This is a genomic window from Vibrio sp. T20 (assembly GCF_007858795.1).
Lineage (GTDB): Bacteria > Pseudomonadota > Gammaproteobacteria > Enterobacterales > Vibrionaceae > Vibrio > Vibrio satsumensis.
In genome coordinates, this window is sequence record NZ_VFEB01000093.1 from 57,672 (window position 1) to 173,014 (window position 115,343).

The 115,343-nt window shown below is 43.5% G+C and carries 95 protein-coding genes and 2 pseudogenes (1 of these 97 only partly in view); 47 read left to right on the forward strand and 50 right to left on the reverse strand.

Annotation, left to right across the window (positions count from 1 at the left end; translation table 11 throughout):
• Positions 1-123 precede the first annotated feature (123 nt).
• Positions 124-1,497, forward strand: a complete 1,374-nt coding sequence (locus FTW16_RS11910; RefSeq protein ID WP_146491223.1) for an L-cystine transporter — start codon at positions 124-126, stop codon at positions 1,495-1,497.
• A gap of 98 nt (positions 1,498-1,595) precedes the next feature.
• Here FTW16_RS11910 and FTW16_RS24750 read toward each other — a convergent pair.
• A pseudogene (locus FTW16_RS24750) lies at positions 1,596-1,697 on the reverse strand (heme-binding protein); the annotation flags it as partial.
• Positions 1,698-2,080: 383 nt separating this feature from the next.
• Between FTW16_RS24750 and FTW16_RS11920 the strand changes: the two are divergent.
• The 5 genes from FTW16_RS11920 (at position 2,081) to FTW16_RS11940 (ending at position 9,250) form a co-directional block, all read left to right on the forward strand.
• Positions 2,081-2,842, forward strand: coding sequence for a YdcF family protein (locus FTW16_RS11920; protein WP_146491224.1), 762 nt, complete (start codon positions 2,081-2,083; stop codon positions 2,840-2,842).
• A 483-nt stretch (positions 2,843-3,325) separates the two neighbouring features.
• Entirely contained in the window at positions 3,326-4,798 is a 1,473-nt protein-coding gene (locus FTW16_RS11925; RefSeq protein WP_146491225.1) for an aerolysin family beta-barrel pore-forming toxin, read from the forward strand.
• Between the two features lie 187 nt (positions 4,799-4,985).
• Positions 4,986-7,280: a hypothetical protein gene (locus tag FTW16_RS11930; RefSeq protein ID WP_146491226.1), complete on the forward strand. Its 2,295-nt coding sequence runs from the start codon at positions 4,986-4,988 to the stop codon at positions 7,278-7,280.
• Complete coding sequence (locus FTW16_RS11935) at positions 7,270-8,889, forward strand: M91 family zinc metallopeptidase (RefSeq protein WP_146491227.1); 1,620 nt, start codon at positions 7,270-7,272, stop codon at positions 8,887-8,889. The genes FTW16_RS11930 and FTW16_RS11935 overlap by 11 nt, the downstream gene beginning before the upstream one ends.
• Positions 8,890-9,067: 178 nt before the next feature.
• Positions 9,068-9,250, forward strand: coding sequence for a hypothetical protein (locus FTW16_RS11940; protein ID WP_146491228.1), 183 nt, complete (start codon positions 9,068-9,070; stop codon positions 9,248-9,250).
• A 230-nt stretch (positions 9,251-9,480) separates the two neighbouring features.
• Here FTW16_RS11940 and FTW16_RS11945 read toward each other — a convergent pair whose 3' ends face one another.
• Positions 9,481-10,002: a DUF2058 domain-containing protein gene (locus FTW16_RS11945; RefSeq protein WP_055318645.1), complete on the reverse strand. Its 522-nt coding sequence runs from the start codon at positions 10,000-10,002 to the stop codon at positions 9,481-9,483.
• A 402-nt stretch (positions 10,003-10,404) separates the two neighbouring features.
• Here FTW16_RS11945 and FTW16_RS11950 point away from each other — a divergent pair, with 402 nt between their 5' ends.
• Both FTW16_RS11950 and FTW16_RS11955 read left to right on the forward strand, forming a co-directional pair.
• Positions 10,405-11,739, forward strand: coding sequence for a sphingomyelin phosphodiesterase (locus tag FTW16_RS11950; RefSeq protein ID WP_146491229.1), 1,335 nt, complete (start codon positions 10,405-10,407; stop codon positions 11,737-11,739).
• Positions 11,740-11,778: 39 nt separating this feature from the next.
• On the forward strand, positions 11,779-12,729 hold the full coding sequence (locus FTW16_RS11955; protein WP_146491321.1) for a chromosome partitioning protein ParA: 951 nt from the start codon (positions 11,779-11,781) through the stop codon (positions 12,727-12,729).
• A 4-nt stretch (positions 12,730-12,733) separates the two neighbouring features.
• Here the strand turns inward: FTW16_RS11955 and FTW16_RS11960 are convergent, their stop codons facing one another.
• On the reverse strand, positions 12,734-13,768 hold the full coding sequence (locus FTW16_RS11960) for an AraC family transcriptional regulator (RefSeq protein WP_146491230.1): 1,035 nt from the start codon (positions 13,766-13,768) through the stop codon (positions 12,734-12,736).
• A gap of 170 nt (positions 13,769-13,938) precedes the next feature.
• Here FTW16_RS11960 and FTW16_RS11965 point away from each other — a divergent pair, with 170 nt between their 5' ends.
• Positions 13,939-14,952, forward strand: coding sequence for a DUF2804 domain-containing protein (locus FTW16_RS11965; RefSeq protein WP_146491231.1), 1,014 nt, complete (start codon positions 13,939-13,941; stop codon positions 14,950-14,952).
• Between the two features lie 40 nt (positions 14,953-14,992).
• Positions 14,993-15,841 (forward strand): sterol desaturase family protein, encoded by an 849-nt coding sequence (locus FTW16_RS11970; protein ID WP_146491232.1) that lies wholly within the window; start codon positions 14,993-14,995, stop codon positions 15,839-15,841.
• A gap of 15 nt (positions 15,842-15,856) precedes the next feature.
• On the opposite strand, the gene FTW16_RS11975 is transcribed toward FTW16_RS11970, so the two are convergent.
• The 4 genes from FTW16_RS11975 to FTW16_RS11990 are packed head-to-tail and all read right to left on the reverse strand — an operon-like array spanning position 15,857 to position 19,974.
• Positions 15,857-18,295 (reverse strand): carboxypeptidase-like regulatory domain-containing protein, encoded by a 2,439-nt coding sequence (locus FTW16_RS11975; protein ID WP_146491233.1) that lies wholly within the window; start codon positions 18,293-18,295, stop codon positions 15,857-15,859.
• 47 nt (positions 18,296-18,342) lie between these two features.
• Positions 18,343-19,053 carry a molecular chaperone gene (locus FTW16_RS11980; RefSeq protein WP_146491234.1) on the reverse strand — a complete coding sequence of 237 codons (711 nt, stop codon included), beginning with the start codon at positions 19,051-19,053 and terminating at the stop codon, positions 18,343-18,345.
• On the reverse strand, positions 19,050-19,487 hold the full coding sequence (locus FTW16_RS11985) for a DUF4402 domain-containing protein (protein WP_146491235.1): 438 nt from the start codon (positions 19,485-19,487) through the stop codon (positions 19,050-19,052). Before FTW16_RS11985 ends, FTW16_RS11980 begins: the two co-directional genes overlap by 4 nt.
• Positions 19,488-19,539: 52 nt before the next feature.
• Entirely contained in the window at positions 19,540-19,974 is a 435-nt protein-coding gene (locus FTW16_RS11990) for a DUF4402 domain-containing protein (protein ID WP_146491236.1), read from the reverse strand.
• A gap of 956 nt (positions 19,975-20,930) precedes the next feature.
• Between FTW16_RS11990 and sbcB the strand changes: the two genes are divergently transcribed.
• The 5 genes from sbcB (at position 20,931) to purT (ending at position 26,020) form a co-directional block, all read left to right on the forward strand.
• Positions 20,931-22,355 carry an exodeoxyribonuclease I gene (gene sbcB / locus FTW16_RS11995; RefSeq protein WP_146491237.1) on the forward strand — a complete coding sequence of 475 codons (1,425 nt, stop codon included), beginning with the start codon at positions 20,931-20,933 and terminating at the stop codon, positions 22,353-22,355.
• Positions 22,356-22,380: 25 nt separating this feature from the next.
• Complete coding sequence (locus FTW16_RS12000; protein ID WP_004734867.1) at positions 22,381-22,752, forward strand: CidA/LrgA family protein; 372 nt, start codon at positions 22,381-22,383, stop codon at positions 22,750-22,752.
• Positions 22,753-22,754: 2 nt separating this feature from the next.
• Positions 22,755-23,432 carry an LrgB family protein gene (locus FTW16_RS12005; RefSeq protein ID WP_004734865.1) on the forward strand — a complete coding sequence of 226 codons (678 nt, stop codon included), beginning with the start codon at positions 22,755-22,757 and terminating at the stop codon, positions 23,430-23,432.
• Positions 23,433-23,789: 357 nt separating this feature from the next.
• Positions 23,790-24,677, forward strand: coding sequence for a cytidine deaminase (gene cdd / locus FTW16_RS12010; protein ID WP_065676922.1), 888 nt, complete (start codon positions 23,790-23,792; stop codon positions 24,675-24,677).
• A 167-nt stretch (positions 24,678-24,844) separates the two neighbouring features.
• Positions 24,845-26,020: a formate-dependent phosphoribosylglycinamide formyltransferase gene (purT, locus tag FTW16_RS12015; RefSeq protein ID WP_146491238.1), complete on the forward strand. Its 1,176-nt coding sequence runs from the start codon at positions 24,845-24,847 to the stop codon at positions 26,018-26,020.
• A gap of 116 nt (positions 26,021-26,136) precedes the next feature.
• Here purT and FTW16_RS12020 read toward each other — a convergent pair whose 3' ends face one another.
• The gene (locus tag FTW16_RS12020) at positions 26,137-26,790 is read right to left on the reverse strand and encodes a thiopurine S-methyltransferase (RefSeq protein WP_146491239.1); all 654 of its coding nucleotides are present in this window, start codon (positions 26,788-26,790) and stop codon (positions 26,137-26,139) included.
• 324 nt (positions 26,791-27,114) lie between these two features.
• Between FTW16_RS12020 and FTW16_RS12025 the strand changes: the two genes are divergently transcribed.
• A complete protein-coding gene (locus tag FTW16_RS12025; protein ID WP_146491240.1) occupies positions 27,115-27,891 on the forward strand; it encodes a RelA/SpoT domain-containing protein in 777 nt (258 codons plus the stop codon).
• 264 nt (positions 27,892-28,155) lie between these two features.
• Here FTW16_RS12025 and ihfA read toward each other — a convergent pair whose 3' ends face one another.
• Positions 28,156-28,452, reverse strand: a complete 297-nt coding sequence (ihfA, locus tag FTW16_RS12030; RefSeq protein WP_004734853.1) for an integration host factor subunit alpha — start codon at positions 28,450-28,452, stop codon at positions 28,156-28,158.
• Between the two features lie 447 nt (positions 28,453-28,899).
• Positions 28,900-29,631: an SDR family NAD(P)-dependent oxidoreductase gene (locus tag FTW16_RS12035; RefSeq protein ID WP_146491241.1), complete on the reverse strand. Its 732-nt coding sequence runs from the start codon at positions 29,629-29,631 to the stop codon at positions 28,900-28,902.
• Positions 29,632-29,759: 128 nt separating this feature from the next.
• Between FTW16_RS12035 and FTW16_RS12040 the strand changes: the two genes are divergently transcribed.
• The gene (locus tag FTW16_RS12040; RefSeq protein WP_146491242.1) at positions 29,760-30,524 is read left to right on the forward strand and encodes a helix-turn-helix domain-containing protein; all 765 of its coding nucleotides are present in this window, start codon (positions 29,760-29,762) and stop codon (positions 30,522-30,524) included.
• 42 nt (positions 30,525-30,566) lie between these two features.
• Here the strand turns inward: FTW16_RS12040 and FTW16_RS12045 are convergent, their stop codons facing one another.
• On the reverse strand, positions 30,567-31,460 hold the full coding sequence (locus tag FTW16_RS12045) for an EamA family transporter (protein ID WP_146491243.1): 894 nt from the start codon (positions 31,458-31,460) through the stop codon (positions 30,567-30,569).
• A 103-nt stretch (positions 31,461-31,563) separates the two neighbouring features.
• Between FTW16_RS12045 and FTW16_RS12050 the strand changes: the two genes are divergently transcribed.
• Both FTW16_RS12050 and cqsA read left to right on the forward strand, forming a co-directional pair.
• Positions 31,564-32,946, forward strand: a complete 1,383-nt coding sequence (locus FTW16_RS12050; protein WP_146491244.1) for a PLP-dependent aminotransferase family protein — start codon at positions 31,564-31,566, stop codon at positions 32,944-32,946.
• Positions 32,947-33,214: 268 nt separating this feature from the next.
• A complete protein-coding gene (gene cqsA / locus FTW16_RS12055; protein WP_146491245.1) occupies positions 33,215-34,396 on the forward strand; it encodes an alpha-hydroxyketone-type quorum-sensing autoinducer synthase in 1,182 nt (393 codons plus the stop codon).
• Between the two features lie 152 nt (positions 34,397-34,548).
• Here cqsA and FTW16_RS12060 read toward each other — a convergent pair whose 3' ends face one another.
• The 3 genes from FTW16_RS12060 to FTW16_RS12070 all read right to left on the reverse strand — a co-directional run bounded on the left by FTW16_RS12060 (position 34,549) and on the right by FTW16_RS12070 (position 38,868).
• Entirely contained in the window at positions 34,549-36,597 is a 2,049-nt protein-coding gene (locus FTW16_RS12060) for a response regulator (protein ID WP_146491246.1), read from the reverse strand.
• 257 nt (positions 36,598-36,854) lie between these two features.
• Positions 36,855-37,670, reverse strand: a complete 816-nt coding sequence (locus tag FTW16_RS12065) for a TauD/TfdA dioxygenase family protein (protein WP_146491247.1) — start codon at positions 37,668-37,670, stop codon at positions 36,855-36,857.
• Positions 37,671-37,968: 298 nt separating this feature from the next.
• Positions 37,969-38,868 carry a Vmh family MBL fold metallo-hydrolase gene (locus FTW16_RS12070; RefSeq protein ID WP_146491248.1) on the reverse strand — a complete coding sequence of 300 codons (900 nt, stop codon included), beginning with the start codon at positions 38,866-38,868 and terminating at the stop codon, positions 37,969-37,971.
• Positions 38,869-39,028: 160 nt separating this feature from the next.
• On the opposite strand from FTW16_RS12070, the gene FTW16_RS12075 reads away from it, so the two are divergent.
• Together FTW16_RS12075 and FTW16_RS12080 are read left to right on the forward strand one after the other, a co-directional pair.
• Positions 39,029-39,922 carry a LysR family transcriptional regulator gene (locus FTW16_RS12075; RefSeq protein WP_146491249.1) on the forward strand — a complete coding sequence of 298 codons (894 nt, stop codon included), beginning with the start codon at positions 39,029-39,031 and terminating at the stop codon, positions 39,920-39,922.
• Positions 39,923-40,067: 145 nt separating this feature from the next.
• On the forward strand, positions 40,068-40,469 hold the full coding sequence (locus FTW16_RS12080) for an ACT domain-containing protein (protein WP_146491250.1): 402 nt from the start codon (positions 40,068-40,070) through the stop codon (positions 40,467-40,469).
• 106 nt (positions 40,470-40,575) lie between these two features.
• Here the strand turns inward: FTW16_RS12080 and FTW16_RS12085 are convergent, their stop codons facing one another.
• Positions 40,576-42,462, reverse strand: a complete 1,887-nt coding sequence (locus tag FTW16_RS12085) for a methyl-accepting chemotaxis protein (protein ID WP_146491251.1) — start codon at positions 42,460-42,462, stop codon at positions 40,576-40,578.
• Between the two features lie 589 nt (positions 42,463-43,051).
• Complete coding sequence (locus tag FTW16_RS12090) at positions 43,052-43,513, reverse strand: cytochrome c (protein ID WP_146491252.1); 462 nt, start codon at positions 43,511-43,513, stop codon at positions 43,052-43,054.
• Between the two features lie 178 nt (positions 43,514-43,691).
• Between FTW16_RS12090 and FTW16_RS12095 the strand changes: the two genes are divergently transcribed.
• The 6 genes and pseudogenes from FTW16_RS12095 to FTW16_RS12120 all read left to right on the forward strand — a co-directional run bounded on the left by FTW16_RS12095 (position 43,692) and on the right by FTW16_RS12120 (position 47,669).
• Complete coding sequence (locus tag FTW16_RS12095) at positions 43,692-44,315, forward strand: cytochrome b/b6 domain-containing protein (RefSeq protein ID WP_146491253.1); 624 nt, start codon at positions 43,692-43,694, stop codon at positions 44,313-44,315.
• A 38-nt stretch (positions 44,316-44,353) separates the two neighbouring features.
• A pseudogene (locus FTW16_RS12100) lies at positions 44,354-44,647 on the forward strand (MarR family winged helix-turn-helix transcriptional regulator); the annotation flags it as partial.
• A gap of 280 nt (positions 44,648-44,927) precedes the next feature.
• Positions 44,928-45,623, forward strand: coding sequence for a VC0807 family protein (locus tag FTW16_RS12105; RefSeq protein ID WP_146491254.1), 696 nt, complete (start codon positions 44,928-44,930; stop codon positions 45,621-45,623).
• Between the two features lie 357 nt (positions 45,624-45,980).
• Positions 45,981-46,256 carry an HU family DNA-binding protein gene (locus FTW16_RS12110; protein WP_017059113.1) on the forward strand — a complete coding sequence of 92 codons (276 nt, stop codon included), beginning with the start codon at positions 45,981-45,983 and terminating at the stop codon, positions 46,254-46,256.
• A 25-nt stretch (positions 46,257-46,281) separates the two neighbouring features.
• Positions 46,282-46,425, forward strand: a complete 144-nt coding sequence (locus FTW16_RS24500; protein ID WP_017059112.1) for a hypothetical protein — start codon at positions 46,282-46,284, stop codon at positions 46,423-46,425.
• 344 nt (positions 46,426-46,769) lie between these two features.
• Positions 46,770-47,669 carry a VirK/YbjX family protein gene (locus FTW16_RS12120; RefSeq protein WP_146491255.1) on the forward strand — a complete coding sequence of 300 codons (900 nt, stop codon included), beginning with the start codon at positions 46,770-46,772 and terminating at the stop codon, positions 47,667-47,669.
• A 210-nt stretch (positions 47,670-47,879) separates the two neighbouring features.
• Here the strand turns inward: FTW16_RS12120 and FTW16_RS12125 are convergent, their stop codons facing one another.
• The gene (locus tag FTW16_RS12125; protein WP_146491256.1) at positions 47,880-49,430 is read right to left on the reverse strand and encodes a PAS domain-containing methyl-accepting chemotaxis protein; all 1,551 of its coding nucleotides are present in this window, start codon (positions 49,428-49,430) and stop codon (positions 47,880-47,882) included.
• Positions 49,431-50,598: 1,168 nt separating this feature from the next.
• On the opposite strand from FTW16_RS12125, the gene FTW16_RS12135 reads away from it, so the two are divergent.
• On the forward strand, positions 50,599-50,802 hold the full coding sequence (locus tag FTW16_RS12135; protein WP_102530138.1) for a hypothetical protein: 204 nt from the start codon (positions 50,599-50,601) through the stop codon (positions 50,800-50,802).
• A gap of 42 nt (positions 50,803-50,844) precedes the next feature.
• Here FTW16_RS12135 and FTW16_RS12140 read toward each other — a convergent pair whose 3' ends face one another.
• Positions 50,845-51,936: a transporter substrate-binding domain-containing protein gene (locus FTW16_RS12140; RefSeq protein ID WP_146491258.1), complete on the reverse strand. Its 1,092-nt coding sequence runs from the start codon at positions 51,934-51,936 to the stop codon at positions 50,845-50,847.
• 536 nt (positions 51,937-52,472) lie between these two features.
• Here FTW16_RS12140 and FTW16_RS12145 point away from each other — a divergent pair.
• The 4 genes from FTW16_RS12145 to FTW16_RS12160 all read left to right on the forward strand — a co-directional run bounded on the left by FTW16_RS12145 (position 52,473) and on the right by FTW16_RS12160 (position 55,549).
• Positions 52,473-52,967 carry a YcxB family protein gene (locus FTW16_RS12145; RefSeq protein WP_146491259.1) on the forward strand — a complete coding sequence of 165 codons (495 nt, stop codon included), beginning with the start codon at positions 52,473-52,475 and terminating at the stop codon, positions 52,965-52,967.
• Between the two features lie 78 nt (positions 52,968-53,045).
• Entirely contained in the window at positions 53,046-53,771 is a 726-nt protein-coding gene (locus FTW16_RS12150; RefSeq protein ID WP_146491260.1) for a metallophosphoesterase family protein, read from the forward strand.
• Positions 53,772-54,040: 269 nt separating this feature from the next.
• Positions 54,041-55,129 carry an acyltransferase family protein gene (locus tag FTW16_RS12155; RefSeq protein WP_146491261.1) on the forward strand — a complete coding sequence of 363 codons (1,089 nt, stop codon included), beginning with the start codon at positions 54,041-54,043 and terminating at the stop codon, positions 55,127-55,129.
• A 177-nt stretch (positions 55,130-55,306) separates the two neighbouring features.
• On the forward strand, positions 55,307-55,549 hold the full coding sequence (locus tag FTW16_RS12160; protein ID WP_146491262.1) for a hypothetical protein: 243 nt from the start codon (positions 55,307-55,309) through the stop codon (positions 55,547-55,549).
• Between the two features lie 436 nt (positions 55,550-55,985).
• Here the strand turns inward: FTW16_RS12160 and FTW16_RS12165 are convergent, their stop codons facing one another.
• Both FTW16_RS12165 and FTW16_RS12170 read right to left on the reverse strand, forming a co-directional pair.
• Positions 55,986-56,348, reverse strand: a complete 363-nt coding sequence (locus tag FTW16_RS12165) for a NirD/YgiW/YdeI family stress tolerance protein (protein WP_146491263.1) — start codon at positions 56,346-56,348, stop codon at positions 55,986-55,988.
• Positions 56,349-56,811: 463 nt separating this feature from the next.
• Positions 56,812-58,623, reverse strand: a complete 1,812-nt coding sequence (locus FTW16_RS12170) for a trans-sulfuration enzyme family protein (protein WP_146491264.1) — start codon at positions 58,621-58,623, stop codon at positions 56,812-56,814.
• A gap of 142 nt (positions 58,624-58,765) precedes the next feature.
• Between FTW16_RS12170 and FTW16_RS12175 the strand changes: the two genes are divergently transcribed.
• From FTW16_RS12175 to folM, 6 genes are all read left to right on the forward strand, one after another.
• On the forward strand, positions 58,766-59,221 hold the full coding sequence (locus tag FTW16_RS12175; protein ID WP_060981796.1) for an Lrp/AsnC family transcriptional regulator: 456 nt from the start codon (positions 58,766-58,768) through the stop codon (positions 59,219-59,221).
• A gap of 665 nt (positions 59,222-59,886) precedes the next feature.
• Positions 59,887-61,503: an endonuclease gene (locus FTW16_RS12180; protein ID WP_146491265.1), complete on the forward strand. Its 1,617-nt coding sequence runs from the start codon at positions 59,887-59,889 to the stop codon at positions 61,501-61,503.
• A gap of 321 nt (positions 61,504-61,824) precedes the next feature.
• On the forward strand, positions 61,825-62,322 hold the full coding sequence (gene folK, locus FTW16_RS12185; protein ID WP_146491266.1) for a 2-amino-4-hydroxy-6-hydroxymethyldihydropteridine diphosphokinase: 498 nt from the start codon (positions 61,825-61,827) through the stop codon (positions 62,320-62,322).
• A gap of 142 nt (positions 62,323-62,464) precedes the next feature.
• A complete protein-coding gene (gene folX, locus FTW16_RS12190; protein ID WP_048664833.1) occupies positions 62,465-62,836 on the forward strand; it encodes a dihydroneopterin triphosphate 2'-epimerase in 372 nt (123 codons plus the stop codon).
• An 18-nt stretch (positions 62,837-62,854) separates the two neighbouring features.
• Entirely contained in the window at positions 62,855-63,493 is a 639-nt protein-coding gene (folE, locus tag FTW16_RS12195; protein ID WP_146491267.1) for a GTP cyclohydrolase I FolE, read from the forward strand.
• On the forward strand, positions 63,490-64,206 hold the full coding sequence (folM, locus tag FTW16_RS12200; RefSeq protein ID WP_146491268.1) for a dihydromonapterin reductase: 717 nt from the start codon (positions 63,490-63,492) through the stop codon (positions 64,204-64,206). Before folE ends, folM begins: the two co-directional genes overlap by 4 nt.
• A gap of 69 nt (positions 64,207-64,275) precedes the next feature.
• Here folM and FTW16_RS12205 read toward each other — a convergent pair whose 3' ends face one another.
• The 3 genes from FTW16_RS12205 to FTW16_RS12215 all read right to left on the reverse strand — a co-directional run bounded on the left by FTW16_RS12205 (position 64,276) and on the right by FTW16_RS12215 (position 65,939).
• Positions 64,276-64,629 carry a hypothetical protein gene (locus FTW16_RS12205; protein WP_146491269.1) on the reverse strand — a complete coding sequence of 118 codons (354 nt, stop codon included), beginning with the start codon at positions 64,627-64,629 and terminating at the stop codon, positions 64,276-64,278.
• A 15-nt stretch (positions 64,630-64,644) separates the two neighbouring features.
• Positions 64,645-65,517, reverse strand: a complete 873-nt coding sequence (locus tag FTW16_RS12210; protein ID WP_146491322.1) for a patatin-like phospholipase family protein — start codon at positions 65,515-65,517, stop codon at positions 64,645-64,647.
• 83 nt (positions 65,518-65,600) lie between these two features.
• Positions 65,601-65,939, reverse strand: coding sequence for a cytosolic protein (locus FTW16_RS12215; protein ID WP_146491270.1), 339 nt, complete (start codon positions 65,937-65,939; stop codon positions 65,601-65,603).
• Between the two features lie 315 nt (positions 65,940-66,254).
• Between FTW16_RS12215 and FTW16_RS12220 the strand changes: the two genes are divergently transcribed.
• Positions 66,255-67,763, forward strand: a complete 1,509-nt coding sequence (locus FTW16_RS12220; protein WP_146491271.1) for a DUF3360 domain-containing protein — start codon at positions 66,255-66,257, stop codon at positions 67,761-67,763.
• A 95-nt stretch (positions 67,764-67,858) separates the two neighbouring features.
• Here the strand turns inward: FTW16_RS12220 and FTW16_RS12225 are convergent, their stop codons facing one another.
• The 4 genes from FTW16_RS12225 to FTW16_RS12235 all read right to left on the reverse strand — a co-directional run bounded on the left by FTW16_RS12225 (position 67,859) and on the right by FTW16_RS12235 (position 72,065).
• Complete coding sequence (locus tag FTW16_RS12225) at positions 67,859-69,001, reverse strand: MFS transporter (RefSeq protein ID WP_146491323.1); 1,143 nt, start codon at positions 68,999-69,001, stop codon at positions 67,859-67,861.
• A 45-nt stretch (positions 69,002-69,046) separates the two neighbouring features.
• A complete protein-coding gene (locus FTW16_RS12230; RefSeq protein WP_146491272.1) occupies positions 69,047-69,778 on the reverse strand; it encodes a GTPase in 732 nt (243 codons plus the stop codon).
• 75 nt (positions 69,779-69,853) lie between these two features.
• Positions 69,854-69,997 (reverse strand): hypothetical protein, encoded by a 144-nt coding sequence (locus FTW16_RS24505; protein ID WP_157938716.1) that lies wholly within the window; start codon positions 69,995-69,997, stop codon positions 69,854-69,856.
• Between the two features lie 442 nt (positions 69,998-70,439).
• Positions 70,440-72,065 (reverse strand): patatin-like phospholipase family protein, encoded by a 1,626-nt coding sequence (locus FTW16_RS12235; protein WP_229650154.1) that lies wholly within the window; start codon positions 72,063-72,065, stop codon positions 70,440-70,442.
• Between the two features lie 386 nt (positions 72,066-72,451).
• On the opposite strand from FTW16_RS12235, the gene FTW16_RS12240 reads away from it, so the two are divergent.
• Positions 72,452-72,709, forward strand: a complete 258-nt coding sequence (locus tag FTW16_RS12240; RefSeq protein WP_146491274.1) for a hypothetical protein — start codon at positions 72,452-72,454, stop codon at positions 72,707-72,709.
• Between the two features lie 303 nt (positions 72,710-73,012).
• On the opposite strand, the gene FTW16_RS12245 is transcribed toward FTW16_RS12240, so the two are convergent.
• On the reverse strand, positions 73,013-73,885 hold the full coding sequence (locus FTW16_RS12245) for an alpha/beta fold hydrolase (RefSeq protein ID WP_146491275.1): 873 nt from the start codon (positions 73,883-73,885) through the stop codon (positions 73,013-73,015).
• Between the two features lie 350 nt (positions 73,886-74,235).
• Here FTW16_RS12245 and FTW16_RS12250 point away from each other — a divergent pair, with 350 nt between their 5' ends.
• Genes FTW16_RS12250 through FTW16_RS12260 form a run of 3 tightly spaced genes read left to right on the forward strand, consistent with a single transcriptional unit; the run spans position 74,236 to position 78,476 of the window.
• Positions 74,236-75,495 (forward strand): ABC-three component system protein, encoded by a 1,260-nt coding sequence (locus FTW16_RS12250; RefSeq protein ID WP_146491276.1) that lies wholly within the window; start codon positions 74,236-74,238, stop codon positions 75,493-75,495.
• Positions 75,488-76,165, forward strand: coding sequence for an ABC-three component system middle component 1 (locus FTW16_RS12255; protein ID WP_146491277.1), 678 nt, complete (start codon positions 75,488-75,490; stop codon positions 76,163-76,165). The genes FTW16_RS12250 and FTW16_RS12255 overlap by 8 nt, the downstream gene beginning before the upstream one ends.
• The gene (locus FTW16_RS12260; RefSeq protein WP_146491278.1) at positions 76,146-78,476 is read left to right on the forward strand and encodes an AAA family ATPase; all 2,331 of its coding nucleotides are present in this window, start codon (positions 76,146-76,148) and stop codon (positions 78,474-78,476) included. Before FTW16_RS12255 ends, FTW16_RS12260 begins: the two co-directional genes overlap by 20 nt.
• 129 nt (positions 78,477-78,605) lie before the next feature.
• Here the strand turns inward: FTW16_RS12260 and pheT are convergent, their stop codons facing one another.
• The 7 genes from pheT to FTW16_RS12295 form a co-directional block, all read right to left on the reverse strand.
• Positions 78,606-80,993, reverse strand: a complete 2,388-nt coding sequence (gene pheT / locus FTW16_RS12265; RefSeq protein ID WP_146491279.1) for a phenylalanine--tRNA ligase subunit beta — start codon at positions 80,991-80,993, stop codon at positions 78,606-78,608.
• 18 nt (positions 80,994-81,011) lie between these two features.
• Positions 81,012-81,995 (reverse strand): phenylalanine--tRNA ligase subunit alpha, encoded by a 984-nt coding sequence (gene pheS, locus FTW16_RS12270; protein ID WP_004734764.1) that lies wholly within the window; start codon positions 81,993-81,995, stop codon positions 81,012-81,014.
• Between the two features lie 338 nt (positions 81,996-82,333).
• Positions 82,334-83,485 (reverse strand): GGDEF domain-containing protein, encoded by a 1,152-nt coding sequence (locus FTW16_RS12275; protein WP_409994448.1) that lies wholly within the window; start codon positions 83,483-83,485, stop codon positions 82,334-82,336.
• Between the two features lie 160 nt (positions 83,486-83,645).
• Positions 83,646-84,878 carry a hypothetical protein gene (locus FTW16_RS12280; protein ID WP_146491281.1) on the reverse strand — a complete coding sequence of 411 codons (1,233 nt, stop codon included), beginning with the start codon at positions 84,876-84,878 and terminating at the stop codon, positions 83,646-83,648.
• Positions 84,879-84,887: 9 nt separating this feature from the next.
• Positions 84,888-85,709, reverse strand: coding sequence for an outer membrane lipoprotein-sorting protein (locus FTW16_RS12285; protein ID WP_146491282.1), 822 nt, complete (start codon positions 85,707-85,709; stop codon positions 84,888-84,890).
• A gap of 44 nt (positions 85,710-85,753) precedes the next feature.
• Positions 85,754-88,246, reverse strand: coding sequence for an efflux RND transporter permease subunit (locus FTW16_RS12290; RefSeq protein ID WP_261383442.1), 2,493 nt, complete (start codon positions 88,244-88,246; stop codon positions 85,754-85,756).
• Positions 88,247-88,416: 170 nt separating this feature from the next.
• Complete coding sequence (locus FTW16_RS12295; RefSeq protein ID WP_146491284.1) at positions 88,417-89,202, reverse strand: TetR/AcrR family transcriptional regulator; 786 nt, start codon at positions 89,200-89,202, stop codon at positions 88,417-88,419.
• 554 nt (positions 89,203-89,756) lie between these two features.
• Here FTW16_RS12295 and FTW16_RS12300 point away from each other — a divergent pair.
• Both FTW16_RS12300 and FTW16_RS12305 read left to right on the forward strand, forming a co-directional pair.
• Entirely contained in the window at positions 89,757-90,536 is a 780-nt protein-coding gene (locus FTW16_RS12300) for a hypothetical protein (RefSeq protein ID WP_146491285.1), read from the forward strand.
• Positions 90,457-91,233 carry a hypothetical protein gene (locus FTW16_RS12305; RefSeq protein WP_146491324.1) on the forward strand — a complete coding sequence of 259 codons (777 nt, stop codon included), beginning with the start codon at positions 90,457-90,459 and terminating at the stop codon, positions 91,231-91,233. The genes FTW16_RS12300 and FTW16_RS12305 overlap by 80 nt, the downstream gene beginning before the upstream one ends.
• A gap of 153 nt (positions 91,234-91,386) precedes the next feature.
• Here FTW16_RS12305 and FTW16_RS12310 read toward each other — a convergent pair whose 3' ends face one another.
• The 15 genes from FTW16_RS12310 to FTW16_RS12380 all read right to left on the reverse strand — a co-directional run bounded on the left by FTW16_RS12310 (position 91,387) and on the right by FTW16_RS12380 (position 114,427).
• Positions 91,387-91,881, reverse strand: a complete 495-nt coding sequence (locus FTW16_RS12310) for an outer membrane beta-barrel protein (protein ID WP_146491286.1) — start codon at positions 91,879-91,881, stop codon at positions 91,387-91,389.
• 143 nt (positions 91,882-92,024) lie between these two features.
• Positions 92,025-96,068 (reverse strand): ATP-dependent RNA helicase HrpA, encoded by a 4,044-nt coding sequence (gene hrpA, locus FTW16_RS12315; RefSeq protein WP_146491287.1) that lies wholly within the window; start codon positions 96,066-96,068, stop codon positions 92,025-92,027.
• A gap of 222 nt (positions 96,069-96,290) precedes the next feature.
• On the reverse strand, positions 96,291-98,447 hold the full coding sequence (locus FTW16_RS12320) for a glycoside hydrolase family 3 N-terminal domain-containing protein (RefSeq protein ID WP_146491288.1): 2,157 nt from the start codon (positions 98,445-98,447) through the stop codon (positions 96,291-96,293).
• A gap of 3 nt (positions 98,448-98,450) precedes the next feature.
• Entirely contained in the window at positions 98,451-98,936 is a 486-nt protein-coding gene (locus tag FTW16_RS12325; protein WP_146491289.1) for a hypothetical protein, read from the reverse strand.
• Complete coding sequence (locus FTW16_RS12330; RefSeq protein ID WP_102553179.1) at positions 98,936-99,757, reverse strand: carbohydrate ABC transporter permease; 822 nt, start codon at positions 99,755-99,757, stop codon at positions 98,936-98,938. Before FTW16_RS12330 ends, FTW16_RS12325 begins: the two co-directional genes overlap by 1 nt.
• 2 nt (positions 99,758-99,759) lie before the next feature.
• Entirely contained in the window at positions 99,760-100,635 is an 876-nt protein-coding gene (locus FTW16_RS12335) for a carbohydrate ABC transporter permease (protein ID WP_146491290.1), read from the reverse strand.
• 22 nt (positions 100,636-100,657) lie between these two features.
• Positions 100,658-101,905 carry an extracellular solute-binding protein gene (locus tag FTW16_RS12340; protein ID WP_146491291.1) on the reverse strand — a complete coding sequence of 416 codons (1,248 nt, stop codon included), beginning with the start codon at positions 101,903-101,905 and terminating at the stop codon, positions 100,658-100,660.
• Positions 101,906-101,912: 7 nt separating this feature from the next.
• Entirely contained in the window at positions 101,913-102,902 is a 990-nt protein-coding gene (locus tag FTW16_RS12345; RefSeq protein ID WP_146491292.1) for a LacI family DNA-binding transcriptional regulator, read from the reverse strand.
• A gap of 95 nt (positions 102,903-102,997) precedes the next feature.
• Positions 102,998-106,369 carry a GH36-type glycosyl hydrolase domain-containing protein gene (locus FTW16_RS12350; protein ID WP_146491293.1) on the reverse strand — a complete coding sequence of 1,124 codons (3,372 nt, stop codon included), beginning with the start codon at positions 106,367-106,369 and terminating at the stop codon, positions 102,998-103,000.
• Between the two features lie 17 nt (positions 106,370-106,386).
• On the reverse strand, positions 106,387-107,511 hold the full coding sequence (locus tag FTW16_RS12355) for an ABC transporter ATP-binding protein (RefSeq protein ID WP_146491294.1): 1,125 nt from the start codon (positions 107,509-107,511) through the stop codon (positions 106,387-106,389).
• 155 nt (positions 107,512-107,666) lie between these two features.
• The gene (locus FTW16_RS12360) at positions 107,667-108,647 is read right to left on the reverse strand and encodes a hypothetical protein (protein WP_146491295.1); all 981 of its coding nucleotides are present in this window, start codon (positions 108,645-108,647) and stop codon (positions 107,667-107,669) included.
• Between the two features lie 15 nt (positions 108,648-108,662).
• Positions 108,663-109,955 carry a hypothetical protein gene (locus tag FTW16_RS12365; protein WP_261383443.1) on the reverse strand — a complete coding sequence of 431 codons (1,293 nt, stop codon included), beginning with the start codon at positions 109,953-109,955 and terminating at the stop codon, positions 108,663-108,665.
• A gap of 452 nt (positions 109,956-110,407) precedes the next feature.
• The gene (locus FTW16_RS12370) at positions 110,408-111,619 is read right to left on the reverse strand and encodes an OFA family MFS transporter (protein WP_146491297.1); all 1,212 of its coding nucleotides are present in this window, start codon (positions 111,617-111,619) and stop codon (positions 110,408-110,410) included.
• 22 nt (positions 111,620-111,641) lie between these two features.
• A complete protein-coding gene (locus FTW16_RS12375) occupies positions 111,642-112,688 on the reverse strand; it encodes an alcohol dehydrogenase catalytic domain-containing protein (RefSeq protein ID WP_146491298.1) in 1,047 nt (348 codons plus the stop codon).
• Positions 112,689-113,110: 422 nt separating this feature from the next.
• Positions 113,111-114,427 carry a MipA/OmpV family protein gene (locus FTW16_RS12380; RefSeq protein WP_146491299.1) on the reverse strand — a complete coding sequence of 439 codons (1,317 nt, stop codon included), beginning with the start codon at positions 114,425-114,427 and terminating at the stop codon, positions 113,111-113,113.
• An 81-nt stretch (positions 114,428-114,508) separates the two neighbouring features.
• Between FTW16_RS12380 and FTW16_RS12385 the strand changes: the two genes are divergently transcribed.
• Both FTW16_RS12385 and FTW16_RS12390 read left to right on the forward strand, forming a co-directional pair.
• On the forward strand, positions 114,509-115,069 hold the full coding sequence (locus FTW16_RS12385) for a hypothetical protein (protein WP_146491300.1): 561 nt from the start codon (positions 114,509-114,511) through the stop codon (positions 115,067-115,069).
• Between the two features lie 24 nt (positions 115,070-115,093).
• On the forward strand, positions 115,094-115,343 hold the start of the coding sequence (locus FTW16_RS12390) for an alkaline phosphatase D family protein (protein WP_146491301.1). The gene runs 1,778 nt beyond the window's last position; 250 of the gene's 2,028 nt are visible here — the first part of the coding sequence; its start codon is at positions 115,094-115,096; the stop codon falls past the right edge of the window.

The following is a 115,343-nucleotide window of genomic DNA, read 5'->3' on the forward strand; positions in this document are numbered from 1 at the left end:
TCGTTCTATTTAATTACTTTTCCTTATTTTACGTTTTGTTACAGGTCGCTACTGTAGCTAACAGTACTCGCGCCCATATATCCAAGCGCCCTATCGATTTAAAGAAATTCATAAGGAAAACAAATGTCACTTTCAGCTATCGCTGCTTTAGCGGTATTCACTGGTATCCTCTTTTTTCTCTACGGACAGCAGAAAAAAGAGAACACACTTTCTCGCCTCGTTTTACTCGGTTTAGTATTTGGTAGCGCATTTGGTCTTGGTTTACAGCTGTTATTTGGTGAAGGCAATCCGATCATCAATGAGACACTAGACTGGGTAAACATTGTCGGTCGTGGTTACGTTGGCCTACTGAAAATGGTGATCATGCCATTGGTATTGGTTTCAATGATTGCAGCAGTTGTGAAGCTTGAAAAAGGCGGTTCACTAGGCAAAATTTCTGGCATCACCATTTCTGTATTGCTAGCAACAACCGCGATTTCTGCAATCGTTGGTATTGTTGTAACTCAAGCATTTGGTCTGTCTGCTGAAGGCTTAACTGAAGGCGCTCGCGAAACAGCGCGTATCGCAACACTTGAAAGCCGCATCGGCAGCGTTTCAGACTTAACGATTCCACAAATGCTGGTTAGCTTCATTCCAACTAACCCATTTGCAGACCTAACAGGCGCTCGCTCTACGTCTATCATCGCTGTGGTTATCTTTGGTGTACTAACGGGTATTGCTGCTCGTAAAGTGATGGCTGAGAAAGAAGAACTAGAATCTCCAATTCGTACGTTTGTCGAAGCGGCACAATCTATCGTTATGCGCTTAGTTAAGATGATCATGGCACTCACGCCATACGGCATCGCAGCGCTAATGGCGAAGGTAGTAGCAACATCAAGTGCTTCTGACATCCTCAGCCTACTGGGTTTCATCGTTGCATCTTACGTTGCGATTCTACTGATGTTCGTTGTACACGGTGTGTTGGTTTCTTTTGTTGGTGTAAACCCGAAAGAGTACTTCCAAAAGATCTGGCCAGTACTGACGTTTGCTTTCACGTCTCGTAGCTCTGCAGCAACGATTCCACTGAACGTTGAAGCTCAAATCACGAAGCTAAACGTGCCACCAGCAATTGCTAACCTATCTGCATCTTTTGGCGCAACAATTGGTCAAAACGGTTGTGCGGGTATCTACCCTGCAATGCTAGCAGTTATGGTTGCACCTACAGTTGGCATCGACCCTATGGACATCAACTTCATTCTGTCTCTGATTGCAATTATCACAGTAAGCTCTTTCGGTATCGCAGGTGTGGGTGGCGGTGCAACGTTCGCAGCACTTATCGTACTTCCAGCTATGGGCCTTCCTGTAACGATTGCAGCACTGCTTATCTCTATCGAACCACTTATCGATATGGCTCGTACGGCGCTTAACGTATCTGGTGCAATGACAGCCGGTACTATTACAAGTCGCCTATTAGGTAAGAAAGACAAGCAACAAGATCTGGAACAAGCGAACGCTTAATTCTGAATCAAACAGCTCGACCAACAAAAAAACCGATGTTCATGCATCGGTTTTTTATTTTCTGTCTTATGTCAGAGCCACTTTCTGAACAGTAGAGCTTAAAGCACTAATCGAATCACTTTCTCAGCTAATGCTCCATCGCCCTCTTCACTCAACCCACTGATACCAACCGCCCCAAGCACCTGCCCTTGATGTTGAATAAAATGTTCATCAAGTTTTCTCAGAATTACTTTGATAGCTTGAGTTGAGTTGAGTTGAGTTGAGTTGAGTTGAGTTGATGAATTTAAAAGATGAGAAGTTGATAAACAAATAAACTAAATAACACGAAATAAGGTTTAAATGACACAAAATAAGATTTAAATAATCCTCCTGATTTATATGCCTATATTTTAAAAGGGATTAATCGAACAATAATGAAGCATTTTAGTTACTACTATCGCGAACATTAATCGTTAATAGAGAGAAATCGTGCATCTGTTGAATAATACAATGAGTTAGCTATGAAGAATCATCATGATTGATATATGATGCAACGCTTCAACATGCTACACCACCTTGGCATCAGTTCGACAACGGGATCCTCATGAGCTTTATTATATTATTACTTCTTCTGCTATTCGTAGGCTTTACAGGTTTACTTCAGTGGCGAAAAACCTCTCTGTTTTTATCTCTTGTTCTTATATCGTCATTTGTGTTGATTGGTTCAGGTTTGATCCCTCGTTATTTATTAGACGACCTACAGGCGAATTATGAAAATAAGCCTGATATCCAATGGTCTGACAATAACGCCATTGTTCTTCTAGGCGCAGGCACGCAGTTAATTAAAAGCACGCAAGAGTTCGAGCCAGCCTTTTTCTCTTTTGGTCGAATCAGCGAAACCGCAAGCCAATATAAAGATTGTGCAAAAGCGCAAACCACATGCAAAGTGATCATCAGTGGTGGTGATGCTCAGAATAACGGCGTTACAGAGGCTGAAGTTTATCAACAGCAACTGCTTAGGCTTGGCGTCCCAATGGCCGACATAATTCAAGAACCGAACAGCGTGAACACGTGGAAAAATGCACAGCTGACCAGCGACCTGATGAAGCATCATAAATTCGACAACATTGTGCTGGTTTCATCTGGCCTGCACATTCGCCGTAGTGAACTCTATTTCAACCACTTCGGGTTGGACGTGATTCCGGTTAGAGCTGATTACATGGCGGCTCAAATCTCATGGCTGCCACTGTGGTACAACTTTTCGGTAACAGACTTTGCTCTGCACGAACAAGTCGGCTTTGCTCGATACAACATCTATAATTTTATGGGCTGGAACAGCAAACGGGAAAAGCCTGGGGATGCTTAATCGCGTTCAATTAAGTTAATTCGAGCGATACAAACAAAAATGCAGCAACAATCGAAAGGTTGTTCGCTGCATTTTTTGATCCTACCTATCACAACATCATTTCTTATTCTGGCTTACGTTCTTACTCACCATCCAGCCAACAATATATCTTTCTAATCAATCTTGCTGACTTATTTTTCCAAACCCATGCCCTAGATAACGAAGTTACAGAAACACAAACGTTCAACAATTAACCGCCCATTAATTGGATGGTTGAAAGTAATTGAAATCAATCAAGATAAGTCTTTATCAAACGACAAGTTGATCAGTACAAGCCTCTGATATTTATGAGTATTTATTTTCAATTCATTTCAGTACTTTTGGCTTTGTTTTATATGACAGAGTACACCCCGCTAGAGACCCTCGGCTAGAAAATACTTATAAAAACACATATAAATCGCATCTAAAAATAATAGCCAAATATTGGCACCTAGGAATTTATTCATGCTCAACGTCAGTAAAACCATGCTATTTAGTACTGCCCTATCATTAATACCTTTGACGGCTCATTCAAAAATATACTCAGACCAAATTGTCTTAGACAAGCTTGGGGAAGATGTTTGTCGCTCGGACTATCGCCCACTTACTCATACCGAAGCACAAGAACACAAAACAGCGCTAATCTCTCGCATGAACGTGTGGGACATAGCAGGCCTTCAAAATGACTGGGGGATCATGGGGTCTGGCTACCACGGGCTCATCAAACAAGGACAACCAAGCGACAATACCTGGTGTTACCCCAATAGCCCAGACGCAGGCCTCCCTTACTACGAAGCGCAAGCCATCGAAACGAACAATAACCTTGATGTTCAACGCGCGTTAGTCAGCGACAACACGAACTTTATCAGACCACTGAGTTACTTGGCCCATAACCTGGGTTACGCTTGGGTTGGAGGCGACAACGGGCGTTATGTCGGTCAAGATATGGCAATAAAACCGCTTAACAATGGTTGGGAGATTAAAGGGAATAGCGATAGAAGCTGCACCGGTGATCGCTGTGACGAAAAAACAAAAATCACAATCGACAACTTCTCTTACACGCTCGATAGCAATGCATTTTCTCATGGTAACGTTAGCGAACCAGAACAAACGCTTATCAATACAGTGTCGGCTTACGCTATTAATGACAGCGACGAACCGAAGCAGATTATCGTTGACCTTCATTTTGAGCAATCCACCCAGTGGCGCAAAACCAACAGCTTTGACCTCTCAGACTCAGTAATGCTCAAAGAGAACTTTACTTGGCCTCTGGTTGGGAAAACAGATGTAACAGTGGTGCTTGAGCAAGACCAACGTTTCTCTGATACCAACAATGGTTCTCGCTCAGAACCTACAGAGCTACAAGCGATCATCACCGTACCGGCTAATTCTGTTTTGCCCTTTAGAGTCGAGTTTTATCACTCAAGTATCTCTTACCCGTACCGCATCAAAACGAACATCGGCTACGACGTCAATTTCACAGGCTTCTTACGCTTTAGCGGCAATGCACTCAGTAATCACCCGACAAATCGTCCAACTGTTTCCCACACCTTCACCATGGGGACTAATAGCGAAGAACAAGCGAACATCCGCTACCAATGGGATCACCGCTATATTCCTGGAGAAATGAAATGGTGGGATTGGAGCTGGGCTATCAACACTAATGGATTGAGCAGCATGCAATATGCAGCAGGAGCAAGTTTGCGTCCGTTCTACACTCACGTATCAGGTCAATTCAGTGCTGAATCTCAATATTCAGGCCTAATCGATATCGGTGAAGAACACTCTGTCGACTCATTCGATGCGATGACCGCACTGAACAATCATAAAATCTACTATGTCGGCGATGTTCAGGTGGTAACTGACTTTGATTCTGAAACCCTCGCGCAGCTGGGATATGAAGATGCTCAACTTATGATTAACCCTATACAGCGATAAACAAGCTCACATTTCCCCCTATCTAAGCTCATCACACTGGTGATGAGCTTTTTTGTTGATGACAAACCCAAAGAAAGCCAAAGCACCTATTCGCCACTTATGCCCACACTGATCTCCTTTTTGTCAGTAAAAAGCTAATCGAAAAGTGCTATCCACCTAACCGCGATAAAAAAACTAGTATTTGAATATGACCAAAAAAAACGATCTATGGTGGCTCACAGCTATCGTATATAGTCCTTTATCAGCCGCACTTTGCTTAAGTGACGGAGTTCAAGATACACAATCACTACACACAATAAACAATAATCGGGCCGCTTTATGGTCTCAAAATGAGCTTTATGCAGAGCCAGATTTTGGTACTGCGTTAGGCGAACTTGAACTCAGTGCGCACGCGCAATCTTTCGCATCAGCATGGCCACAAACAGAGAAAGCGTTAGCTAATGTCCCGCAGACATTCGAAAGCTCGTTAAGCCAAGAAAGCCTAATAAACCGACTAGGTCAGGCTGGTTCTTCGACGTTGGAAGTATTAGGACCAATCGGAGATGCAGTCGCAGTCGGCTTTTGGGTCGACAACATGGTCCAAACATTCTCTCAGGAATCCTCAACTCGGCTCGATAAAGCGGCCTCTATCTTTTCCTTAGTTCCTCTAGTTGGTGATGAGCTAAACCTATTATCGAATGACATTAAGTACTTCGCAGCCAAAGAAAAAATCACCGAATTTGAAAACCAATCACATTACGTGTTTACCAACCACTCCTCAGAATTTTCTCGTTTCCACCACAAAAAAGAGGACGCAATTTCTCTACTTAACAAATACGACAATCACGTATTACACAGTGCCTCAATGTACGTCGACCACCTGCTTCTTGAAGCAGACACCGAATACCGACGACTCACCTCTGCATACGATAGGCAACTTTCTAAGCAAATGGCTCGAATTGATTTAGAACTGTTGAAGTCAATCGGACACCTTTCCCCTGATTCAAATCTAAACCAACCTCTATGCCAAAACGGTCGATCCTCTTTAACAGAGATCGAACGCTGCATTCGCACTGAAGGACCAGCACGCATTGATGATCTGATTAACAACCTGAACGCAGATAACTATCACGTGCTCGCTTTAAATATACATAGCAAAAAAAGAGAACTTGTTGAAATCGCTTTGCGCCGACTATCCACACACAGAGAGAACATAGTTAAACGGCTCATAGAAAGGCCAAAGCCTCACGTGGCATCGATCATTACACAAAGCAAAATCAACCGAAGTATATTGGAATTTCAAGTAAGGCAAAGTGGATTGAGAGAGTATGCGAAAGAAATGTGGGATATCGATTACCTGAGCGAGGAACAACTCAGTACAGCAACTATAGAAGTCCGTCCCGCAAGAACTTGCTGGGGTGTTCCTTCCATTGCCCCAGGCGGTATTCAAGCTTCTCTAGATGCATGTAAAGACTCTGGCCCATTGTATGATACTTACCATCCTAAAAAAGACGCTGAGTTATCCGAGTTGTTGCTAAAAAAGGTAGAATTTAATGTCGAAAATCATATTGCATCAAGGATTATTAATGGTTGGCCCACTGGCTTATTTAGAACTCAGCTAATCAACACCGCTAGCGCTTACATATCAGGCCAGTCATCGAATAAACTATTTGAAGAGCTAGTGTCCGAGTTAGCGAACATCCAGATTCTTAGCTACCAAACGCCTTTCAGCGAATACTTAGATAGCAAAGGAATTGACAGCTCTGATCCAAATGTTCGTAAAAGTTGGTATCAGATTAGCCGTTGGTATGAACTACTGCTAACAGAGCGACCGAGCGGCGGAGTGTTAGATCAAATCAAACAATATGAAATTTTTAAACATTTTATTCAACCTCAATTCAAGCTCGCTATTTCAATGTCTTACATCCGCTCTCTCAACTACTCGTTACCGTATCCAAGTGTATACTCTGCAGCAAACCTTAGGTTTTATGCCCCTAAAATGGCAGACATACTCGATGACGTGATTTCGCAGCCAAGCGCTCACTTTGAACGAAACTTTCAAAGCGCTATTGAAAGCATCATTGAAAAGGCAATGAAGACGACGAATGCCAACCAACTTCAATATTTATTAGGCGACCTTTCGCTCTATCTACAAATCGCACAACATCAGCAGTCAGAAGTCAATGTATCACCTAACAGCAAGCATCAGCTGTTTAACAGTACGCTTTCAACTCCTCACCTAAACTACCTTTCCAATGAGTATCAAGATGAAATGGAACAACAGGTAGCTTATGTAGCTTCGCATGCGCTATGGAGCCAGCTAGCGGACATAAAAATAGCGTTGAACGAAGGAAACCTTGAGTCTGCAATTGACCAACTTGGGCAAATCATTAAACAAGAAGAGCTGACTCTGCTTCCACATATCACCCATTTTCTTCTTGTAGAACTCGAAGATTGGATTGAATTACAAATAGCGTTAGAGGAGTCAGTTTATGAAAAATAGTATTATCCTAGCCCTATCAGGGTTTTTAATGCTTGTTAACTCAATAAATACATACGCAGGAAAAGGGTCAGAATTTGGTCTTTTTTACGATGCTCCGGATGGCGTAAAAGTCATTGCTGGCTACAATTCAGACACCTACGGAAAACTCTATCGCATGTCGAGAAACCTCTATGTACAAACAAAGAGTGACGCCTACCTCTCCGATATGAGCGTATTGATCCGCAAACTGCAGCTATCGCAAACTGGACGAGAAATCTTACGACAAATAGCAACTTACACACCGGTCAATGCGCCGAATGATGGTGTTGCCCCATTAATTGAACACACGATAGGGGTCGATCAGTCTAAAGCTACTATTGTCACTGTGATAAGAGAACCAGAAGGACCAGGAAGACTCTTTGAGACGATACCCTCTATATTTGAAGATCAACAAAAGGCCTCGCTTGCTTGGCAGCGACAATTTAATGGTAAGGGGGTCTCGAATACGGTTTACTTCTCCACCACGGAGATAGTCAATATTCCAGGAACAGAGACACCGTTTGATCAAACCGTCACATTAGGGCATGAACTCATACACGCGAGAGACTTCTCTTCTGGTGCCGTCCCTCAAGGTAATGCGCCTCTGTCTCACCGACACCCAGACACTAATAAAGCGACAGAGTATGTGATTCCAAATTATGAATATCAGACCACAGGAATTACTCACTACAACAATGCTGAACACGGTCGAGATCCCGTTACGGAAATCAGTAATGCCAGGCAGTCAATCATCAACCTTCGTGAAGAGATGTACTTCCAATGGAAAGCGCTAGGACAAGAAAAACCTAAGGCGTATTTAAAAAATGAAAAGCTCGTGAGTGAATTTCATTTGGCTGACGATTTGGGAAAAGTAAAAAGAAACACCTATTGGCCGAAAGAGCACTACGACTACAAGCCATATACGCTTGAAACAAGACCATCCGCAACACCTCAGCATGCACCGAACTGGGATACTGTAGAAGGGAAAATGGCACATATCGAAATTAGACAAGCACTAAAGAAATCGTTAAGTGAAGGTAACAAACCTGCGATTGTTATCGTTGATGCTACCGAACAACGCTTATCTCAAAGCTTGCAAAATTCACCAGCGCTGACACGCAGAGGACTCGGAAACCAAAGTTCAATTCTGAAATACGCTGCTCAAAACGATATTAAAGTGGTCAATATTTATAGCAAGCAGAATGAGACCCCACTTAGCTCCTTAAAGAAACGTAAAAAGAGCCTTCTTTATCGTTCAATTTCAGGCAAACAGACAGACGCAGACCAAGGTTACAGTGATGTTCAATACAGCAAAGACAATCAAAGCACGTTAGTCTCAGCGCTTGAAGAAAATGATGAAGTTTTGGTCATGGCCTACTCCGATGGAAAAGTGACAACTAATGTAATCGATAGCCTATCTGGTGGCATGGATAAACAAGTGGTTGTATCCAGATACGCTAACTTAGATTACCAACCTTCAAACCTTAGTGCGGAAGAAAGTACTGCATGGAAGGCACTTAGCAACAAAGAGAATGTGAAAATGTTAGGTGGAGGTAGCCGCTCTCGCTTCAATATATGTAGCATCCAATAAACAGCATTGTCGAACTCGAAGCACCTTATATCGCTGCTCCTTTCTGTGGCCAAGCACAGCAACAAGTAGCGAGTTTATGACCAATAAACCCGCTACTTGACTTAAAAATGAAATCACAACGAAACAAAAGTTTGAGTTAATGGGCCGTTTATACACTGGTATTCCATCAGGAGGATCTATGAAACACTGCCCATCTTGTTCAACTGAACTGGTCGCAAGAGACGATGTAAAAATTTGCCCGCGCAATGAAATCGGCGACTGCTATTTTGATGGCTATGAGCAATATCAGCCTGAATATCATCAACTTAAAAACAACCAACAATACTCAACTTTCGACATCGCAGACATTGTTGCCGATTAGCAGGCCAAAGCTTTATTCGGCACTACAACTACCAGTAAAGCGGTCGAAAGTGAGGCACTGGCAATGAATTATTTCTCAAATATAGAGACACGACCGGTTCAGATGAGCCCGTAAATAATTCTATGCAGTTGCCAACATTGAAAAAGCCCCGATGTAAAACACATCGGGGCTTTTAATACTTCTTCAACGCCACAAGTAATTGACGAATTAGATAGTGGTTTAGTCGAGGGCTACCACATTAGATCATCTGGGATCACGAAGTCTTTGTACGGGTCATCTTCGTCTACTTCATCAGAGCTTGAAGCTTGAGTATCAACGATAGATTCTTCGTCACGCATCGCGATCTTGTTCGCTACCGCAGTAGGGATAACAACATAGCTTTCGCCTTGACGCGCGATACTTAGGATACCTTTACTTAGTTGCTTTTGAGTCAGCTCTTCTACGTAAAGGTATTTAACTAGCGTACCGTCGGTAAAGTTGTATTTAATCTCACCGTTCTTCTGTTCGAGCTTGTTCATCTCGATCAATTGCTTCACTTGAGCTTTAATTTCTTTGCTCAACTGTTGTTCTTTCAACTGTTGGTTTAGCTCTTTGTCTTTCGCTTGCTGCGCCAGTTTAGTTTCTTCAGCTGCCGCTTTTGCTTCACGAGACTGAACGCGAGACTTTTTAGAGCCTTTCTTCGCCTTCTTTAATTTTTTCTCATTTACCAAGCCAGCTTTAAGCATTTGCTCTTGGAGTGTTAACTTTGCCATGACTTTCCCAGTTCAGGATTAAAAACGACACTATCATACCTGTTTTTGAGGAATCTGTTTACTGAACAATGGCAAAATTTATGCTGATAGAGCAAGGCGGTTAACGTTATCCCTTATCGTGATTCAGAGCATCCATTTCTGGTTATTTCCCGACCTATGATTTCCACGAAAATACACCGCTAGTGACTTACCCTCAAATCCAAATCGTTCCTCTGTTTGTTAACGTGCGCGCGTATCACTTATCATTCCGATAAAGCAATATGTTAATTATCAATGAGTAATCGAATTTATAAAACCATGGCATATATCTAATATTTGGATAATTCTGATAGAGTTATAACTCCAATGTCACAACTCTTTACTACGTTATTCTTTAAACCAATCAGTAAGGATAACGTGAAAATGAAAACTCAATGGACTTGCCTGAGTGCATTACTTGCATCAGCTTCATTCATTTCAACCTCGGCTATTGCAGATACCGATGTGTATCTCACCAACAACACCAACCAAGTGATGACGATTCAAACCAATCATACCGGTACCGACTTACTGCAACTTGGCGATGAGTGGCAACAACACGTTGAGCAGATTGGCCCGTGGGAAACCAAAAAACTGATCAGTTTCAATCGCTGGACAGGCGTAAAGTCCGGTAAGACATACGAGTTTGACACAGTGGTATCAAACTCTATTGGAGAAAGTGTCACGCTCAATCAAACCATGGAAGGACATTGGTATAATTCGACACTGCAACATGGTTTGAGTGCCGCAGACATCAACCTAACTTTGCATGACGATCGTAATATTCATCGCAGCACAACCGATGCATTCGGGGTCAATGCAGAGCTAGCCCTCAAAGCCGATTCTACAGCGCGCTATGATGATATTTATTACACCATCACCCCACCAAAAGTAGATGAGCAACCCGAGCCGGATGCCAAGACACTAAAAGTCATGACCTATAACATCTGGGCACTGCCTGCCATCGCTTCGCATATTGGTGACCGCTACGATCTTCTCCCTCAATACGTAAAAGGCTACGACGTGTTGGCGCTTCAAGAGGTGTTTGCCAACGGACGAGATGAGTTCCTACGTGAACTTGCGAAAGAGTACCCTTACCAAACCAAGATGCTCAATAAGGATGGCATCAACATCTATGACGGCGGCGTGATCATTGTGAGCCGTTACCCTATCGTCAACGAAGCGCAATACGTGTTTCCTGATTGTACAGGCACAGATTGCTTTGCTGATAAAGGTGTTAACTACGCGGAAGTCATCAAAAATGGTCAGGCTTACCACGTGTTTGGCACTCACACCGCCTCATTCGATACGGACACAGCTCGTGACTACCGACAGCGTCAATTTAAACAGATGCGTCAGCTTGCTCAATCACTGGAAATACCAACTTCAGAAACGGTTATTTACAGCGGTGACTTCAACGTGAACAAGCTGAAGTTCCCAGGCGACTACCAACAGATGTTCGCTAACTTGCAGGCCGAAGAGCCACAATATTCAGGTTACACCGCGTCTACTTTTGATCCTCGCATCAACAACTTTGCTGGCGCACCTATGTCTGGCGGGGAAAATGTTGAATACTTGGATTACGTGGTAGTGAGTTCTGAGTACGCGCAAAAAGCTCACAACAATAACCGCGTTGACGTTCCTCGCTCTACAAGCAGTGAATTATGGAAGCACTACAACCTTTCAGACCACTTCCCTGTTAGCGCCCTCATTAAGTAACTCGGTGAACCCATAATGCATCGAGTCATCTTAATCCTAATGCTCGTCTTAACGACGGGCATTATTGGCTATTCTTGGTCATCAAAATCCACTGAAACACCGCTATCTTCTGCTCAACACACAGAAGCAAAACAGCGGGTTTCTACGACAACTGCTGACGATAATTCCACGCCAACTGCAACCGCCAGTTCGGAAAATGCAGCATCGCAAAACAAGCATGCCGAAGCAGAATCATCGGGCGGAGAAACGCATGTTGAAAACTTAAGCGAACTTGAAGGTAAAGCTCTATTCGATGAACTCGATGGGTTCTGGGCGCTTTGCAAACAACGCGATGGCTGCATTGAGCAACTCGCACGATTGAAATCAGAGTTGCCGAGTATATGGTTTGAGTTACTGAGCGACTATCCGCAGCTATTCGTCGATTGGCAATTAACCCAAAGTACCATCCCTCTTGAATCCATAGAGACTCTTGAAGAGAGTGTTGCCCTATTCAAACAGTCTGCACGGCAAGTGTGGGGAGAGTTGGCCCACCAGCTATTCGCAGACCAATTTGCTCATCTAGATTTTACGCTTGACGCCAACACCCTTGAAGAGAACGAAGCGAGCCAGTTTTTGGCCAACTATCAAGATTTGCTTAGTGAATGGCAAAACAATACAGCGACCTTGAACGCCGAAACCCAGCTTCAAAAATATGAACTGGCAGTCTCTTTGATACCCAGCAGCTATAGCCCTGCTGAAATCGCATCAGTCAAAGCCGACCTTCAAGAAACCTACTTAGATGAAACGCAGACCAGCAACATTACCGCGCGAGAACAACAAGTCGCACAACAGCAACAAACCGTAATGAGTTATCATGAGCAACTTGATCAGCTCAAAGCGACCTTGGACTCTCAGCGAAGCTCAAGTTATGCCACTTGGACTCAACAAGATTGGGACAATTACTATCAGCAGCAAGTATCCGATTTCAGGGAGCAGTTTTTTAGCAAGTAACGCTTTAACTTAAACCGTTACGGAACTGCGCGGGCGTTTTATTGAGCCAACCTTTAAACGCCCTTCTGAAATTTGCAGGGTCGCTATAACCAAGCCTTTCACCAATATCATCAATGCTCATGGATGTGCCAAGTAATAGCTCTTTGGCTAGTTCTACTCGAACTTCGGTAAGCAATACTTGATAACTGGAATCATGAGTAACCAGCTCTCTCCTGAGCGTGCGAGAGCTACAACCAAATTCGTCTGCGAGCTGTTCTATATTCGGGAAACAGCCTGCGGTTTGATAAAAGATCGTTTTGATCTGGTTAGTCAGCAAATGTTCCGAGTCCAATGTCTCAACTATCGACTGGCAAGACGCAAGGTAGCGCTTCAGTGTCGCTGCATCATGAGTCAATAAGGTTTGTGACAAAACCGAGGCATCAAAACGCAGTTCACAATGGCTCTGCTCAAAAACTACAGGGCACTGGAAACGCTCGTCATAGTGCTTGGCGTAATTAGTGCGAGCATAAGGCAAAGCCAAAGTGTGAATATCCAACTCATGACCAGTCAGTTCTTTGAACAAAGAGACGATTGAACTCAAGAAATACTCACTGCAGAAAGGAAGCAGATCGCCCACTTCCAAGGTGTTCTCAATCTGAATCACTGCTTGCTCGGAATCTAGAAACAATTTAACCGAGAAGATAGGTCCATTCAGGCGCAAATACTTGAAGCCCGACTTGATGGCCTCCCCGACATTTTGACTGGTCGATAGCGCATAACCCAACACACCAAAGTGGCTCAAGCTAGCGTGCTCCCCCAACCAAAGCCCCAAGCCATCATGAGGAAAACTCTGATTAGCCGCGCTAAACAACGAAAGCTTGTCAGCGTAAGTCAGCTTTCCATTCGGGTCTCGCCAATCCATGGTTTCTAAACCCACATCCATGAGTAGTCTTTCAATATCGACGCCTCGTTGCTCTAGCGTATTTAACAGCAGCGTAATATCTAATGTACCCAACTGATACCGATGTCCGGTTGGCTTATACTCCGCGATAATCTCCAATCGTCTCTCCTTATATCGAGCACATTCCCATAAATATGACTACTCAGCCTCAACAACACATGCTGACAAAATCGTGACTGGTAACGCGCTCTTGTCCGAATATGACCTCCCAATTCTACGCGACTCATCGCACAATGGCTTTAGTTGTTAAATTTATGTGAACCATCGCAATGATAAAAACCAGCCCAGCCCCACACAGTTTGATTGATTCGAATGGTCAGCCGACCATCGGACATTTCGATGGCATCCCTAAACACCTGAACATAGAGAATTTTGACTATCGAAACTCGATGGATGCAAAAGCAAACTCTTGGCAGAAGCACTTCCACTACAAACAATTCCAGTTTGTCAGCATCGTCACCGACACACACATTATCGGCGTCGCTATCGCGGATATTCGTTACTTAGGCTCGGCATTTTGTTATCTGTACGACATAGAAAACAACCATCTGGAAGAGTCATCTTGGTTGAGGCCATTAGGGTTTGATAAGCATGTAACGCCTTCACCATTTGAAGGAAAGACAAGCATTGCAGATCAAAGCATTACTTTCGATATTGAAGGCGGACAATGGCGAGTTCGCTTGAATACCAAACTCATCAAGGCCGATATCGCTTTAGAGCCTGAAACTGATAGCTTGCCCATGGCGATGTGCAGCCCAACCGGTTATTCAGGTTGGACTTACACTCAAAAGCACAATGCTTTGCGCATCACGGGCGACATCCAAATCAAAGAAGAATCACTCGATCTCGAACCAGCTCGTGCTGGGTATGACTTTTCAGCGGGTTACATGAGATGTGAAACCAGTTGGCGCTGGGCAAGTATCAACACGCAATCCAATGGCAGTGATATTGGCCTGAACCTCGCGGCGGGCGTGAACGAAACCGGAGGCTGCGAAAACGTATTATGGGTGAATGGAACCCGGCACTTACTTAACCCAGTACAGTTTACGTTTAGTCGCCAAGACACTAATTTACCTTGGCAGATAACATCGCAAGATGGGCGCATCAACCTGACGTTTACCCCTATTAACCGACGCAGTGAAAAACTCAACTTATGGGTACTTAAAAGTAACTTCCGACAGTTCATCGGCCACTTTTCAGGCTCAATTCAAGACAACGACGGGATCATCCATCAGCTAGAGAATGTGCTTGGTCTTACTGAAGATCATTTCGCACGCTGGTAGCACACCTCGTCGGGAAACAAAAAGAAAAAAGGAACCGGAAATGGATATCGACTCACTGATCAATCACCCAGAATGGCTACTGCTTGTTTTAGCTCCCTTGTTCCTGCTTTGTATGTTGGCCGAGTATTTTATCGGCCAGAAGCAAGGTCGATTACCCGACAACTCGAGTTATAAATTGTCTGAAGTGCTCTGTAACTTTACGTTGGCGGGTATGCACCAGCTCTCCGATTTGTTAACCGGATTACTGATTGTTCAACTGTATCTTTGGTTATTCGGCTGGCACTTAATGGATATCGAAATGGGTGTGCTGAGTTTCATTGTGTTGATGGTTCTACAGGACTTTTTCTATTACTGGTTTCACAGGGCAAGCCACCGCGTTCGCTGGATGTGGGCGGCACACGTGGCACACCACAGTTCAGAACAGATGAACTTTAGTACTGCGTTTCGTCAGAGTTTAATGTACCCATTCGCAGGTATGTGGCTATTTTGGGTACCGTTGGTCATCATAGGTTTTGACCCTAAATGGGTCATCTTTGTGGTGCTTCTGAATCTAGGTTTGCAGTTCTTTGTCCATACACAATGGATACGGAGCTTAGGGCCATTTGAATACATCTTTAACACCCCTTCGCATCATCGAGTACATCACGGTCAAAACCCGCAATACATCGATAAGAACTACGCTGGCGTTCTGATTATTTGGGATAAGTTATTCGGTACGTTCGAGCCAGAAGTTGAAATAGTACGTTACGGCGTCACTAAACCAGTAAACAGTTTTAACCCGATAGTGGTCACCTTTCAAGAATGGAAATCCATATTCAAAGATTTAAACAACCGAGAGTTAACCATGAAACAGAAAGTTCAATTGATACTCTCGCCTCCTTCAGACTAATCAAAGCGATCAGGTCTAATACACCTTATGAAAATCAATGAGGTTGAATGTGAGGTCGCTTACCCAGAAATCTCCGTTCAAGTCGGCACCTTGCACGTATCGCTTGTCTCCCATTTCTAAAGTCACAATGTATTTGCCCGCGATGAGCCCCTCCACCATGTAAAAGCCATCGCTCTCAATCTCGCTCGAATACTCAGTACCTTTCTGGATATGTTTAAAGTGGAGATAAGCACTGTTTTCTAGGTCACCTTTTACCGTGCCATCGACGCCAAATGACACTACCATTTCGATATGAGCATGAGTCAGACCTACCTGTTTAGTATTTACAAACACAGGGTTTTGAATCGGTGTCAGGTTAAGATCGAGTGCCCCTTCATCGATATAGATAGGCAGATTATCTCGAGCTGGAACACTTGAGAATTCAAATCGGCCTTTTGCATCACTGACCGCTCGTTGGTCCAAAATTTGTAGGCTTACGCCTTGTATGGGCTGTTTGTGGTGATCGTAGACAATGCCCGTCAACTTAGAATGGTTGTATCGATTCCACTCAACAAACTCACCAATGCTTTCATCAAAGTAAGTTTTAGCACCGAATTCGGTCGTCATCTCGACACCGTATCGGTCTTCTGTTCCTTCCAGTTTAAAGAGTAAATAAGGATTCACACGAGCTTCTAAAGAGGCAGTAAACGAAACCTCATGCTTTTGATAGCGAGCCGATACGTTCGTCGTGAGCTCTTGAAAAACCTCCAGCGGATCGAGCAGGCACTCTTTACACGCATTCCTTAGGGATAGTTCCGTTCGTTCATGATGACCCGAGCCATCAACAGTTCCTGAGATATTCCACGATGTATCTGAGAACCCACTTTTGGCCAAACCAATGGTATGTAGATAGTCTTCTTGATGAGAAGCTTTGGTGTATCGATAGTCGCCAGCATATGAGACAAACAGATTACGAGCCACTTTCAAGTTGAGCTTAGGTTCAACGCTCAATTCGTCATCATCATCTCTTACCGCTAAAAAGGCTGTTAGGTTTGCAAGCGACAGGTTGTATTTGAAAACATCGTACTCCATTGACTCTAAGTCCAATTCATCGGTTTTATTAAGCTCTATCGATGCCGACTGATCGCCGTTGATCAAGATATCAAACTCCATTGGAAAGCGATCGAACTCTGGTAACCAACCGATATGACCCGCAAACCAGTGCGCTGGTAAATATCGTCCTTGAAAGCCAATCAGATCTTTGCCATGTTGCCTCATAAAGGCACTACCCACGGTGAAGTAATCGGCAAGCCCATATTCAAGTGACACAGCGCCCGCTCGGTCTGCACCTTCGTTACCCACCACTTGTACGCCCCACTCGTTTCTTGGCAGAAATGCATCTTCTAAACCGGCAACGGTGATCTCTTCTTCCTGCCAGACACCTTTAGATAGGTAGTAGCGAAACTTGATGGTGTCACCGGGGGAAATATTGTCTTCTTCAACAACGAAACGTCCAAACTCATCAGAGCGATAAGTGGTTTGATAAATGCCATTGACCAAAACATCGATGCTGATGTTTGGTTGAGTAGTTCGTTCGAGTTGAAGGTTGCCGAACTCTGTTTGTCGCTTTCGATTGGTATAATAGAGCCCATCTTCGAGGGTTTGATTCACGGTAAAGACGCTGCCATCTAATAACACATGGCCGACTTCCAGAGAGCCTTCGCCGTCATGAGCTTCTACCTCAATGTTGTAATAAACGATAGGATTATCTTCTCGTGAATCAATCGACAAGCGAGACGAGGAGTACTCAGTGCTTAATATGGTGTCTGAGATTGCGTAAACATCACCGCCAGTTTCACTGTCATGATAAACCGAAGTCGCTAACCGACTCGCCAAACCCACGGCGTCAACAGGCTCGAAAGCTGGCGTGTTTTCTGCTCGCTTGAGAGCCTCAGCCTTCTTACGTGATTCATTTTTCATCTTAGAAATAGCGGCTTCCAGTTCAGTCAATGAACTGAATTCTGGAGTAACGGTGAGCCGATAGTCATCAATATCCCAACGCACTTTAGCCGGTATACAAGCTTGTAAGCTATACCAATGGATGTAAGTTTCTGAGTCGATGACTTGATATTTGATCGACTGGATATTGTTGTCATCGCGATAACAGATGGCTTGTTCGGTATCTAAAATGTACGGAGGAGATTCTCTTCCCACATCTTGGGGCAAATACAGTTCACAATATCCGCTCTCATCACACTGACCATTCATTTCGAGCAGATAAAAAGCGGCATTGGATATCGAAATAAAAGGCTCTTCGTAATCATCCATCATGACACGATAAAAGCTATCCCCCACTTTCCCGACTCGAACTTCAACATGGGCTGGATAGAGTTCACTCGCCTCACTCTCTGCTTTAGATTCCGAATACGCAGCAAAAGGAAACAGTGAAGCGAGTAACAAAAGTCGCCAAAGCATGCGATTGAACACTAGCCTTTAAAGAGTCTGCGACAATGAAACGAGCACTACAGAACACATTCGTACAGAGGCTGTTCGTTCTGAACCAGTGAGATCTTCGACCCTTTTGGGAAAGGCTTAGTTAATTCAGCATTACGAAGTAGCACCACTTTTTCGCTATGCTCGTCGACATTCAATTTCGCAGTAAACTGAAAGTTACCATCGTTGCGAATCTTGATGCTTTGGCTGTCACACGCAAACTTAACATCTTGTACCTGCTCACCTTTCTGAACATAAACAGGTACATAACTGTTGATGTGAAAGTTCAATTGAAAGGCTGAACCATCACTGTTGGTTTTGCTTGAAGACAACGCAATGTCTGATAACTCTATGGCTTTTGCTATTGGGGAAAACCACAAGTAAGCACGATATTCACCATCAGCCATGTCAGCAGGCAGAGCATTCATACGTAAGCGAACCGTGCGTCTTTGATTGGGTTTAAGTTCTCGAATTATTGGTGGTGACACTTTAATCCAACTCGCGATATCTTCCGATTCAGCAATATTAGCGTCAGTTCGAACCAAGCCACTCGCCTTTACAGGGCGATAAATCGGTTTTATCTCCAAGCGGATCGGTTGATCTGAGTTATTTTCGACGACGATTTTTTCAGTCACCGAAGTGTCGGCATCCAAGACAAAACGAGTCGGAGCGATAAGTAGCTGAGCATAGGCTTGTGTTGTGAAGATTAAGCCGAGAACACATGAGATAAACAACTTCATTTATAATTAACCTCAAAAGGGATTGTACCGGTGTAAAGTCCTGCGGGGTGGTTCGCACCGATTTTCACTTTGGCGCCAATACACAATAATTTGCTTCTTCCATTCCCTTTGATTTTGGCTCGACCTCGCTTGGATAAACCGCAACCAAAATAAAACTTTCTAATACGCAGGCGCTTGGATTTACGAGAATGGTTTAGGTATTGCTTAGAAGGGAGGGAAACCACGATTTTTTTACCCGGCTCACCTTCAACATAAAAACGCACCACATAAACCTGACTATTGGCTGGGTTTGAATCCGCATTCTGACCCGATCCAGAGATATACATGCCTGCAAATTTGACTTCCATATTCTCAGGAATAATTTCTAGCGCATGAAAAGGGCTAGAATAAAAAATCAGACCGATATAAATCGCGTATTTGAATAGAATACTCATAGTAAAGACGGCTGCTTTGCAACAGCCGTAATATTATACTGGTTTCATTTATTTATTGGTAAGTAACATCTACTGCAACGTTAGCAGTATATGTACCAGCAACTAATGTCGCACTTGAAGTACGTGCAGTACCACCAATATTAAGATCCGCAGTACCACCCGTAAGGGTAATAGCATTATTAAAGTCAAATTCAGCTGCAATCGTATTTACACCATTCACCAAGTTAGTATCAGAAATACTTACTGTTACTGCATCACCAGCCTCCCCAGAAAGAGTAAATGCCGCAGCTCCTGCATCACCTTGAGCGATAACAACATCTGTTGTGTTGTCTGAAGTGATGATACCGAAGTCCAAATCACTCGTTTTTGTCATTGTAATTGCTTGTTTTACTTCTAGTGTTGCATCAAAAGTGTCACTCACAGCGAAAACATTAGCTGAAGAGATAGAAAGTGCAGAGACAGCAACAACCTTAAAGACTTTATTCATTTCTTTAATCCTTTATATAAAATCGGTTTTATTATTAGGGTTACCTAACAGTCAACCAGAGTTAACAATTAAGTAGCAATAATCCTATTTAGAAAATATATATATTGACACTTATTTATAAAGAAATGGGACGCAGTGAGAATAAGATCACGCAAATTGATAGAAATAACACTAATAAAAATAATGGTATTGGAGCATTTCATCAAACAATATATAAAACTTGTTTTACATCCTAATCAGTTAATTAATCTATTTATTTAATCAAGCACACCTAATTTTTTAGAATATATTAAAAAATACAATACGAGATAAATTTGAAGTCAGACTAAAAAACGACATATATAGATCAGCATGTTGCAATAAAGTCTCAAATTTGAAACAAACTGGAGAAACCTTAACCTTGTAATAAAATTGAAATAATAACTGGCCAGGGGTTAATTATTTAACCTCACTATTGATAGTGTATTAAAAATAAGACATATCAAATCATTATTTATTACGGTGATTAAGACTATTAAATAACGTCCAAAAAGAAGAATAATTTGATATTAATTACTGATTCTGTGATTTGCTCTAATGACCTATTCAGTTTCATTTCTCACGAGCGTTGAATGCAGAAAAGCGCGTGACATTGAAAGCTTGATGTAAGGTAAATAAAAGCGGTAACACACTCATTGCTAGACTCAGAGCGCTTTGGCTGTCCAGAGCTTACTCGCCCCTCCAAATTGTGTCCGCTTCGAGCACTTTAACCGCAGCACTTTGTTGGTTCATCTTGCCAAGAAATAATCAATCTGAGGCTCCATTCCCCCGATAGCGGTCTGATTGAATAGGAATGCAGCACTTTCCTGCAATTTATTTGTGATCTGGGTTGCACGCGTACCGCATACTATCAGATACTGAACAAAACTAACCTTCAGCCACAGTAAACGTTCTGCGCTTGCTGTTCAGGAATTTCAATGAGTTCAGATAATCAGCCGACCTACTTCTTTTTCGATTACGAAACGTGGGGCGTTAGCCCAGCAAAAGACCGTCCGAGTCAGTTTGCGGGTGTTCGTACCGACCAAGATTTCAATGTTATTGGAGAGCCTCTGGTTATCTATTGCCAACCTCCTGCTGATTACCTCCCTGCACCTGAAGCAGCACTGATCACCCGTATCACACCACAGAAGGCTGCCTCACAAGGTCTTCCTGAGCCAGAGTTTATCGCTAAGATCCATGCTGAGTTAGCCAAACCAAACACCACAAGCCTTGGCTACAACAGTATTCGATTCGATGACGAAGTAACGCGTTACACCTGTTACCGAAACTTCATTGACCCATATGCGTGGAGCTGGCAGAACGGCAACTCACGTTGGGATCTGTTAGATGTAATGCGCGCTGTTCACGCACTGCGTCCTGAAGGCATTGTTTGGCCAGAGAACGAAGAAGGTTATCCAAGCTTCAAACTGGAACACCTATCTGTGGCAAACGGCATTGAACATGAGAACGCGCACGATGCAATGGCCGATGTTATTGCGACCATCGAGTTAGCGAAGAAGCTGAAAGCAGCACAACCTAAGATGTTCGATTACCTCTACAACATGCGTCATAAGCGTAAGCTGAATGACCTGGTTGATATCGTAAACATGACACCATTGATGCACGTTTCAGGCATGTTTGGTCGAGACTGCAACTACACAAGTTGGGTTGTGCCTATGGCGTGGCACCCAACCAATCAGAATGCCGTTATCGTGGTTGATTTAGCTAAAGATCCAAGCCCGTTATTAGAACTGGATGCTGATGAACTCAGAGACAGGCTCTACACCAAACGCAGTGAACTGGGTGAAGACGAGCTACCCGTACCAATCAAATTGGTTCAACTGAACAAGTGCCCTATTCTTGCGCCAGCCAAAACACTGACGGCTGAAAATGCCGAAACCATCGGTATCGATCGCCAACAATGCTTAAAGAACCTAGCACTGCTTCGTGAACACCCAGAGATCCGCGAAAAACTGATCGGCCTCTACTCGCAAGAGCGTGAGTACGAGAAGAGTGATGATGTTGATACACACCTTTACGACGGTTTCTTTTCACCTGCTGATAAAACAGCAATGAACATCATTCGCGAAACTGACCCAAATAACTTAGCAGCTTTGGATATCACCTTCAGTGACGAACGTATTAAACCGCTACTGTTCCGTTACCGTGCTCGAAATTTCCCATGGACGCTCGACGAAGCTGAACAATTGAAATGGGCGAACCATTGTCGTGAATTTTATGAGAGCCGTTTAGAAGAGTACATGCTCAACCTTGAAAACCTCGCGCACGAACATGAAAGCGACGAGAAGAAAATGGCTATCTTGAAAGCGGTTTATCAATACGTAGAAAAGTTAGCTAGCTAATTCCATTATCAAGAGACGTAACACTTTGAAAGAAAGATTGATCCAACTGGTTTACTGCTTAATCTCCTTCACCTTAATCATAGGTGCTCTTACAGCAGGTAATGCGTTACAGCACTTTTTGGATACCTCAATCCCAGGCAGTATTTTTGGCATGTTGATTCTGTTTGCCGCCATGGTGATTGGTATTGTTCCTTCCCACTGGGTACAGCCCGGTGCAAGCTTGATTATCCGCCTAATGATCTTACTATTTGTTCCGATCAGTGTCGGGTTGATGGATCACTTCGACATGCTCATCGCGAACGCATTGCCAATTATGGCGAGCGCCGTTGGTGGCACATTACTGGTGTTGGTGTCCTTATCATGGTTCTTAGACCGCTTGCTTTCGAGAGGTAATTGATCATGTGGATTCTACTCACCATCGTGGTATTCCTGTTTGCTCGCTGGGTAAGCCAAAAAGTAAACTCGCCGCTGTGTAACCCGTTGCTTATCAGCATTGGTATAATCATTCCGATTCTCACGTTCTTCAAAGTACCGTTTGAGACTTACTATGCTGATAACACCTGGATTACCTACATGCTTCAGCCTGCGGTTGTTGCACTTGCCTACCCGCTTTATGAACAGCTACCTCAAATCAGAGCCAACTGGCGCATCATTACCTTTGCTTGCACGCTAGGCAGTGTAATGTCGATGACAACAACGGCATTAATCGCAGTGGCTTTTAAAGCGGACTTAACTTTGATCGCGAGTTTGTTAGGCAAATCAGTCACCACGCCAATTGCGATGGAAGTATCAAGCCATTTAGGTGGTGAAGCAGCGATTGCGGCAATACTGGTATTGATTGTTGGTCTGTTTGGGGCAATTTTTGCTTATCCAATCTACAATCTCATTGGTATTAAGAGCCCTATCGCCCGTGGTTTAACCATGGGTACTGTGTCTCACGCTTTAGGCACTGCAACCTGTGCTGAAAAGAATCAGGAAGATGCAGCATTCAGTTCTTTGGCTCTTGTACTTTGTGGCGTCATTACCTCAATCATCGCACCGAGTATATTTTCGCTTGTAGTTTGGTTTTATTCTTAACCACCGTTACCGTGAGTGCAGTTTAAACGCTGATTGTTCATTGGTTACCTGATAGATATAGCTAGTGGTTTTAAAGCGTGACAAATATCCAATTAGCCCAAGCAGAACTCTGATTATTTCAGTGTTGGCTTGGGCTTTTTTTCGCATTTAGTCAGCCATAGCAGACAAATCGCGCTCTGTTTAGCGCCAATAAGTGGGATATCAATGGTAGTTTTTGCTCTTGCAATCGATTTCATCTGTGACCTCACTCTAATTATGCAAACCAATGTAACAACAACAGCGCAGTAGTGATCGATATCACAGAAAATTCCTGAGCATTGCATAGAATTAAAGCCTAAGGTCAATTAAGGATTCAACATGAACAGTCGTATTACCCTGGCGCTGGAAAGTGCTCCAACAGCAATCAAAGCACTTTTGAGTGACATCGTATTAGCAGACAACTTTGACGCGACATTGTCTCCAGAACAATTTGCTAGCTTACTGCAAGCAAGTGGTTTAGCGGATGACGAGCTACGTATTGCACTACTTCCTTTTGCCGCAGCGTATTCTTACGCTCCGTTATCTGACTTTTATGTTGGTGCAATCGTGCGCGGTTTGTCCGGTACTCTGTATTTTGGTGCAAACCTTGAAATCGCTGGTGCTCAACTTGGCCAAACAGTACACGCAGAGCAATCTGCAATCAGCCACGCTTGGATGAAAGGCGAACAAGGTATCTCAGATATCACGATCAACTTCAGTCCTTGTGGTCACTGCCGTCAATTCATGAACGAACTGACAACAGCAAAAGAACTTAAAGTTCAGCTTCCACAACGTGATGAAATGTCTCTGCAAGAGTACCTGCCAGACTCATTCGGCCCTGCTGATTTAGGTGTGACAACTGGCCTAATGACGAAGCTTGATCATAAATACACGACCGAAGAAACAACGCCTATTGTTGTGGAAGCGCTAGCAGCACTAAACCGCAGCCATGCTCCTTACACCAAAAACCTAAGTGGTGTTTCACTACAACTGACGTCAGGTGAGATCTTCACGGGTGCTTATGCAGAAAATGCCGCGTTTAACCCGAGCCTACCCCCTCTGCAAGTGGCGTTGATTCAACTTAAACTGGCTGGCTTCGATTTTGAACAAATTGAAAGTGCTGCTTTGGTTGAAATCGCAGAAGGTAGCATCAGCCACCTTGCGGATACGCAATCTACATTAGAAGCGATTAATCCAGACATTCCAGTGACTTACTTAGCAATCTAAGCACATCTAATTAACAAAAATTTAAATAAGCAGCCCCATTTAACGAGGCTGCTTTTTTTATCCCTGCAATTAACGAAACAGCTAGCGCAAACGTTTGCTTTTGTCATTAAAATAAGTATGATCTCCCCGTTTTCAATCAATCGTTCAAAAGATCGGAAGGAATTTCTATGTTTGGTACTGCTACTCGTGAAAATGCTACTCGTGTACTTCTATTAGGTTCAGGTGAACTCGGCAAAGAAGTTGCTATCGAGTGCCAACGTTTAGGTTTGGAAGTTATTGCTTGTGACCGTTATGCAGACGCACCAGCGATGCAAGTTGCGCATCGTAGCCATGTATTAGACATGTTAGACGGCGATGCACTTCAAGCCATCATTGAACTAGAAAAGCCAGATTATGTGGTTCCTGAAATTGAAGCTATTGCCACCAGCAAATTGGTAGAGCTAGAAGCGCAAGGCTTGAATGTCGTTCCAACAGCTAACGCAACTAAGCTAACGATGAACCGAGAAGGTATCCGTCGCCTAGCCGCAGAAGAGCTAAAACTGAGCACTTCTCCTTACCGCTTTGCAGACACCTTTGAAGACTTCGCTGCCGCGGTTGAATTTGTCGGCATGCCTTGTGTTGTTAAACCAGTAATGAGTTCTTCAGGCAAAGGCCAGAGCGTTATCAAAACCGAAGAAGACATCCAAAAGTCGTGGGACTATGCACAAGAAGGCGGTCGCACTGGCGCTGGGCGTGTAATCGTTGAAGGCTTCATCGACTTTGATTACGAGATCACCCTTCTAACCGTTCGCGCAGTCGACGGTGTTCACTTCTGTGCGCCTATCGGTCACCGCCAAGAAGACGGAGATTACCGTGAATCATGGCAGCCACAAGTGATGTCAGACAATGCACTTAAAGCCGCGCAATACACGGCTGAACAAGTGGTTAACGCACTAGGTGGTCATGGTATCTTTGGTGTCGAGCTGTTTGTTAAAGGCGATCACGTTATCTTCAACGAAGTATCCCCTCGCCCACACGATACTGGCTTAGTAACTCTGATGTCTCAAGACTCATCGGAATTCGCACTGCACGTACGTGCCTTTACTGGTATGCCGATCAAATCAATCACGCAATACGGCCCTTGTGCATCAGCGGTTATTCTAGGCCAAGGCACTTCAACTAACATTCGTTTTGAAGGTCTTACAGAGGCGCTAGACGCACCACAAACGCAAATTCGCTTGTTTGGTAAGCCTGATATCGATGGTCGCCGCCGCCTAGGTGTGGCGCTTACTCGTCGCAACAGCACTGAGACAGCGATTGAAGATGCAATTGAGAGCGCGTCAAAAGTAAAAGTGATTTACTAACCTGCCATTCAATTCTGAACAATCACGAGTTCAAATCTGAACAATAAAAAAAGACGGGCTATCGAGCCCGTCGTTTTTATTGGTGTTATCTGTTGGCTTAACTAAGCAGACTGAACTTAAGCGTCTGACTCAATCAAATACACTTCTTCACAGAAGCGAGACAAACCTTTCTTAACAATCTTCGGATGTTCATCGTCCGCAATATCTTGATTCAACAATGTGATTTTGTACCCAGAGAACAACTGATCGATCTCTAGTTTAGGTACGCTAAACGGAGGCCCTGCCATCTCACTTTGGTCATAATCCAGAGTGACCAGAAGGATCTTTCCACCCGGTTTCAGCAGTTGTTTTAAACGCTCTACGTACTGCACTCGCATCTCTTCAGGCAGTGCGACCAAAGACGCGCGATCATAAATGGTATCAACAGGCTGGATAGGTGCAGTGAAGTAATCGCCTGTATAGATGTTCAGTTCATCAAATTGATACAGCTCGTGCTGACCGCTAATTTGAGTCACAGTCGGCGTGTAAAGGTGCTCTGCAAAAAATGCGCGAACCGCAATCTGGCTTAACTCGACACCTTGAACATCTTCATGCTTTGAAGCTAGCCAAATCAGATCTTCACTTTTGCCACAAAGTGGAACAAACACACTCTTCTCGTAGCTAGTCTCAGTCTTTTCCCAAAATTTAATCAGAAGTGGGTTTACATCTTCGAGGTGGAAACCAATTTGGTTGGCTGCCCATTTATTGTGCCAAAATTCAGGATTATTCATCTTTCGTTCATGTTAAACAGTCATAATGCAAGAGTACAGTATAGAGAGGTAAGAGCAACCTTAGCTTGGTTTAAAGTACCAAATTGGTTTCGGCAGAATCAGAAACTGGCTAAGTTCAAAGTTCTTAAAATTGCGGAACCAACGCTTGAATTATTTGTCTATATGTTCACATTTTAAAGCAATATTAAACGTTAGAGTTGGTTTCTGCCTTAGCTAGCCCCATTTAATATGTAGTGAGTTTAGTTAAGCTGTTTTTACTCTTATGCGTTACTGGTTACCCCTTTTGGCTACCCGTTTTTTGTAACCTTGTATTTTGGAGTTTGAATGAGTGTATTTCTCCGTACGACGGCCCTAATGCTTCTAGTATTGAGCCGAGCGCCTGCATTCGCAGCAGCACCTGTTTCAACGAGTTCAACTGATCAATCGCGCACTCCAGCGCAAAACCAAGTTTCATCAAATGTATTCCGCCATAGCCTAAGCGGCTTGTATGGCATTAAAGCCTTTGACTCACGTCCGACTCAGCCTTATACCGACTTCGATATTCTGTACAGCAAAGCTCACCAAGCACAAGCTGAGCTAGAAACTATCTGTAAAAGTACTGCCCTACTTACCAACTCAGAAGCCTTGTTCGCAGGTGTTAAATCTCAAGCTCGTGCAGAAGAAAAAATCGCTCTTGAGCTTGATGGTGACGTAACAAAAATTACCGACCTAGCTCGTGCAACTATCATCGCGAACGATGTAGAGAGCTTGGTTGAAGTGTACGAATCACTAAGCCGTGAAGCGGACGTTGTGAAATTGAAAAACAAGTTTAAGTCACCTGCTGATTCTGGCTACCGTGACCTTAACCTGTTAGTTCGTTTGCCGAAAACCAACATCATTGCTGAAGTTCAACTTCACTTGAAAGCGATTGCTGATGTGAAAAGTGGCCCAGAGCACGAACTATACGAAATCATCCAAGGCATTGAGCGTCACGCAATTGCAGAAAAACGCCCAATCAACGACATCGAAGCAGCGCAAATCAATAGCCTAAGACGTCAATCTTTAGAGCTTTACCAACAAGCGTGGCAGCCGTATATCACGACTCATATTAAAGCCGCGTAAACCGTTTAGAACACCACAGAATATCAACTCAAAGGGCTGCCATTAATTTGCAGCCCTTTCTTTTTGGCTATATTACATTCTGAAGATCAGTTAGGCAGCGTGGCTAGCCGAAAAGCTCAAAGTGAATCTATCGGCTCATAGCTCTAGAAAGCTAGACGAGATAGAGATAGGGATAGAGATAAGAATAAAGGGAATAGTTTTAACGCAGTTTAAAATTAGACGTCACATACAAAAAGACCACGCTAGGCGTGGTCTATTGCTTGGCTACTTCTCGATTTTAATATTTTCGACACGGGCCTTTAGTTTTTGTCCCGGTCTAAAAGTAACAACACGTCGAGCAGAAATTGGAATGTCTTCACCAGTTTTCGGGTTACGACCAGGTCGCTCGTTTTTCTCGCGAAGATCAAAATTACCAAAACCAGACAGTTTTACCTGTTCGCCATTTTCAAGTGCCTTACGAACCTCTTCGAAAAACACTTCAACCGTTTCCTTGGCATCCCGCTTGCTGTATCCGAGTGTCTCAAACAGGTTCTCAGCCAAATCGGCCTTCGTGAGTGCCATAAAACTTTCCTCAAAGCTATGTTATACATTGCTACCATCGCCAGTAGCGCCAAAGCATTTACCCTATCCAATCAATAAGATAAGGCCGTTTACAAGGAAAGTGTATGCCAAGCTTCTGATTTTCGCCAACTTTTTTATCTCAACTATTTAATTATTCTTTCAAATCAGAAAGATAACGCGCTTGTAAATTTACATATATAGCTAAAAAACATCTATTCCCAAGCCACCAATCAGAGTTAAACTCCAAAACAAGACAATAAATAAGAATTAAAAACTTTAACGATATAAATAATAAATTTTGAGACTTTTCTCCGATACTCAATAAAATCAGCTACTTGATTTGATATCGAACTCAACAGAGGTTACTAAATGATCAGTATTAAATATGAGATTTGTATCATTTCAGAATTTAATTCGAATCGGCGTGAATAGTTTATACCGACATAGCTAATATTGCACATGAGGCGTTGATGCACCATCAACATACCAGTTAGCTCCCGAGACAAAACTCGCAGCAGGACTAGAAATAAAGGTCACCACGTTGGCTACTTCTTCAGGGGTAGCTAAGCGACCCATTGGATTTCTATCGATAACTTTCTGGAAAGTGTCCGGATCTTCACGCTTACACCGCCCCCATAAACCATCAGCAATATATGTGTCTCCAGGCGAAACAGTATTGACTCTCACCTTAGGAATGTAAGTCAAGGACAAGGATTTCATATAATGGGCTAGCGCGGCCTTCCCTGCTCCATAAGCATTGGCGTTACAAACTGTATATCCACTCGCTTTCGACCCAATATAGGTGATTGCTGCGCAACGCGACTCAAGCAATTTAGGTAAAACTAACGCAATGCCCTGTTGCGTGGCTGCAATGTCTTTTTGCAGAACATCTTCCCATTCATCAGAGAGTGCACTTACATTGGGTACAAAAATATCGATATTCGGAATTGACTCGATCCAAGCTTTCATTTGTGCCAAATCATGGACATCGACCACTTTTCCGACAACTTGCTTTGACGCTTTTCCAAGTTGTTTAAGCAGCTTATCTATCCGATGTTGAGAACGGCCACAGAACCAAACATTCGCCCCTTCGTTAGCAAAGCCTTCAACTATTTTCGCCCCAATTCCACTAGAACCGCCAGTGACAACAACATTTATATTCTCTAACCCTAAATTCATCTTAACCTCTCAAATAGCACCTACTACCGAAAGGAAGTATCAAAAATGATCGCTTATATTTCAAAGAGAATTATAAAAGTGACATTTTGTGCTACCTTAAGTGCATAAAATAGTGACGGTATAGAGTAATGGGCGCACTTGACGACGAAATTTGCACAACAATCAAACGCCATTTAAAAAAGGCGGGTATCTCTTATAAAGAAGTTTCAGAATTCACAGAAGTTTCCGAAATAAGCATTAAACGATTGCTGAACGGCCATCAATCGCTCTCTATTTTGAAGTTACAGAAGATATGTAAATTAATTCAGCTTCCTTTATCAGCCCTTATCACAGAAGCAGAAGAAGCATTAGCTTCAGCTTCGGTGTCATTATTTACGGATGAGCAAGACACAGCCTTCTGTAAAGAGCCACCGTTGTTTACGATTTTCCACGAGATTGTCAATGAAGGAGCAAACGCCCAGCAGTTAATGGCCAGTTTTGACTTAAACGAGCCATCACTGTATATCTACCTAAGGAAACTTGAACAGTTAAAACTAATAACAATGTTATTAGGCTTAAAATTCCATGTCATTGTACCTGCCAATATAGCTTTCTCTGAACAAGCGCGATTTAGCGTCATGTTCAAAAACCAAGTCATAGATGCTCTAAAACAGGCCGTGCAATATATCGATGTAAGTAACAAACAAGCTTACTTTATTACGACCAAACTTAGGCTGACCGAAGGCGAATTTAAAGAATATAACACCAAGCTTGAGGAGTTAATGTTCGAAACCCTAAAGATCAGTCAGTCGCATAGCCGAATGACTGAAGGAGTCAACGACTATGCCGTTGTCGACATGGGCGCCAAAGGTATCTTCCACCCAAAACTCAAAGTACCAGTAAACTTAGTTTAGGTATGCCTTAACAGTGCCCATTGTTCTAACAACATTGTGCAATTACTGTTTTACGAGTTTAGTTGCCTTATCGGTTAGAGCCGCACTCGCAGGTTTCACAATCAAACCAATCCCGACAAGAAACAGTATTGATGCAACAACCTGAGCCACAGACAACACCTCGTCATACATAAAGTAACCACTGATCAATGCAAAGATTGGCACGAGCAAGGTTAACGGTGCGGTTGTGCTTAATGGATATTGGATTAACAACTTGTTCCACACCCAGTAACCAAATAGCGTGGTTGGATAAGCCTGGAACAGCACCGCAATCGTTGTGTTCCAATCCCACTGTTCAATCCCCTGCCAGACGATTTGATCCCCGTGTAACATCACAGCAAACAACACCAACGGCACTGGTGCAAACAGCATTCCCCACACATTAAACGCAAACGCCTGCTTAGTTTTGGAAGCCTTAACAATCACGCCCATTAAGGTCCAACTGCACGCTGCAATCATAATCAAGATAACGCCATTAACGGTGACATTCCCTTTCGCCGCCGACACTAAAACTGCAAGTGCACACAGGGCTAACATCGCACCAATTAACTTACGAACCGACGCACTTTCTTTGAAAACCCATACCCCAACTGCCATTCCAATAAGCACATTGCTTGAAAGCAATACCGATGAAAGCCCAGAAGATAACCCAGCGGTGATCGACCATGAAGCCATACCCCAAATACCCACACCGAACACAAAGCCGTAACTGACTAAGTAACGCCAAGCGACATTCGGTCTTGCCACAAAAAATATCACCGGAATAACCGCTAACGAGAAACGCGCGGCGGTTGCCAACAACGGATGAACGTTGGTCACACCCATTTTTATCATCGAGAAATTGAATCCCCAAATTGCCATCACAAATACCGCTAACAACAAATCATTTCTTTTCATACTCACCCCTCCTTTGTTTTAAAAGAGTATCCCTTGAACAATAAAACCAGTACAGATACAATTTTTACAATAAAAACCAGTACAGTTAATAACGGTCGTGATAATGAGCATCTACAGAAAGCTAGCCAATCAGTTTATCGATGAAATAGAAACAGGTAAAAGACCGGAAGGCGGACGCATGCCTTCACTTCGTCAATTGGCTAAGCAGCAGGCCATCAGCATGTCGACCGTGGTGAGCTGTTACCAAGAATTAGAATCGCAGGGTTGGATACACTCGCGACCGCAAGCTGGGTATTTTGTCTCGCCTCACAAGCCTATTCATTCAACGCCTGAGTGGGCACAGTTTGAGAGTAAGGTTTCCAGAGTTAAAGAAACGTCATCGGCTCACAACTCAATCAATGGGCCTTTAGGGGTTTCGAGCACCACCAATGATGAACAATCGATTGTTGAGCTAGAACGCAGTTTCCGCCGTTCAATCAAACGGATGGGAAGCAGACTCAACCATTACCCAGATACACAAGGTGAGCCGATGTTGCGACAAGCATTATCCACTCACTTTGCCAAGCTCGATGTGCACTTTTCACCTGAAGAGATGGTGATCACGGCTGGTTGTATGTCGGCGATTAAGGCTGCACTTGAATCGTGTACCAAAGAAGGCGACACCATTGCGATTAGCTCACCTTGTTTTAACGGTATTTTGGAGCTGCTTGGAAAGATGTCACGCCAAATCATTGAGATCCCATCTTTGGATGATGGTGTCGACCTACAACAACTGGAAACACATCTGAAAAATAAACGTGTGGATGCTGCTATCTTCTGTACCTCACATATGAATCCTCAAGGGATCAATATGTCGGCCAGTCAAAAACAAAAACTGGCTGAATTGGCGAATCACTATCGAGTACCAATCATTGAAGACGACGTGTATCTAGAGCTCTCATATTCCTCACACACACCACTGCCTGCAAAATACTATGACAAAGGTGGATACGTGCTGTGGTGTGGTTCGGTATCGAAAAGCCTGTCGCCAAGTTACCGTTTAGGCTGGTGCTTACCGGGAAGGTACATTGATGAGTACAAGGCTCAATTTTCTGCCGCGAGCTACGGTGTTGCCTTACCGACTCAGCTTGCGGTTGCTGACTTTATCGAATCTGGCCAATACGCCAAACACGTTAGAAGAAGATGCACTCAGATCCTTTCGTTGCGCCAGCAATACCTCAGTTATTTAGCCCAACATCTTCCTCAAGACGTGAAGATAAGTAACCCACAAGGTGGCATGGTACTTTGGCTGCAAATCCCAAATTTGAACCAACCACTTTTCGCTCAAGCCGTAGCTGAACAGAATCTTGATATCAGGCTCGGACATCTCTTCAGCACACTCGATCTCTACAGCAACTGCTTACGTATCAATATTGGGTATTCGTTAGACGGTGAAGCTAAGCAACAATTGGATGCTTTAATTGAGCTTATCCACATTCACAGCTAACAGACCGTAACTTTTCAGAATAGACTTTTCATAGCCATTCGAACGCCGAATTTTAATAGCCTTTTGTCATAAAATAGAAGGCTATTATTCCTATCTTGATTCGGTTAAAGCCCCCGAACCGTAAGGAAATCCACTTACCTCAAAACCCTTAAATGCTGAGTTTGCAAGCACCTACAAAAATATGCAACTTGGCTAATGACACATCACTTTTTATTGTCAATATACAGCCGTCAGCGCTGGCGTTTTCCTGTATTTGAAGAGAACTATTATGAGTGATAAAACAAAAAACAAACCACTACCTTCCTTTATCGAAGAGCGCTTGAACTTCTACATTCAAGACCTGATTACCCAGAACCAAAGCCAAAAGCACTTAGTATTGGGTAAACGCCCCCAGCGCAATGCCGTTGTGATGCAGAGCAATGATTACTTAGCCCTGTCACACAACAAACAGATCCAACACGCCCATCAAGCGGCGATCTGTGAGCACGATGACAATGTGGTGATGTCTGCCATTTTCTTACAAGATGATCAGTCTAAACCCGCATTTGAAACCAAACTCGCTAACTATGTCGGAATGGAGAGCTGTTTGCTTTCTCAATCAGGCTGGGCGGCCAATATTGGGTTACTTCAAACTATCTGTCCGCCAGATACGCCGGTGTATATCGACTTTTTTGCACACATGTCGCTATGGGAAGGTATTCGCGCTGCTGGTGCAATCGCCCATCCATTTATGCATAACAATATGAGTCACTTACGTAAGCAACTAGAACGTCATGGCTCTGGTGTGATTGTAGTCGACTCGGTCTACAGCACAATTGGCACCATTGCTCCGTTACGCGACATCTACGAAATGGCGCAAGAGTTTGATTGTGCCGTCATCGTTGATGAATCGCATTCACTGGGAACACACGGGGAAAATGGTGCAGGCTTAGTTCAAGCGTTAGGGCTCACCAACCAAGTCGACTTCATCACCGTTAGCTTGGCAAAAACCTTTGCTTATCGTGCAGGTGCAATCCTTGGCCCTAAACAACTATCTAGAACCTTGCCGTTTGTCGCATACCCTGCGATTTTTAGCTCAACCGTGTTGCCGCAAGAAGTGATTCGTTTAGAGAAAACCTTGGAGGTAATTAAAGGTGCAGAAGATAAACGAAAAGCATTATTTGAACGCGCTAAATCGCTCACTACAGGCCTCAAACGGATTGGCTTTAACATCCGTAGCGAATCTCAAATCGTTGCGTTGGAGTGCGGTAATGAGAGGAATACAGAACGAGTACGCGATTTCCTTGAACAGCGTGATGTGTTCGGTGCTGTGTTCTGCCGCCCCGCTACGGGCAAGAATAAGAACATCATCCGATTTTCAGTGAATGCCGACATGACACCACGAGACATTGACCATGTGCTCACGGTTTGTCACGAAGCGTACCATCATTCGGAATTAGAGTTCGTATAACTCTGTTCACACCCATTCTATAAACAACAAACGGCAGGACTGAATGGACGCTATCATGTCGCGAAACAAAAAGAGCCCAGCATTTCGCTGAGCTCTTTCTTGTGTTTGTGTTCGCTGACAAAATGGCCGTGCGCTTCAACCTATAGCATTCACTAAATCCAGTGAGCAATCTTATCGAACAGTCGGTTTTTATCTGCCGGTTTGACGATAAAGTCTGACATGCCTGACGATTCCATTTTCTCCAAAGTGACGGGGGAACTATCACCTGTGTGAGCAATGATTGGCACCGAAGAGTACGCTTTATTAGCACCTCGAATTCGGCGAGAAGCTTCCACACCATCCATGATGGGCATTTCGATATCCATGAGAATCAAGTCGATCTCGTCGCTCTCCAACGCGTCTAATGCTTGTTGGCCATCTTCTTTCTGCACAACATCAAAACCCTGCTTTTCCAGTAACATCGCAGTAAAACGGCGCAAAGACTCGTTGTCATCCACCACCATAATCGTTCGCTTATTTGCAGCCTCTAGCGGTTTTGTAGGCGCAGCTGGCATCACGTAATTGGAATCGAAAAGTAAGCGGTCAATGGTCGCTTTGGTATTCAGTAGCCAAACTTGCGTTTCCACCCAAATAGGCTCGAAAGAGATGTTACGCACACGCTTGATAGGATGACGCTCATACAGGTAAATGATTCGCGCCTCAGTGAACGAAAGTAACGATTCAATCCTATCGAGGCAATTAGCTCTTAAATCCAAGCTCTCCATATCAACGAAAATCAAATCGAACTCAAACTGATATTCCTTATTCTGTAGCGCTGACGCCACATCCAAAATCTCTAGGTCAAAACCCATAAAGCGAGATATTTCAGTCATTTTACTGGAAAGCACTGTCTGATCACTGATCATCAGCACCGTCTTGAGTTTAGTCAGTTCGCTCTTGATTTCCTGTACCGAATTGGAAGACAGAGATGGGAAAATCATCGTGAACTGTGTCCATTGATCCACTTCAGACTGGCATTTAATCTCACCACCAAACGAGCGCATGACCTTCTGACAAAATGGCAAACCTAAGCCGTAATTTCCCGATTGGCCCGTGGTATAAAAATCTTGGAAAATGCGTCGAATCACATCACTTGAGATACCCGAACCGTTATCAGTAACCATAATTTGATTGGTCACTTCATCACTGCACATTGTGACATGAATATGGAAATCTTCGGGGCTGCGATGATGGAATGCGTTCTTGAACAAGTTATACATTACGTACTTCAGCAAGGTATCACTACCTAAGAACTCAAAGTTACTCTGTACGTCTAAAGATATCGCTAATTTATCTGTCGCGCGTTTGTAATTAAAGCTGCCTATCGAGTCCTCAACCACTGCTTGAGCTGAATGCTTCTTAAACGTAGAACGAGATACTCGGTTTTCATCGATTGAAGTCAGCAACAGATCAATCGTTTCGTTACCGGAGTGAATGATCTCCATAGCTTCATCACCCACTTCACGCAACTGTATAACTTCTTCACTGCTTAAAGCATATTGCCCTTTGTGATCACCACTTTTAGGGTTCGGTAATATGGATTGCATAACATCAATAGAGGTCAACAAGCCACTTAATGGGTTTCGCATCTCATGAGCAATACCCGCCCCAAAAGATTTCGCCAATGATACCTTGTTCTCATGTTCCACCTGATTGCGGAAGTAGAACAAGTTGCCGAATAAGTAGATAAACAAAAAGATTGGCACGTGCGTCCAGTCCATTGTGAGTTCTAGATAGAAGCCTTGTGCCACCCATGCACAAAACGTCGCAATTCCGATTCCGGCAAAGGTTTGAGCGAACATGACTTTAGTCACGTGTACCAACAAGATATGCAGGAATATGGCCGACATAAAAGACATAACCCAAACGTTAGACCAATTATTCATTAGCAGCATGTAGAAAAAGAAACCTGGCAAACAGATAGTTACAGCGACTTGATAATAAGCCGGAAGGTACTTTCGCCATTCAAATGGGACACGATTGCGAAATATAATGCCAAAGAACAATACCGAGCAAAACAAGCGAAGCGCTAAGTTTTCGTAGGGTTGTGGAAACAAAAACTCCCACACAATGTAGTAAATTGGAAAGCCGACAAAGCCCATCCAACCCACGAGGGTTAGATTCGGTTCTGCGTATTGGTAAACTTTACGAATCGCGTTCATACGAAATACTTTGTTCTCTAAGCCCTGACGTTTATTAATTCTATGATTTAGTTTTTATACTTATATTTTGGCGCCAATTATATTACACATCACCTCCGAGCAGTGAGGTTTCAATCAAATATGTACCAACGCATTTGTTTTTATTTTTAAGCGTAGATAAATAATGCACCCTGCCGACACTTAAATTTAAGTACGAGAGTTTGGTTCAAGGGATGGGCATGCACGGTGTTCCTTTGATAACTGTGTTCAGCTTACCGTTATGTCACTGTTACTCGATGCATTTTCCGTGGTGTATCACCGTAATCAATCACAGCATAATGTTGAGTGACTCTGTTGTCCCATATCGCCATTGAGCCCTTGTTCCATTTGAAACGCACTTGATATTCTGGTTGTCGTGCAATTTCAAACAGCTGGCTAAGTAGCGAATCACTTTCTTCACACTCAAGCTCATTGATGTAACGGGTAAATTGCTCGTTGATATATAGCGTCTCTTTGCCCGTTTCTGGATGAACTTGTACTAAGGGATGCACCACAGGCGGATTTTCTTGCGCGGTTTTCAGCAGTGACTTATGCCAATCTAACTCGATTTGATCCGATTCAATACCTTCAAACGCGACTAATGAATGCGTTGCCGATAAGCCTCTTAGCTTATCTTTCATGCTTTCATCTAATGAATCGAACACTGCAGTCATCGAACACCAAATCGTGTCGCCACCGACATCCGGTATATATTGAGCATGTAATAGAGAGGCTTTCGATGGCAATTTGCGCCAGGTTAAATCGGTATGCCAATAACTCTCCATTGGCGCATTGCCTCGAGTGGTTTCTATCACACTGACTTGCGGTACTTGTTCTACACGTGGGAAGAAAGGATGAACGGGTTCAAGCTCTCCAAACCGTTTTGCAAGCGCTAAGTGTTGTTCAGGCGAGAGGCTTTGCTCATCCAAGAAAATGACTTGATAAGTAACAAGAGCCTGGTACACATCATCTAGTTCACTCTCACTGCAATCCGAAAGATTTAATCCATGAATACGAGCGCCAATGTGAGGTGTAATGGGTTCAATTTTCAACATACTTTCGCTTATCGGTTAAGAGATATTAATGGAGAGTCAATTAGCTACTCGTTATTAAACCGGACAGAACCGATTTTTCTTTCCGTACCACGCAAAATAAAACCGGTTTATTCGAAAAAGAAAAGAGCCCCTACACTGGAGCTCTTTTTGTTTGTTGATACTTCCTGTATCCGTAGACAAGTCCAATCTGTAGTACTTTCACTGAAAGCCAGATCATCGATATCTCCAGTTGTGTATCATCAATAAATCTAGCATACAATCTTCATACTGTTCTGGGACACAACCGAGATAATCAACTCTAGTGCCAAACCATCTCGCCACTCAGCACTTTCGCACCAAGTTCTAAATCGCCTTCCGTAGCCTCAAATTTCGGGTAGGCTTTCTTCATATAATCACTAATATCGACGGATGTTGGATTACTTTTATTCGCCAATGCTTTTTCAATATCAGCCACATAATCCTTCGTGAAGTGAACTGCATTTATCCCTGCTGGCATTTCACCTAAATAGTGACCTGGAATTACAACCTCTGGCTCAAGTGCTTTCATACGCTCTAACGATTGTGACCACTGGCTACGAATCTCTTTCGATGCAGTATCTGCCATCCATACATGTACACCGCTATACACCGATACACCACCAAACACCGTTTTTTCAGACGGAACCCATAGGTAAGCTTGGTGTGTGTTTATCTCTTTCACTTCGATGGTTTCACCTTCGATGCTTAATGTTGTGTCGTTCATCACCGTTGGAACAATCACCTTAGACGGTGCATTACCTTCTAAGATCGGCCCCCAGTATTCAAGCTTTGCATCTTTGGTGCGTTTGATATGAGCGACAACGGCTTCACTGGCAACGACCTTGACGTTGGGAAATGCCGAAACTATTGGTTCCAAACCAAAGTAGTAATCTGGGTCGCCGCTGCTGATGTAAATCATCGATAATTTTTTGTCTGTGGCTTTGATTTGCTCCACCAAATTTTGCCCGTCTGCGACACTGAATTGTGCGTCAAATAGAATCACTTCTTTCTCACCCGAAACCAATACCGAGCTTGCCGGGAATATCGCGCTCTCGCCGGGGTTATAGTGAGTGATGTTCAGATCTGCAGCTAAAGCAACACTTGATGCCAAAACCGTTCCTAGGCTTATGGTTCCTAAAAGCATGCTTTTTGATAACAGGTTTTTCGATAACTTATTCATGGTTTTATTCCGATATTTAGAGTTGAACACCTGCCAACTCGCTGAATGTCCAAACATCTTATTTAATTGTTTTTAGATGAAATAGACATCAAATTAACTTTAACTGTTGCAGTTTTCGGACATATACTGAGGTCGGTTTAATTCTCTAGGCAATAAAACAATGGATAAACTCGAAGCAATGAATGTCTTTGTCACCATAGTGGAACGTGGCAGTTTGAGCGCAGCGGCAGAGCACCTTGATCTCTCACGCACCAAGGTCACTCGTTATTTGGGTGAGTTAGAAACATGGATGGATACACGCTTGCTTCACAGAACAACACGAAGCTTAAGTTTAACCAGCGCAGGTAAAAAAACACTTGAGGTAGCCAGAGAACTTTTGGCACTGGAAGCATCCCTAGCTGGAATCAGAAACCAAAACCGAGAACATTTAAAAGGTCAGCTGCGTATCACTGCGAGTTATTCGATTGTCGATAGCTTCTTGATGGAATCAATCAGTCGCTTCATCGCCAAATGGCCAGAGGTTTCTATCGACATTATCTCGACTGATCAAACCGTCAACCTGGTTGAGTCACGCATTGATTTGGCCATTCGCATTACCAACGAACTCACGCCTAACATTGTTGCGAAACAGCTCGGTGAATGTCGCTCCGTGATTTGCGCGTCGCCACAATATCTAAAAGAGAAAGGCACACCCAAAGACGCGCAAGATCTAGCTCACCACAACTGTTTGTCATTCAGTTACTTTGGTAAAACCGCATGGACGTTTAATGGCCCGAATGGATTAGAATCAGTGCCGATTAAAGGGAACATCAGCGCCAACACCTCGGAAGTATTGCTGTCTGCCACCCTGAAAGGCAACGGGATCAGCATACTGCCCCTCCCTTCAGTCGAATCCTTGATGCGTGATGGCCTGTTAGTACCACTGCTATCTGAATGGCAACCTAAAACGCTCGGTGTTCATGCTATTTATGGAACGCGTAAACAAGTCACTCCGCTGTTAAGAGCATTTATCGACCATCTATCAAGTGAGATGGAACAGTCGAAAAGTTGGTAGAAGTACGATGCCATCAATAAAGAGGAAAACTTGCCATTAGTAAAACTGATGCAGAATTAAATTCATTAATTTTACTTAACTGTCAGTTGCTTCTATCGTGACTGCATACATCATCAATTAGCTTATTAACGCAGGGAAACTGACTATGGCTGCCATTACCGATCTAGACCTCCTACTGAAATCCATGTCACCAGAATTAATCGACGGGAATTATGTTTTTTGCACTGTCGACGGAGCGTTAGCAGACTATGTTCAGCTCAATCCAATCTCGACTTTTCGTGAGAAAGAAGGTTTAACACTGGTTCTGGAAGAAGACGTTGCGACCAAAGCTCAGCTAGACTTCGACGGTGTGTTTAGCCTTATCACTTTATCGGTACATTCGAGCCTTGAAGCGGTTGGATTAACGGCTGCGTTTGCGACAAAGCTTGGTTCATACGGCATTAGCGCCAACGTTGTTGCAGGCTACTATCACGACCATATCTTCATTCAAAAAGACAAAGCAGATGCAGCAATAAGTGCGCTGAAAGAGTTTTCAGAAACAGATTGATAAAGAGTTCTATTACTAACAAATACAAAAAAAGCGACGTAATCTACGTCGCTTTGACTTATTGCTTAGCGCTCACTCACTGATCAGGCATCAGCGAGTAAAACAGTTAAGCAAGCTTAAAAGTAGCCACTTTGTCACTTAAACCAGCGGCTTGGCTTTTAAGTTCGTTTGACTCAGTTAAGCTGTCCTGTGCGCCCACAACCAAGTGGTCAGTGACATCTTTAATGGTCGTAATGTTTTGGGTAATTTCACCCGTCACGTGTGTTTGCTCTTCTGCTGCAGTCGCAATTTGAGTCGCCATGTCGCTAATCAAGGCAACAGACGTATTGATCTCTTCTAGCGCGAGAGAAGCTCGGTCCGCATCTTCTACGGAATGCAGCGCCAGCTTGGAGCTTGTTTCCATCAGTTCTACGGCTTGTGCTGTTGTGCGCTGTAGAACATCGATCGTTGCCTTGATCTCTTCCGTTGAAGAGTGAGTGCGTTGAGAAAGCACACGAACTTCATCAGCTACTACAGCAAAGCCACGACCTTGCTCACCGGCACGAGCGGCTTCAATTGCAGCATTCAAAGCAAGCAAGTTCGTTTGTTCAGCAATGCCTTGAATGGTGGCTAATACAGTCGATATTTCTTGAGCGTGTTTATTCAAATCGCTAATCACACTACCCGCTTCGTTCACTTCATTCGCTAGGTTGTTAATGGAACCTTTAGTGTCGACAACCAATGCATGACCGCTGTTGGTGCTCGCCGCTGAGTCTTGCGCTGCTTTTGCCGTTTGCTCTGCATGCGATGCGATCTCTTGCGTTGCACTCGCCATTTCAGTGACTGCCGTTGCAACCATAGTGATTTCTTGCTGTTGGTGGTTAAGCTCGTCCACAGAACGGTTCGCACGTTGAGCACTTTGCTCTGACTGGCTATTTAACTGTTCTGACTGCCCACGAATATGACCAATCAACAGCTGTAAGCTGCCCACAAAAGTATTAAAGTTATGAGCCAACTCGCCTACTTCGTCTTGATTTTCAACATGAATACGTTGAGTTAAGTCACCACTGCCGTTCGCAATTTGCGCCAGAGCTTGAGACACATGATTTAGTGGACGGAATAGAATGGTACAAAGTAAGTTAAATAGTACCGTACAAACCACAACCACTAGCAATGTCACCAACACTTGACCGATAACAGCGTCAAAGAGTGGCGCCACTAAAGAGTCATGATTCACCACGCTAATCGTAATTAGATTGGTTCCATCAATAGCACGCGCATACAAAACATAATCGCTGCCATTCAACTCTATAGACGTATCTTTGCCGCTAGTTAAAGCCTTCTGTACATCAAAAAAATCCAGCCCAAGCGAGCTAATATCCTTGTTCAACAACTTAGTGTCAGCATGCGTGTAGACCGTACCTTTATTGGTCGCGATGAACATGTAACCTTCACCCGGAAGGATTACTTTTTCAAGGCTATTTAGAATGTCGGTAATTTCAACATCCGCGCCCAATACTACCTGTTGGCCATGCAGTTGCATTGCAGTGCCCAGAGACACTACATTCGCTCCCGTTGCCGCTGCAACCGTAGGGTTATCCATGAAAACCTTACTTGGATTGGCAACCGCATTGGTATACCAGCCCCACAAACGAGGATCATCATTGCCCGGCGGCAGTACTACTCCGTTCGCGTTCTTTTGCGAACCATCAGGAAATGCCAAGAAGACATTATCAAAAGAGGCAGAATCACGAACCTGTTTTAGGTGAGTCACCAAGCTTTCTTGCTTAGACTCTTGCGACAAAGAGGTCAGCGCACGTTCTTTGGATAAGATCCAATCCGATACATATTGATTGTAAGAAGCCGATGCGCCCTCTAAACGCTGTTCAACTTCAATATCTAGTCGTTGCAATGAAGCACGAAAAGACAGTGCCTCAACCAAAATCCCCCCCAGGATAATGGCCATACTGGCTGAAATCGCCAGCTTATTTTTAAGCGAGAGTTTCTTGAACATAGGAAACCTATAATTTGGAAATAAAAGTCCGTGGCAACAAGTTTGTTGCCAAAACGGCTTGCAAGCGCGATATATTTTACGCCTTAAAATAAATTAAGAAACCGGCTAACGAATTGAATTATTGATATATGTGAACGAGGGCACGTATAGGGGCACATTCATCGAGTAAATATCATCCCCCTCTACGCCAAATGAGATCAGGCAACCTTTTGGCTGCAGCACTTATTGATTGCGCTCTATTTTCTCGGCATGCTGTAAACCTCAAAATAAAAAGGACTAAACGTATGACGTTCAGTCCTTTTTATTTATCTCAAATCTAACTAAATAGAATCTTCACTTCCTCTCAAGTCAATATTTATACTCGAATACTTAGATTGCTGAAATTCTTTAAATTACTGGCCTATAAAAACAGATATTTTTAATGAGTAGACTATTGAACCATCGATTATTTATACAGCACGCTTTATATTTATCAGCCTGTTTTTTGGGGTGTTACCTACGAGAAAAGCCAATCGCTAATAAGGCTTAGACGAATAAATGTGTTTGGTTAGCTTCATTCGATTAAGTTAATTGAGCGGTTTAACCTGTGTTACCAACGTGAGCGGTATGAGCGATGACAGCTCTTGCAAGTATCTTGTGCTGCTTCTAATCCTGATTCCGCAAGCGATACATCACCTTGTTGACTGCCTTGGAAAAGCTCCTGAAACCCCTGGTCCATTTGTGTTAACAGACGATGGAATTTTTCAGGTTGCCTCCAAACACTCTCTTTTGCTTTACTCCCCTCGTGACTGCCTTCCGGAAATAACGTCAGCAATGATTGGCTGTGACTCGTTAGCTCTAAGCTCGTTTCTTCTAGTGTCTGCCAATTCGTATCATTGCCATCTAAAGTGTCGCTGGCTTTCTCTACTAAAGTTTCGATTTGCGTAAATGCGTGTTGACGCTGTTCAATTTGGTTTGAGTAATCGGGTAAATCATCGCCTTGTTCAGCGGTAGCATAGGTACTGAGTAGAACTGTTGTAGTACACAGTAGGCCCGTCATTATCTTGTTCATATCTCTCTCCGCTACGTTTAGCTTTTGTTGTCTAGTTTCAATAGTTCGTTTCTATGTAGTGTCTTGCTTTGATGAACCTAATTTACACAACAACAGTTGCGTGTGCAACTATTGTTGTGTAAATTAGTGCAAGTCAAATTGATGCTAAGTAAATAAATACAACAGAGAGAATGACGTTATGAAAATTTGGGATCTATCAACTCGCCTATACCACTGGGCTCAAGCAGCGCTTTTCATCGGGTTAATGGCGTCTGGCATTTCAGGCAATGGTCCCCACGTTCAACTAGGGCTAGCACTGATTACCTTAATTATCTGGCGATTAATTTGGGGATGGGTTGGTAGCGAAACGAGCCGATTCAGACAATTTTTGCGATCCCCAAAATCAGTGGTTCGCTATTTACTAGGAAAAGAAAGTGCTAAACCTGGTCACAACCCTGCTGGGGGTTGGATGGTTGTGACGCTACTATCAGCTTTATTCTTTCAATGTGTTTCTGGCTTAGCCTTAGCTGGCCTTCTTGATCACTTACCCTATGCAAGTATCTGGTTGAATGATTCAGTTTTTACCTTGCTAGAAAACATCCACCTAGCCATGGTAAAAGTGCTCCCGGCTCTGGTTGCTATACACATCTTTGCCGTTCTATTCTACAAATTACGTTCAAAGCCATTAACTTGGGCAATGATCACTGGTTTTCAAACACGAATGCAATTTGATGGCCGCGTAGCATTTGTTTCGCAATGGCGAGCGTTGTCCGTACTTACTTTAGCTGCAATGCTTACCGTTACTCTGGTTGCATTAGCGTAAATAAAAATAGGTGTAATTTGGTACACCGGAATGAATCAATGACTAAAATACTTGATAGCGAGCACACCGCTTGTTGGTTGATCCATGTAATCGCAAACAGCACAGCAAAGAGATTTGACTTTGAGCTTAAAAAACATGGATTAACTGTCGCGCTTTGGCCCACCTTGATGTGTTTATGGGAACAGGAAGGAATAACTCAACGAGCAATAGCTCAGAAATCCAAGGTAGAAAACTCGACTACAACTCGAGCCTTGAATAAACTCGAACGTCTTGGTTTAATTGAACGACGACCCGCCCCAAGTAGCCGTCGTTCTTTCAATATTTATTTAACATACTAGAGCCGGATGAACGAAAATAGATGATCCATTTGCTTAAAAAAATAGTATCTCGAATATAGCGCAATTAACCAAAACGCTGCGACACCATGATATTAAGCTGCTAAGAGGCTGATAAATAGGACAAGTAAAGTCCTGAATCGAACGTGAAATAGGCTCATAGATGTCGTTGATGTCACATGTCGTTACACTGCATGATACCTTAAGGCTTTACATCTTGGGCGAGGTAAACAACAATCCCTGAGAATAAATCCATAACATAATGTATTTAGAAATTATGAGTAGTACAGAAAATAAAAAATCGAGTCCTCTTTTCGAAGTCGTCTTTAACGTCCTTCTTCCTTCATTCATCTTAATGAAATTCAGCGGAGATGAGCACCTAGGAACGGGCTTAGCTTTGCTTGTTGCCCTTGCCTTCCCTATTGCTTATGGTGGCATGGAGTTAATCCGCAATAAGAAGTTCAACTTCATCGCTGCGCTCGGCTTTGTCAGCGTGCTATTAACCGGCGGTATTGGTTTCTTCGAACTAGACACTCGTTGGTTAGCACTAAAAGAAGCATTAATTCCTGGTCTAATTGGTTTAGCGGTACTTGGCTCAACGTTCACTCGCTATCCGTTTATCCAAAAAGTTATCTTCACGCCAGCTCTGTTAAATATCTCTCTTATAGAAGAGCGCTTGAAGCAGTTTGGTAAGCAGGCTCAGTTTGATCGTTGCCTAATGACATCCAACTACCTATTCGCGAGTACTTTCGCATTTTCTTCAGCTATGAACTACTTCCTAGCGACTTGGATTGTGACAAGCCCTGCTGGCACCGCTGCCTTTAATGAAGAACTTGGCAAGCTGACACTTTACAGCTACCCAGCAATCGCTATCCCAAGCATGCTGATGATGTTAGGTATTTTCTACTACATTTGGCGTCAAGTTCGCACGATGACATCACTAGAAACAGAACAAATTTTTATTACTAAATAGTTCTGAATGAACAAATCGCTCTGACTGCACAACAAAAAGCCCAGCAATTAAGCTGGGCTTCTTTGTTTTTGCTGTTTCGTTCGTCAACGTGATAGATGACAGCCTCAATTTGGATTATGAATCGATCGGGCAACCCTAATGCTCTTTTCTCACGTAAATTTGGGCAACATGTCTATAAACCAATAATAATCAATGAATTGCATTGATTGAACCGACAGATGCTTTTATAGTCAATTCTGTTGGTTACTTTACAAAGCTCTACCCAATCACTGACATTATTTCAGTTGCTGTTGATAAGATCGCATAAGCTAGGTGCTAAAGGTAGACGCCAGCCGTACTCAATAAGGAATATAGATTATGAACAAATCTCAATTAGTTGAACACATCGCGACTTCTGCAGACATCTCAAAAGACCAAGCAGGCACAGCACTAAATGCGCTAGTTGAAGGTATCTCTACTTCGCTTGCTAACGGTGATGACGTATCGATCCTTGGATTTGGTAGCTTTAAAGTTAACTCTCGAGCAGCTCGCACTGGTCGTAACCCGCGAACCGGAGAAGAGATTCAGATTGCTGCATCAAAGACGCCAGCATTTAAAGCGGGCAAGGCACTAAAAGAGACGTGCAACCTGTAACACAGAAAACACAAGGAAGGTTACGATGACGACTAAGGAAAAAGCGAAAACGAGCCGAAGCAAAAAAGCAGGTAAGTCGACTAAAGCGCAAGCCGAAACGCCTAAGACTCGTCAACGAATTGAAGAGCTTCTCGAAGAGCGTGAACTGGCCAAACTGTTAGAGCTTTAGTTTATGTAAGTACTATAGTTTATATAAGAACTAAAGTTTAGGTTTAAGCAAAGTGATAGTTTGTTATCGTTCTAATGCCACTGCATATTTGTAGTGGCATTTTTGATTTAGGAGCAAGCGCCTCCAATAAATAACATTGATACCCATACCCCTTCCCACTAAAGCGACAAACACATCTGCCCAAAATCTGAACGCTAAGTAACTGATTGAGTTACATAGCTATACATATCCATACTTACCCAAATCACCTTTTTCACTATCATCATTTTCTTGTTATTGGTGAGATTATTGGAAGGGTTCATGACACGACTGTGTTCGAGCAATCCTTCTTCTTTGAGGTGATTATGAATGTCGTTCGCATGGGGATTGAAGCAAATACCCATAAAAATAAGGGTAAGTACAAAGCGATAGTTAAGTTTACTATTCGAGCCCTGTTTTATTATTCAGCTACTCGAAAAATGAGTGATAATTTCAACTCTGAAGAGAGAAAGTTATTATTTATCAAACAACCCAACTTCCTTTCTAAATTTGTCACTCCCTACTTATGTACTGGCTTTAGCAATAAAGAAAAGATCGATATCTTATCCAAACACTACGACTGGTTTGAAAACACCTTCGCAACAGAAGCTAGACACCAAATCTATAACGAAAGGCTCAATCTTTTAAAACTTGAGATAGATGACAACGTTTATCTAGTTAATCTCAGCTTTGAAAGAAACGCGAGAAAAGAAGGTGAACTCACAGTTTCATTGACCAATTCTCAACTCGAAAAAATGTATACCATTTCGTTTACTGTTTTCGACAACAACATCTACATCGGCGGTATACAGGGTGGCGCCAATGACAATGGATTTAGCCGCACATTCACCAAAGCTTTTTACGGTTTAAGGCCTAAATCCTTCATGGTAGAAACACTACGACTGCTCGCTATTAACTTGGGTATCGACAATATCTATGCGGTAAAAGAATCTGGTCATGTGTCGAACTCATTACGCTACGGTAAGAAAAACAAAGACATCAGCCTTAAATACAACAGTCTGTGGGAAGAGCACGATGGACAGCTGCATGATGACTATTTTTATAGTATCCCGACAAACCCGAACAGGAAAGATCTTGAAGCTCTAAAACGTCAAAAGCGTAAGTTGTATCGCGAACGTTATGCCTGGCTAGATCAGTATGAACAAGATCTGAAGAACGAAATGAGCCGTCACGCCCAACCCTTCATATGTAGTACCAACAATTGAACTAGCGACGGCCAGTTAATTTAGCGCAGTGACTTAACCCGGCATCTGATCTGGCTGTTAAGATGCCCCATCCAAGTAAGCTCAACCGAACAAAAATATAAAACCTCGCAATTGCGAGGTTTTATATTTGCGAGCAAAGCTAAAACTAGTTCAAATCTGAATTCACAGTTTAGCCTCTCATCAAAGTAGCGAGTCACTCACTCTATGAGTTTAAAATCGAGCCACTCCTTTTCTTAACTCATTCAAGCTAAGTACACTTTGTTCATACTGCTTTTTACTGTCTTCCATTAGTTCGTGTGAAGCTTCAGCTTTACTATGGATGGAAAGAATATTCTGGTTAATCTCTTCTGAGACATTCACTTGCTCTTCAATAGCGACGGCGATCTGGTTATTCCTATCAACTACTCCCTGTACCTTTTCACTCAACAAAGTGAGGCTTTCTAGAGTCGATTTAATCGTTGTTTGAGTGCGTTTCGCTTTTTCAGTGCCATTATTAACGGCCGTTACTGACTGACCACTGCCTGTGCATAGCTTTTCAATAACCGCTTGAATCTCTGTAGTTGCTTCCTGTGTTTTTTGAGCTAGCACTCGTACTTCATCCGCCACTACCGAGAACCCTCTTCCAGAGTCGCCCGCTCGTGCAGCTTCTATCGCGGCATTGAGGGCTAACAAGTTAGTTTGGTCTGCAATCGCGTTAATCATCTCAATAACGGAGCTTATTTGCTGTGTCTCTCTCTCTACAGACAGCGATATTGTCGATATGTTGTCTAATTCATTAGTCAACTCGACAAAGTTTTCTTCTACTTGGTTTAGTTCGTTCTGACAAGATAATAGTTCTTGTTGGGTGCTAAAGGTGGAATCTAGAGTCCCTTGTGCATTTTGAGAGATTTCACTTGAAGCCGCCTGCATTTCATTAATAGCTGTCGCTGCCATATCAATTTCTGTTTTCTGACTTTCAAGATTTTCAGACACCGTTGCGTTCGACTCAGCTGTTTTATTCGCCTGCATTAGGGTTAATTCACATGAATCACTCACCGAAATTCGTATTCTGCCTAATAACGCTTTCGCATATTGTTTCCGCACCTTCATTCCTAAAGCAATTTCGGAGAGATCATCCACCTTACCAAAATAAATATGCTCCATTAGGGGATTATCGAATTCACTTTTCGCTATTTTACAAATACTCTCCAAACGACGCGTGAGAATATAAATTGACACAGTCCCTCCGAAAAAGAGCAATGAGAAACTTTGTAGTACAGTTAGAAATTGGGTAATATGGAGTGCATAAACAACTCCTATTAATAATAAGGATATAAAAGTTTGACGCTGCCAAAGCCTTGTTTTGGGTAATATGAGTTTGAGTGGTGTTTTTCCTTTATTTAAAATTCTATACGCTTTTTCTGCTCGTTCAACATATTCTCTTTTTGGTTTAAACCGAACCGACTGATATTCAACAATCTCGTTGTTTTCTTTTAACGGAGAAGCAAAAGCATCAACCCAGTAATAGCCACCACCTTTTCGTTGGTTTTTTACCATACCCATCCAGTTATTTCCTAACTGAATATGACCCCATAAGTCTTTAAATGCGGCTTTAGGCATATCACCGTGACGAACTACATTGTGATATTCACCTATTAGCTCTCCTTCTTTGTAGCCTGCTACTTCGTTAAAGTGTGGGCTTGCGTACTTGATCTTGCTTGAAGGGTCTGTCACTGAAATTAAATTGTACGACTCTGGGTAATCATACTCTTGCTCTACCATAAAATGCTTCCCTGTTTAAACTAGATAACAATCAACTTGTTGTGTGGCCATCCATATCACACGGTGCTGAAAGTAAAGGCACTTGCTGCTCACCTCATTGACTCAACGGCAATTCGCTATTGAGTCAACGAAATTTTCACTCAGCAAGAGTAACACCACCAATATCAATGCCATCAATTTCATAATGATGTTAGATAAGACTAGCTTATGAAAAGTAAAGCAGGGGGGCGTTAAACATCTCCCCCTGCAAGAGTGAAGCGTATTTACCTACACACTACCTTGCTCACAAACTTTATCACTAAGAAAGCAGCATCTATGTATAATTAAGCTCTAATATAGCAATAAAATAAATTTTTTTATTTTAACCTTGATATTTCGACAAACTTGAGATTATTTACCTATTACCCTGAACTCGATCCTTGTAAGATTAATGAAATCAGCCCCAAAATGGTATTAATTATCAATTAGTATTTATTTAGGCTCTCATTATGAAATGAGACTATTAAAATTTATAAAAATCACCAAATTAAAAGATTATCAAAATCACCTTGATTATGAACACAATCTATCCTTTACTATGCAACTAGTATCAAAACATATCAAAGGAAACTTATGAATGTATTAGATAAGGATTGCTTATTACAATTAGTCATTGATAACTTTCAAGAAGATGTCGCAAAGTCTGTTGATTTCAACACTGGTGAAGTTGGTATAATGTATACCAACCTTGATCATAACCTCATTTTTTGCATGGACTTATCTATTGTGGAAAAAATATATTCGACGAGATAAATTCCGAATAATCTGAACTCATGAGCAATGTTATCTTTGAAGTTGATAATTTCAAATAAGTTGTAAACTTCAAAGATAATAACTTTTTCGTCAATCAATCCTGCTTTCAATACGCTGGTAATCTAAGAGACACTGACATAAATATTTTAAACCCATTTCCACTCATATACGCTTCGCTTTATAGCTGTATCCGGCAGAACAAACCTCTTCCAAAAACGAAACTTTAGCTTACTGGTTTTAAGCGGATATTGCATTGACGACTATTCTTGAGAAGCGCATGCTTTTGTTTCCGAGCAGAACCGTTCTTGGTCGCATTGATAGTGTCAAATGCCCAAAGCTTGTTCTGTGTAACGCACCTAATAGAATGGCAAGTCACATGAATAAAATTGTAATGTTAGTAATGGGGTTGCTTTTCACAAGTCGATTGTTTGCCAGTATTGTGCCGCATGTAGGCCAACTTGAGCATGATGCTCCTATCTTAATTCGTTCGGCACTTATTGTCGGTGTTGCGGCTTATCTGGTTTGGACAGTATTCAAGTACTTCAAGAAAAATAAAGCCGCTGGTTCTGAGCAACTCTAGCAGAAAGAGCTTAGAAGCCCTGGTGTATCTAATTTACTTAAACTACTTATCCGCAAAGTATTCGACCAGTATTTTGCGCCACTTCCGTGACTCACGAATTTTCAATAGTGCTCGGTTTATCTCTTCTTCGTACTGGTTGTTTTCAGTGATGATAAAGCCATAATTTTGCTTTTCTAACTGATAAGGCAGCACCTCTAAATCCTCAAATTGCCCGCCTACCCTACCATTACCAATCATGTATTTGAGCACCACATCATCAGCGACAATCGCTTCAACCTCGCCATCCTCTAAAGCTGCTAATAGCCTTGGCATATCAATGTAACTCTTGTGTCGAATACCGAAACTTGTGAGCATCAGAGAAGACGTCGTGGCAACTTTGGCACCCACCTCCACACCCGCAAGATCATTCACACCTTTGATATGGGAAGAGCCTTGGCTTAGAGTCAGTTTACTGGCTAACACAGCAGTAATACTGGCGATAAAAAGCATACTAAATACGCCAATAAACACCGTGGCAATTCGTCCAGTTAGGCTCTTAAACTCAAAGTAATTGAATGGACCTCGAGTGATGAAAAGTAAACCCAGTATGAAGCTTTCTAGCCAACGGCCAGTCCGGCTTTTCATCGAGTAAAGCTTTTCGTTCTCTCCATGCTCCAATAAGTAGAAAAACGCTCCAATCACTCCTGAGATCATCACGATGACTCCAATGATAATCCACAGTGCAGGGTTCAAGAATATAGCGTGTAAGGTATGAAGATAACCCTGCTTCTTCACTGCAATGGCAAGGTGAGTTTCGTAAAAGGAATGGGAAAAATCAGCAAAAATCTCTCGCTCTGGCGTGATTGAAATGCAAGACACGCCGATGTCGATTTGCTCGGTTTCAATCGCATTAAGTAAGTCATCCAAGCGGTGGTTTTCTATCGTGTACTCAACGTCCATTTCTTTTGCAATTCTCTCCCAAAGTTCAATACTCAGGCCGTTCCATTCATTTTCCATCGAACTAATCACAAATGGAGGACACGGATAGACACCAACTTTCAGAGGAGAAGCCGACGATAAAGCGCTGAACAAAGGACAAAGAAATATGACTAAAGTTACACAATAACGAAGTGACGATTTGAAGACCAAAAGCATCAGCAATCCTCCAGAAAGAGGCAGCGATGAATTAGATCAAGTAAGAAGCCTAACCTAACAAATGAACGTCAGTGGCTCAGAAGTGGAAAAAATTTATGATGAATTCAGTACTGCCCTAGTATTATTCTTTACTGCTTTAACTATAGAAAACCTCTACTTGTTGTTCAAAAAAATAGAGCAGCAGTTTTAACAATTGAGGAATCAGCCAGAATTAAGTGCAATAGATGACGCACAAACTCCACCGCGACCTGGTCGCTATGTGTTTTTGCCTGAAGTCTCGCTACAGGCTTTTTCATTAGCTCTAAACAAAACGACTTCAATCACTGCTTTGCTAATTCAGTATCGCCTTTATGAACATCATTTAGTACCTGTTTAAGCAGCAAGTTAGCGATGGCGAAAGTACATCCATTGGTATTATCGATTTACAAAAGATAACCAAAATAGCTAAAGATAAGCCATGAGAAGCGATACAATACTAACGTTGCAAGAACGCAGCTTAGTAAACCCATTCACAGAAAACATTAAAGTAGCCAGACATGTCTAAAGATCCCGGTTTCACCACAGAATACACCCTCGACAAAACGTTTTTCGCAGAGTGTTATGATCAAACTAGCCTTCCGACTCAATTTCCCAAAGCCTATTTGAAAGGCATACTGTTTCTAATTTTTGGTGTGGTTCTGCTGGAGTTTGAACTATTACCTAACGGTTACGTTGGCTGGTTCTTTATTGTTTTGAGTGTCATTGAAGCGTTCAGTGTGTACTGTAAAAGAACATGGTGGTTATGGCGACAAAGAATCAGCTCTGGCGCTGGCAGCAAAATAGTCTTTCAAGGTGACACGAACGGTGTGAGTTATAAAAACCATAAAGCGACCAACACTATCGCTTGGAGTGACATCGACCAGCTTGAGCAGACCGATCTCGGCTTTATCCTTCATGTCGGCAAACAGCGCCAATACGTCAGTAAATCTTGCTTAAGCGATGAAGCCATTGCCTTCATGATTGAACACCACGCCGCATCAAAAGCTAACTAACACCAATGAATGCCTGCCAATTTGCAGGCATTTTTAATTCACCGTAAACGGTGTGTATGGAATGACCGGACTATAACAATGAACACCGTATACCAAATCAGTGATTGTCACCTTTCAGATAAATCCAGCTATGAGAACCTGCGTCGAGCACTGGAATACGTCAATGAAGACACAAAATGTAAGACCATCTTTCTGACTGGTGACATATGTTGTAATCCAAAACACGGCGACTACGTTCGATTAGAAGCGTTCATTAGGCGACACATTAGCGATAAATCTATTTACGCCATTGCCGGCAACCATGATGACTCTTCACTAATGCGTACAGAGTTAAAAGGATCGACAATTTTCGTCACTGATAAAGCCACTATCTGTGGACGAGAAGTTTTGTTCCTAGACTCAAGCTTCAAGCCGCGCGATGACCAGCATCCACTCGGGTCTGGGCGTATTGATAACCGTGGTATGGCTCAGCTAAAACAACAGCTAAAAAAGGCCAACAACCCTATCGTAGTTGTTCACCACCCTCTCATTCCAGTCGGTGCAGATTGGATGAAAGCCATCCGTCTAGAAAACGATGCCGATGTGATGAACGTGCTGAGAAAATATCGCGTACGTGAGGTTATCTGTGGTCACGGCCATGATGGGATAACGGCTACACAACAGGGCATAACTCAATATATGGCCCCTTCAACAGCCTATGGATTTAACCACTCTATCAATGAATACAATCGCAGTGAGAAGGTCGGGTTAAATAGAATTTCATTCTCGGCGCATTCTATCGACTGCCAAGCTATCTACTTTTAAAATTATCTCGCTTTAATCTTGTTGCTACTTTTACCCTTGTGTTCCCCATGCTTTTTAGAAAACAAATACCTAGCGGCATAAAGCTTCAAAATTTACTTTTTAAAGTTTCTTACCACCTGAAGACACAATAACAAAGTTTAAACCTCTACTTCATAATAAAAATTAGGCAACTCAATTGTGTATGCTCTTAAAATGGCAAGAATAACTTTTAATCAGGTCTATAGTTAAATCAAAGGGAGATCGACGCTAAAATCAAACGGGAAGTTTATATGTTTCTACAATCGATAAGTAATTTTAGAGGAATTACAATAGTTCTAATCGTCATGGGACATTCGTATACTTACGGACTATCGAGCACCGATGAGATTGGAAATATTCTAAAAAACATAATAACTGGAGGTACATCGCTCTTCGTTTTTATATCAGGTTATATGTTTTACCACGTCTTCTACAGCCGCTATGGCTACAGTAAATTCGTTCTTGGGAAATTTAAAAATGTTGGTGTGCCTTACTTAATTCTCGGAAGTATCGCCACCCTCGCTTTCTATTACCTTAATTGGGGTTACTTTAATCCTATTGAGAACATGGTTGACCCGGAAAGTGCATACCGCAATGGTGTATTGTTCGAACAGTCAGATCCAGACATCATCACCGCAATAAAGTATTTGTTTACAGGGCACTTCCTCACTGCCTATTGGTATATCCCCTTTGTTCTTTTGTGCTTCTTATCTGCTCCTATGCACATGCGTTTTATCAAATTAGCGCCTAAGTCACAGCTTATGGTTATTTGTTTCCTTTCGATACTGTCTCTGTTCGTTCATCGAGCGGTTGAAGGGACTAACCCACTCCAGTCTCTGGTGTATTTTACGCCAATATATTTGATAGGGATTAGCGTGTGTATGAATAAAGATAAGGTCACTGAGTGCTTAAATAGTAAGACACTACTTCTGTTGCTATTTATCGTTGTCATGCTGTCTATTTATCAAAATCACACTGGTATCAATGGTAATTCACACAAGCCATTTTTTGAATACGATGGGATAGATGTTGTTTTTATTCAAAAGGTTGCCCTCATCTTTTTACTGTATGGAGCTCTTGAAAAATTGAGTTTTAAATCCAAATATTTAGACACCATTTCAGATACAAGCTTTGCGATTTTTTTCATCCACCCGTGGTTGCTACTGATCCTCGAAATCGCAGACGCTAAATATTTTGGTGGCACCTTAAAAAGCGATTTTAACATTACTCTCTACATAGGAATCTGCAGTGGCATTGTAGTCACATCCGTTTTCTGTGCGAAAATAATGAAGATGGTATTTCGAGGCAGCAAAAAAACAAGATACTTAATCGGCTATTAGACTAAAACGCTCTCTATAGCTCAACCTACACTGCCCTTTTAAAGGTCGCATTCCTTTGAATTACTGTATTTACACTAGCTTCTTATGGTTAAAATGCCGTATGGTACAAAACATAGAATTCTGAAGACTTGCGGCCTTTGCCACAGAGACTCTCCATTTTAAACGAAAAGACTTACTATGAATTTTGATATCAATGCATTAAAACACCACCAACTGGTCGAAGATGGTCAACTCGAGGGGTGTTACATTCATCAGCCAGTACAGGGCAGTCAGCCGGATGATAAAGCTGTTTTAGCAGAGCGCCAAGCGCTGGAAAATCTGGGGTATAAGGTGGTACAGGTTAAAGCTAAAGGCGGGACAACAACGTTTGCCGAGGCTATGCAAGAGCTTGCGAAGAAGACTGGCCACCAGCCTAGATAGTAAACGAGTGAGCAGAGAGAGTTACAACGCTCTCTAACGACTGCTTTTTGAGTCTCTCTGCCGAGTAATCTCAACATGAGCCATTTCATGCTGACAACCAATGGAGCAGATACTTTTTGCGTCAATGAGTTAGCTCCTGCTCTCACCGTTTTCCCCAAAATGAGTCACCGTTATATTTGCTCCCCAACACAAAAATGGGTTGGTACAGCAGAAATTCAGTCTATTACCTAATAATCTAGCTTTATTAGAGAACGTGACTGTTTACTGAATTAATGTTGGACGGTTATAGCACTTAGCTATGTGTCATGAGCTATGAGCAAGAATACAAAGTAAATACATGTTCTCTATTTGTCATAGTTCTAAAACTTTAAAGGAGCCACAATGAGCTCCTTTGAAGTTTAAGTTATCGCTTCAGTTACTACTGCATTTACTCGATTTAGCTACCAATTGTAATTCTATCAACTTCAATTGTGGCCTCTTCCCAGCTATCTTTTTCAACGTTGCCAACAATCGTTATCTTGTCATTTGGAGCAATCGTCAAACCAGCCCAAGCTTCATCCTCTACTTCGATCACAATTGTGTTTTTGCCATCAGTAAACTTGTACTCGTCATCTCCCAAAGAGTGCACAATGTTACCCGTCACCTGAACTTGGGTATCATCTCTTGCTTCTAGGACTTGAGCAACCGTAACAGGAGCGCTAGCCGTCGGGCCATTAAATCCGCCCGTTGCTGGTAAAGTGTTTGCTGTTGCTAAGCCTGAAGCCAGAACCAGTGTAGTAGCAATAAGTACGTTTTTCATAAGAACCTCTAAAGAGTCATAGTTTGTTTTGATGGGTGTACTATGCAGGAGGTGGTATTAATCGCGGATGAAAGTAGCGTTCATAATTCATTCATGTTGAAAATACGTAGAATGACAATACCCAAAAAAACCATAACCATATGATCTTAATGGTGATATTAAACGCTATCTTAATCGAATAATTTTACTTTTTACGAAAATCATTCCTTTTCTAGAACTCTTGCTCTTTGTTATTCAGTATTAGCCCAGTAATAAGTCATCAACAGAGTCGCTTTCCAAGCACCAATTGAATAGCACTCGATGAAGCTACACAGTGAGAGCTTTCTAAAACTAAAGCCTCGCTCAAGCGCGGCCTTAGTTTTTCTATTTAGCGGTTATGACTGTCCTATAACGGTTACAGCTACCCGACTTCACTGACTTTTCTTTCTAACCCTTTATTGCTAGCTTTCATTACTGACCTAAGTCACTGAGTGAGCTGACTGAACTTCGGCAAACTCTTCACAAACCTCTGGTGTACATCCATATAGGTTTGCATATAGATCTCGTCAATACGGTCGTTACTCGGGAAGCTCGATGAGAAGTCGGCGTGCTTACGGTCAATCGACAATTTGGCGGCCTCGATAATATGAGCAATGAACATGCGAGGATCTTCCAACCCAATCGAGATACGCATAGTCGTCGGCTTGATACCCGCTTCATTAAGCGCTTCATCACTGAGTTCTGAATGCGTTGTCAGTGCCGGACACAGCGCCACCGTATTGGTTTGCCCAAGGCTCACTTGCATGCCGATTGCTGGCTCAAGCATATCGAAGAACTGTTTGAACCCATCACGATTGATTGGTGCACGATCGCCGTTACCTTCCATGTCGATAGTAAACAGCGCGGCTGGTAGCCCCAAGTACATGTTGTTCTGGCAATGTTCATAGTTATCGCTGTCTGGTAAAGCGGGACACGATACGTTGATGTCTGGGTGGGCATCAAAAATCTTTGCCAGAGTCAGAGTATTAATGGTTTTTTGCACCACTCGCATCTCATACGTTTTCATACCATTGAGCACTTCAAACGCTTTGTCTGCATCTAAGAATGCGCCTTTGATGTAATACACATTCCAAAACAGCGTTTCGTTCCATGGAATAGTGACCTCATCGCCGTTGGGTTTGGTACAGGTGGCCTCTTCTCCTTTTGGAACAAACATGGTCTCGTTGCGTCCGATGACTACCCCAGCGGTTGTGGTACCTGAACCCGCCAGTTCTTTGGTGTAGGAGTGAATGACATAATCAGGCCTTTCCATCACATCATCACGTTTGAGCACAGGATGAAGTAATGGCGTACCCACTGTTGAGTCGACAATCACATCCCAACCGCGAGAGTGACCAGCTTTACTGATGCTAGCAACATCTAACACGTAGCCATGCGGGTTACACGGTGACTCTAGGTAGACGTAGATTTTCTTACCTGCAGCGAGGCGACCAGCATATTTATCGGCAACCTCATCAAGGCGAGTCGCAAACTCATCACCGGAGTAACCATCCACCCACTCTACCGCGACATTCAGATTCGACGGCTTGCCAAACCAATCTTCCAACAGCTGATAAGAACCGCCGTAGATATTGCGCGAGGCCAAGACAATATCTTCATGTCCAAGTAAATGGCTCAGCAACCCATCAATCGCCGCCATACCGGAATTAAAGTTCCATGCTAGATATTCGTTAGCTCTAGAACCTGCCTCAAGGTCAACCATGTGATTCGCGAGTGAGATTGATGTTGGGTTTAGCAGTCGAGAGTAAATATCGTGCAGCGGCTCTTTACCGTTGAATGCATCTTCAATCCACTCGGTACAGGCAAACAAATAAGTCGCAGTGCGCGTAATAACAGGACTTGCAGAGAATATAGCAGCAACATTATCGAAGATCGGATACGCGCCTTTAGACGCAAAGTTACCATTGTTAGTCGCGATAGATTGGTAAGTGGCACGCATTGGGTTCTGCAGGTTATCGAGGATCTTAGCGATCTGGAATGACAAGAAACGTTTAGCGTTAAACCAAGCGATCCGGTCGCTCTTGTCGAGATCTGATAAGCCATCAACCGTCAATGCCCAAAGATCGTGTGTCTTGGTATTAGCTTTGTACAGGGTCGTCGCCAGTTCAATCAGCGTGACGCCGTAATCACTATTTGGGTCGATACCAAAGTGTTTTGCTTGCTCAATGGCAAGAGCTTCTGCTTGTTCGTGTTTGGTGGTTTTACGCAGCGGGCTAAGTTGAGTTGAAGTATTCATAATTCCTAAGTCATTCCATGCTTGTTGTTCCTCCTTTAATTTTAGTTTTGCGCAGATGTTAAAAATTGCTATTTGCGAAGTAAGACATACACTTTGAGCAATAATATTGCCAAATAAACTTCAATATTGATGGAATATGCCAATGGATGAGATCGATAAAAGAATACTGGCTGAACTGCAAAGCAACGCTCGGCTTACTAATCAAGAGTTGGCTGATCGCGTGGCACTATCGCCCTCTCCTTGTTTACGCCGAGTTCGAGCATTAGAGAAGCAAGGAATTATTCGTGGCTATCACGCCAGTGTTGACCAAGAAGCGTGTGGCTTGCCTGTGAATGTGTTTGTATTGGTAAAACTTGAAAAGCCAACTGAAGAGAACATGCGAGACTTTGAGCAACACATTGAAGTGATTGATGAAGTGTTAGAGTGCTTTTTGATGACAGGTAATCACGACTACCTATTGCATGTAGTGAGCGAGTCACTCAAAAGCTACGAGCAGTTTATCCGCAAGCAATTAACTCGCCTACCCAATATTGCTTCTATCGAATCCAGCTTCGCCTTCGGTCAGGTAAAAACAAAGACCAAATTGCCAGTGAGATAGATGAAGTTCGCTTTTGTTCGGGGTTTATGGGGCTCTCTAGAGGCTGCTCTCATCACCCCTGAACTGCACCAACAAATATTTTGCCCCAAAGTGAGCCAGAGAGGGATTGAACTCAGTTTCAAACCCTGCAACTTGCCTTACTCCTCCTCATGCCTAGAGTTCCAACAATGTAGCTAAATGTTTTAATCCAAAACAAACCAACCTTTAATCACACTTACGCACAAACATATTGCCCCCTAAGCCATTGAACAATATCTAAATAAAAGGAAGTTCTTGATTAATAACGAGCCTTGAATCGGAAGCAATATGTGCTTGCACGATCTTAAACTAGAAATCAGAACCAAACTGAATTGTGCGCATAATTTTCAGTTGGTTAGGTAAGGGCTGGATCGAACTTTAGTAGAGGTTACATTTACTATAGGCAGGGCTTGCGGATAAGTGCTTATTTTGGGTTCATCGCAGCTTTCCCCTGAAAGCCAAGATGAACCTTTTTTCAATAATCTAGCGTGTGAAAGCAATAGACAGGTCGATATCACATTGCTTTACATCACATATATTAATAAAGGTAATGTTACTTACATTTATAAATGTGATGTTTATCTCCATTCACCTTTTGATTACTTTCTAAGCTTAGTTGATTTTTATCCAATTAAACAGAAGGTTATATGATAAATAGAATAATAACACTAAGTGGCGTTGCATTACTTTGTTCAGCGAGTGCGCATGCACAAATCCAAAATGGAAGTTTCGAAAACTGGGAAGGAAACGTACCATCTGGATGGAGTGTAATTGATTCCGGCATTGCGGCATCACCCTCTACCGACCCTGTCAATAACGGCAGTTTCTCTGCGCAAGTAACCGTGAATACAGGCACTCAAAGTAATACTGATTTTCTACAAACGATACGTGTTGAACAAGGGAAAACTTATGATTTCTCTGTCGATGTTTATCACACTGAAGGTAACGTGAAAGCTCGCCTTTTTGTTGATGGCTATTTAGGCTACTCGAATAATGATTTAACGAATCAGTGGCAAGCATTGACTCACTCGTACAGCGCTACGAGCACTAAAGATATCGTTGTGGGCGTACGATTTTATGATGATGCAGGTTTTGATGGCTCGGAAGTGGTGTATTTAGATAACTTTCAGCCTACGGAGACTCCACCAACACAAAGCTGCAATGACACAAGTGCCGCACTCACGCTAGTGACGGATAACTATGGTTCTGAAACCAGTTGGTCTCTCAAAAACTCAGTTTCTCAAACTCTTTATTCTGGTTCGGGCTATAAAAGTAACACCATCAATGAAGTGGAAATGTGTTTAGCGGATGGTAGCTACACCCTAGAAGTCTCAGACTCTTATGGAGATGGAATGTGCTGCAGTGTGGGGAATGGTTCATACAGTTTGTCGGTAAACGGGACCGTTGTGGCATCTGGTGGTGATTTCCAAGCAAGTCAGAGTACAGAATTTACGATTGGTGGCTCAACTACACCACCAACTGAACCACCAGTGTTAGGTGAGTATTACAAAGACGCTGAAGGCAAAGTGGGCTTTGCGTTAAAAACGGCCTTATATCAAATTATTGATAATCATAGTAGTCAGGGTTACACCGCTATTTGGACGTTAGTGTCTGAGGCTGACCTAGACGCATACTATGACACTGATGGGTCGATTCTCGATATGTATTCGGAGAAACCTTCAGGCTCAGATTCAATCCAATTTACTAAGGTGGCCGACCAATGTGGTCAATACAGCAAAGAAGGTGATTGCTACAACCGTGAGCACTCATTCCCAAAAAGCTGGTTTGGTGGGAAAGTCGAGCCAATGAACTCTGACGGTCACCATTTATTTGCCACTGACGGCTACGTTAACTCGAAACGTAGTAATTGGCCATTTGGTGAGGTGAGTAGCGCGACATACACATCAAGCAATGGTTCTAAGTTAGGCAGTGCAGCGAACTCTCTTGGTTATGTAGGTACGGTGTTTGAGCCAATTGATGAGTTTAAAGGTGATTTCGCAAGAGCATATTTCTACATGGCAACACGCTATGAAAATGAAATCGCTAATTGGGAAGGGAACTCTACAAGCTCTGATGCCGTTCTGGATGGAACCAATACAACCGTTTTTGAACCTTGGCTACTTACCATGCTAAAGCGTTGGCATTCTGAAGATCCAGTCAGCCAAAAAGAAATCGACCGAAATAATGCGGTACATGATTTCCAAGGGAATCGTAATCCGTTTATTGACCATCCAGAGTTTGTAAGTCAAATCTGGGGAAATTAATCGGAATATAATCACCATGACAATGGTTTCATGATGATTGAATTGAGCCCAATCCTTTGTTTGGGCTTTTTCATTTACCTTTAGCTTTCTAGTAAATGCTAATTTAGGGGGAAGCTGTAGTTCATTTATGCCCGAAACCTTCATAGGCCGAGCTTTGACTCGTGGCACTTTCTAGCTCACAGGTGCCCTTTTGTCGGGCTCAAAACGGGCAAAACTTGTAACAGAACCGTATTTTTCTTTTGCCGTCCTACCATTAAAAGGATGCATTGCTGATCTTCATCGCGAGTTGGACGTATAGGCTGGTTAAAAGGAAGGAAAACTATGGCCAACGTCTATGTCAGCATCGGAAGCAACATTAACCGCGAACATCACGTCACAGAATCTCTCAAAGCATTGCATGATCGCTTTGCACCGCTGCACATTTCTAATTTCTACGATTGCGAGCCAGTTGGATTTGAAGGGGATAACTTCCTTAACCTAGTCGTTGGATTTGAATGTGACCTATCTGTCGCGGAGCTGGTCAAGGTTCTACATCAAATCGAATTAGAGAACGATCGCAAGCGTCAGACCAAAGCCTATGCTTCACGGACGATGGATATCGACATCCTCCTTTATGGTAATCAAGTGGGCGTTATCGATGGCGTAGAGCTGCCTAGAGGCGAAATCACCGAGTACGCTTTTGTGCTCAGGCCATTAGTTGATATTGCCGCACAAGGACGTCACCCCACTCTAAACATCTCATATCAGCAGCTCTGGGAAAACTTCGATCAGTTAAGTCAGAAAACCGAAACCATCCCTTTCGATATCAGTTTCACCTAGCCTCTACATGACTGAAAAAAGAACGGCTGCAACAGGAACAACGGCTAAAGGAACGACTGAACTCTTAATCGCGTGAGCTTTACTGATCTTTTCTTAAAACAAGCACGTACCTGACTTCACTCTCTAAGGATTGGACACTGTTATGAATCACAACGCCATTATCACCATTACAAATCTCAGACTAAGAACCTTCATCGGTTTCAACGAAGAAGAAAAGTCTAAGCAGCAAGACATCGTTATCAATGCAGAGATCCACTACCCTGCTAACAACCTTTGTCTCTCTGATGACGTGGACAACGCACTCAACTACAAAAACATCTGCAAGAAGATCATTCAACATGTCGAATCCGGAAGATTTCTGCTTTTAGAAAAGTTAACCAGCGACGTACTCGGCATTTGTATCGATCATCCATGGGTTCGATACGCTCAAGTGAGAATTGACAAGCCTCATGCCCTACGTTTTGCCGACTCCGTTTCACTCACGCTTAGCTATGAAGCAGAGCTCGAAAATTAACTCATAAGGAGCGAGTCAATGCTAACCACAGAAGCTGAAAAAGTAAGAGAAGCTTTGCTCGAAAAGGGACTAGAAACCCCGATGACACCGAGCGAGATGAACCCAAACCAGAAGTACAACCGCATCAAAGGTCTTTTAACGGAAGTGGTCAGTACGCTTGGACTGGATTTGACTGATGATAGCCTAGCTGAAACACCCGATCGCATTGCAAAGATGTACGTCCATGAGATATTTTCAGGGCTAGATTACAATAACTTTCCAAAAATCAGTGTGATAGACAACAAAATGTCGGTTGATGAAATGGTCAAGGTGTCGAACATAGATTTAACGTCGACGTGCGAACATCACTTCATTACCATCGATGGTTTAGCAGAAGTGGCCTATATCCCTGAAAACAAGATTCTTGGGCTGTCTAAAATCAACCGTATCGTTCGATTCTTTGCTCAGCGCCCTCAGGTACAAGAACGCCTTACTCAGCAAATCCTAGTCGCGATACAGACTCTAGTGGAAACAGAAAACGTAGCCGTGACGATTAAAGCCACTCACTATTGCGTTAAATCCAGAGGTGTCATGGATGCAAACTCTGAAACCTCAACAACCGCGCTCGGTGGCATTTTCAAAACTAACCCTCAAACCAGAGCTGAGTTTTTACGATGAGTGAAACGATACTAATAACCGGCGTGGGAAAGCGACTCGGCTTCGCACTGGCGCAGCAACTTTTAGCGGATGGATACAAAGTAGTTGGCACCTACCGCAGCGACTACCCTCAACTGCAACTGTTGCGCGATGGTGGAGCCGACTTGCAGCAAGTAGACTTTTATCAACAAAGTAGCCTAGAGGGCTTTCTTCATTACGTTGGTAAAGACTATAAGACACTTCGAGCCATCATACATAACGCTTCCGACTGGAAACCTGAGAACAAGAACAATCCCAGTGAAAATGCATCACAAATCATGCACCAGATGATGACGATTCACGCCACCGTGCCTTATCTGTTCAATTTAACGCTCAAAGACCAATTGATGTCTGGCGATAAAACCTCAGACATCATCCACATCAGTGATTACGTTGCGGAAAAAGGCAGTAAAAAACACATCGCTTACGCGGCCAGTAAAGCTGCACTCAACAACCTGACGCTATCGTTTTCAGCAATGCTGGCTCCCAAGGTCAAAGTAAATACCCTCTCTCCAGCCATGATTAAGTTCAATGAACATGACGATGAGGCATACAAAACCAAAGCGCTGCAGAAAGCTCTGATCCCCACAGAAGCGGGCTTTGAGGAAATAATAGATGGCATCAAGTATGTTTTGTCCAGTCATTACATGACAGGAAGAACTTTACACCTTGATGGCGGCAGACATTTGAAGTGATGGTCTTGCATTGTCTGCTACCTAAAACGGCTGCTATATAGCGAATGCTGTTAACTAAAATACTAGAAGCTAGAAACTGCTATAAGAGTGAGGAAGGCGTTTTTCTTCGTCCCAGCCTAACAGCTCAATATTGATCAACGATTTGCGCTTCTCATTACACAGTGAAGCGATATTGATGATAGGTAATTGGCTGCGAAATTGCGCAGTAAGTATGACCTTTTTACTTTCACCCAGGCTGTTTCGACATTGCGCCAAAATCGCTTCAGTATCTAGTTGGTGTGCGTTCTCGATAATCTGGATATCAGTGTTCTCTTGATAGCACTCTATCAGCCATGATACGGCGGACTCTTCTGAACTGGTGAGCACGATGACATCTTTTGTTGTGACCAGATCTTTAAGTTCAGTTTCCATAAATACTCTCATTCAGCAGCAAATACATTAAAGCCAGTTACCCAGTTTAGCCTGTGCCAAATGATAGCCTCTGTCTATCATCTCTTGTGAGCGATCAAACTCTAAAGTGCCACAGGCATTACGTGGGATCTCAAGCGTAATATCGGCGGGGTAAGCGGCCAGTTTCTGGCGAGCAATGGTCGATTGCATCGCATCAAACGCTTGGTTGGCAATGTCGTAGGCTGCAAAATTGAAGCTCATTTTACTTTTTACACTGCTACCGAGATTATCGATAAAGTGAACAACCTTCTCATGCAAGTTACTCTCTTTTGTTGGTAGGGAAACAGGTATCACTTCCTGTTGAACCATTTCAGGTTCGCCGCCTAAATTCACAGCCAGAGTAACGTCTGTCTTATCACCAAAGGTAGGCGCAATCGGTACGGGATTGAGTACCCCGCCATCAATCAGCGCTTCGCCATTAATAACATGAGGTGTGAAGAACAATGGCAAAGAGATAGAAGCGCGAATGGCATCAAACAGAGAACCTGATTGCAGCCAAACCTCTTTTTCATCGGCGACGTTGGCAGCGACTGCGGTATAAGGGATGGGCAGATCTTCAATTGAAATCTCGCCGATCAATCCACGCAGTGTGTCGATGATCTTGTCCCCTTTGAACATCCCGCTCGATTGCCATGAAAAGTCCAACATCATAGCCATATCCGATTGGTCGATACTGGTGACCCACTCTTCAAATTCATCCAACTTGCCCGCAGCGTAGACACCACCGATAAGTGCACCAATTGAACAGCCAGAAATGGATTTTATCTGATAGCCATGCTCCATTAACCAACGGATGATTCCAACGTGCACCAAGCCTCTTGCGCCACCACTGCCAAGTACCAATGAGATCGTTTTTGCCATCATATTAATCCTTTAGTTTTAAATTCTAGGGGAGCTAACTCGCCTATTTACCAATTCGCCGATCTCAACTCACTGAATCACTCTCAGTCCATACGGGTAATGAAGGTTTGCTCGTCATCGACAAAAGCCACATAGTCGCCGTGATAGATAAACACCCGGCCACGCCCTTCCACTATACACGCAAGCTGTGGGTTCAAATCTTCTTCAAGATTTTCACTTTGATACGTGCCGGTATCGGTGATCACACCGCGGAGTGTAGGCAAAAATCCATAGCTGCGTTTGGCTTGATCAATCAGGCTCAATTCACTGGCGGTAGAGAAGTAAGCTGGGATAGGACCAGCATCTTCGATAAACATAGTTTTCAGTTCTTCAAAGGCTGTAATTACCAGCCAATCGATGCCATTTACCTGATGGATAAACATTGTTTATAAATACCTAGTTTCTCGATAATTCTAATGCGGAGATTCTATCACTATCAAGTGCAGAACGTGGGAGAAATTAAGGGACTACAAATAACCAGACACATACTATCTACAGAGTCTAATACTAGTCGACTAACTCTACGACTAATGTCTAACTACCTGAGACTATTTGTTTTTTTGGGTTTGGTATAAGGTACTAACAACTAAATGTTAATGAGTTTTTAATGATACGTTGACGCATTGTTTGCGCTTCTGCGTGAGTCAATAACGTTTGTTGGAATAACACGCCTTAGAGTGTGAACGAAAGGAATCAACATGAGCAGTACTTTAGAGTCCGTACATATACAAGTAGATCAGCCTCAAGCCAATGAGGATGAACTCACTTATGAACAACAACACAAACCAAGATCGGAATTTGATTCCCGCGAACAATATTTAGAGCATGAATTACAAATCATGGCGCCGAAACGCTGGCGTCCTAATTTGCCGTTTAAAGATTATCGATTCGAGATAGAAGACACCATCCCAGCGATGGCAGCCACGATTGGTAAAGTGGTTATGGTGGGCGCGATTGCTGCCACCTTTGCAGGGGCTCTAGGGCTAGATGAAGGCTTCATTTTAGAAAATGTTCGTTATGAACTCCTCATCGCCTCTGTTTTCATTATTATTTTCTCTGGCTTCCTATTGCCGACCGCGAACCTCGCAGGTACACACGGCCCGCTTATCCCTTTAATTCCTATTGTCGTTGCTGCAGGTGGCCACCCTATGGCGTTTGGCTTGTTGATTGGTGCTTTTGGTTTACTCTTAGCCATCAGTAAAGGGGGCAGCCTGTTGGCTAACCTCACCAGTAAAGGCGTGTGTGGCGGCTTACTGCTCTACCTTGGCTTTGTGGGAACGGCTTCTCAAGTGAAAAAGCTGTTCGCTTGGGCTGAGGGAATCGGCATGAGTCACATCGCTTTTGTCGTGATCTTCTGCACCATCATTTTGTACGCGTTATTGGAGCATTTCCGTAAGCGTTGGCTAGCTGTACCTCTTAGCTGCTTGCTGGGTGGTACGATTGCATTTGCCATGGGCGCCCCATTCGCTTTCCACACTGAACCAGGCTTACCTAACATGAACCCTATGTATTGGTGGGGTGAAGATACAGGTTGGATGTTAGGTCTACCGACGATTGAACACTTCATGGTGGTATTGCCGTTTGCGATTCTAGCCGTGGCGATGTGGTCACCAGATTTCTTAGGACATCAAGTATTCCAAAAGATCAGCTATCCAGAACGTACCGAAAAAGTACACATGAACATAGACGACACCATGACCACGGCGTCAATTCGTCAAACGTTCGGTTCTCTGCTCGGTGGTACTAACTTTACGTCTTCATGGGGTACTTATATCGTACCAGCGGCGATTGCTAAACGCCCTATCCCTGCAGGCGCGTTACTAACAGCTCTATTCTGTATCATCGCCGCTGTTTGGGGTTACCCGATGGATCTAGCTATCTGGCAACCTGTGCTTTGTGTTGCGCTCATTGTTGGGGTATTTGTGCCATTGCTAGAAGCTGGAATGGAAATGACGCGTGAAGGGAAAACCACACAATCGGCAGCGATTGTTGTATTTTCATCAGCGCTCGTTAACCCTGCATTTGGTTGGGCTCTCACCATGCTGTTGGATAACTTAGGCTTAGTCGGTTGTAAAGAGCGTAGTAGTGAACTGAGTAAAATGAGCCGTTGGGTGTTGCCTGGCATTATGTTTATTGTACTAAGTGGTGTGATGGCGTTGGTTGGCCTTCTACCAGGGATTCCGGCGATTATCCCGAGCTTTCGCTAGGCTCGATTAATATTTAGTTTTGCTCGGAACACAAAAGGCCTCGCACACGCGAGGCCTTGTTTTATCTATCAAACCAGTAAGATAAATGAGTGTCGCTATTGGTTCTGTAGCTTATCGAATCCATTAATTCGCTGATGAAGCTGTGTGCCCATAGTCAACGATACCAAGAGGCTAATCAAAGCAATCACTGCTCCAGAAACAAACACCCATTGGTAACCAGACATCCAGATTATTCCCAACAAAAATGGTAGAAACACCGCTGCAATATGGTTGATGGTGAATGACAAACTCGCCGTTGAAGCCACTTCATCTTCCCTAATTGTCTTTTTAAAGTAGGTGTTCAAAGCTATCGCAAAACTAAAAATGATACTGTCGATAACATACAACCCTGCTGCCGCATAATGATCATCCACAAATGCGTAAGATAGGAACACCAACACTAACGCGGCATACTCAATGATCAAAGCTAGCCTCTCTCCTACTCGATCGATAAATCTCCCAACATAAGGTAGAGCAAGTGTTGCTGCTAAGCTGGATAACATAAACAAAGCGGCCATCATTGCAATCGTATATTGAAACTTGGTCACCATCAGTAAGCCAGCAAATGCGACAAAGATCTGTCTTCTTGCCCCACTCAAAAAGGTAAGAATGTAATAGGTCGTGTATTCACGTCGGACAATGAGTTTGGTGTGTTGTTTAAGCTCTGTGTGAGTATCTTGAAACGTGACCAAGTAAATCGCTAACCAGAAACATATCGCTCCACAAGTAAAGAAAATGGCCTTATCTGAAACGTCAAAAAGATAGCTCGCGACCATAATGCATAGAAAAGTCACCATCGAGAAGAATGAGGCAGCAGACCGAATTTCCCCCATTGATTCACTGAAGTTCTCAGTCGCTAACAACTGTGTTGAGAGTGATTTGTTCACCGCTTCTAAATAATGGAAACCAATAGACATGATCGTCGTGCTGAAATAGAAGCCATAAATCGAAGGCAAATACCCGGTCACGGCAACGCCTAGCCCTAATGTTGCAACCGACAGTACAGCGACTCTTTGTTCTGAAGCGATGAACAACAGAAACAAAACAGTAAATGAGAGCAAGCCTGGTATTTCCCTAACACTCTGCAATACTCCCACATCAGCCCCGGTCATACCAACAGTGTCGACAGCGAAGTTATTCATCACGACTCGCCATCCCGTATTCGCTATCACTGACGCGATGGCGATGAAAACCAACATCGCGAATGAGCTTCGCGATGTTAAAACCCTAAGCCAGAGAGTCATTTAAGCCGCCGATTCTAAAAGAAAATCTTGAATATGATCGCGCATGAATAAAGCCATCGAAGAGAGGTCTTCCCATGTTTCTTTATTCGTGTGGGTAATGCACTCAACAAAAACTTTGCTTAAGTGTGGCTCAGCATGTAGCCAACGACTGACATATTTCCCGGTGTAACACACATGCTGCATTTCATCTTCTAAGATTTTTTGAATCGTTGGACGCATTTGTTTCATGTAATCATCGCCAGACTCATCGATGATCGCCAAATGCAGTAACAGTAAACGCCATGAACGTATTTCAATAGAGTGAACCCTAAACAGGAATGTCTTGAGCTCATCGTCAAAGTTCATGACTTTATCTAACTCATATTGAACTTCATGTTCATGCGTTTCTGTCTCGTACCCAGTTAAAGGAATAAGACTGGCAAACAACGTAGAATGATTCATCTCATCGTTATAATGACGCAACATCAGCGGCCTTAATTCATCATCTGCATACCGCTCTGCGATCATTCGTAACCTTGCCGCACCTTTAGCCTCATCGATTGCATTGTGTAAAAGGTAGTAAGCCATCATCTTTTTATTTTGAAAAATAGTTCGAGCCAAACCATTCATCATCTCAGAAGTGAAAGACAAATCAGATACTAAATATTTCTCAATGCAATCCTTGTATTCTTTTGAAAGACTCACACCTTGGGTATCAAATAAATCATAGAGACTGTTTTGTATATTAATCATAAACCATTCCTTTCCTCAGCAGACATCTTCAATAAAGCACTCTCTCGAGTGCCTTATTAAGAGGGAGCAAGCTAATTAGCGAGACTCTTTTTTGTGGTGTTCTGACGGGGCTGGATTCGGTTCAAAGGCAGCATTCGATCGCACCAGTCTTGGAGGTTGGTTAGAGATATCTTGCTTCTTAAGTTTTAACGATAAAGCCGTTCTTAGTTTTCCGTTCATATTCAGATCCTCAAAAATAATGGTATGTTCTGAGCTTAGTAACGATATGCAACTAAGACAAAGAACACAGAGACAATACAACTCGTTAACAAATTGTTACACGATCATTTTTAGAATGTTATTTTTTGGGATTGATAAGTATTCAGAGAGCTTTTACTTCTTTGATAAATTCATTGGAGATTATTATTTGTCGCTGACGATGATGTACAAATCAGGTCTGTACCAATTGGATTGAATAACAAGTAAAACGAAGCCACGGACTTGTAGCTGTTAATGAAACTCTCGTTGAACGGTTCCAGCATCAAAAGCCTCCCCCTCAAATCAAATTGGCCAATCTTTTTAAACATACGACCGAGGGGGAGAACATTCTTTGCCGCTGAACATTACCAACAAAAGATTAGAGATATAAACCAACATTGTCCTGTTTAAACCCTTTACTAGGTTAAATCCCTTTTAGAGATTTCTTGGCCACCCAATAAGAAAGATTGGTCAAAAGATTAGTTTGCACCTTAGTAAGTTCGACCACTCCCTTAAGGTTTTCAAAGAAGGTGCCGTAGTGAGGAAAATCCTCTAGCCCTTCTTGATCGCCAATCAATCGCTTCTTCTTCGCAATCAATGTCGCAAGGTCTTTGTCTTTCAATTTGTTCTCCCAGGCAGAACTTCGGCAGTTATATACCCAGGTAATCTCGACCTCAAGACCTCCTTCGATTCCATAGTGATCGTTGCTAGTTGTTACGAGCTTACTTTTCGTAAACAAAGCAGTTTTAGCAATGTACTCTTCACTACTAGATTCCTTTTTCACCAGTTGAGTGAATTGTTCTATGAGTTTGCTCAACTCTTCTTCACCGTTATCAAATACCACATTGACAGCAAAATCTCCTTTCTTAAATAAGTTATCGATAGGCACGAACAGAGCTTTCACTGATTTGTTCAGCCCGCTATCCAACGGCTTTTTAATATTGGGAGAAAATGGTTTCTTGGTATTCACGAAAACTACAATTTTGGTCATCTTTCGTGCCAGTAATGGCATGATGCCAAGGTTTTCCAGATGGCCCCCGTCCGAGTGGGGATACTCTTCAGAGACTGAGTGATCCCCTTCTAATGTATTCAATGGCATGTGATTAAACTCAGGGAAGCCAAGAGCTCCTAATCCTATATTGCTCGTTATTTCTTGTGGTGCTGCGCCAGTACTGGCCATAATATCATTTAGAGAAAAAGCTTTTTCATTAGTGATATCGAAGCTCCTTACGGGAGCTTGCTTCACCAGCAGTTTTTCGCGACCTCCTATGTCTCGCTTGCTGTAGGGACCAATACAGTCATAACCACAACTCGTGATATATCCACCGCCAAAATAGTCATTACTACTCCAAAGATCTTTATCTATATGACCAACCCTTACTCCTGAATAAAAGGGGGTATATTCCACATGATATTTCTTGTCTGAAGCTAACCCATCTTCATTTAGTAAAGTCGCCCCAAGAATAAGATAAGGTGCCCCTTTTCGGGCCTGATAAAAATCCACTTCAGCATTAGAGGGAAAGCCTTGTCGTGTTAAGGCTTCGGTCTCTTGATCGAAAGTAAAATAGCGACTCGGGTCGTGCAGCCCATAGGGTTTTAAAAACACTTTACCAAGTGAGTAAGCAAAGCTCTCATCTCCTTTTAGTTTTAAGCCACCAGCAACAAGTTTACTTACGAGCGGAGAATCTGTAATCGCACTTTGCATTGATTTGGGATGTACAGATTTGCTGTTAGAAAAAGTGATACTCTCAGGATCGCGTATCCCACCAAAATACTGATCTGTATCTTTGGTGTAGGTGAATGGCGTTGCCGCCCACCCCCCTCCGGATACTGCCGAGATATATTTAACTCTAGGCAGCAAGCCTAACTCATCTAATGCCTTAAGCTGTCCCAAAGTACATGCAGCTGAACGTGTACCTCCACCGGAAAAAGCGACACCTAAATCTCTGTTTGCATAGTCTTCCTTAAAGCTCAACAATTCAGCCTCAGGGAAATGATTCTCATCAATCCACTTACGAGACCAATAGTCTACATAGAATTTACTCATCATTATGTTCTCTCTAACCATTGACATGATTAAAGTTAGTTAAGCCCCTTGAGATATGCAAATGATAGACTACACAAGCTTGATGATTAGGTTGCCAAATCAGATCACCTAACAATAGGTTTCCCAAAATAAAAAGGCCCCGCAAACGCGAGGCCTTAGTTCTACTAACGGTTACAACCGCCCTACTTCACTGACTTCACCGCTTTCATCAACGTTTAATTGAACTGCTGCGGTTGCTCAAGCTTTGGGAAATGGCCTGAACCCTCAATGTAGTAAATGCTGTAATCCTTGATGTGTTTCTTGTTCGACCCTAAATCCGCCAACCTCAAAATTTATTGCTAAAAAGGTAGAAAAGTTTATAGTATTTTTAGATAAAGTTGAGAATCGATATGTCATTACAGAAAAAACAATCCAAAGTATCACTGAACATCAAAATCTCATCAGACTTAGATGTTCGTCTTAAACGAGCGAGAAAAGCAGCGCGTGAACAGGGCTTAATGTTCAACGTATCTCAAGAAGTTGAAAAGTTTCTTGAGAAGGAAATAAAGAAAGTGGAACGCCAGCTATCAATCGATGAAGAGATTAAGAATAACCTCGAGGATTTTGGTGGGCTTAATATAGATGAAATGATGAAATCAATGGATTAATCAAAACACTAACGTATTGATTAAAATGAATTTAAAAAATGACAAAGCGTGGAGATGATTATGGGCACAATAATTGGACTGTTAATTTTGGCTGGTATCAGTGTATTCCTAAAGCGTCAAACGGGGCTTCATTTGCATGAGTGGATTGCAAAAAAATATAAAGAATCTCAAGACAAAAAGTAATGGACTCTATCAGATTGACAGGCTTCATCGATTTAACTTAAAAAACTAAGGCCCCGCAATCTCGAGGCCTTAGTTTTATCTATAGAATGATTACATCCATATTTTAACAACGACAGCGCCCTACTTCACTGATTTCACCGCTTTCATCAACGTTGTGTTGAACTGCTGTGGCTGCTCAAGCATTGGGAAGTGGCCTGAGTCTTCAATATAGTAAATGCTGTAATCCTTGATGTGTTTCTTGTTCGCTTCTGAATCCGTTGGCCATAGGCGAGCATTCACCAATATTACTGGCACATTCACGTTCTCATAGACGCGGTGTGCTTCGCCTGTCACGTATTGGCCTAGATAATGGCGGAACTGGTTTATCGCGATAGCTGGCGGTGCTGATGCCATGTCTTGCGTTACCCAATAAAGTAAATCTGCGTCTACGTCTTTTGGTAGCGAGTCTTTCACGAACATAGTGATACCCGCTTGAAAGTCTGCTTCAAATGGTTTGGTCATTGCATCTAGGTCGCTTTGTGAAACCGCTAGTGCGACATTTTGCGATGTATCGACACCAATAATGCCCTTCACTCTTGTCGGCATCAGTTTAGCGGCTTCTGCAATAACACCGCCCGCCATGGAATGGCCGACTAAGATAACGGATTCGAGTTGTTCTTTCTCGATGACTGCTTCGATATCTTTAGCGAATGCGGCCATGGTGTACTCTTCGCGGTTGAACGATGAGTTACCGTGCCCTGCTAAGTCCATGGTGATCACTTGGTACTGCTTTGAAAACTCACTTACTTGGTTTTGCCAAAGCCTGCTGTCTAAGCTCCAACCGTGAATGAAGATCAGTGCTGTATCCCCACTCCCACTTTTGCCATACGCAATTTGCTCACCATCGTGAGATATCGCAATACCGTACTTAACCGTTGAATCATGAGCCATGGCATTAATGCTACCAAGTGCCATGAATACAAAGAGTGTGATGTTTAGAATTAAACGTTTCATAGTTTCTCTCTACTTACTTTAGAGGGAACACAGAAAGCGCCCCTCTCAATCAATATAGGCACTATAAAGTGTGAAGTTGTAGACAGGTCAAGTTTGTTGACGATGTTTATATTGATATCGAAGAGCGTAGAAATATTGAGCTAACTCGTTTCCAGTATTAAATAATTTAAAGGTTAAGTACTTGTTTAAATTGAGTTACTAGTCTTGAGGTACAAAGTACTGATAGTAAGAATCGCTTTGACCTAAGAGAATACCTTAATATGAAATAATGTAGAGAAATGTATTGGATGTTGTGCATATCTACCCTTATCATATCGTAATTCCAGCCATTCACGTAAATATAACCAGAAATGAATATCTCAAAAAAAATAAAGAATAGCAGCGCTATAGCATCATGGAGTGGCTTTATATATCAAGGGAAGATAGCCCTCTACCATTGCATTCATTTGCTTATCAATGGGAATTCAAATGCCGACCATTTAAAAGTAGAGACTGTCGACGATTTCGTAATTTATGACTTGCTAGGCCAGGCTTTAAGCCTTCATCAAGTGAAAGCTAGGAATGATAGAAAACGCTCAGCATATGAGGGGGCCCTAAAACAGGCGGCAGAAATATCTACAAGTTGCATAGATAAAACAACCAAGCGTTGGTTTCATGTTTCTTGTGACCTTGATGACTTTTCTCCTTACTCTGCGACAAATGCAGATCACAACCAAGTAGATTTCTATAGTTACCGAGATCAGAAGCAGTACCTTAAGCTAGACCATGTTAATACGCAGCTAGAGCAAGTGGTCGCTGATTATTTAGCAAAGATTCAAATACACTGCTCCCCTTTACTAATCCAATACAAGCTTGGTCTTCTTTACACTCTACTTGATACAAGAGTCATTTCTGCTCATGCCAAAATTCATAATGATGGTGAGCTAAAGTTTGATGCGGCGGATAAGACACCAATATCTCTATCTGAAATTGAGGAATGCTTAAGATCAGAAGTGCTGGATGAAACAGATGAAAATGTCGTATTGAACCGTTTTAGACGTAATATATTGGATAGAACAGACGAATTGCTCGAAAGTCACAAAGAGTCCTATGATATATCGTGTAGGGACATATTAGCCTGTCGGAACGCTATAGCTACAATGAGCTTGGAAACGCTAAAACGACTGTATTACTCCAAAAAACCAAATCTTGATTCAGTTTCCATTAAAGGTTTCAGCGATGATAGTGTCGAAAGTTATATGGACATTGTTGCTACGTTGGAGAAGCTAGTTGTTCTGAAAGATCTTCCTCATTACCATCAACAACAATTCGGCACTTATCTACCGACAGCTATTCAATTAAAAAAGATCAATGAGAAGCTCTCTTTAACGGAAATACAAACCAACGTAGAAGCGTTACGTGAAAACTCTATTGTTCAGGATGTCTTATACGAATATAACAACTTAATTGTTGATATGAAGCATTCAGCTTTCCCACTGAGCGAGGCTTCAAAATTAACAGGTAAATTTACCGATATTTCTGATGATGATTTAAACCAAGGACGCCTTACCAAAATTCATAATGTAAGGTTTATCTCTTCTGATGATGCTTATGAGGAACTAAATGGTTAAACAAATTATTCAGCAAGTAGTAGAACGCTCGCCTTGCCAATTTCAGCAGTTAGAAACTCCATCACAAGAGTTTGCATTTTATAAAGCTGCTCATTTAAGCTACCAACGCTTTCTCGTAATTCTAGAGGCAGATCATCTCAGTACTCCTTCCGAGTTAAATGAGTACATAAAAAGTAATACACCTCAGAGCCTTTTAGAAACCCCAGCTTTTGCAAAAAATACTGACTTGGTGGTCCTATTTAAGTTAAATAGCCTGACTGAACTTCATCAGTATGAACACAGAATCTTTGATATAGAGGAAAACGCATATAGCCTTAAAAAACATATTCTGTATTACACAGAAACTGAGCTGGAGAAACTAAAGCATTACTTAGATTCAGGAAAAAATATAGAAACACTTGTTACAGAGTCTGAATCCTTTAATCACTATAAAAAGGACCCTTTTAAAGAGTCTGCCTTTAGTCTAGCGTGTCGCCTTTACGTTAAATTTCCATTCTTATCTGTTCCCGCGAAGGAGGCAACGTTAACAAATGCAAATCAACTCGCAGATCAATATTTAAAAGAACAGAGTCTATGGGAATTTTATAACTCAATAGAGCTAAAACTAAATATTGGTAGTGAATACCAAGAAGTTATGGAGGCATTAATCAATGAACAAATGGCGGATTAATCGGATAAGAATTGATGGTTTTAAAGCGTTCTCTTTTTTTGAAGAAAAATACAACAATGCTCTCATTATCTACGACGGCCCAAATGGGTTTGGTAAAACATCATTGTTTGATGCTAAGCAACTATTGTTTCGAGGTCAGTTACCACGAATAGCTGCTAGGCTAAAACCTGTCACTCCCAATAAGCATAGTTTTAAAAGTAATCTTTACCGTCACAACAGCTACACGGGTGATATTCGCATCATCGCCGAGTTGACCAATGGCAATCAGACAATAAATATAATGCGAAAAGCTGATGCCAAAGATATGAAAGCAAAAATGAATAAGCCAAGTGAATTTTCCATCTTTAAGCTATACCAATCAGATAAATTTGATGATTGGTCATCAGCAGTGGAAATTTTAGATGAAAATTCATTCTGGAGACAATACTTAGGGAGTAACTTCCAAAAAAACTTTGATGTATTGAATTATCTCCAGCAAGATAGTAAAGCGTTGATAATACCAGATGGTTGTTGTGAAGACACAACAAGAACTAAACAAATTGAACACCTCATCAACCTAGACGAATTGAATTCTCGGTTAGAGCATATAAGAACTTTAAAGGCAGCCCGGAAGACAGCTCATGATAAAGAGCTAAAAGTTCATGATTCTTTAAAAGCGGAAGTAGAAAAACTTAAGCGACAATTATCTACTCCGGGTCAATCAATAGACTATCTCAGATTAACAACTAGTGACTTAATTCCAATTTGGGATTCTGAGGTTCCATTAACAACAGAACGTTTAGATGATTATCCCAACCAGCTAGTTTCAATTAATTTGCTTAAAACACTTGTTGCGAACTCTAATGAAGTAGCAATACGGGAACGAAACAGGAAAAAAAGTGCTTTTTTAGAGACGGGCGAGTTCGTCCTGACAGTTCGACTTGCTTCGCAGATAAGTAAACTAAAACCATTAAGGCGTCTAAGCGAACAAAGAAAACCATTAGAGAAAATTATAAAGGTTTTAACAAAGGACGCCGTCGACATTAAAAAGGTGGACTTAACACTGTTAGAGCATCCGTTAGGAAATGGGTTTGATGAATTTTCCAAACTAGTCAAACAAAAAGAGGAGCTTCAAACTTATCAAAGTACGATCGGGGATACTAAGACCAAAACACTAGAACTTCGTAATCGATTGAAAAGTACGATAAGCGAGGATGAAAACAACTGTCCCCTCTGCGGTTTTGATTACAACGAGCAACGACTGTTAATTGATGCTATCGAAGTTCAAACCAAACAAATTGAGAATGAACTAGATATCAATGGAAAAAAAATTTCTGAATGCCTAAACAAAATCCGCTCTACCTTACTAGCATTATTGCCTCCTCTTCAGATGAAACTAGAAAAAATAGATGAAGAGTTTGATGCCACATTGTTACGAGACCTAGAAGCTCATGAACATCAATTAGATCGATTATTGGCGATTGCCAATAGAGTAGAGAAACTCAATATCTCGCTTCCTAAAAAATATGCAGAAACAGCGGAGCGACAAAGTGAACAAGTGGAGGAAGTTCGTCGAAAAATTCTACTGACATTTGAAACCGAGAGTGACGTGCTACCAGAGCAAGCTATAGCTATGTTCCACAGTACTTTTAACAGCCCAGAGGAACTTAAAGGAATAACTCTCGAAGATATTGAAAAGAAACTCAATTATATACATAACGAATACAGCAATTTGGTCAGCAAAACTCATGAACAGAAGTTAAAGGACTTTACTAAGTCTGAAGCTAGGCTTGCGGCCATAAGTAAAGTAGAAAATAAGCTAAAAAATACAGAGAAACAACTCAATCTAGCTCGCAATACCTATATAAATCAGACTCTTGGAGAAATAGAACTACTTTTCCACATTTACACCGGCCGCTTATTGCAAAACATGCAAACTGGACTAGGAATATTTTTGGAGCGTGCAGAAGGGACTCAAAAAGATACGCCATTGCAATTTAAAACAGCTAGAGGACACGAGCATGACGCAGTTCTCTCTATGAGTAGTGGGCAGATTAGTGCACTTGCATTGTCATTATTCTTGGCGCTTAACAAAAAATATGCGGAAACAGGTTTTGTTTTTATCGATGATCCAACGCAGTGTATGGATGAAATTAATATCGCGTCATTAAGTGATTTACTAAGAGTAGAATTGAGAGATCGACAAGTTATCATGTCAACTCATGAGCAAGATATAGCCAATTACTTAATCTATAGATATAGCAAGGCTGGTCTATCTCATCAGAAAATCAACCTATTACAAAAACATAGAGAGGTTGTGGCTACCCCCTAACTCTAGGAAGCTTTTTAAAACACAAGTCTTAACACGTTTTATCCAGTAATTGGTTTGTATTGAGCTTCTGATTCGCAAAAAAAGGCCTCGCAATGCGAGGCCTTTGGTTTTTCTATCTATCAGAAGAGATTAGTCGCGAAGTGCTGCGCCGAATTTCTCTGAGATTGAAGCTACGATAGCATCTACTGAACCAGCGATGTCTGCATCTTCAAGTGTGCGCTCTACAGACTGTAGGCTAAGTGCGATTGCTAGGCTCTTCTTACCTTCTTCAACGCCTTGACCAACGTATACGTCGAACAGTTTAGCGCCTGTTAGGAATTCGCCACCCGCTGCGATACACGCTTCTACGATGTCGCCAGAAGCAACTGCTTCGTCAACAACAACGGCGATATCACGACGGTTTGCAGGGAACTTAGACACTGCTACTGCTTCTGGAAGCACGCGAGTGTTGATAGCTGCCCATTCGATTTCGAATACGATAGTGCGGCCGTTAAGACCAAACTTACGCTCTAGTTCTGGGTGAACAGTACCAATGATACCCACTTCTTTGCCGTCTACTACGATAGCCGCAGTTTGACCTGGGTGAAGTGCTGGGTGCTTAGCGGCTTTGAAGCTGTATGCGATTTCGTTTGCTGAAAGCTCAAGAACGGCTTCTAGGTCACCTTTAAGATCGAAGAAATCTACAGTGTTAGTTGCAATGTCCCAGTGCTCTTCGCCACGAGTACCAGAGATAACGCCCGCAAGCATCATTTCTTGGCGCATGCCGTTTTCAGCAGTTGCTTCAGGGATGAAACGTAGGCCTGATTCGAATAGACGAACGCGAGACTGTTGACGCTTCTGGTTGTGAACAACTGTGTTTAGAAGACCTTGGATTAGGCCAAGACGCATAGCTGACATGTCCGCAGAGATTGGGAATGGCAGGATTAGCGGCTCAACACCAGGTACAACAAGCTTTTGCTGTTCTGGTTCTACGAAGCTGTATGTGATTGCTTCGTGGTAGCCACGGTCTACAAGAAGGTCACGAACGCGCTTAAGCGGTTGGTTAGCTTCTTTGTGGTCATTCATTTTAAGTGCCGCTTTAGGCGCTTGGTTTGGAATGTTATCGTAACCGTAGATACGACCTACTTCTTCAATTAGGTCTTGCTCGATTGCGATATCGAAACGCCAAGATGGAGACGTTGCCGTCCAACCAGCATCAGTGCTTTCAACTTCACAACCTAGGCGAGTAAGAATTTCCACTACGTCTGTAGATGGGATTTCGTGACCTAGTAGGCTGTCTAGCTTAGCGCGACGTAGAGCAACTACGTTTGCTTTAGGAAGATCAGCTTCAGATTCGCTGCCGTTTACTGGCGCAACTTCACCGCCGCAGATTTCAACTAGAAGCTGCGTTGCACGCTCCATTGCTGCTGCTTGTAGAGTTGAATCAACACCACGTTCGAAACGTAGAGAAGAATCTGTGTGAAGGCCGTAAGCACGTGCGCGACCACGGATGTGATCCGGTGCGAAGAATGCAGCTTCAAGAAGTACGTCTGTTGTTTCAGTAGTAACACCTGAATCTTGACCGCCAAAGATACCCGCGATTGCTAGTGCTTTGTTGTGGTCAGCGATAACAAGTGTGTTGCTGTTTAGTTCAGCTTCGTTGCCATCTAGAAGTGTTAGCTTTTCGCCCTGCTCTGCTAGACGAACCACGATACCGCCTTCGATCTTAGCAAGATCAAATGCGTGCATTGGTTGGCCTTGCTCTAGCATCACGTAGTTTGTGATGTCTACAACTGGGTCGATTGAACGGATACCACAACGACGCAGTTTTTCTTGCATCCAGATTGGTGTTTCCGCTTTCACGTTTACGTTCTTAACCACACGGCCAAGGTAACGTGGACAAGCATCCGTTGCTTTGATTTCAACAGATACTGTGTCTTCAATGCTTGTTGCAACAGCTTCAACTGTTGGCTCTGTAACGTCTGCGCGGTTTAGTACGCCAACTTCACGAGCAAGGCCACGGATGCTGAAGCAGTCTGCGCGGTTTGCTGTTAGGTCTACGTCGATAGTTACGTCGTTAAGCTCAAGAAGCTCACGTACGTCCATACCTAGCGTTGTGCCTTCAGGCAGCTCAAGGATGCCGTCAGACTCTACGTCGATACCTAGCTCAGAGAAAGAACAAAGCATGCCGTGCGATGGAACGCCACGTAGTTTTGCTTTCTTGATTTTGAAGTCACCAGGAAGTACTGCGCCAACTGTTGCTACTGCTACAGTTAGGCCAAGACGACAGTTAGATGCACCACATACGATGTCTAAAAGCTCTTCTTCGCCGATATCAATTTTTGTAACTTGTAGTTTGTCTGCGTCTGGGTGCTGACCGCACTCAACCACTTTACCTACTTTAACGCCGGTGAATTCACCAGCAACAGGTTCTACATCGTCAACTTCCAAACCAGCCATAGTGATTTGGTGAGCTAGCTCTTCGCTGTTAATTGCAGGTTTAACCCACTCGCGTAGCCAAGATTCACTGAATTTCATAGTTTTGACTGCCCCGGATTACTTGAATTGTTTAAGGAAACGAAGGTCGTTCTCGAAGAACGCACGAAGGTCATTTACGCCGTAACGAAGCATCGTTAGACGCTCTACACCCATACCGAATGCAAAACCAGAGTATTTCTCAGGGTCGATGCCAACAGAGCGAAGTACGTTAGGGTGAACCATGCCACAGCCTAGAACTTCTAGCCATTTGCCATCTTTACGTTTCACGTCAACTTCAGCTGAAGGCTCTGTGAACGGGAAGAATGAAGGACGGAAACGCACTTCAACTTCTTCTTCAAAGAAGTTACAAAGGAAATCGTTAAGAATGCCTTTAAGTTGTGCGAAGTTTACGTTCTCATCAACTAACATACCTTCCACTTGGTGGAACATTGGCGTGTGAGTTTGATCGTAGTCGTTACGGTAAACACGACCCGGAGCAATGAAGCGGAAAGGCGGTTTGCCGTTTTCCATCGTACGGATTTGAACACCAGAAGTGTGCGTACGTAGCATTAGATCAGGGTTGAAGAAGAAAGTATCGTGATCAGTACGAGCTGGGTGATCGTCTGCGATGTTTAGTGCATCAAAGTTGTGGAATGCATCTTCGATCTCAGGGCCAGACTCAGTGCTAAAGCCAAGCTCACCAAAGAACTGTTCGATACGCTCAACGGTGCGAGTAACTGGGTGAAGACCACCGTTCTCAATGCGACGACCTGGTAGGCTCACATCGATAGTTTCTTCAGCTAGTTTCGCTTCAAGCTCTGCACGTTGTAGTGCGTCTTTGCGAGCTGCGATCGCTTGTTGAACAGCACCTTTCGCTTTGTTGATCTCTTGACCAGCAGTGCGACGCTCTTCAGGTGGAAGTTTACCTAGGCTTTGTAGTTGAAGAGTTAGTTCACCCTTCTTACCTAAATACTGAACTCGCACTTCATCAAGTGCGACTAACGAATCTGCTGTATCAATAGCAGTCGTTGCATTAGCAATGATCTCTTCTAGATGTTGCATCATTTCCTCATCTACCAGTCGGTAGTGTCCGTATCGGATGATTAGTTTTTTTAGATAGCTACACATAGTAATCAAACACGCAACCAATGCCAAATTGAATCGCTAAAAGAACAAGTTATTGCCTAAAAACACGGCAAATTTAACAGGATATTAATGAGGAGTAAGAGGAAGTGGCACAAATACGAGTGCCACTCCTTTGTTTGGAAGTGAATAGCGCTTAAAAACTAAAGTGAAAAGTACTCTCGATTTTAAGTATCTTGAGCGCTAAAACTGACAAGATCTATGGCTCTAGGTTTTAAGTGAGTAGAGCTCTCAACTCAAATAAACGCAAACCAGCTCTAAAGCTGAATCGAACAAACGCTGTTTTTGCCTGCGTTTTTCGCTAAATAGACGGACTCATCGGCGGCTTTAATCAACTCGTTCATTGAGCCGAATTCTTCGGTTATTTCAGCGACACCGACACTAATACTGCCAATCCAAGCTTGGTTGCCGGTTTCGACCTCTAATTCAGACACTTTCTGTCGAGCCGTTTCCGCGATGTGCATTCCACCTTTAAGATCGGTGTTAGGGCAAATAACCAAGAACTCATCGCCACCTAACCGGCAAACAATATCATCATTACGAAAGGTGTTTTTCAGTTCACGGGAGAGGGTTTGTAGCACCAAGTCGCCTGCATCATGTCCACTGGTGTCATTAATGCGCTTGAAATTGTCGGCATCAATCATAATGCACACTAAAGGCAAACCAAGCTCTTTGGAGTCTTGCCAATGTAGCGCTAACTGTTTAAAGGCATTACGGCGGTTAGGCAAATTAGTGAGTGAGTCTGTTAACGACAACTCTTCAAGTTTCTTACTCGCTCGTTTCAGTTCTGTAGTCCGTTCCTCGACTTTGTCTTCGAGTAACTGGTTGAAGCGTAACAACTGTTTGTTTCGTTCAGAGACTTGTTCAAACAGGCTGTTAAGCGCAGTCAACAGCGGGACAGTCGAAGAATCTTGCTGCTTTTCTTCTGCTTCAAAGGCTTGTAGAGGTGTTGCGCCTTCTTCTATGGCGACCATTTGTCGCGCCATGTTTTGGTCGATGCCAAGGATGTGATAAGCAAGCCAATGGATGAGAAAGTCCAATAACTGCCGTGCTGACGACTGATCTTCTTCCAAGATGAAAGCTTGCATACTGTAGATATCTTGCATAAATACACGATGCACTTTGATGTGCTCTTCAATGTGTCGCTCATACACGCCACAATCTCTCATCAAAGATTCTTCTTCTTTAAAGTGAAATTCGGCATAGCGCGTGAGATCGAGTAAAGCGATGTTAATATCGTCTATAGAGATAGTATTCTCTGACAAAAGATTTCCGTAATGGTTGATAAAACCAACAAGGTATTGATGTTGTTCATCGACAACACCAATGCCTGTTTCAAAGTTTTTATCCCAATTAAATAAATTCATAGATCCCTTAGGGCCGATACCACCAGCACGATTTACATGCATATTCGGAGGTTATAGATACTCGAAAAATATAACCATCTTACCTGTGGGACTATTCGATTATTTGCTCCTTTTTATAAAAAGACGACGTTAAACATTATAAATATAGCGCGTCTTAAATCTGAGACACCCCCTTTAACAAGAATGCCCCACCAAACCAACATTAGAAATAATATTCCAACGCCATCTCAACAAAGTCGTCCTTACGAGCAAAGAACAACAAGTCCTCTGGGGTTTCGTTCTCAAACAACCACGCGTTCAATCGCCACTTGAGGTTGTTGTTGATGCGACTTGAAGCTTCCAGTTTTGCACTGTAGACATCGCTGTTGTCCAAGTCTTGCGTGATGCCTGTAAGTACCTCGGTGCCATCTTCATCGTTCAATGCGAAACGCGCCCCAAGAAACACATCGTTTTGGCCGATGGTTTGGGCGTTATTGCCTCGGCTGTCATACAGATATTCAGCAATGAAGCCGATATCCCAGTATGATTCAAGCGCCCCCACCCATGTGTATTCAAAGCCTGTCGCTACGCCTGTGTGGTTGTCGTAACTGTCGCGATAAATGCTTTCCAACTTCCATAACCAATCACCGATAATGCCTTGCACATCCAATCCGAAATGCTGCATTTGCGCGTAATACGGCTTGAGTTCATTGCCTTCTACACGATAATAAGGGTCGCGATTGGTGCCGCCTAGGTAACTTAAACCGACATCCCAATCGCCGTACATTTGGCTATAGCGCAGTGCCACATCGACGTGCTTTTCTTCTCTTGAAGATTCGTAAAGCGCATCGTCCGATACAGGTACAGTAGGCCTTAATCGACCGTCTTCACCTGCAAAGGTACGTTCACGAAAATACGGCAGTAACATGGCATCGATGGTTCCCCAGTCTTTAATCGAGGTGAAGTGCACCATCGGCTGACCTAACTTGGATTCACCATCGACCGATTCAATGGCATCAGTTTGGTTTACCACATCTACTAAATGCGCCGATTCGGTCACGCCCCAGAACACTTTGCCAACACCCGCTCGCAGTTCGTAGTCATCCCAATAATTGAGATACAGAGCTTCACGAACGTCGCCATGGGTTCTCTCATCATCTTCGCTGTCTAGGCGATAAAACGGGGTGAAGGTAAAGCTGCCGTTACCCTCCTCTTGCTCCCAGTAAAATTCTGGCTGCAACACCAGTGAGCTTTGTCCTTTGTCTTGCCCTTGCAAACCGTCGCTAAAGAACTGCCTGTGTTCAAGGTTCACCTGCCCTGAAAGATCCGGAGTAAGCTTCTCTACTAGATCTGAGCTAACGCTGGCCGCCACACATGGCAGCGACACCTGCATAAGCCCGACGGTCACTGCCAAAGTTAAGGATAACTGGGTTCCTGTTGCCACAATCCTTTTCATATTCCTGCCTTATTTTGCACGTTTCAGTGTGTTCTTTTGAAAATCCTTGTCTTTAAGACCGGTCTGGAAGGCTAAATCTGTCGTGGTTAATACCGTACTTTTGCCTGTTTGATGGTTTTGCATCGACATGGTGTGAGCGCGCCAGTATTGGTTTAGGTATTGTTTGTAGTCTTGGAACGACAGGGTTTTCAGCAATGCACCTTTGCGATCGTAAAATTCCACTTGAACTGGGCGGTAATATTGTTGGTCTAGCCATACTTTCTGCATGGTGTAGCCGGAGTTTTTATCGGTCGGAACTTGCTCTAATACAAAGGTATCCACGCCTTCAATTTTGGCGTCTTCAATGTAGTTGAAGGTGTACTTTCCTAACTCGAACGAGCTCAAGTCTTCGTAAGCAAATTCACTGCCCATAAACGGGCCAGATTTGTTGCGTGAAGAAATGCGTTTTACACGCTTCAAGGCAGGCAAGTACAACCATTGGTCATCCGATTTAGTGATGTGCGAATGGTTTAAGAAAGCCGTGCCTTTTACGTCGCGTGGCTCATCAAAAATGGTCAGCCCTTTATCACCATCGTCATCTACTTCTAACGACTTCAATCGCATTAGACGTGTGCTGCTTTCGCCCTGTTTGTTGCGAAGCAACATTTCCATGGTTGCGACAGAATCGCCCCACCCGACATCGACCGCTTTACGCTGCTCGGCAATTTCTAAGCCTTTCGCTGGGTCTGCTAATGCTGGGAAAGCCGCGAATGTGCCTATTGTTAACGTGCCGACGCTTAATGAGCTAACAGTAAGCAATGTAGTAACGAATGATTGTTTAACGATTTTCATAAATATCTCCTTGAGTCAGCCCACCGCAGCAGGCTGACGTTTCCTTATTTAGTCGAAGTAGACAGTTCGCCAGCTGGGTTAGACGGGTTGGATTGCGCTTTAGCGGATGACTTTGGTTGGTACTGGGCTTTATCTGCATAGCGAGTCTGTTTGTCGAAGATCATCAGTAAGCTCGGTAGCAAGATGAAGTCGACCACCAGCGCAATGAAAATCACAATCGCGCTGAGTAAGCCCATGTCGGAGTTGAGTCTGAAGCTCGACATCGCCAGCACAGAGAAACCCGCCACGAGTACGACTGTGGTGATCCACAATGCACGGCCAACGGTGTGGAAAGCGTAACGAACCGCTTCTTCTGCTGATTTCCCTTCAATTCTGGCGCGTTGGTATTTACTTAAGAAATGCACTGCATCATCGACCACGATACCCAACGTAAGCGTGACCACGACTGACAAACCCAAGTTGATTTCACCCGAAATAAGCGCCCATAAACCAAAGCCGATAATCGCCGGAGCAATGTTTGGCACTAGGCTGATCACCCCTAAGCGAACCGAGCGCAATGCAAAGATCATCAAGCCAGAGATAAGCACTAAGGTGATAGGCAGAGTCGATAACATACTCGCCATGTTGGTTTCGCCAATGTGAGCAAACATCAATGACGGACTGGATGCGACCACTTCATATTGCGGCGCATTAGCGGCAAACCATGAGTAGATGCGCTCTTCGAGTTCAACCAATTCCACACTGCCTAGGTTGTCCACCGTGAGCACCATTTTGATCGATGATTTATCGACGTTGATCTGGTTGTTTAAGTCCAAGCCATAAGGCAGAGACATCTCGTAAAGCAGCAGGTATTGCGCGGCAAGTTCACGATTAAGTGGCAGTTGGTAGTAGCTGTCGTCATCGCCATGCATGTTCTTATTCAAACGCATGTAAACATCGGAAAGCGTGGCCACATGGTCGGTTTCTGGTTGAACGCGTAGCCACTCAGTAAAGTCACCAATCGCTTGCAAAAACACAGGATCGGCAATCGCTTGAGACTCGTTGGTTTTCACTGCGATACTGATGGTCGTCATACCACTTACGGTCTGTTCCATGAAGTCCGCAGCTTGTCTGAATTCGCTTGAGGTATCGAAATACTTCACCGATTCATCATTCACTTTGTTGAGTGGAATTAACGCCGCAGCACCAACAATCACAAGAGTAGAAATAGGCAGTAGTGCTTTACGGTTAGCAACGACAAAATCACCCAGCTTATCCATGAAGGTGACTTTGCTTTGTGCCGCCCCTTTTCCTTGCGTAGATAAGCTGGCTGGCAGAATTTTAACTGGCAATAGTTTTAACAGCGCAGGAAGCATAGTCACTGATAAGAAACACGCGATGATCACGCCCAATGCCGACAAGTTACCGAAGTCTCGTAATACTGGAGAGTCCGACATATTCATCATCAAGAAGCCAATCGCGGTGGTGACAGAAGTAATTAAGATCGGCATCGCATTAAGCTTGATGCTGTATTGAATGGCTTGTGCTTTCTCCATCCCACGCTGCATGGCTTGTCTCATGGTCACGATTACGTGAACACAATCAGCAACCGCAAGGGTTAGCACTAAGGTCGGAACGTTGACCGTTGCGGTGCTGAGGAACATCCCTGCCCAGCCAGACAACCCCATGGTGGCAACAATTGAAGAGATAATCACAACTAAGGTCGCCACTACACTAAAGAACGAGCGCAGCATAAAGGTCAGGAACACCAACACCACCAACAGCATTAATGGCACGAGCGTTGAGCTGTCCTCTTGAGCCGAAGTCATAAAGGCGTTGTTCATGGCGATGATGCCCGCTTTATGGAATTCGACATTCGGGTAATCGACTTGGTACTTGGCGATCATAGTATTGATAGCCGCGATTACTTCTTGCACTTCCGCAGTTTTATCCACTTCAGGCAATTGCACGGTGACGTTCACAATCGTCACATCGCCAGAGGCTGAGACTAATGCGTTTTTAAGCAGAGGTTCATTGAGGGCGATCTGTTTTACTTTGGCGATTCGCTCTGGTGTGTGCTCATATTCTTCGTACAACAAGTCTTCGACCAAGAGGTCGTCTTCAACCGCTTCGGTATGCTGATAATTAGCAAGTGAATCGACACGGCTTGAATACGGGATCTGCCACGCATCGACCGTGAGGTTTTGAATTAGGGTGAGAGTTTCTGGGGTGAAGACATTGCCATCTTCAGGCGCGACAACAATCGCGAGGTTGTCGGTTTTTGCAAAGGTGGTTTGGATTTCGTCAAACGCCATCAACTGTTTGTTGGTGCCTTCGAAGAAGATATTGTAGTCCCCTCTAAAGTAGAGGTTCTTCGCCCCAAAAGCAGAGAGCATGATGATTGAAAAAACCACCAGCAGAACGATAAACGAACGCTTGGTCGGTATTGAGTGCCAACTGTTATTTAGATCAGTGTTTGCGTTATCGACATTACGGTTATCTCGATTTTGTTGATCGAAAGCGGGCTTCTGGCTGTCATGTTTCATCACAGTCTCCATTTGTGACGATTCGTCATATTTGTGTCATAAAAAGCCAGCCGAAGCTGACAAAAGACACAATTCTTAGTCAAACACTCAAGAAACCAAAACTACAGTCGGTTAATCTCAAGTTTGTGACGAATCGTCAAAAATGGTTATTAATAAACCCACATGAGTGGGCTTAATAGAAGCTATCGACCTACTGATTCTAAGTAAGCGATCTCTTCGCTGAACAGTTCTTGTTCTACACGGCGCCAGGTTTTGCGGTAATCCCAATCACTCGAAAGGGGCTGCCAGTTGAGGCCGTCTAAAATCATGTTCGCGTTATGTAATACTGAATACGGGTCTTGTAACCGCTTGATACAATGACTGTTTGAAGCATTCTGAGACAAAGCATTTGAACCAAATGCGATTGACCAGTTAGCGAATACGATGGCATCTGAACCCACGCCAGAAGAGAACTTTAGGTCACCGGCTTCTACTGCTTGATTGACGAGCAGATCCGCTTGTTCGATAACGATCTCTTCTAATTGATTCATCTCGGCCACGCGTGCACTGGAGGCTTTCTCTAGTACCCACGGGCTTTTAGCCATGATCGCACAGGTTGATAATACCGGTTCCATGCGAGCATAAACTCGGTACGCAACGTGCAATGCGACAATCTTTTCGCGTGAGTTGCCTTCAAACTCTCCAGAACGAGCAAACATCAATGCCTCGGTCTTTAAAGAGTGAATACACAAGGCTAAAACTACGTCTTCTTTGCTGCAAAAGTGATTATATATCGTACCTTTAGAATAAGAGCTTGCCGCCGTTAGCCTATCCATCGTCAGGTTTCCGAACCCTTGTTCTCGAACCAGATCTTTTGCTAACAACATCAATTCTACTTCTCGGTCTGCGATAGACTGCTGCTTTTTAGACAACACGCCTTTGCAACCAAAGATACCTTGTTTATCGCCTTTACAACCAAAGCCAAACATAATTTCTCAGTCCGTATATGAGCTTAGCTATTATCTAAGCTTCGCCAGTATTTAAAACGCTCCTGTCCAATATATTAACACGAATAGTAAATTCATGTAGTTAACCATTTTATGACGCTTCGTCATTTCTGACTTATCGTCATAATAGCGCAAATATTGATCATATCAAGGTGTTTTATAAATTAAATACAACTTATGAATGGATAGATAAATATGTCAATAAGTAGATAGAGAAGTCATCAACAGTCACTAGAGAGAGAAGATAGGCGCTTTCATGAAGAGAACACGAAAGGTGAGAAGCTCATTCTTTACGTTAATAGACCACGTTATTTTAAGCCTTAGTGCAGAATCAGACCCGAAAAAGACGGCCGTAAAACCCACCTTTAGCCACCTTCTGACCTAGAATGAATGAGTGTAGGCTTACTTTTTAGGGCAGACCTCTCCTTATGGTCAATATTTGGCTTACTAATGTCGTTTTCTGTTAAGTTGCTATAAATTCGGTAAGGGGTGACTTACAATAGTGACAACGACTTACCTTTTTTGAGAACACGATATTGAGCGCCAAATATTCTTATTTAGCTTGGCAAGTGAATACTTCTAGCCCGGCAGAAAAGCTGGTTTTATTGATGCTTGCAGATGGTGCTGACGAATTCGGCTACACCAATGTGTGCCTGCAAACGGCAGGTCAGCTTTGTGCTCTCTCTACGTTTGGTTTAGCCGACTGCCTTAAGTGTTTAGTCGACCAAGGTTTCCTCGATAAGGTGAAAGTAGATTATCGAGATAAAAAAGAGATTCACGTTTTCAAAATGCTCATTGAGCAAGAGCAAGCTACGGCGCACGTTGAGGTTCAACCGACCAATAGTATTCCGGTCTACTCTACTGCACCTGCACCTGCACCTGCACCTGCACCTAAGTTTCAGCCAGCTCCGGCACCAATGCAAAGCATGCAGCATGCCCCTCGCCCACAAGGCCGAGGCTCAATGAACAGCAACACCGTCTCTACTCATGATCTCAACGAAGAAGAGATACCATCATGGGCAGAACGCGCGTTTAAATTCTCCGGCCTTGCCGGTGACCATAGTTTAGTATGGAAGAAATTTGTCCTCTGGTATAAAGCCAAAGCCAATGAACTAATGCCACTATCTCGCATCGAATCTAAGTTGCAGTATTGGTTAGTTAACGAGAAGCAAAATGAAAGACAACAACAGCAGAAGACCTCTCAATATTCAGGAAATGCAGGACAAGCTCAAGGAAATGGGTATCGACAAAAGCTTAGCCCATCTGAACGCTTCAGGCAGCAGCTCATTCAAAAAGGCAAAAAGCCAACCTTCTGAGCCAGCTCCGGACGCTCAACCTAAAGCTCCACTAGTACCTGAAGTGATTGAAGCACAAAGTACCGATGTGAAAGTAGCGGCGGCACAAGCTGCAGGTTCAGGTGCGTCTCAACAAGTGCCTGTTGTTGATCAAGATCCTGCAGAATTAGAGCTCACAGATTGGTGTGTCCATGTGTTTGGTTCTTTCTTGAGCGTGTACGAAACTCAGTGGGAATACCAATACGGTAGTGAGCCAAGTGGTAAATTCATTGAGTTTGCCAACTCTGTTGATTCAGACGGCCTTAACCGCGTGCTAATGCACTGTCATGAGCGTATTCAACTTGGCAACAGCTGGCCGCCGCAAATGGGTGAACTTTGGATCCTTAAAGATTCACTGACTGAAGAAGAACTGCTGGATAGCCGTATTCGTGTGTTATCGCGTACTGCCGCTAACAAGATTGAAAAGTGGCTTATCCAAAACAAGCTGTATGATTTAAAGCGTACGGCTGAAAACAAGCTTGATGGTCTGTTTAAAAAGTACTACTTGGAAGCAAAGCGTTTAGATGAGAAAGGCATGCTTGAAACAGAATTGCCGCAATTCCTTCTTGCTGCTAACTCAGTGAAAAACCTTAACGACTTGAAGCGCGAAGAGTACGAAAGCCAACACGGCAAAGCGATTAACCCAAGAATCCAGCGTATTCTGAACAGTAAAAAGTAACCCTCCGCTAGCTATCTGTTATAAGAAAACAGAGTGGCGATTACACGGTTAACAGATACAAAAATGCCAGCTATCAAGCTGGCATTTTTTATGAATCCTTACGAACTCTTTAACGACTATCCGACCGATATTTACGATCGTTTCACTGATTAATTACAGTAGGTGGATAGTTGCGTTTAGCGTGAATACGCCAGAGTCGTCATCTTTCATTTTGAAGTTTTGGTAGCTAGCGCCTACAGATAGTGGGCCAAAGATGAAGTATTCAGCGCCGACACCGTACATTACATCTTCTCCTGATTGCTTGAAGCCGTCAGATTTAAGATCGTAAGAGTGAACACCAGCCTTCGCATATACGTGAAGAGGACCGAAGTCGATGCTTGGTTTGATCGCTAGGTAAGCAGTGCTTGCATCTAGGTTTGTAAGGTCACGGTTGCCGTACTTAACGCTGTCGAAAGAACCTAGGTCCCAGTAACCCGCTTCAATACCAATTAGTGGCAGGATGCCTGTACCCACGTGGATACCCATCGCTGTTTCTTCTTCATTGCCTAATGAGTTTTGACCACCCATTACGCCACCGTACAACCAAGAATCAGCCATTGCTGTTGAAGATGCACCTAGCAGTGCTAGTGCCAATAACGTTTTTTTCATATTCGACCTTTTTCGTCCTAGTGGCAGGCCTTGAGTGGTAATAAATTGCCACCAAGTCGCCCTGTATGTAATAACTATTCAATTAGTAATGCAATAAGCAAGATTTATACCTAAACCTTGCTATTGCGTCTAGCTTTATTCCTTTAGCAAGCATCAATCGCGTTTTTAACACGCTTATCTGATACTGGGTAAGGCGTACCGAGCTGCTGTGCGAAGAAGCTTACACGAAGCTCTTCTATCATCCAACGCACCTCTTTTACATTTTCTGGAACCGCGATCCCTTTTGGAATTTTATTCAGCAGTTCTTTGTAATCATTCATTACTGACTCAACTTTGATCATATGAAGACGATCTTTGTTCGGGTCAATTGGCAGTTTTTCCATGCGGCGTTCAATCGCTCTCATATAGCGTAGAATATCCGGCAGGCGTTTCCACCCACATTCTGTGGCAAAACCCTTAAAAATCAAGCCTTCTACCTGAGCTTTTATATCCGAAAGTGCGAATGCCATAGAAAGATCAACACGGCCTTTTAGCTTCTTACTGATGCTGAATGCCGTGGTTAAGATGGTTTCAACTTGTTGAGCAATCTCAACTACCGTATCACCCAACTCTGCACGTACGTGCTCTTTCAGTGCTTCAAACTGCTCTGGTTCCCAAACCAAACCGCCCTTCTCTTCAATCAGCTTATCAATACCACAAGCGATACAGTCATCGATTAAATCAAGTACCTGTCCGTATGGGTTGAAGTACAAACCAAGTTTCGATTTGTTCGGCAAGTTCGAGTGCAAGTATTTGATCGGCGATGGTACATTCAACAAGATTAAACGACGCTGACCCGATTTCATTGCAGAGATCTGTTCTTGTTCAGTTTCGAACAGTTTGATCTCTACGCTGTCTTTGGTATCCACCAGCGCAGGGAAAGCTTTAACATCGTAGCCGCCACGCTTCTGTTGGTAGACTTTTGGTAGCTCACCAAAGCTCCACGTGTGCAGGTTCTGCTGTTCGATATCATCGTCTGCCACTTTAGAAAGCGTTTCTTGAACTTTGTCTTTCAGGCTCTCTTTCAGCTCATGCAGATCTTTCTGTTCTTTCAGCTTACGCTTGCGATGATCTACAGCGCGGAATGTTACCTTTAAGTGCTCTGGAATCTGGTCTAACTTCCAGTCATCACGTACCACTTCCACGCCTGTCATACGACGTAGCTCTTTCTCAAGAGAATCCAATAGCGGAGCTTCAAGTGGCGTAACACGTGCCAAGAATGCATCGGCGTAGTTTGGTGCAGGCACAAAGTTACGGCGTAGCGTTTTTGGAAGTGACTTAATCAGGCTAATCACCAACTCTTGGCGTAAACCTGGGATCTGCCAATCGAATCCGTTTTGGTCGATCTGGTTCAAGATAGGTAGCGGAATATGGACCGTTACACCATCGTTGTCATCGCCCGGCTCAAATTGGTAGCTCAGCTTGAGCTTGATACCGTTTTGGTGCCAGAAGTTCGGGTAATCCAAATCGGTAACGTGGCTTGCATCACCTCTGAACAGCATCGACTTTTCGAAGTTCAGCAGATCGGGCGTTTTCTGGCTGATTTTCTTCCACCATGTATCAAAGTGACGGCCTGAAACAGCCTCTTCACCCACACGCTGGTCATAAAAATCGAACAGCTCATCATCATCGATCAAGATGTCACGACGACGAGACTTATGCTCTAGCTCTTCCACTTCTTGCAGTAGCTTGCGGTTCTGCTTGAAGAAAGCGTGTTTGGTTTCCCACTCACCTTCTACTAATGCACTACGCACGAACAACTCGCGGCTGACGGTTGCATCAATCGCACCGTAGTTCACAAGGCGCTTAGGAACAATTGGGATTCCGTAAAGCATCACTTTTTCGTGTGCCATTACCGCCGCTTGTTTCTTCGACCAATGTGGTTCGCTGTAACTGCGTTTAATCAGGTGTTTCGCCAGTGGCTCAATCCATTCAGGTTGAATCTTCGCAATCACACGACCCCAAAGTTTCGAGGTTTCCACCAGCTCAGCAGACATGATCCACTTAGGTTGTTTCTTAAATAAGCCCGACGCAGGGAAGATATGGAAGCGCGCATTACTTGCACCTTGATATTCATTCTTCTCTTGGTCTTTCATGCCGATGTGCGAAAGCAGACCTGATAGTAGTGAGATGTGAATACCATCGTAGCTACCCGGCTCTGTATTCAACTTAGTATCCAGTTCACGCATTGCTTGATGAATTTGGAAGTACACATCTTGCCATTCACGGATACGTAAATAGTTCAGGTAATCTTGCTTACACTGTTTGCGGAACTGGTTGCTCGACAGCGCTTTTTGCTGCTGCTTGATGTAATCCCACAGGTTCACAAACGTGATGAAGTCAGACTCTTTATCGAAGAAGCGCTTGTGCTTGTCATCAGACGATTGTTGTTTGTCTGATGGGCGCTCACGCGGATCTTGAATCGACAACGCAGACGCAATCACCATCACTTCGTGTAGGCATCGGTTACGTGGCGCTTCAATTACCATACGTGCTAAACGCGGATCGATAGGCAGTTTCGCCAACTTACGACCAATCGCGGTTAGCTTCTTCTTGTCATCGCCGTGGTTCTTGTTTTTATTCGCAGACGGTTCGACTGTCGCGATTGCACCAAGCTCTTCAAGCAGCCTTACACCATCTTGAATGTTGCGCTTATCGGGCGCTTCAACAAATGGGAACGCTTGAATATCGCCTAAGCCTAGCGCTGTCATCTGAAGAATTACAGAGGCTAAGTTAGTGCGAAGAATCTCTGGGTCCGTAAACTCTGGGCGCGATTCGAAATCTTCCTCTGAGTACAAACGAATACAGATACCTTCAGCAACACGGCCACAACGACCTTTACGTTGGTTGGCACTCGCTTGAGAGACAGGCTCAATCGGTAGGCGTTGTACCTTAGTGCGGTAGCTATAGCGGCTAATACGCGCCGTACCCGGGTCGATAACATACTTGATGCCAGGAACCGTTAACGAGGTTTCTGCCACGTTAGTTGCCAGCACGATGCGTCGACCAGTATGAGACTGGAAGATACGGTTCTGCTCACCTGCCGATAGACGTGCGTAAAGCGGAACAATTTCAGTATCACGAAGGTTACGTTTGCTCAATGCATCTGCGGTATCACGAATCTCTCGCTCACCGTTCATGAAGATCAAGATATCACCAAGGCCTTCATCACACAGCTCATCAACGGCTTCAAAGATACCTTCGATTTGGTCGCGGTCTGAATCACTGTCATCACCACCTAATGGGCGGTAACGCGTATCTACTGGGTAAGTACGGCCAGAGACTTCGATGATTGGTGCATTATTGAAGTGCTTAGAGAAACGCTCTGGATCGATGGTTGCCGACGTGATGATCACTTTTAAATCAGGACGCTTTGGCAGCAACTCTTTCAGGTAACCCATGATGAAATCGATGTTCAGGCTACGTTCGTGCGCTTCATCGATGATGATGGTGTCGTACTGGCTTAAGAAACGATCGTGTTGAATTTCCGCCAGTAGAATACCGTCGGTCATCAATTTGATTTGGGTGTTGTCAGATATTTGATCGTTGAATCGAACCTTATAACCAACGAACTCACCCAGCTGCGTTTCCATCTCTTCAGCAATACGATTCGCAACCGAACGTGCAGCAAGACGACGAGGCTGAGTATGGCCAATTAGGCCAAAGCGGCCGCGGCCAAGCTCAGAACAGATTTTTGGTAGCTGAGTGGTTTTACCCGAACCCGTTTCACCCGCCACGATAACCACTTGGTTTTCAGCGATGGCTTTCGCGATGTCTTCGCGTTTTTGGCTAACAGGGAGAATTTCTGGATATTCAATCGTTGGTTTCTGTGCAGCACGCTGAGTTGCCGTCATCATCGACTTAGCAATGTCTAACGCAATCTCATCAAAGACAGCGTGCTTAGCTTGTTCGTTCTTAATTTTGCTCGCACCAGCAATTCGCTTACTTAGACGGAAGCGGTCGCGCATCATGCACTCATTTAAGGCCTTACGAAGAGAGGCTGGGCTATTTTGAGATGCGCTAGCTTTAGGTGCTTGTTGTTTGTTGTTTTGCTTTTTTTGATTAGCTTGATCAGCAGCAGAATCCGATGTCGCGTTGGTATTCGCTACATGGTTATTTTTATCTGCTTTTTCCGGAGACGAAGTCACAGCGTGTCCTATTCTTTCTCTTATATAAACTCGCGCGATTGTACCACAAGTGAGCCAGACTATAGAATGGGAAGCCACCCTAGCCTTTTGTTTTAATTATTCAGGTACAGTGTTTAAACATGTACAACATTAGGCAAATACACCACAGCGTATAAACAAAAAGAGATTGGCTCTACCCAATCTCTTTTACTTACCTTCAAAAAATTACGTCAAGTGGAATGTTTACCCAAGATGAACCGTTACTGACTCGGTCGCTAGACTGCTTCCCCCAACATAAACATCAATGTCACCAACCTCATACATAAAACACTCTTGAGAACCATAGAACCTCAGGTCGTCCGCTGAAATCGTCAGTCTAATCGTTTTACGTTCATTCGATTTTAAAAAGCACTTTGTAAATGCTTTTAGCTCTCGTTGAGGGCGAGTCGTCGAAGAGACTTTGCGAGATATATAGCACTGAACGACTTCTTGCCCTGCAATCGCAGAGGTGTTCTCAACGTCAACCTCAACAATTAGGCTCTCGTTCTCTGTAATTTCAGGCGTTACGGCCGTCAACTTACCATACTCAAACTGAGAATAACTTAAACCGAATCCGAATGAGTAAAGCGGTGTATCTTGCTCATTCTTATATGGCATGTACTCTTGATACGCTCGCATTTTACCAATCGGCTTGCGACCGTAATACATAGGGATTTGCCCTGTGCTTCTTGGTACTGTCATGGTGAGCTTGCCACTCGGATTACTTCGACCAAACAGTAAGTTACCGACCGCATTGCCTGTCTCTGTGCCGCTTTGCCATGCATAAACCAGTGACTGAGCGTATTGCTCAATCTTAGGTGATGGTACGGGCCTGCCAGTGCACTGAACCACAATCAGAGGTTTGCCCGTTTTGCCTATAGCCTCAATCAGCTCTTCTTGGCCCGGTGGCAACACAAGTTCAGCGATGTTACGTGCTTCTCCCGTTCGACGATGACTTTCACCGACACACAGCACAACTACATCACTGCGATGCGCGCACTCCATCATGTCATCACTGAATGCGCTTGAATCAGTAATTATGGTGTTCTCTGGCGCTGCTGCTTGGATGCCATCGGCAATCGTTGCAACGTCGTCGGCATTGCCATCAAGACACCAAGAACCAAGGTGCTGCCTCTGCGAATGAGCATGAGGACCAATCACAGCAATGGTTAAGCCTTGTGAGTCCAACGGTAGTAAATCACCGTCGTTTTTAAGCAGTACCATACTCTCTTCAGCAAGAGCTAACGCTTTACGCTTATGCTCTGCGAGACCCAGCACGCTCTTATGCAGTTCAGGGTCGATGTATGGTCTTTCAAACAGGCCAGCACGGAACTTAGTTAACAGCACACGGTAGACGGCTTCATCTAGATTTTCTTGCAAGCTTGGATTGTTCTTCACCAGCTCTGCAAGGGTATCTTCGTAAGCTTCGTGGGTCATCGCCATATCCACACCCGCATCCAACGCTTTTAACGCCGCTGCCGATGGGTCTTTCGCAACTTGGAAGTATTCAAGATCCGAAATAGAACCCCAATCGCTCACGACCATACCATCAAACTTGTGCTCGCCTTTGAGCCAATCTCGAATCAATGGACGAGAGCCAGTTACTGGTGTACCACCAAGGTCATTAAATCCAGACATCATTGTTGCAACACCAGCTTTCACTGCTGAAGCAAACGGCGGCAAGTGTACATTGTGCAAGGTGTTATCGCTCAACTCAGTCGTGTCATAGTCGCGACCACCCTCAGATGCACCATAGCCAACAAAGTGTTTGGCACACGCCACCAGCTTATTGGGTTGTGAAGGATCGTCACCTTGAAAACCTTTCACCACGGACTTAGCAAACTGACTGGTTAAGTACGGGTCTTCACCTGAACTCTCAATCACTCGCCCCCAACGAGGATCTCGCACAATGTCGAGCATTGGCGCAAAGGTCCAGTTGATACCCAACGAGGCCGCCTCAGCTGCAATGCACTCGTAAGCCTCTTCAACCAGTGTTGGGTTCCAAGAACATGCTTGAGCCAGAGGAATGGGCAGCACTGTCTTTTGACCATAAATCACATCGCGAGCGAATATGATTGGAATCCCCAGGCGGCTTTTTTCCATCGCCACCTTTTGGATCTCATTAAGTTGGTGCGGGTCAACCGATTCACCCGGTGCATTACCTGCCCACGCCGTGTCAGCAAGGATGCGTGAGCCATACGCACCCTGCTCCACTTTCATCAAGCACTCTTGCTTATTGTCGTCATAATCCAGCATTGGCGATTGGCAAAGCTGACCCACTTTCTCGGCAAGCGTCATCTGAGACAGTAAATCTTGCGCTCTGGTTCGGTAACTCGCTGAGCTGTCTTTGTATAGAGCCATCGATTAGATCTCTTTCATTTTGTAACGTGGGAAAGCTTCGGTTAGAAACTCGGTCATCTCTTGGTATAACGCATCATTACCAGACTGTTTCGCTAAGCGTCGCAGTTGGTCGGCCGCCGTTGGCACATATCGAGAATCAAGTTGAACGTAGATCTCGATGAACTCCATTAACTGTTGTTCGTTAAGTTGTTCAATGATCAATGAAGGTTTTTCTAATGACTCGTAGTACGCATCTGGCTTAGGACCAAGCGTTGCGTTTCTCCAAGTTTCAATCACCTGCTGGTAGCCACCCAAATACTCGTCTTCAATTCTGAGTTCGAGTTTGTTCATCCCTTTTAACGCAGTCACCAGCTCACCTTTTTCGTATTGCTGCTCTGCGTATGCAAAGTAGTTTTCCGATAGTGAGTAAGCTCTCAACCAAGCGGAGCCATAAGCGATAAATATAACCGAGGCCAGCACTAACAATTTATATCCTGTCGATACTTTCATTACTTAACCCCTACGCCAGTAAATGCCTTGATGAAGTTCTTCTGTAGGCAGAAAAAGACAATCACAACAGGAACCGCAATCATAGTGGTCATCGCCCACAATTGCTCTAGGTTGGTTCCCGGTACTTCAGTTTTAAAGTTATACAGAGCAAGCTGCAGCGTCATCAGAGACTCATCACGAACATAAAGTAGCGGCCCCATAAAGTCATTCCATGCACCCATGAAGGTCAGGATACCGACGGTTGCCAAAGCTGGTCGCATCATAGGCAGAATGATTTTGAAGAAGATACGCATCTCACTTGCACCATCTATGCGAGCCGCTTCCAAGTAAGCGTTGTCTATTTGCTTCATGAATTGCACCATCAAGAAGATGTTGTACGCACTGATCGCCCCCGGGATGATCAGCACGCGATAGGTGTTAATCCAGTTCCACTCGTACATCATCATGTAAGTTGGGATGGTGAAAAGAATCGCCGGAATCATCATCGAACCAAGAATCACTTTCAGCCAAAACTCTCGGCCAGGTAAGTTGGTTTTAACAATCGAATACGCAACCATCGATGAGAACAATGTGTTCAGTACCGTGACAGTGACCGAGATGAAGATGGTGTTGAAGAAAACTCTCCCCAAGTTCACTGAGTCAAACACCTTGATGTAGCCAGCAAACGACCACTCTTTTGGCAGGCTGTTCGGGCTGTGCATAATCTCTGGACCCGTCTTAAATGAGTTGATCACCATGTAAAAGAACGGATACAACACAATAAGGGTGGCAACCAGAAGAGTGCCGTAAATCAGTAGGTTTTTTTTCTTATCAGCATTCATGATTAGTCTTCCTTACTGGTGATTTTTAACTGCATCATCGTCAGCAGGTAAATTACGCAAGCGAGCATTAAGCCAATGGTTGAAGCTTCACCCATCTTCATCTGCTCAAAACCGGTTTGGTAGAGATAAAGCACAGGGGTCAGCGCCGATTGATAAGGGCCACCGTTTAAATCAAAGTTCATGAACACTTCGATAAACATCTGCAGGCCGTTGATGATGTTCATTGTCATCACAAACACGATCTGTGGCATGATCATCGGCAGAGTGATTTTCTTAGTCTTACGCCACCACGACGCGCCATCAATATCAGCAGCTTCGAACAAAGATTTATCGATACTCGCGATACCACCTAGAAAGATGATCATCTGCACACCGAACCACTTCCATGCACTGAACACTGCAATCACAGGCATTGGTAACCACTCTTCAAACTTCCAGAACACCGGCTCTGAAAGAAGATTCGCCCCCACCATAGTGCTTTGAATTGGACCTGAAGGACCTGATACGAAGTCGAAAATGATCATCGCCACAGTGATAGAGGTCACTACTGGAATGAACATGATGGTGCGGAACATGCTCGACAAGAATTTGATCTCATTGAGCAGTAAGGCCAAACCCAGTCCAATCACGAAGCTCAACGACACGAAGATGACTTGGTTAAACACGACATTGAACAATGACTTCCAAAACAAGAAGTCCGTCACCACTGTAATCCAATTGGTTAAACCGATGAACTTAGTGTTCTCCGGCATGAGGATATTGACGCTTAGAAAGCTACTCTCAAATGACAAGAAAAACGGGTAAATCAAAAAGACCGCGAAGTACACAATCCATGGTGCAAGGAACAGGTAGCCGGTTATGAGGTTATCTTTTTTCATAGTTTCACTTAGACCTATCACACTATTCGTTAATGAGTTTTTCAGCTTGTTTCGCCGCCGCTTCTACCGCTTCCTCAGCGGAAACATCTTGCTTAACCACGGCTTTGGAATACTGCTCTAGAATGACTCCAGCCATGTCTGCTGACAGCGCAAAAGGTTCATTCAGTTTTGCGTTTGGTAGTTGCTCAACAAATGGTTTGGCTTCTGATGTATTGTAGTAAGGTCGGTCTTTTAGCGAGTTCAGCGTTGGCAGTTGTCCTAGCGCCACATTCGCTTTGTGGTTAAACTCATCTTCCATCATCAGCTCTAAGAACGCCCACGACAGCTGCTCTTTCTCGACGCTATTTTTGAAGATCATTAGCGCGCGACCATCCAGTGTAGAATATGAGGTGTCGCCTTTGTTCAGCGTCGGAATCGGTGCTAATCCAACATCTTCTCCCACCACCATCGGCTTACCAGCCGCTTCAGTTAAGTTTGCTTTCCAGCCAAAGCCAAACTGTGGCCACATACCAATGGTGCGTGAGAAGAAGTTCTTCTCCATGGTCAGTGGAGCATACTGCTGCGCCTTCGCCATGGTTTCAAAGAACAGCGCTAGGTTCGCTTCTTCTCTATCGAAGTTAGGGTTGGTACCGAAACGATTAAGCAAGCCGTATTGGCCGTCGTTGAAGTTGTAGTACATCTGAGCCAGCATGCTCCAGTACCAGCTACCCCAAGACAGTGCTTCGTTCCAGAATACGGTGCCGTACACTGGGCTGCCATCTGCTCTTGGAGGCAGTTGGCTGATCTTTTCTGCCGCGTGTAAAAATTCGTCCCAGGTTTGAGGTGGGTCCTCTGGATCTAAACCCGCTTCAATGAACAGCTCTTTGTTGTAGAGCATCAGCGTCGTTGTTGCATTCCAAGGGATGTAGTAGTTTCGACCGTAATTTTTCTGCATGAATACAGGATCGATCCTGTCCTCCATCGCATTGAACCCTTCGAACTGCTCTAAGTAAGCGAGCTTACCCATCTTGGCGTATTTCGCGGGTTGGTAACCAAACACACCTGCATATAGGTTTGGCACATCGCCTGCTGCCATGCGGGTTTCCAGGTTTTCATCGTTTGATACGACTACATCTACGTTTGGATATCTTTTTTTGAACTCAGGAACTAACTCAGAACGGACAAAGTCCATGTAGTTACCCACTGGGGTCATGACTTCGATACGGGTATTATCTGCGAGTGACACTTGCGAACTCAGCGCAAGCACACATCCAATCAACCACTTTTTCATAACTATCCTACAGAGTTTCACGTAAAATTAATGACGTTGGCAAAATCGTTAATGCTTGTGAGTCTTTAGCTTTTTCATCAAGCGCATTGATAAGCGTTGATGCTGCAAGCTCCCCCATCCCCTCTTTCTCATGGGTAACGGTCGTTAAACTCGGAATCATTAACTCTGCCATTCTTATATTGTCGAAACCGACGAGCTTCATTTCGCTCGGGATGTCTATTTCAAAACGCTTCGCTGCGCGAATTATGCCGATCGCCATTTCATCATTGGCCGCAAATACCGCGTCGGGCCTGCGCCCCTGTTCCAATAACTCCTTCATCTGCTTGTAAGCGGTCTTTTCTGTGAAATCGCTTTTAATCAAATGATGGTTTTTAACTGGTATATTGAAATAGCCCAAAGCTGAGATGTAGCCATCCAGTCGCTTCTTGCTATCGTATGAGTCTTCAGGCCCAGTGAAGAAGTAGATGTCTTTGCAGCCCTTAAGCACCAACTCTTTGGTTGCACTGAATGCGCCACCAAAGTTGTCGATAAGGATGTTATAGATACCGGGAGCACTTATTTCTCGGTCTAGAACCACCATAGGGAAATCTGGGCCTGCGACCGACTTTAGAAACTCGGTATCAAATGAATTGGTTAAAACCACCGCGCCATCAACAACTCGATCTCGAATATACTTGTGAGCCGTAGAGTCTTCATTGCCATACATGCTACAAGCCACGACATCATAGCCACGCTGGTGACAGACCTTCTCGATACCTTTGACAAGCTCGCTGTAAATCGGGCCAAACCAATTGTTTAAAAACAGGCCGATGGCGTAGCTACGACGCTGCTTTAACTGCTTAGCATTGGTGTTAGCGACATAATTCATCTCGTGAGCAATATTGAGAACATGCTGGCGCGTCTTTTCACTGACGCGATTGCAGTCATTCATTGCGTACGAAACGGTTGCGATGGAGACATTCGCTTTTTTAGCTACGTCTTTAATAGTCACTTTCATTTCACTTATTTCCTTTAAGAGCCCAGCTCTTCACACCTTGCATTTTTCTCATACTCAGCCTTTGGGTTGGGCCCATCGCTGAGCCCAACAGATTATTAAAGGGAGATATGAAGGGTGTTTTCTTCACTACTCAATCTCTGAAGTAACCATTCGCGTGAGATCTTCGCACCACCAGAGCGGTAGCGGTTCTCAGTCAGTTCGAATGGCACCGTTTCACTGTTTATCGAGATAGCTTTTGGCGTGTGTGAACCTTCAACCAAGTCGATAACCAAGGTCACTGGCTTCTCATCAAGCTCGAACTGGATCTTCGTTTGACCAACTCGCGGAGAGATAACCGGGTCAAGAATGAGATCGTTGTGCGCGAATCGAACACCAAATACGTTAGAGATAAGTTGGTTCACGTAGATACCTGGGCCACTTGAGTAAATTCTCCAGCCGCCTTTCACTGCAACTTCACCGTTCTTCACTTGGTCAAAGTTGTCGTATGCCGTTGGTCTGTCGTTAAACTTCGCATCTGAACTTGAGAAGTACGCGTTCGACTGACGAAGCTCAGCATTTGGCACGTGGTCTTGAATACCCACTGGAATAATTTTGTACAGGTTGTCGAATACCGCTTCCGCATCGCCCAACTTACATAGCGCTTCGATGAATCGAATATGAGCGTGACAGTATTGAAGGCCTACCTCGCGTCCAAGGTTGGCTGCCAGTTCTGCGCGCTTAAAGTAGCTCTGCTTGCCTGCTTTGTACTCGGCCATTTTGTCCATCAATCGAACACCGTCAGGGTGCACAAGGTTCTGCTTGATGATGTCCATGTGAGAACTTGCCATTTCTGGATCAAACACTTCTGAAATGATTGAGCGGCTTGCTGGCAATAGTCGGTAGTTGATGCCCGTTTTTTGATCCGATGGATGCAGCAAGTGTTCGATTTGCTTAACACTCCCCTCGTCATCGCGATCAAAATGGATAAAGCCTGCAATCACGCCATCTTTAATCAAGTAATGGTGGTAATCACTTTCCATCTTGTCGGCCAACTCCATCAAAGAAGCAGCGTAGTCTTGATGTTCACTGCCTTGAAGGGCTTGGTACATACCTTTAAGCGTTTGCAGCGTGAGTGGAATTGTCCAACCACTCACCATGTTCTCACGCAGTGATTGATTCGCTGGTTGTAGCGTATCGTCCCAGTCGCCATCACCGTAGCAAGAGAGCGATGTGCCCGGTACGAGGTTATCAAGCATATGCTGAACTTGAGTTTGTACATGGTGCATTAAAGTGAAGCGGCTTTCGCTCTTTACAAAGCCTTCTTCTGCTAGCGTGTATGGCAGTTCAACATCCAGAATACTGATGTCGCCCGTCGTATTTAGGTAGTCAGCTAAAGCTTTGAGCGGCCATACTACGATGTCACCGTGCGCTTCTTCTTGTTGGATAGTCGCATACTGATCGAACATGAACCATTGAGGCCAAGTGCCCGTTTCTTGATACTGGTGGCTGTAGATCTCTTCTAGTAACGCTTTTGCCTTTGCGTATTCCTGCATCGACATAAACAGTTCGAATGGGCCTTGAGACACATCACGCGTACCCCATGCTGCACCTGAGTATTGCTCTAAGCCGTGTGGTGTTGAGTAGTGAACTAAAGCGTTGTGAGTGAACCAGTTCAGACACGTATTGATGCGCTGGCTATTTCCATTGTCTTCACTGAAATCAACATTGAAGCCTTTGGTCAGCGACTGAATACCTTTTTGGTATTGCTCGCGTTCCGCCTCAAACGCGATAAATTGTGCGGTAGTGTCTAGCGCGCCCGTCTTACCACCAATCGCGATAGAGCAATAGCTTTCAAGAGAACCGTTCAGTACCAAGTACTCCACTGAATCAGACTCCGCACGTCCGATCGTTTCCGCCGTTACGTCCATGCCTGACACTGCAAGACCATAGCTCAGCTGCGGCATGAATTGATCAATCAATTCATTTTTGCCTGTCACTGTGAACAATTCGCCATCTCTTGCAATCTCAACACTGCCTTCGCCTTCGTTATTACCGAAAACAAGTTGGTGTGACATTTTGATTGAAAGCGGAGCCTCAATTCCGTGCTTAGTGATATCTAGCTGGATGATTGGGCTTTGCGCACTTGAGAACGAAACGATCTCTAGGTAGCCGCCAAGTAGTTTATAGATCCAACGCGAATAGTTTTGGCCAGTTTCGTAAGCCGAAGGCATGCCCAATACGCGGTAGGTTCCTTCCACTTCAACCCATACCCTTTGCCCTGCATGAGTGAATTGGTTTAACGGGTTTCGGCACACACCCAATAGTTTATTGAATGAGGTATTGCCAAGCGTCAGCTGTGAGTTGAAAACACCGCCGATATAATGTGTCGAGCTCATGATAGCTTGCTGGTAATCTTGATTATTACCCGACGCAATCACATGACCTGTCATACGCTCTAGATGCTTCTCTTTTTCTGGCAGCGTCACGTATTTGTTGTCGCCGTAGAAGAATGAAAGCAGTTCACCGCCTTTAACGTCTGCGAACGTTTGATCATCACCGAAGAACTCTGTGATCTCTTTCTTGCTCAGCGTTTCGCCCTGCAGGTACTCGCCTTTAGGTTGGTGTACACAAGATAAAGGCTCGCGTTCCATCTCTTCAGATAATGTTAGTTGAGCGTGCTTAGCTGTAATCTCTTCCAGTTCAATAGGCTCGCCCGAATTTGATTTCGGGAAATCCACAGTGACAACGCCGTAGAAAACCACTTCCTTAGACGAGTCTGCTGCAAGCGTGACTTCTTCAGTTTGAAGCGCGATGTAGCCCATCTCATATTGATATTTTTTGTTTTCAAGTTGAGGTGCGTTCAATGCTACGGCCTCACCGGTTAACTTGAACTCTTTACCAAAGAACTGGAAACCATCGGTGCTGTAGCCAACGACAGGTGAAAGAGAACCCAATTGAATGCGCGGGTTGCCTGAAGATTGAGGCAAATTCTGACGGCTACAAACCACATAACCCATTTGGTTTTCAAAGATTTGATGGTCAAGGTACTGAGAGCAGTACAGTTCATTGGTTTTAACTGCGCCTTCATCCGCAAGGCCAACATCTTGACCGTAAATCAAGTCATACGTCAGTGGCTGTGAAGAGAGGTTGGTAATGCTCACATCATAGAAAAACGTATGGTCAGCCGTTTTAATCGACACAACGGCTTCAAAGTCTTCCGTTGTTGTTACCCACTGTAATGAACCATCGCTCTGCTTAAACGTTTCAATCTTGTTATTAAAAAAAAGCAGTGGTGTGACATTTAATTTACCTTCGCCTTTAACACGAAGAAATACATTCGAGATAGCCATTTCTGAGTCAGGCGTATCGAACAAAGACACCATTAAACGATCACTGCGAATTGCGCCTAGTACGCCATCTGCGTTGAATGTGAGGTTCAGGCTTTCGTTGCCAACGCTCATTTGTGATCCAGGTTGAATGTGGTGCATAAAGCTTTACTCCAAACTTATTTTGATTCTGTGTAGTGGATATTTTCTTGAGAAGCGTCATCAAAGACGTGGCATTTCTCGACTTGAAGTTGAATGTGACAATGAGTGCCGACATCAGGTGTTTGCTCGGTATCGAGTAATTTGCAAACCACCGGTTTATCGAAGATGGTAACGTGTAAGTAGACTTCTGACCCTAACTCTTCTTTCGCCTCAACTTTTGCCGGTAGCGTGTTTTGATTCGCTTGATTAGAGACCGACAAGTGCTCAGGGCGAATACCAAGGTGAACACGGTGCCCTACCCACTCTTTCGCTTTTTCTTGATGTGCTTGCGACAATTCGATGGTGTGCTCATTGAGTTGAACGCACACTTTACCGCTTTGATCCAATAGAGTGCCTTCAAGCATATTCATGGCTGGGGAGCCAATAAACTCAGCAACAAACTTGTTTTTAGGGTTGTGGTACACATTCATCGGCGTATCGACTTGCATGATGCGACCTTGGTTAAGAATGCAGACGCGGTCTCCCATGGTCATCGCTTCAACCTGATCGTGGGTTACATAGATCATGGTTGCAGGCTTGCCTGATTCTTGAAGTTGGCTGTGCAGACGAATAATTCGGCGACGCATCGACACACGCAATTTTGCATCTAGATTAGATAGCGGTTCATCGAATAAGAACACATCCGGGTTACGTACCATTGCGCGTCCTAAGGCTACACGTTGGCGCTGACCACCTGACATCTGCTTTGGCCTTCTATCGAGCAGGTCGGTGATTTCAAGAAGCTCAGCGGCTTTGGCGACACGCTCTTTGATTTCGGCTTTCGATTTCTTTGCCGTTTCCAAACCAAATGCTAGGTTTTCGTATGCGGTCATGTGGGGGTACAGAGCGTAATTCTGGAATACCATTGCGATGCCACGGTCTTTTGGCGGCAGGTCATTACACTCTCGGTCACCAATCACAAGCTGCCCATCGGTAATGCTTTCCAAGCCCGCGACCATTCTCAGCATCGTGGATTTAGCACAGCCCGATGGACCAACAAGCACCATGAATTCACCATCTTTGATGTCTAAACTCACATCGTGAATAGCGTGGAAGCCGTTGTCATAGACTTTGTTTACATTTTGTAGCGTTACTTTCGCCATGATTCTGCATTCCTATTTATAAATGCGTTCACTATTTAGGTCACACCTTCCTTCGCGGTATATCCAAACAATAGTGCAAGTGGTTAAGTGTGGGATTATCAAATTTGCGCCTTTTTGTGGCTAATCAGTAATCCCACGGTAACTAAAGTTGCTTATTAGAACTTCCAAACAATCCCGACTTTGGAGAACCATACCAATTGGTCCCCAGTCCAAGGTGCCGTATCTGCGTGGCGATCTTTAACCTGAATATCAGCCAAGAAGGAAAAATGTTCATTGATTGGAAGATCCGTGTATAGCGCATAAACATCATAGTCATAATGGTCGCGATTACTTGGATCTGAACCCATATCTAACGTACCTCTTTCATAACGCAGCTCTAAGTAATTGCCGTTATCAAAGTTAAATTGTACTAAAGGCTTAACGGCAAACTCGACATAGTTGAAGTCGTTATGCTCTTCAACATAGATGACCTTTGCACCGATATTGATGCCGTTATCTAAGCGGTAAAGGTACAAAGGCTCAGACTCAATGAACGCTCCACGGCTGCCCGGACCTTGCCTTTCATCTTTGTAGCCAAGCTCTGCACTTAAGTGTAAGAAGTGACGGCCAAAGCTTAGGTCAATGCCCGGTTTTGCCATATACTTGTCGTAGTGCCATTCGCCAATTGTTTTTTCATATGACAACATCAGGTTGTAAGCAACATTGTCATTTTGACGCCAGTAAAAACTTGGAATCAGCTCGGAATAATTACTCAATCCAGTACTTTCACCACCTCGGCTATGGTGTATTTCTTTAAATACGTAACCCATGCTGAAGTTATCAGTCACACGGGTAAAACCATCAGCGTAGATATAGTGAAGAAGCTCTTCATTGGGTTGGTTTTCGTTGTCAATATGCTCGTACTCGATACCCGTTAGTGCACGAGTTCTCGGGGCTGCATTACTGCTTTGTGCTGATTCGGTACTTAAAATAAGGTCCCTATACTCATGATCACTCCATAATCCAACTTCTGTTTCTATTTCAGCTTGTTCTTCTGTTACAGGTTCATCAGCATTGGCTGTCAGAGGAATAGCTAGCGCTAACAAAGGAACGAAGCTTGTTAGTTTTATTGCGTTCACTGCTTTTTCAAAGTTCACGGTTCATTCCTCTGTCTATTTATTATTTGGTTCAAAGGTTTCATACATATCAACAATGGCGGCGTAGTAATTTTTGCTTTCTAGGTACTTACGCACATCTTGGTTGATAGCCGGTGAAAGGAAGGCGCCGACAAACATACCTTGGTCTAGAGACAGAATTTTCGTCGAGGTTTCACCTTTGCCGTTTATCGCGTCATACCAGCCATATGGCGTTTCAAGTTGTGGGTAGTAGTCGATCACTGTGTTCAACAGTTTTACGGCTTCAAATGGATTCACCATGTAAGAAAGCGCTAGCGCATGAGGTGTACCGGTATCACCACCAGCGATATCAGTATTGTTAAAACGAACTTTAGATTCTGATAGCTCTGGGACACCGAATGCCGCATAACCATCGTCAACCGTTGCTGCGGACGACACGAAAGGAATTTGATGCTTGATAGCGTGGTACTTTTGGATCTCTGTCATATCTTCGATCATCGAGAAATCTGGGATCAATGAGCGTTCTTCCAACCAAATCATCGAAAGCATGCCTTGGAAATACGCACCATCCCAAGTCAGCATCGGAGAGTATTTCTTGCCATCTAGGTAGTAATCTTGCGTGTATAACTCCATGTTGTTAAACGCAGTTTTTGGCACTGTGTTTTCTGAGTCTTGAGTGATCAGGTGAGCCCAGATTGGCGCGAGTCGGCTTTCATTGGCTTTACGATCAATATGGTAAGTCAGTGGCGCTTGCTTGGTTGTTGACCAGCCCGAGTAAAGTAGCCCGCGGCTCTCATCATAGAGTTCGGCCCAGCCGTCGGTTTGGCTGTTAAGAATAGATTCAACCTTAGCGATGACTTGCTTTTCATCGGCTTGTTTTGAATCCAGATAAGCACCCGCCACACCCGCAAGAGCAAAGGCTAGGTTGGCGTTATCTACCGCAGGAACGATGCCATCTTTATTCGGTTTAAGTTGATCACCCTCGATGTCATAAGGCCAGTAAAATAGTCCTTTCCAAGTCGGAGCACTTGCTAGCGCATCCAAGGTTTCATTAATACGCACTAACGCATCGGCATTGCCATTTTTGTGAGCTTCAACCAGTACGTTTAGGTAAAGACCAATCTCTGTAGTATTGACGTAATACGCGTGTTCAATCTGGCCATCTTTATCGACAAAAATCGTGTCGTATGGAACTTTGGCTTTTTGATCTACACCTACGCCATCAACAAAGAAGTCCAAATTTCTCTGTAAATGTTCTTCAAACCCTACCGGGTAGAGTTGCGGGTTAACGGTAAGTTCAGTGATAGTGACATCAGCGAACGCAGACATGCTAGCCATAAGGGTACAGGTGGCTAAAAGGCTTTTTTTTATCATTTCTCGTATCGACCTTTGTGTATAAACGTTTCACAACGGATATTCCCATCTGAGTAACATTGTCAGCAATGTGGTCATTTACCTTTTGTGATTATGGGATTGTCAGATCGAAACTTACTGCTTAAACCTTTAAGCATTTAAGCTGAAACATGTGAGAGGACTAGCATGTTCTAGCCAGTCTCACAGAATGAACAAGTAGCGAATTACATGGATATGAAGAGGCGGCAACTAGGAAGAGAGTGAACGAACATGGCTAATACATCGCGAGCGATTCACTCCGGTGACAGTATTCTTACCACGTGAACAGAGTATAAAAAATGTTGGCTTAGATTGCCCAAGCCAACATTAGGTGAAAACACGTTACTGGTAGAGACTTTGAAGGCAATAAGGCTTCACTGGTCTCGTGTTTAGTATTCCAGATTAACTTCGTCTTTTAATAGCACAGACTTATCAACGGGTTTCATTAAGTAATTCATTACGGTAATCGAAACCAAAAGCGCAGCGTAAGCCAAATAGGTGTTTTCAGCCGTCCCCGCTACCGAGGCGAGTATTCCTCCGAAGAACCCTGACACACCCCATGCTGAATAGAGTATTCCAAAGTTGGTTCCGTACGTCTTCAAACCATAATCCACCGCTGTTACTGGAGGGAAAACACCGAATAACGCACCATAAGACATAGCGCCTGCGGAGATCCCGATCATGAGAGGAATCGTGGTTTCAATGGTTGTAAAAAACACCATATTGACCGCTTGCAACATGAATATTAAGCCCAGAGTATGAACGCGCCCTATCCTGTCGAATACAACGCCGCCAATGACTCGCCCTGCGGTATTAAAAATCGCTAATAAAATGATACCCAACGCAATTTCTTCAGCGGTTAATCCTATCGATTTACTGACGTTGCCAATAGAGCCGATAAGCATGATGCCTGCTGCTGATGACACCATGAACATTAACCATATCTGGTAAAATTGTGGTGTTTTCAGCATATCTAGCCACTGGATGTTTATGTCTGATCCATATCCTGCAGCCTTTCCTCCGGGAATTTCTGAAACATATCCTTTGGGTGGATTCACCAACAGTGACGCCATCGGGATCATGAAGAGTAGACCGACACCAAGGATCTTGAACGTATCTAAGATGCCATGGTGTTCGATGAGAACGGTCGATAACGGAGCCAAATACAGTGCCGCCATCGCAAACCCACCAGCGGTTAAGCCACTAACCAACCCTTTTCTGTTCTCTGGCCACCACTTCATGGTGCATGGGCCTATACAGGCATAGGCAAAACCCATCCCCGCACCGACCATGCACCCGAAGGTAACCTGCAATTCCGCTAATGTTGAGGCATAACCGGACGCTAAAAGCCCCGCCCCGACAAGAAACACACCAAGTATTGTGACCTTCCTTGGTCCTATTTTGTCTTGCCATACCCCAGCCAAAAATAGACTTACCGAAAATGCGAACACGGAAGTCTGATAAGGCCCATCTACGTCCTTAGGATCAACACCTAGCGCCTCAGCCAAAGGTTCACTGAAAACGCCCCATACATATAGGATACCGATCGATAGGTTCACGATTAAACCTATCACGAGTATTTTAAATGGTTTACTAATCAAGCTAACCTCAACAATTCGCTGTTTATGAACAATCGTTAGAAATGATGACTTTCAACGACTTGTGGTCTGAAGCATGGATAAATGTTGAATAAGCTTCTTCTGACTCTGTTAAATTGAACTGGTGACTAATCAGTTTTTGAGGTTCCAAATAACCCGCTCTAATTTGCTTGATTAACATTGGCGTTGTGTTGGTATGAACCATGCCAGCTGTCATAGTGAAGTTTCGTTTCCACATGTCTTCTAGGTTAATCGTTGCAGATTTTCCGTGAACACCAAGTACTGCAATATTGCCCCCTGGACACACCAACTTCTGAGACATATCCCAACCAGCAGGAATACCGATAGCTTCAATCACCACATCCACACCCACATCGTCGGTCATGTCGAGGATTTGCTGCACGGCACTACCATCTGAGTTATCGATAGCATGAGTCGCGCCTAGCTCTTTAGCCACTTGCAGTCGATGAGGGTTAGTATCGATTGCATAGATTTCGCTTGGAGTGAAGAACTTAGAGGTCATTAGGGCCGCAAGGCCAACAGGTCCACAACCAATGACGGCAACAGAGCAACCCGGCTGAACCTGCCCATCTAATACACCCACTTCGTAACCTGTTGGGAAAATGTCGCTCAATAGAATCAGAGAGTCTGTATCGATGTCATCAGGAACAAGGTGCAGACTTGTATCACCATAAGGAACTCGAACGTATTCCGCTTGGCAGCCATCAATTTCATTACCAAGTAGCCAGCCACCATCTAAACATTGACCAAATTTAGACACTTGACACATTTTGCAGCTACCACATGAAGTAATACATGACACGATCACGCGATCGCCTGGCTTAAACTTACTCACCAACTCACCGCACTCTTCAACGATACCAACCCCTTCATGGCCCATTATTGTGCCTGGCTTAAATGTCGCAACGTTGTTTCTTAATATATGTAAATCCGTACCACAAATTGTGGTTTTCTCGATTCTTACGATGACATCGCTTTGCTTCTCAATTGTAGGGATTGGACGTTCTTCCAATTTCGCGCTGTCTTTTCCATCAAATACATATGCTTTCATTATTCTTCCTAGCTGACGTTGTTGTTATATAAATTCGAGCTCATCATATAGAGGCAATTAAATAATTAACGTGACCAGCACAGCAATTAACAATCGATTAACAGATAACAAACACAGTTAGAGCATCATAAAAATCCAGGATGACAACATAATATAAGTCATTGTAAATAATATAAAAAAGTTAACAAATAATGAAAGAAAGTTAAATAATCAAATAGTAGTAAAATCCAAAAAGCAGGCAGGAAATATTAGATAATCAGAATAAACCCATATATTAGATTTCAGTTAAAGTGACTTTCGAATAATTGATTAGCAGTGGCAAATAGTGATTATCTCTGTTTTCTTTGATAATAAAAAAATGCCGCTCATTGAGAGCAGCATTTTTTATATTGTCGAAATAATGGTATTATCGAAATAATGGTTTAGAACTCGTATTGGAAGTAAACCGTGTTGTAGTTACTGCCACCTTTGATACGTCCAAACTGGGACGCATTTTCGAAGATCGCCGAGCGGTGATGCAATGAGTAACCAAACCATAAATTGTTGAGGTCATTCTTACCGATAAGGTCACCGACATTCACATCAAATGAGAAGTCCAAGTAGTTTAACAAGTGACTTGCCGTGTAGCCCTTACGATCCATTTCAGAACCTTCGATGTAAGTAATCGAATCTATGTAAGACATACCCTCTGCAACACCGAATCGCCACTGCGTTGGCCAGTTAAAGGTGTAGTACGCTTTAATCGCAATGATGTATTCCGTACTACTGGATTGAACCTCTGAACTCCAATGGTGAGCGATACCTGGCGTTAAGTAGATATCCAACGGCAAGCCAAAGATCTCATCAGTTAAAGGGTGGCCATAAAAGAATGATGTAAGTTGGTTATTGTACTCGTCTTTCTCGGTGTTGAATTTCATGATGTCGCCGATATTCGACGGCGTTGCCCAACCGTGCGCGACTCGTAAATAAGGTGCGTTACTTAACTTAGGCTTAGGCGCTTTTGTTTTGTCGTTGAAGAAACCAAAACCAAGGTAAAGCTCGCCTTGGTAACGATCTTCGATAATAGAAGAGTCATAAGCGTTATCATCCAGTCGAGTCACACTGGTTGAACCCAATAAGTACAAGTTCGAAATCACATGGTAACGGGCTTCTACACCAACATTCAGATCAACACCTGCACCAATGGTTTCATTACCAGCTGAGTAATACTCGCTGTTGAAATCAGCGCTTTTATAACGAAGTGTCGCGCTTGGGTAAAATTCCCAGTCTCCGGTTTCATACTTAGCTTTCGCTCGTAAGTTACCGTGAAGGTTAAATTCACTGTCACTCATTAATTCCGTCTCGACAGACCAAGGGCCATCAAGTTGGTAAGTCAGTTGAGCACCAAAATCCGCAGTGTCACCTTCAATTGCATTCTGTTCAGAAGCCGGGATATCAATAAAACGCATGCGAGAGATAGCATTAAAAGACCATTTCTCGTCATCGGTTTGATAGAGGTAGGCTCCCATCTCAGTACCATCAATAAACACATAGTCGTTCTTGAAAAATAGCATTGGAACAAAAGAGCTAACCGTTTGGTCCCCACCTGACGTGTCGTAAGGAATACTGGCGGTACGAAACATCGCCGCAATCCCCCACTCTTGCTCTTCAGTAGCCCACGCCACGCTGTTCGCTAGAAAAGCGTTACTTAGTAGAATTGTCCCATACGAGATGAGCTTCGGTGAAAATTTGCGCTTCATTCTTGTTTAATTACTCTTTGTAATAAGTTTTGTGGTACTGGTTAGACATTTATTGACTATTCTAGCCAACAATTTTTAGGTTTGATCGAGATTGACCGTTACAATAAAGAATATTCTCGGTTAAATGAAAGTATTGTGAAAGTCTCAGAATTACAAAACATTATAGACCACTTACCCAAAGATTCCGATCCAGATATTGTTATGGGTGAAGCGTGGCTACCCGAACGCTTGGTGAATACTAACCTAGACGGCGACATGCTATTCCTTGAATTTGATAATGCCCCTGAAGACAATCAAGGGGATGAAGAAGGCCGCGGTTTTGTTGAACACGAAATCGCGATGATTCGTGAAAAACTGGAGCAGGTGTTAGACGACACATCCGATACCAAGACAAAAGCCGATGCCTTATTGGCAATATTTCTAATGGGCCATGAACTTTCTAGCTCGGAAGTTATCGAAGTTCTTGAAGCAACTGAGTCTGAAGCAACTGAGTCTGAAGCAAGAAAGTCTGAGTTATCGGAGCTTGAAATAAGCAAGCCTCAAACAAGAGAATTCGAAGTAATTGAACCTGAAATGCCAGAACTGAAAACATCGGTTTTCGACGCGCATGAAGCGGAAATAAAAGAACACCACGACGACTAGCCACCAACGATTTTAGGTACCGTATTGAAACCCTCTACGACATCATCTCTTCCCCTGTTACTCGCCGGACCCATTTTAAGAAAAACCACCGCGACTGAAGTGGTACTTTGGTTAGCCACCAGCTCGCCTCTTACAGGCAGAGCTGAGCTATATGTTAACGAAACAGATCTCGTTGGAGAAATCGGCCATTCCAACGTAGAGCAAGACCAACCGTTTTATACCTCATCGCTTGAAGAGCATGATTCGATTCAAATCGGTACACATGCGTGGGTAA

Coding starts and splice junctions, on each gene's coding strand:
- FTW16_RS12325 (WP_146491289.1), bottom strand. CDS start 98,936: ATGAAAGTATCGACAGGATATAAATTGTTAGTGCTGGCCTCGGTTATA.
- FTW16_RS12080 (WP_146491250.1), top strand. CDS start 40,068: ATGGCTGCCATTACCGATCTAGACCTCCTACTGAAATCCATGTCACCA.
- FTW16_RS12220 (WP_146491271.1), top strand. CDS start 66,255: ATGAGCAGTACTTTAGAGTCCGTACATATACAAGTAGATCAGCCTCAA.
- sbcB (WP_146491237.1), top strand. CDS start 20,931: ATGAGTTCAGATAATCAGCCGACCTACTTCTTTTTCGATTACGAAACG.
- cqsA (WP_146491245.1), top strand. CDS start 33,215: ATGAGTGATAAAACAAAAAACAAACCACTACCTTCCTTTATCGAAGAG.
- FTW16_RS11935 (WP_146491227.1), top strand. CDS start 7,270: ATGAAAAATAGTATTATCCTAGCCCTATCAGGGTTTTTAATGCTTGTT.
- FTW16_RS12340 (WP_146491291.1), bottom strand. CDS start 101,905: ATGAAAAAGTGGTTGATTGGATGTGTGCTTGCGCTGAGTTCGCAAGTG.
- cdd (WP_065676922.1), top strand. CDS start 23,790: ATGAACAGTCGTATTACCCTGGCGCTGGAAAGTGCTCCAACAGCAATC.
- FTW16_RS11955 (WP_146491321.1), top strand. CDS start 11,779: ATGCTCGTCTTAACGACGGGCATTATTGGCTATTCTTGGTCATCAAAA.
- FTW16_RS12295 (WP_146491284.1), bottom strand. CDS start 89,202: ATGTTTGGCTTTGGTTGTAAAGGCGATAAACAAGGTATCTTTGGTTGC.
- FTW16_RS11925 (WP_146491225.1), top strand. CDS start 3,326: ATGCTCAACGTCAGTAAAACCATGCTATTTAGTACTGCCCTATCATTA.
- FTW16_RS12205 (WP_146491269.1), bottom strand. CDS start 64,629: ATGAGAGTATTTATGGAAACTGAACTTAAAGATCTGGTCACAACAAAA.
- FTW16_RS12065 (WP_146491247.1), bottom strand. CDS start 37,670: ATGTTGAAAATTGAACCCATTACACCTCACATTGGCGCTCGTATTCAT.
- FTW16_RS12105 (WP_146491254.1), top strand. CDS start 44,928: ATGAGTAGTACAGAAAATAAAAAATCGAGTCCTCTTTTCGAAGTCGTC.
- FTW16_RS12275 (WP_409994448.1), bottom strand. CDS start 83,485: ATGCATGTAAATCGTGCTGGTGGTATCGGCCCTAAGGGATCTATGAAT.
- purT (WP_146491238.1), top strand. CDS start 24,845: ATGTTTGGTACTGCTACTCGTGAAAATGCTACTCGTGTACTTCTATTA.
- FTW16_RS12345 (WP_146491292.1), bottom strand. CDS start 102,902: ATGAAAGTGACTATTAAAGACGTAGCTAAAAAAGCGAATGTCTCCATC.
- FTW16_RS11940 (WP_146491228.1), top strand. CDS start 9,068: ATGAAACACTGCCCATCTTGTTCAACTGAACTGGTCGCAAGAGACGAT.
- FTW16_RS12110 (WP_017059113.1), top strand. CDS start 45,981: ATGAACAAATCTCAATTAGTTGAACACATCGCGACTTCTGCAGACATC.
- FTW16_RS11910 (WP_146491223.1), top strand. CDS start 124: ATGTCACTTTCAGCTATCGCTGCTTTAGCGGTATTCACTGGTATCCTC.
- folK (WP_146491266.1), top strand. CDS start 61,825: ATGGCCAACGTCTATGTCAGCATCGGAAGCAACATTAACCGCGAACAT.
- FTW16_RS12090 (WP_146491252.1), bottom strand. CDS start 43,513: ATGAACAAGATAATGACGGGCCTACTGTGTACTACAACAGTTCTACTC.
- FTW16_RS12335 (WP_146491290.1), bottom strand. CDS start 100,635: ATGAAAAAAGATAACCTCATAACCGGCTACCTGTTCCTTGCACCATGG.
- FTW16_RS12285 (WP_146491282.1), bottom strand. CDS start 85,709: ATGAAAATCGTTAAACAATCATTCGTTACTACATTGCTTACTGTTAGC.
- FTW16_RS12365 (WP_261383443.1), bottom strand. CDS start 109,955: ATGTCTGCGTTCGCTGATGTCACTATCACTGAACTTACCGTTAACCCG.
- folE (WP_146491267.1), top strand. CDS start 62,855: ATGCTAACCACAGAAGCTGAAAAAGTAAGAGAAGCTTTGCTCGAAAAG.
- FTW16_RS12005 (WP_004734865.1), top strand. CDS start 22,755: ATGTGGATTCTACTCACCATCGTGGTATTCCTGTTTGCTCGCTGGGTA.
- FTW16_RS11985 (WP_146491235.1), bottom strand. CDS start 19,487: ATGAGTATTCTATTCAAATACGCGATTTATATCGGTCTGATTTTTTAT.
- FTW16_RS12095 (WP_146491253.1), top strand. CDS start 43,692: ATGAAAATTTGGGATCTATCAACTCGCCTATACCACTGGGCTCAAGCA.
- FTW16_RS12145 (WP_146491259.1), top strand. CDS start 52,473: ATGTCTAAAGATCCCGGTTTCACCACAGAATACACCCTCGACAAAACG.
- FTW16_RS12320 (WP_146491288.1), bottom strand. CDS start 98,447: ATGGCTCTATACAAAGACAGCTCAGCGAGTTACCGAACCAGAGCGCAA.
- folM (WP_146491268.1), top strand. CDS start 63,490: ATGAGTGAAACGATACTAATAACCGGCGTGGGAAAGCGACTCGGCTTC.
- FTW16_RS12075 (WP_146491249.1), top strand. CDS start 39,029: ATGGATAAACTCGAAGCAATGAATGTCTTTGTCACCATAGTGGAACGT.
- FTW16_RS11950 (WP_146491229.1), top strand. CDS start 10,405: ATGAAAACTCAATGGACTTGCCTGAGTGCATTACTTGCATCAGCTTCA.
- FTW16_RS12260 (WP_146491278.1), top strand. CDS start 76,146: ATGAACAAATGGCGGATTAATCGGATAAGAATTGATGGTTTTAAAGCG.
- pheT (WP_146491279.1), bottom strand. CDS start 80,993: ATGAAATTCAGTGAATCTTGGCTACGCGAGTGGGTTAAACCTGCAATT.
- FTW16_RS12350 (WP_146491293.1), bottom strand. CDS start 106,369: ATGCACCACATTCAACCTGGATCACAAATGAGCGTTGGCAACGAAAGC.
- FTW16_RS12020 (WP_146491239.1), bottom strand. CDS start 26,790: ATGAATAATCCTGAATTTTGGCACAATAAATGGGCAGCCAACCAAATT.
- FTW16_RS12040 (WP_146491242.1), top strand. CDS start 29,760: ATGGGCGCACTTGACGACGAAATTTGCACAACAATCAAACGCCATTTA.
- ihfA (WP_004734853.1), bottom strand. CDS start 28,452: ATGGCACTCACGAAGGCCGATTTGGCTGAGAACCTGTTTGAGACACTC.
- FTW16_RS12245 (WP_146491275.1), bottom strand. CDS start 73,885: ATGAAACGTTTAATTCTAAACATCACACTCTTTGTATTCATGGCACTT.
- FTW16_RS12225 (WP_146491323.1), bottom strand. CDS start 69,001: ATGTTGGTTTTCATCGCCATCGCGTCAGTGATAGCGAATACGGGATGG.
- FTW16_RS12255 (WP_146491277.1), top strand. CDS start 75,488: ATGGTTAAACAAATTATTCAGCAAGTAGTAGAACGCTCGCCTTGCCAA.
- FTW16_RS12170 (WP_146491264.1), bottom strand. CDS start 58,623: ATGAATACTTCAACTCAACTTAGCCCGCTGCGTAAAACCACCAAACAC.
- FTW16_RS24500 (WP_017059112.1), top strand. CDS start 46,282: ATGACGACTAAGGAAAAAGCGAAAACGAGCCGAAGCAAAAAAGCAGGT.
- FTW16_RS12380 (WP_146491299.1), bottom strand. CDS start 114,427: ATGAAGCGCAAATTTTCACCGAAGCTCATCTCGTATGGGACAATTCTA.
- FTW16_RS11975 (WP_146491233.1), bottom strand. CDS start 18,295: ATGCTTTGGCGACTTTTGTTACTCGCTTCACTGTTTCCTTTTGCTGCG.
- FTW16_RS12070 (WP_146491248.1), bottom strand. CDS start 38,868: ATGAATAAGTTATCGAAAAACCTGTTATCAAAAAGCATGCTTTTAGGA.
- FTW16_RS12120 (WP_146491255.1), top strand. CDS start 46,770: ATGAATGTCGTTCGCATGGGGATTGAAGCAAATACCCATAAAAATAAG.
- FTW16_RS12175 (WP_060981796.1), top strand. CDS start 58,766: ATGGATGAGATCGATAAAAGAATACTGGCTGAACTGCAAAGCAACGCT.
- FTW16_RS12280 (WP_146491281.1), bottom strand. CDS start 84,878: ATGAAAAGGATTGTGGCAACAGGAACCCAGTTATCCTTAACTTTGGCA.
- FTW16_RS12125 (WP_146491256.1), bottom strand. CDS start 49,430: ATGGTAGAGCAAGAGTATGATTACCCAGAGTCGTACAATTTAATTTCA.
- FTW16_RS11945 (WP_055318645.1), bottom strand. CDS start 10,002: ATGGCAAAGTTAACACTCCAAGAGCAAATGCTTAAAGCTGGCTTGGTA.
- FTW16_RS12235 (WP_229650154.1), bottom strand. CDS start 72,065: ATGATGAGTAAATTCTATGTAGACTATTGGTCTCGTAAGTGGATTGAT.
- pheS (WP_004734764.1), bottom strand. CDS start 81,995: ATGCAACATCTAGAAGAGATCATTGCTAATGCAACGACTGCTATTGAT.
- FTW16_RS12180 (WP_146491265.1), top strand. CDS start 59,887: ATGATAAATAGAATAATAACACTAAGTGGCGTTGCATTACTTTGTTCA.
- FTW16_RS12060 (WP_146491246.1), bottom strand. CDS start 36,597: ATGAACGCGATTCGTAAAGTTTACCAATACGCAGAACCGAATCTAACC.
- FTW16_RS12050 (WP_146491244.1), top strand. CDS start 31,564: ATGAGCATCTACAGAAAGCTAGCCAATCAGTTTATCGATGAAATAGAA.
- FTW16_RS11965 (WP_146491231.1), top strand. CDS start 13,939: ATGATAAAAACCAGCCCAGCCCCACACAGTTTGATTGATTCGAATGGT.
- FTW16_RS12230 (WP_146491272.1), bottom strand. CDS start 69,778: ATGATTAATATACAAAACAGTCTCTATGATTTATTTGATACCCAAGGT.
- FTW16_RS12160 (WP_146491262.1), top strand. CDS start 55,307: ATGAATTTTGATATCAATGCATTAAAACACCACCAACTGGTCGAAGAT.
- FTW16_RS12045 (WP_146491243.1), bottom strand. CDS start 31,460: ATGAAAAGAAATGATTTGTTGTTAGCGGTATTTGTGATGGCAATTTGG.
- FTW16_RS12240 (WP_146491274.1), top strand. CDS start 72,452: ATGTCATTACAGAAAAAACAATCCAAAGTATCACTGAACATCAAAATC.
- FTW16_RS12355 (WP_146491294.1), bottom strand. CDS start 107,511: ATGGCGAAAGTAACGCTACAAAATGTAAACAAAGTCTATGACAACGGC.
- FTW16_RS12290 (WP_261383442.1), bottom strand. CDS start 88,246: ATGGAGACTGTGATGAAACATGACAGCCAGAAGCCCGCTTTCGATCAA.
- FTW16_RS11980 (WP_146491234.1), bottom strand. CDS start 19,053: ATGAAGTTGTTTATCTCATGTGTTCTCGGCTTAATCTTCACAACACAA.
- FTW16_RS12150 (WP_146491260.1), top strand. CDS start 53,046: ATGAACACCGTATACCAAATCAGTGATTGTCACCTTTCAGATAAATCC.
- FTW16_RS12135 (WP_102530138.1), top strand. CDS start 50,599: ATGAATAAAATTGTAATGTTAGTAATGGGGTTGCTTTTCACAAGTCGA.
- FTW16_RS12215 (WP_146491270.1), bottom strand. CDS start 65,939: ATGTTTATCCATCAGGTAAATGGCATCGATTGGCTGGTAATTACAGCC.
- FTW16_RS12025 (WP_146491240.1), top strand. CDS start 27,115: ATGAGTGTATTTCTCCGTACGACGGCCCTAATGCTTCTAGTATTGAGC.
- FTW16_RS12155 (WP_146491261.1), top strand. CDS start 54,041: ATGTTTCTACAATCGATAAGTAATTTTAGAGGAATTACAATAGTTCTA.
- FTW16_RS12035 (WP_146491241.1), bottom strand. CDS start 29,631: ATGAATTTAGGGTTAGAGAATATAAATGTTGTTGTCACTGGCGGTTCT.
- FTW16_RS12165 (WP_146491263.1), bottom strand. CDS start 56,348: ATGAAAAACGTACTTATTGCTACTACACTGGTTCTGGCTTCAGGCTTA.
- FTW16_RS11920 (WP_146491224.1), top strand. CDS start 2,081: ATGAGCTTTATTATATTATTACTTCTTCTGCTATTCGTAGGCTTTACA.
- folX (WP_048664833.1), top strand. CDS start 62,465: ATGAATCACAACGCCATTATCACCATTACAAATCTCAGACTAAGAACC.
- FTW16_RS12085 (WP_146491251.1), bottom strand. CDS start 42,462: ATGTTCAAGAAACTCTCGCTTAAAAATAAGCTGGCGATTTCAGCCAGT.
- FTW16_RS11970 (WP_146491232.1), top strand. CDS start 14,993: ATGGATATCGACTCACTGATCAATCACCCAGAATGGCTACTGCTTGTT.
- FTW16_RS12330 (WP_102553179.1), bottom strand. CDS start 99,757: ATGAATGCTGATAAGAAAAAAAACCTACTGATTTACGGCACTCTTCTG.
- FTW16_RS12250 (WP_146491276.1), top strand. CDS start 74,236: ATGAATATCTCAAAAAAAATAAAGAATAGCAGCGCTATAGCATCATGG.
- FTW16_RS12310 (WP_146491286.1), bottom strand. CDS start 91,881: ATGAAAAAAACGTTATTGGCACTAGCACTGCTAGGTGCATCTTCAACA.
- FTW16_RS11990 (WP_146491236.1), bottom strand. CDS start 19,974: ATGAATAAAGTCTTTAAGGTTGTTGCTGTCTCTGCACTTTCTATCTCT.
- FTW16_RS12140 (WP_146491258.1), bottom strand. CDS start 51,936: ATGCTTTTGGTCTTCAAATCGTCACTTCGTTATTGTGTAACTTTAGTC.
- FTW16_RS12210 (WP_146491322.1), bottom strand. CDS start 65,517: ATGGCAAAAACGATCTCATTGGTACTTGGCAGTGGTGGCGCAAGAGGC.
- FTW16_RS24505 (WP_157938716.1), bottom strand. CDS start 69,997: ATGAACGGAAAACTAAGAACGGCTTTATCGTTAAAACTTAAGAAGCAA.
- FTW16_RS12305 (WP_146491324.1), top strand. CDS start 90,457: ATGGGTATCGACAAAAGCTTAGCCCATCTGAACGCTTCAGGCAGCAGC.
- FTW16_RS12375 (WP_146491298.1), bottom strand. CDS start 112,688: ATGAAAGCATATGTATTTGATGGAAAAGACAGCGCGAAATTGGAAGAA.
- FTW16_RS11930 (WP_146491226.1), top strand. CDS start 4,986: ATGACCAAAAAAAACGATCTATGGTGGCTCACAGCTATCGTATATAGT.